The following is a 115,343-nucleotide window of genomic DNA, read 5'->3' as shown; positions in this document are numbered from 1 at the left end:
TTGAGGTTTTCCAAGCGCCCCGGCGCCTCGGGTGTTTTGTCATTCTGCCACATCGCGGTGTAGCCCGATTCATCGAGAATCACCTGCGCCAGTTCCACGTGGCTCAGTTCCGCATGGCCCTCTTGTAGGCGCATTGCAGTCTGGGTGGCGCCGTCATCAATCACCGCGTCATCGTCCAGCGCAACTTCCACCTGGGGTGGGGTGCCTTGCCGCCGCCAGCGATCAAGTCCCTCCAGCAGGATGCCAAGTTCCTTCGCGCCTTTGCCGCCAATGCCCTTTTCTTCCAGAAGGATACGGGCGCCCTCCACGAGGCTCACCCCATTGGCACGGGCGCAGGTCTGGATCTTTTGCTGCGCCACATTGCCAAGCCCACGTTTGGGGGTGTTCACAATGCGCTCAAAGGCCAGATCGTCCTCCGGGCTGACCACCAGCCGGAAATAGGCCATGGCATCGCGAATCTCCAATCGCTCATAGAATCGCGGGCCACCAATCACACGGTAGGGCAGGCCGATGGTCAGGAAACGGTCTTCAAACGCGCGCATCTGATGAGAAGCCCGCACGAGAATCGCCATGTCCTCAAGCGACTTTGGGGCGCTGCCACGTGTGCCACGCTGCATGGCTTCGACTTCTTCGCCAACCCAGCGCGCCTCTTCGTCGCCGTCCCAATGGCCGATCAGACGCACCTTTTCGCCCATGTCGGCTTCGGTCCAAAGCTCTTTGCCAAGGCGATTTTCGTTGCCGCGGATCACGTTGGACGCGGCGGCCAAAATATTGCCGGTCGAGCGGTAATTTTGCTCCAGCCGCACCACATGGGCACCGGGAAAATCCTTTTCAAACCGTAGGATGTTTCCAACTTCCGCCCCGCGCCAGCCATAGATCGACTGATCGTCATCTCCGACGCAGCAGATGTTTTTGTGGCCACTCGCCAGCAACCGCAGCCAGAGATACTGGGCGACGTTTGTATCCTGATATTCGTCTACAAGGATGTAGCGGAACCAGCGTTGATAGTTGGCGAGCACATCCGGGTTGTCCTGAAAGATGGTGACCATATGTAAAAGCAGGTCGCCAAAATCCACAGCGTTCAGCTCTTTGAGGCGGGTCTGATACTGCGCGTATAGTTCGCCACCTCGGTGATTGTAGGCGCCAGCATCTGCCGCAGGCAGCTTTTGTGGGGTTAAGGCTCTGTTTTTCCAGCCGTCTATGAGCGACGCGAGCTGCCGTGCGGGCCAGCGTTTGTCATCAATATTGGCCGCCGCTACCAACTGCTTGAGCAGGCGCAGTTGATCGTCGGTGTCCAGAATCGTGAAGTTGGATTTCAGCCCAACCAGCTCGGCATGCCGGCGCAGGAGTTTGACGCAGATCGCGTGAAAGGTGCCCAGCCATGGCATGCCTTCGATCTGATGCCCCAACATATTGCCGACGCGGTTTTTCATCTCCCGCGCCGCTTTGTTGGTAAAGGTCACCGCCAAAATCTCATTGGGTCGCGCCCGTGTGGTGTTGAGCAGATGCACAATCCGCGCCGTCAGGGCTTTGGTTTTGCCGGTGCCCGCGCCCGCCAGCATCAAGACTGGTCCGTCCATTTGCTCCACAGCTTCCCGCTGCGCCGGGTTGAGTTCGTCCAGATAGGGGCTCGGGCGCGCCATCATCGCGCGCGCCGAAAGCGACGCGCCTTCAAAGGCGTCAAATTCGTCAAAACTGCTCATGGTGCCAACTTACCGCAAAGCGGCAGGATGCAAAAGGTCTGTTCCGCTTATGTTCTAGAGGCAAAACACAGTTTCTTTCGCAGGTTGTTCTGGACTTTTGAGTGGAGACGTCAGACACAAATATCATGGACTTACATGCCAGATACCCAGCCCTGAGCGACCTGAAGAAACGCGCGAAACAGCGCTTGCCCAAGTTTGTTTGGGAGTACTTGGACAGTGCGACGGGGGAGGAGCGCACCAAGCATCGCAACCGTGCTCAGTTTGATGCGGTGCAACTCATGCCGTCGATTCTGCACGGTGAGATTGCGCCGTCTTTGGAAACGACGCTGATGGGGCAAACTTATGCGTTGCCGCTTGGGGTAGCGCCTGTAGGTATGTCAGGGCTTATGTGGCCCGACGCAGAAAGGCTGCTGGCGCAGGCCGCGACCAAGGCGCAAATTCCATATTGCCTGTCCACAGTGGCCACGCAGACACCGGAAGAGGTCGCGCCGCATTTGAACGGGAACGGCTGGTTTCAGCTTTATCCGCCGCGCGATGAAGAGATTCGCAAGGACATGCTGAAGCGGGTTGGGGGCGCGGGATACACCACATTGGTGCTTACGGTGGATGTGCCGGTTGCCAGCCGGCGTGAGCGGCAGGTGCGCTCCGGCCTAACGACACCGCCCAGATTGACGCCAAGGTTGCTGGCGCAGGTGGCGATGCGCCCGACCTGGGCATTGGGCATGGCGCAGCGGGGCATGCCGCGGATGCGCCTGATTGATGAGTATGCAGGCAATGTGACGGGTCTCAGCTCCACGGCCCACGCAGGATACTTGCTGCGCACTTCTCCTGATTGGGACTATGTTCATTGGCTGAGAGAGCATTGGCCCGGCAAATTGGTGGTCAAAGGTGTTATGCGCGCAGAGGACGCCACACGCCTCAAAGAGGCCGGAGTGGATGCTATTTGGATCTCCAACCACGCCGGACGCCAATTTGATGCTGCACCTGCAACAATAGAAGCGCTGCCGCACATTCGCGCAGCTTGCGACCTGCCCATCATTCTGGACAGCGGCGTTGAGACCGGGCTCGATATCTTGCGCGCATTCGCACTTGGCGCTGATTTTGTTTTTATGGGAAGCGGTTTTCACCATGCGCTGGCCGCATTGGGTCGCCAGGGGCCTGCCCATCTTTTGGAGGTGCTCTCCAAAGATTTGGAGGCGAATTTGGGCCAACTTGGGATCAGTGATTTGCGGGATGTGACGAAGAATCTTCTCTAGACGACCCCTCCGTGTCGCAGGTGCAGAAAAATCTGCCGGATTTTGAGGCGTTTTCGTGAACACATCCTTTCACAAATCTTACATGTTTACGCAGTCCTTGGTATTGCGCGGCCCCGGTCGCGTGACTTAAGGCCTTCACACACACTCGGACAGACACCAGCGAGGGGGAGCCTGCCCATGACCGAATTTTCCAAAATCCTAATTGCCAACCGTGGCGAGATCGCGATCCGTGTGATGCGCGCTGCCAATGAGATGGGCAAGAAAACTGTGGCCGTGTTTGCCGAAGAGGACAAACTTGGCCTGCACCGCTTCAAAGCGGACGAAGCCTATCGGATCGGCGAAGGGATGGGGCCTGTTGCGGCCTATCTGAGCATCGACGAGATCATCCGTGTCGCCAAAGAGTGCGGCGCAGATGCGATCCACCCGGGCTACGGTCTGCTGTCGGAGAACCCGGATTTTGTGGATGCCTGTGCAGCCAACGGAATCACCTTCATCGGCCCCAAAGCTGAAACCATGCGCGCGCTGGGCGACAAAGCTTCTGCACGCAAGGTGGCGATTGCGGCCGGTGTGCCAGTTATCCCGGCGACCGAAGTGCTTGGCGATGACATGGAGGCCATCAAGACAGAGGCAGCAGAGATCGGCTATCCTCTGATGCTCAAAGCCTCTTGGGGCGGCGGCGGTCGCGGCATGCGCCCGATCCACGGCGAAGATGAGCTGGAAGAGAAGGTGCTGGAAGGGCGGCGTGAAGCCGAGGCCGCCTTTGGCAATGGCGAAGGGTATCTGGAGAAGATGATCACCCGCGCCCGCCACGTCGAGGTGCAGATCCTTGGTGATCAGCAAGGCAATATCTATCACCTCTATGAGCGTGACTGCTCGGTTCAGCGCCGTAACCAGAAAGTGGTTGAGCGCGCGCCTGCGCCTTATCTGTCTGAAGCTCAGCGTGAGGAGCTTTGCGAGCTTGGCCGTAAGATCTGTGCGCATGTGAACTACGAATGCGCTGGCACCGTTGAATTCCTGATGGATATGGAAACCGGCAAGTTCTACTTCATCGAAGTGAACCCGCGTGTTCAGGTGGAGCACACCGTGACCGAAGAGGTCACCGGTATCGACATCGTGCAGGCGCAAATCCTGATCGCGGAAGGCAAATCCCTTTCTGAGGCGACCGGCAAATCCAGCCAATACGACATCCGCCTCAATGGTCATGCGCTGCAAACCCGCGTGACGACCGAGGACCCACAGAACAACTTTATCCCGGACTACGGTCGTATCACGGCCTATCGCTCAGCCACCGGTATGGGCATTCGTCTCGATGGTGGTACGGCTTATGCAGGCGGCGTGATCACGCGCTACTACGACAGCCTTCTGACCAAAGTGACCGCATGGGCACCAACCCCTGAAAAGGCGATCAAGCGGATGGATCGCGCGCTGCGCGAGTTCCGTGTGCGCGGTGTGTCGACCAACATCGCTTTTGTTGAAAACCTGCTGAAGCATCCGACATTCCTGTCCAATCAATACACTACCAAGTTTATTGATGAGACACCGGATCTGTTCCAATTTGCCAAGCGCCGCGACCGAGGCACTAAGGTGTTGACGTATATCGCTGATATCTCTGTCAACGGCCACCCGGAAACAACGGATCGGCCAATGCCGCCTGCCGATCTGAAAGCACCGCTGCCGCCAGAGAAGCGTGGGGATGTCCAGCCGGGCGCACGCAATTTGCTGGAAGAGCAGGGCGCACAGGCTGTCGCTGACTGGATGAAAGCGCAAAGCAAACTGCTGCTGACCGACACCACAATGCGTGATGGTCACCAATCTCTGCTGGCAACACGGATGCGTTCGATCGACATGATCAAAGTCGCGCCAAGCTACGCGGCCAATCTGCCAGAGCTGTTCTCTGTTGAATGCTGGGGCGGGGCGACCTTTGATGTGGCTTACCGCTTCCTGCAGGAATGTCCATGGCAGCGTCTGCGCGATCTGCGCACAGCCATGCCAAACGTGCTGACACAGATGCTGCTGCGCGCGTCCAACGGCGTTGGGTATACCAACTATCCGGACAATGTGGTGCAGGCGTTTGTGAAGCAGGCAGCTGAAACCGGTGTGGACGTCTTCCGTGTGTTTGACAGCCTAAATTGGGTTGAGAACATGCGCGTTGCCATGGACGCGGTGGTCGAAAGCGGCAAGATTTGTGAAGGCACGATCTGTTACACCGGTGATCTGCTCGATCCCGCGCGCAGCAAATACGACCTGAACTACTATGTTGGTATGGCCAAAGAGCTTGAGGCCGCAGGCGCGCATGTGCTGGGTCTGAAAGACATGGCCGGACTGCTGAAGCCAGCCTCTGCGCGCTTGCTTGTGAAGGCGTTGAAAGAAGAGGTCGGCCTGCCGATTCACTTCCACACGCATGACACTTCCGGCATTGCTGGCGCGACCATCCTGGCCGCGGCAGAAGCGGGTGTAGATGCGGTTGATGCGGCTATGGATGCCTTCTCTGGCGGTACTTCGCAGCCATGTCTTGGCTCCATTGTGGAAGCGACACGCAACACCGATCGCGACACAGGTCTCGACATTGGCGCGATCCGCGAAATCAGCGCCTATTGGGAAGGTGTACGTGCGCAGTACACCGCCTTTGAAAGTGGTCTCGCGGCACCTGCATCGGAAGTCTATCTGCACGAGATGCCCGGTGGCCAGTTCACCAACCTGAAGGCCCAGGCGCGCAGCCTTGGTCTGGAGGAGCGCTGGCATGAGGTCGCTCAGACCTATGCGGACGTCAACCAGATGTTTGGCGACATCGTGAAGGTGACCCCATCGTCAAAGGTTGTGGGTGACATGGCGCTGATGATGGTAAGCCAAGGTCTGACCCGCGAAGAAGTCGAAGATCCAAGCGTCGAGCTGGCCTTCCCGGACAGCGTTGTGGACATGATGCGGGGCAATCTTGGCCAGCCACACGGCGGCTTCCCCTCCGCGATCATCGACAAGGTGCTGAAAGGCGAAAAGCCTAATACCGAGCGCCCTGGCAAGCATCTGAAGCCGATTGATCTGGAGGCAACACGCACAGATCTCTCGGCGGAGCTTGAGGGCTTCAAAGTGGATGATGAGGATCTGAACGGCTACCTGATGTATCCTAAGGTGTTCCTTGATTACATGGGGCGTCACCGTCAGTACGGCCCGGTTCGGTCGCTGCCAACCCGCACGTTCTTCTATGGCATGGAGCCTGGCGAAGAAATCACGGCGGAAATCGATCCGGGCAAGACTCTTGAAATCCGTCTGCAAGCCATCGGTGAGACGGACGAGAACGGCGAAGTGAAGGTGTTCTTTGAGCTGAACGGTCAGCCTCGTGTGATCCGCGTGCCAAACCGTCTGGTCAAATCGTCGACCGCATCGCGCCCTAAAGCTGAAGTTGGCAATGCCAACCACATCGGCGCGCCCATGCCGGGTGTCGTTGCCTCTGTTGCGGCAGTTGCGGGGGCTCAGGTCAAGGAAGGCGACCTTCTGCTGACCATTGAGGCGATGAAGATGGAAACCGGTATCCATGCTGAACGTGACGCGGTGATCAAAGCCGTGCATGTCTCTGCAGGTGGACAGATCGATGCAAAAGATCTGCTGGTAGAACTCGAGTAATTTTCAGTCAGGCTGGGGTGGATTTGCCCCAGCCACCACATCAAAAAAGCCCCATGTCAGCGGTCTGACATGGGGCTTTCTTTTCAGTTGGTGACGTCGCGCGTGGCAACGTGCACTGTGTTACTCAGCAGCAGGCGCAACAGACGCCAGATACGCGGCAACGTCTTCGCCACCCTTTTTGAGTTTGAAGGTCATCTTGGACTTTGTTTCGTAGCCATTGTCTGACAGCCACGCTTTTGGATCGACCACATAGGCCGCAAGCATCTCTTCTGTCCAAACCGCACCGGCTTCATTGGCAGATTGCAGCCCTGCGCCGTATTTGAAGTCCTCAGAGCCAACCGCGCGACCGACCACGCCGTACAGATTCGGACCGGTTTTGCCGCCTTTGAAGATCACCTCTCCATCAGGGGAAGCGATTGTGTGGCATGCTTTGCATTTCTTGAAGCCTTTTTCGCCCGCCTCCACGTCGCCTTCTGCGAGAACTGGCGAAGCGACGAGAAGTGCCGCTGTTGCTGCTGCTAGGAATTTCATGAGAGTAACCTCGTTGATGAATGGGTGTTCGACGCGTTGCGCAAGATAAATTTCTCAAGCAAGGGACGACCAAGTGCAACCGAAAATGGGGCGAAAAAGCCCTATTTCCAGCACCCGCGACGATCAGGCGCGCTTTCTGATGCCTTTGTGGGGCATCGCGTTTGTTGAGCCGCGAGCGACCCCAGCGAGCCTTAGAAAAGGCTCGGCAGCAATCCCGACAATGGTCTCAGATCAAGAGGTAAGAGGCTCTTATGCTTCTGCAGGAGAGGGGAACGCCAACTCAAAATTACGTTTCAAAGCAACGTCGACATCGTCCATCGTGACGGGAAGACCGAGGTCGACAAGTGAGGTGACCCCATGTTCAGTGATGCCGCAGGGCACGATACCACCAAAGTGGGAAAGATCCGGCTCAACGTTGATCGAAATGCCGTGAAAGCTGACCCAGCGCCGGAGGCGAATACCAATTGCTGCGATCTTGTCTTCGGATTTTGAGCCGTCAGCACGCAAAGGTTTGTCATCGCGTTCAATCCAGACGCCCACGCGACCTTCGCGAATTTCGCCTTTCAGATTGAATTCCGCGAGGGTCTGGATCACCCAGGTCTCAAGCTGCTTCACAAAGGCGCGGACGTCTCTGCCACGTTTGCTGAGATCGAGCATCACATAAACCACACGCTGGCCCGGGCCATGGTAGGTGTACTCGCCCCCGCGTCTGGCCTGATACACAGGAAAGCGCTCTGGATCGACCAAATCATCAATTTTTGCAGAGGTACCAGCCGTATAGAGCGGGGCATGTTCCAACAGCCAGATGCACTCCTCAGCCTCGCCGGCGGCAATGGCTGTTGCGCGCTGCTCCATAAATTCAAGCGCGGTTTCGTAGTCAACCAAACCGTCGCTGTGGATCCATTCTACCATGTGAACCTGCCGTTTATGCTGTTGATAGGCACCTAAGTGTTTTTTGGCTCGGCTTCAATTGAGGATTGGCGAACCACACCGTTTGGCCTTTGAGGTCTGCGCCTCTTTTGGTGCTCTAAGGGGTAGCCAAAAAAATATCTGAAGAAGGGCATTTTTCGCTTCACTTCCCCAGCGAGCCTAGGTATTAGCCCCTCACCCACCAGGGCAAGTGCGGTCGTGGCGGAATTGGTAGACGCGCAGCGTTGAGGTCGCTGTTCCTTAACCGGAGTGGAAGTTCGAGTCTTCTCGACCGCACCATTTAGCTGAAAATGTGGTCAGCTAAATAGCTTACAAGACTTTCTAGACAGTCGTGTGTACTTGGCTTGGTTTCTTGCTGTCCATGGCGCATCTTTAGATTTTTGACGATTATTTTCGCGGGCTGTGAAGTTGAGTGCAGGTCGGGGCGATTGATCCCGTGCTGGTCTGGACAATTCCCTTCGCGCGTAAGAACCTGTCGCCAAATAGAAATTCGTGGAGATGTTTGATGAAATTGATAGCAAGTTCAGCTTTGGCGTTGATGTGCACGTCGGTTGCAGCCTTCGCTATGGGAGAGGGCACCTGTGCTGCGGGCAAGACGCTTTTTGAGGGCACGCTGACAATCGCGACTGGCAACCCGGCTTATTACCCTTGGGTTATGAACGACGCTCCTGAGAGCGGCGAAGGGTTCGAGGCCGCTGTAGCCTATGCAATTGCGGACAAAATGGGGTTCAGTGCAGATCAGGTAACCTGGGTGCGGACGAGTTTTGATGAGGCGATCCAACCCGGTGCCAAGAACTTTGATTTCAATATGCAGCAATATTCCATCACGCCGGAGCGCGAGGAAATGGTGGATTTCAGCCTGCCGTATTATGTGTCTTCAATGGCTGTTCTGACCACACAGAGCGTGGTGGATGCAGGTGCTGAGGCAACTTTGGACAGTTTGCAGGGCCTCAAATGGGGGGCTGTGGCCACCACAACGGCGCTTCCGATCCTGGCCGAAGTGGTCAAGCCTGCAAGTGATCCCTTGCTTTACAATGACAATGCTGACGTGAATGCCGCGATTATGGCGGGGCAGATTGATGCGGCGCTTTATGACCTGCCGACCGCGCTTTATCTGTCTGCCGTGGTTGTTGATGGTGGCACGCTGCTTGGGCAGTTTCCGCCGGAACAGTCTGAAAACCCTGATAAGTTTGGCTTGCTGATGGAAGAGGGCAATCCGCTTCGGGAATGCGTCGATGCTGCAATCACTGACCTCTCCGAAAGCGGTGCGCTTGCTGCGATTGAGGCGGAATGGCTTGCCGAAGCCACTGGCGTTCCGGTCATCAAGTAAATGACTACCTCCAAGGTCGGTAAAGGCGCGGTGACTGACCGCGCCAAAACGCCAACACGTCGCGAGCTTTATGAGGCCAATGTGCGGCGTCGTGCCACCCGCATTGCGCTTATCTCCACGATCAGCGTGGGACTGGCCATCTTTTTTCTTGTGCCGTTGGCACCGGGGTGGGAAGCGGTTCAAAGGTCGTTTTTCAACGGCCGGGTCTTTGCCGCGACATTTCCCGGACTTGTTGAAGCCTTTTTGCTGAATGTGATGATCTTCGCGTGGTCCGCCCCGCTTATCGCGGTGGCAGGTCTTGCGATTGCGCTGTGTCGGGACACGCGCGCGCCTGCGCTCTTTCCACTGCGCCTGTTTGGGATGGCCTACACGGATGTGTTTCGCGGTCTACCGGTTGTCTTGGTGATCTATATCATTGGTTTTGGGGTGCCCGGATTGGGGCTGCCGAGGCCTTGGAACAGCCCATACATTTGGGGCACTTTGGCGCTGGTACTGGTCTACTCTGCTTATGTGGCAGAAGTCATCCGCTCGGGCATCGACTCCATCCATCATTCGCAGCGCTCAGCCGCAGCGTCTTTGGGGTTGAGTGATCAAGACATCATGCGTTTTGTGGTACTGCCGCAGGCCATTCGCAATGTGGTGCCTGCGAATATGAACCTGTTCATTGCTTTGCAAAAAGACGTGGCGTTGCTGTCGTTCATTGGGCCGGTAGAGATTTTTAGACAAGCAGGTGTCTATAAGTCGCTTTATGCGAATTTTACGCCCTACGTTGGCGCTGCACTTATCTTTCTGGCGCTCACCATACCGGCCACCAGATACGCGGATTATCTGATGAACAAGCAGAATAGGGCGCGTACATGACGGCAAAGTTGTCCTTGCGCGGGGTGCGCAAGTGGTTTGGAGAAAACGAAGTCTGCAAAGGCATCGACTTGGATGTAGCTGACGGCGAGATGGTCTGTTTGATCGGTGCGTCGGGCTCCGGAAAATCAACGCTTCTGCGTTGCATGAATCTCTTGGAGCCGATTGATGACGGCGCGATTTTTCTGGATGGCGTGGACATTGCAGAGCCGGGGTTGGACCCGCAGCCCATTCGTCAGAAAATCGGGATCGTTTTTCAGAGCTATAATCTGTTTCCGCATATGACCGCACTGGAGAATGTGATGCTCGCGCCGCGTCGCGTGCATGGACATGGGCGAGAGGAGCTTCGACCCAAAGTCACACAGATGTTTGAGCGGTTTGGGCTCGGGGATCGCACGGACCATTATCCTGACCAACTATCGGGTGGGCAGCAGCAGCGTGTGGCCATTATCCGCGCCTTGGCGATGGAACCACAGATCATGCTGTTTGACGAGATCACAAGTGCGCTTGACCCCGAATTGGTTGGCGAGGTGCTGGACGTTCTGCGAGATCTTAGGAAGCAGGGGATGACCATGGTATTGGCCACCCATGAGATGGGTTTTGCGCGAGAGCTGGCAGACAAGGTCTGTTTTCTTGAGGCAGGGCGCATTTTGGAGCAAGGCCCGCCAGATCAGTTGTTTTCCGCCCCTCGCGAAGAGCGCACCAAGGCGTTTCTTTCCCGAGTGCACTGATCCCTTCGACTTAGAACTGAATGGAGCGCAATAAAAATTGCCGCCAGAAAGGCGGCAATCAAAGTCAGCTGTGTGTTTGGAACGTTGTTTAGAACAGCTGCACGTCGCCGACGCTTTTGTCGACCTTTGGCTTTTTCGCGGCCATACGCTGTGCGCTCTCTTCTTCGACAAGGCGGGTGTCTTTCATGAAACGGCGCTGGATCCGGCCGCCGACGGGCCAGAACCGCAAGTTGCGACCGCGTTGTCCGCCAAGGCAGCAATCCACCAGCTCAAAGCCTTCGTTTTTTACAAACCAGGTCGCAAATTCCGCGTTCTTGGTGCCGATGTCGATGCGGCTGTTGAACATTTTTGCGCCGCCTAGCAACTTCACACGAAGCCGATCACGGCGGGCGCCTGCCTGAATGAGGCCGTTCACCAAGAGTTCCATCGCATGAACACCATGGCTCATGCCGCCGGAGGAGTCATTTTCGGTACCCGGCAGGAGGAAATGGTTCATGCCACCGACACCCGCGACTTCGTCCCACATACATGCGGCGACACAAGAGCCAAGGATGGTGGTCATCACCAGCTGGTTATCATCGGACACCTGCACATCGCCCTGCAACAGGGGGTGCACGTTAAATCCTTTGATCGCTTCTGCTTCAGCTAGGCTCATGGCGCGTTCCGTTCTATTAATTGGTGTGTCAGGGTTTCGGTCCTGGAATTTGTGCTGATTTTCAGCTCACGGATTGTCAAAAGTCTTCCCAGTCTTCGCTTGAGAGATCGTTGGGCGACTGGTTCACAACTGCGGCCTTTGTCGTTGAGGCGGAGGATGCGACCTGCGTTGCGGCTTCGCCTTTATGGGGCTTTGGGTCGGTTTTCGTTTCGGGAACTGGCGCCGGTGCCTTTTTCACTTTGGCCTTTTTGACCGGTTTGGCCTTGGCTGAAGCGGGCTTCTTTTCCTTTGATTTGACCTCGACCGCATCGCGCGCTGCGTCCTCATCCCATTCTTTCGCCTTGGCTTCAGCGTCTTTCGTGGGTTTTGGAGCGGCGGGCTCTTTGGCCTTCACCTTACTGGCCGCAACTGGAGCTGGCGCTGGATTGGGCTGCCGTTGCGGTTTTTTCACTGCAGGTTTTGGAGCGCTTGCGGTTGCAACAGCTTCGCCGGAAAGTTTGAAGGTCTGGAGCACATCGGCCATGCGGTTGGCCTCTTCGGAAAGGTTACGGCTCGCGGCCGAGGCTTCCTCAATCATCGCGGCATTGCGTTGCGTGACGCGATCCAGCTCTGTCACGCTTTCCTTGATCTCGATGAGATTGTCGGCCTGATCACGCGAACCCGTTGCGATTTGGGCGACCAGATCGGATGCATGGTTCACGCCGGTGATGATCTCCTGCAGGGCTGCGCCAGCTTTGTTGACAAGCTCGCTGCCCTTGGTGACCTGCTCTCCCGAGCGATGGATAAGGTCTTTGATTTCGTTTGCTGAATCTGATGCACGTTGCGCAAGGGCGCGGACCTCGGAGGCGACCACCGCGAAACCACGGCCAGCTTCGCCTGCGCGTGCGGCCTCAACGCCGGCATTGAGCGCTAGGAGATTGGTTTGAAAGGCGATATCGTCAATCACCCCAATGATGGCTGTGATTTGCTCTGAGCTTTGCTCAATGTTACGCATCGCTTCCACTGTGAGCTCGACGACTTCGCCACCGGCCTGCGCCTGATGGCGGTTGTTAACGATGCGTTCGCTTGCCTCCGCGGCATTCTCCGCGGTTTGCTCGACAGAAGCGCTCAGCGTTTCGATGGCTGCTGCAGATTCCTCAAGGGTCACAGCTTGCGCTTCCGACCGTTTGGATTGGTCCACCACACTCTCAGAAATCTCCTGTGCGCTGGCTCGAACAGATTCAGCGGTTTGCGACGCCGCTGAGAGGACCTTGTGAAGCTTTGCCCGCAAAGCATTGTAGTCCTCACAGATCCGAAGCTGCTCTTCTTTGAGGGCACCGAAATCTGAACTGTTGATCGTGCGGCCAACCTGACCATTTGCAATTTCTGCGAGCCCTTCAGCCAGACGGTTGAAGACCTTCTTTTGAGTTTCGTCTTCCAAGGCGCGTTCTTTACGAGATTGTTGGTCGTCTGCCAGACGATCACGGAAGGTTTCGAGCTTTTGGGCAATCACCCCGATTTCGTCAGTGCGGTCGGTGTGAGAGATTTTTGCGTCAAAATTCGTGTCTGCGATTTCCTCCACAGCATCGCCGAGGTCTTTGAGCGGGCGACTGACCAGTCTGCCGAGCTGGAAGATGATCAATCCAACGGCGAGCAGGGAAGCAACCGCCGTGCGCACCATGTCCAGAATAACTTCTTGCAAAGTCGCTGCGCGATCCGCTGAGATGTCGACCGCGTAGCTCAGTTGCCCCACGATGCCACGCGCGCCTGGCGCCTGAATGGGCAGTTGAGCCGCGTATACGTCAGCCTCAAGAACAGTTGCTTTGCCAGAGTTGCTTTCAGAAGCCGCTTCGAGTCCGTCGATGGCATCAGTCGTTGCCTGGTCCCGAGTACCCGACGCGTCATAGCTATAGAGCAACTCACCCGAAGGTGCGTGTACATCCACTGCCGAAACTTGCGGGTCCTTTTCCAGCAGTTTGGCGACTGTGGCCTGAATGCGATCAGGATCTTGGAACTGCGTAGGCGCGATGAGCTGCGTCGCAAATAGATCGGCGACCAGGTCATAGCGCTGGCTCAGTCGCCGTTCGGTGTTGCCCTGCTCAAGATAGTACTCAAAAGCCGCACCAGCGCCCAAGCCGAGCAGGGCGCAAACGCCAACAGTGACCAGAAGTTTGGTTTTGATGCTCGTGTTGGCACTCGTGGAGTTCTTCTGCTTGAAGCCGATCATGTGCGCGCCCTGATGGTAAAATCCTAATCGAGAAAAGGGTGATTGCGGTGATTGTTAAATCGTCGCCCCTTTCTGCGTGACCTGCGAGGCTTTCCCGGACAGCTCCGCCAGATGGCGGTCGGTGTTGTCGTGAAAGTTCTCCAAACGGGCGATGATCCCGTCCAAACCACTGTCGACGTCGCGCATCCGGCCGCTTTCCACTTTGCAAAGGAGCTTCACCACATCGAGACCGTTGATCCGGCGGCGGAGGCTGCGGCAGATATCGGGGATGGATTTGCCAATGGAGGAAATTTCAATGATGCGAGAGCGGCAGAGCGACTGAAGTTTCTCGCCATGCTCTTGAAGCATCCGCGCATCAGCTTCGGATTGGTTCTCTTGCGCTTGAGCTGCTTTGAAGGCTTCATCAAACAGCTGAGATGTTTGTAGCGTTGATCGCCCGTAGACAACGGCCTTGTACATCTGCTGTAGAGCGCCGGTTTCAGGGTCATGGAGGCGGCCGACCAACCCGTGCATCTCTTTGGCCATCGCATCGTAATTCTGCGAAATGGTGCCAAGTGCCGCGCCTGCGCCTTCCAACCGGCCTGCGAGGATGCGCAGGTTAACCGGTTCGCCGCGCACGCGCTCGAAACCTTGTTCGATGTTGTCGACAAGTTTCTGCATATCGCGGATCAAGAGTTCCAATTCATCCATGGATGCGAACGATTGAGCAAGTTCGGGGCTGATGATGTTACGATTTTTGAACTCGGCATTGAGGGCAAAGCCGCCATAGGCGTCGGTATTGGGGAAACCCTCTTCCGCCAGCATTTCCTTAAACTTCGCCGCACTTTGCTCTGGAGTGAGCCCTTGCGCTTCTTCGCGCAGCAGAGTGGCGTAGATCTTCTTGGTTTTTTCAAAAAGCTCGGTTTCGGGTTTGATCCGGCAGGAGAGGAAACCGTTTTCGGTGATCGTCATCACCGCCAGAACCCAATAGTAGTCGCCGGACTTGGTCCGGTTCTTCACGTAGGCGCAGATCGGCCGGCCTGCTTTGAGTGTTTCCCAAACCAGATAGAAAACGCCTTTTGGCATGTCTGGATGGCGAACAAGCTTATGTGGCGCGCCCATCAGCTCGTCGCTGCTGTAGCCGGCGACTTCGCAAAATGTCTCACTCACGCAGGTGATGACGCCACGTTGATCTGTTGCAGAAACAAGAATTTTTTCAGCTGGAAAACGGACCTCTGTTTCCGCAGAGTCTGCGCCGGTGCTGGCGATCTTGGTCATGGCGTTCATGGTTGTTATCCCAATAATTCGTTGCTGAGTCTTAGTGGATCAGAAGAGGTTAACAGCGCCCGCATCAGGCGACATTTCGATGGATTGGTCCGCGTTGGCGAGACGAGATTTGAGGTAGTCCAAGCGGACGCTGTCCTTCAGATCCTGCACATTGAGATCTGGGCCAGCGCCGATCATATTGGACATGTTGCCGAGCAAAACCGCGATGTCATCGAGATGCTGAAACAAGGCATCCACGCGCTGTAAATCCCGAATTTTTGACTGATCAGCGCCGCTCAAATCCAACTCACTGGTCAGATTGTCCAACGCGTGAGCGATGGAAGCGAGATCAGCCACATCCTTGGAAATCGTGGCCAAAACATCTGCGGTGGTACGAGTTGTCATACGCGATCCTCTATGGGAGCCCCTTACAGGGGCCCCACGACCTTTTCGATGCAGGCCTTAAGCTGGGCGGTCTGGAATGGCTTTTTGATGAAGTTGTTCATCCCAAGCTTGACGCCCTTGTTGATGGTTTCCGGGTCTGCACGGCCGGTGATCAGGATGAAGCCTGTACGCGCAGTTGCCTTGTTGGAGCGGATACCTTCGAGAAGCTGAAGACCATCCATACCAGGCATGTTATAGTCTGACAGGATCAGGTGGACAGGTTTCGATGCCAGGCTGCGCCAAGCATTTGCACCATCATTTTCTGTGCGGTAGTTGACGACCCCGATTTCATCGAGCGCCTGCGTGATTAGACCACGGCTGGTGGACATATCGTCCACTACCAGGACATGTAGCTTATCTTTCAAGCTCATTTTGGGTTCCCCATGTGCATTGATGCGTGAGCGTTCGTGCCGCCGACGCGGGAGGTGCTTGTCGAAAAGACGCCTCGACCTACTGTGTGAAACAGTTCGGCATGTTCCGGGCCGATCCCTTCGGAATGGCCCAAGAAGAGCAGCCCGTCGTCGCAAAGTTGTTCACCAAACCGTCGCCAGAGACGGCTTTGGGTTGGTGCATCAAAATAGATCGCAACATTGCGACACATGATGATGTCAAACTTGCCTTTGAACGGCCACTCACCATGCAGGTTAAGACGCCTAAAGCTGATCAGGTCGCGTGCTTTGTCGCTGACTGAACTACGGTCTCTCGCCCCTTCGTGAGGGGAGAAATATTTTTCTGCCTGTCCGTTTGGCAGGGCGGCGGTTGAGGATGTCGGATAGATACCCTGCTTGGCTGTTGCCAGAATTTCGGTGTCGATATCCGTCGCCAGAATTTTTACATCCAAGCTTGCGGCCTCTGGGCATGCATCCAAAACATGGAATGCCAAACCATAGGGTTCTTCACCGCTGGAACATCCAGCAGACCAAATCCTCACTCTTTTGCCGTGGCGCGCCTTGTCCATGAGATCAGGCAGAAACTCTTCCGCCAGTTGCTCGAAATGATGCCCTTCGCGATTAAAGCGCGTCATGTTGGTCGTATAGGCGCTTACAAAGCGCGATTGTTCGTCTTTGCCCTGCGGGGACAGCATATAGTCGATGTATGCGTCAACGGTCTCAAAACCGGTGGCGCGCAGGCGCTTAGACAATCGAGAGGCAACCATCGTACGCTTGTGTGGTTGCAGGTCGATGCCCATCATTTCCCGCACAAGCTGCGCAATACGGGTGAAGTCCGCATCGCTGATCGTTCCCTCTTCAAGGGTATGTTGCGCCACCTGGTTCATGCTGCTGACAGAGCTTCCTGAGGCATGATCTGGTGCACATCGATTGCACGCACGATCGTCTCTTCGAGAGTATAGACGCCGCGAATGAAGGCCGAGGTCTTGGACGAAGACACTTCAGGTGTTGGCTTCATCTCTTCGGTGTTGACCGTGATGATGTTGGATACGGCGTCCACCAGGAAGCCAACGCTCTTCTCATCGATATGCGCGATGATGATCACGTGGCGCGACTCCGGGATGGTTTTGCCAAGGCCAAGGCGCATGGAAAGGTCAATCACTGGCAGCACGGCACCGCGCAGGTTCATCATACCCACAACGTAGTCAGGGGCATGAGGAAGCGTGGTTGTGCTTGTCCAGCCGCGGATTTCCAGAACGTGTCCGATGTCGAGGCAGAACGCCTGTTCACCGATGGTGAAAGACACGATCTCGATGCGGTTATCGGTCTTTTCAATGGTTGCTTGTTCAGACATAGGAGTTCACCTCTACAAGTTCGGACCCTTTGCGCAGTCCTGGGTTGCCATTACCCGGTGAGGGGATCATTTGGTCGGTGTCCACGATCAGGGCGATTTTGCCGTTGCCGAGGATGGTGGCCGCTGCGATGCCGGGAATGGAGTGATAGTTCTGCTCCAGACCTTTGATCACGACTTCGCGCTGCTCGACGATGCCGTCTACGGCAAGAGCGGAGCGTCGCCCGGATTCACCTTCGATCAGCAGCAACGATTGATCACTGAGATCTTCCAGCGGTGTCCGGAAGCCCAAAGCCTCGCCAAGATCCACAATCGGTAACATTGAGTCGTTCACGGAAAGACCACGGTCACCGTCGCAGAAGTCATGGATATTGGCTTGACCCGGTTGCAGCGTTTCCCGCAGCGCCACAGTTGGCACAACAAGAGACTCGCCAGCCACTTCAATCAGCATGCCCTCCATGACCGCAAGTGTAAGCGGCAGTGAGATTGTGATCGTTGTGCCTTTGCCAGGCTCGGATTGAAGGTTGATGCGGCCGCCAAGCGCCTGAATTTCAGAGCGCACAACATCCATACCAACGCCACGGCCAGACAGCTGAGAGATCTCATCTGCTGTGGAGAAGCCCGGACGGAAGAGCAGGTTGTCGATATCGCTGTCCGTCAGGTCATCTTCAGGACGTACCAAACCCTTTTCTTCAGCTTTGCGACGCACTTTCTCGCGGTTTACGCCAGCACCGTCGTCAGACAGGGAGATTACAACACGGCCAGAGCGGTGTGCAGCTTCCAGTTTGATGGTGCCCATTTCCGGCTTGCCCGCAGCGACCCGGTCTTCCGCCTTTTCAAGACCGTGGTCTACGGAGTTTCGGATCATGTGGGTCAGTGGCTCAACCAAGCGCTCGGTCACGGTCTTGTCGACCTCGGTTGCTTCGCCAACCATGACCAGACGAGAGGTCTTGCCCGCCTGACGAGAGGATTCTCGCACGATGCGGCTCATACGTTGGAACAGGCCGCGTACAGGTTGCGCACGGATGGCCATCACGCTTTCCTGAAGTACACCTGAGAGCGTCTTGAGCTGACCAATGGCTTCGCTGACCGCGCTGTTGGCCGAAACCGGCAGCTCGTTCATCGACTGGCGCAACATCGCTTCGCTGATCACAAGCTCGCCGACGAGGTTAATCAGACGGTCGACGCGATTCAGATCCACACGGATTGTGCTGTTGCGCGGTTCAGAGGACTTTTTTCCGCCGTCTCCGCCTTTGGCCTCCTGTTTCGCTTCCTTGTCAGCAGGTTCGGGCTTTGCACGACTTGCAGGCTTAGGGGCAGCTTCCGGCACAGCGGCGATCTCTTCTACAACAGGGGCAGCTTCAACCACAGGTGCGGCTTCAGCGGCAACTTCGGTGATGTCGAGCTTGCATTGGCCTTCCACGAATTCGAAAATCTCGCGGATCGTGCTTTCGTCAATCCCGTCGTCTGGACGCAGCGTAAGCGTCCACGCGATGGCCGCAGGTGCGTCTTGCAGGCTTTCCAGAGGAGCCACGGTCGAGGTGTCTGCCTCAACGGTCATTTCACCCATTTCGCCCAAGGCACGGAACAGCAGCGCTGGATCGTGCCCACGTGCGTAGAGCACTGGTTCTGCGGAGAATTTGACCACGAAGTGAGTGGCGCCTTCTGCGACTGGCTCAAGGGAAGGCAGACCTGGAAGATCACCGGGGCCATCGCCGCCAAGATCGAGGTCCAGCCCCATGTCCAGCGTCACCGCTACGAAATCGTCAGAGGACACTTCTGCGGCGTCGTCTTCTTCCGCAACGCCACCATTGGCATTTTGGGTGACAAGCTTCAGGTCGGAAAGCACTGACGCGCCTTCGCTCTCTGGCATGTCGTTGTCTTCCCGCGCTGCATCCACAAGATCGCTCAGGTGGTCGAAACCCGAGAACATCAGTGCGGTGATGTTAGGGTCCACATCGATTTTGTTTGAACGCAAATCGTCCAAAACGTTTTCGAATGCGTGGGCAAATTTGATCAGGCGATCCAGGCCAAATGCGCCGGCGCCGCCTTTGATGGAATGCACAGAGCGGAACATCGCGTTGATGGTTTCCGCGTCTGAATTGCCGTTCTGGAGATCATCCAGACCGGTCGACAGAACCTCAAGAAGGTCGTCGCATTCCTCAAAGAACATGTCACGAAGATCGGACATCACTCAGTTCCTTTCAGACAACCAGACGATTGATGATGGCAACCAGCTTTTCGGCATCAAATGGTTTGACGATCCAGCCAGTTGCACCGGCGGTGCGGGCACGTTGTTTCAGCTCTTCACCGCTCTCGGTGGTCAGAACGAGAATTGGCAGCGAAGCGCATTCTGGGCGCTCACGGACACCTTCGATCATGCCGAAACCGTCGAGGCGTGGCATGTTGATGTCGGTGATCACCAGATCAGGATCGGAACCGGACAGTTTGTCCAGCCCGTCGATACCGTCTTCGGCCAAGTCCACGTCAAATCCAGCGTCGGTAAGAGCGGTTTGAATCATCGCTCGCATCGTGCGGGAATCATCAACTGCAAGAATCTTGGTTGTCATGCGTTGCCCCTTTCAAGAAGACTGGAATGGGGCAGGCCGAGCCGCTCCATACCTTTTAGAAAATCATCGGATGGTTGTTTGACTTCGAATGCCAGGCCGCGTGCGGCCCATTCGGCACGTGTGGCCAGCAAAAGCTCGGCACCGGCGCCTCCAAGAAACTCCACATGGAGCGCATCCAAGGCCAAGGGTTGACCACGTGAAGCTTCAATGGCCTGGCGTAGTTCTGAGCAATGGGCGAAATCCAGCTGCTGCGGAAGCGCTATGCAGTCTGGTTGGGGGGAAGAGTTTGCTGTGTTCATGGGTTTGGTTCGATACCGTTTTCGGACTGGCTGATTGAAGGCAACCTATGCTGGGAGGCCTTAACACCGCGTTACCCCGAAACAGTCCGGATGAGGCGTTTCTGAACAATGCGAAACATCTGCGGTCAGGGTGGCAAGAGCTCGGCAGGAAGCTGGGCAAAAGCTTGAAAAAGGACAGTTTTGCGGCCTGTTCTGCGCTGGTTCATTGGGCGTTCTGACCCTCAGAGCATGAACCATGTCTCAAGGAAAAAAGTCGAATTTTTGGGGAATGGGGCGGCGTGAGTTGCCAAACAAAAACGCCGGAATCGCTGATTCCGGCGTGTCAAATTTTGCATGGAAATGAACAGGCTCGGATTGCTCTGCCGGATGCAAGTGGGTCCGAGACTGAAGACGTTTTACTGTCTTTAAGTAGGCCGCTTAGCGTGCCGCAAGTTGGGTGAGGATGTTGGCAAAGACTGCCACTCCCTGGGCTCCAGATGTCGCGTGTTTGGCGTCAAAGATCATCGTGGGGACGCCCGATACGCCCCGCGAGGTCCAAAAGCGTTCTTTCTCGCGCACCACATCGGAAAATCTTTGATCCTCCAACACGGCTGTCGCTTCTTCGCCGTCTAGGCCAAGGCTTTGAGCGACCTCAATAAGCAAATTTCTATCGCTCACGTCCCGTCCTTCGATGAAGTAGGCATCAAACAGGGCGAGCTTCAGGGATCGTGCTTTTCCTTGTTCGCTGGCCCAGTGAATGAGCTGGTGCGCATCGAAGGTGTTGTAGATGCGGCTGGTTTCAGTCCAAGCAAACGCGATGTCCAACTCAGAGCCAATGTCGGACAAGCGCTTGCGAGAGTCCTCGGATTGCTCGGCCGATGATCCATATTTTCGCATGATATGGTCGCGAAGGTTTTCGCCTTCCGGCACCATGTCTGGGTTCAGTTCAAACGGATGCCAGTATGTTTCAATCTCAACTCCCGTGGTTTCGGCCGCCTTCATAAGTTGGCGATAGCCAACGATGCACCAAGGGCAAACGACATCAGAGACGATGTCTATACGGATGGGAGTTTGGGTCATGAGCGCTTCCTATTCCTTAACATCTTAGGAATTGGTGGCTCCTGTGCTGGTATGCAAGAGTTGAAGGTGGACTTAGGGCAAAACGCCGAGCCACAGCCATACGGTAAGCACGGAGAAGGCGGTGCCGATCAGCACTGTTGAGGCCGCGACTCTCATCGCGCGGCCATACATATTGGCAAAGAGATAGGCATTGATACCTGGTGCCATAGAGGCGGTGACAATTGCCGACCGCATATTTTCGACGGAGATAGAGGACAGAGAGCCAAATAGGAACGTGAGCGCAGGGTGCAGGCCCAATGAGACAGCGCAGCAAAACAGGATTGTGCGCATGTCTCCCTCGGGGCGATAGCGATAAAGCACACCACCCATCCCAAAGAGTGCTGCAGGCAACGCGGAGGATGCCAACAGGTTCACGGCGTGCATGGCAGGTGCTGGCACGGGGACCTTGCCAAGGTTGACGATAAATCCCAATGCGATGCCCAATATCAGCGCATTGGAGAACATTGCTTTCAACACAGTTGGCACGATCCGCGCTTTGCTTGTGCGCCGTGCGCGCATGATCTCCATGGTGGCAATGCCAAGCCCGTAGCAGAAGGGCGCATGGATTGAGATGATTGCGTAGTTCCCGGTCAGGCTGTCAGCGCCATAGGCCCGCTCCATAATGGCAAGCCCAAGTAGCAGGGAGTTTGAGAATAGGCATACAAACCCAATCGCTGTGGCGTCTTCCCAATCACGGCCAAAAAAGAACTTTGCTCCCAGCATGCCGGTGGTGAAACAGATAAACGCTGCACCGTAGAAGCTGCCGAGCAGGTTGAGATTGTACTCTGCCGCTAGGTCGAGAGTTGAGATGGCGCGAAACAGAAGTACGGGGACCGCAAAGTTCGTGGCAAAGCGCATGAGACCATCGACGTTGGATGCGCTGAAATAGCCACGCCATGCAGCCAAGTACCCAAAGCCAATCAGAATGAAGACCGGCATGATCACCGATATCAAAGTTTGCATCGTGAGAGCCTTTGGGCGGTGAGGTCGCTAAAGATCGACGGTAATTTTCATTCCGTCATATGCTGGTGTGATGTGGTCTGCGGTTTCGGCGGCGAGCGTTTCGTAGTCCAGATCGATATGCATGTTTGTGAGAACAGCACGCTTGGGTGCAAGCTGCTCGATCCAGGCGAGAGCTTGATCCAAATGCGCGTGTGTCGGGTGCGGAGCTCTGCGTAAGGCGTCCACGATCAGGCAGTCGAGGTCTTTGAGCTGGCCCCATGATGTCTCATAGATTTGAGAGACGTCTGGCATATAGACAACGTCGTTTATGCGAAATGCCAGTGCATCGATGCTGCCGTGGTCTACGCGTACCGGTTCAAATGTGATATCGCCGCCAGCGCCGCTGACGCTAAAGGGCTCATCACCAATGGTGTGCATCTCAAGGATTGGGGGGTAGGGCGAATCTTTTGGCTGAACAAAGGCGTAGCCAAAGCGCGAAAGCAGGTCGTTTTGTGTAGCGCCATCCGCCCAGACCGAAATCCGTTTGCGCATGTTAAAGACCACCATGCGCAGATCATCAATGCCATGCACATGGTCTGCATGAGAATGCGTATAAACGACCCCGTCCAAAGCGCCGACATTCTCCGACAAGAGCTGATCACGCATGTCAGGGGATGTGTCGATCAATACGGTCGTCTTGCCCTCGGATGTTTGCTTCTCAACCAGCATAGAGCAGCGACGACGGCGGTTTTTTGGGTTTTTGGGGTCGCAGTCACCCCAGTGGCCACCAATGCGGGGCACTCCCCCCGAGCTGCCACATCCGAGGATGGTGAAAGTCAGCGTTGCGCTCATGCGGCGTTGGCTTTCTGAAAGACTTTGCTGAAAAGGCGTTCAAAATTCGCCTGTGTTTGGGCTGCGAAATCGGCATACTCCATGCCGAAAACCTCAGCACCAACACGCGCTGTCTTCTCTACATATGCGGGCTCGTTGCGCTTGCCGCGATAGGGTGGGGGCGCAAGGTAAGGTGCGTCGGTTTCCACCAAAATGCGGTCGACGGGTGCTGCCGCAAAAATATCTCGAACTTCTTGTGAGCGCGGGAAGGCGGCAATGCCCGACATGGAAAGATAAAAGCCGAGATCGAGCATCTGCTGCGCGAGTTTTGGACCGGAGCTGTAGCAATGCATCACGCAGCCAAAACTGCCGGTTTTGTGCTCCTCCGTGAGGATCTGCGCCATGTCCTCGTCTGCGTCGCGGCTGTGGATAATGAGAGGCAAACCAGTTTGGCGCGCGGCCTCGATATGTATGCGCAACGAGACCTGCTGCACCTCTTTGGTCTCGGCGGTGTAGTGATAGTCGAGACCGGTTTCACCTATGCCCACCATTTTTGGGTGTTGCGCGATAGCCACCAGCTCATCAACCGTTGCCATGGGTTCATCCGCTGCACTCATGGGATGGGTGCCTGCGGCATAGAAGATTGGCGCGTGAGCTTCAGCAATGGCGCGGATTGTAGGTTCATTGCGCAGCTTGGTGCAGATTGTCACCATGCGTGTCACACCCGCGTCGGCGGCGCGCGTGATGATGTCGTCGATCTGGCCCTCAAAATCGGGGAAATCGAGGTGGCAATGGCTGTCAGTGATCTCAGGTAGGTCAGTCAAAACTCAAGCAACCGCTGTTTCGTGAATCTTAAAGACCGTATCGAGTACCAAAGAGGCGGGGTCAAGGTTCACAGATTTTCCGTGTTGTGTTCTGTCTGATATTTCTTGCGCGACCTGCGCCCATTGGCGCGCTTTGTGAGGGGAGTGGGCCAGTTGGCTTAAAATTTGGGCCTCGTTGGGTACTGCTTCGACCATTGGTGGTTGGCCGAGTGCGCCAGTGCGCGCCAAGCGCAACAAAAATAGGTCCAGCAGGGTCAACAGCATCTCAAAGCGCGCCTCAGCCCCGCGTCCGACCATCGTGTTGGCAAGATTTAGAGCGCTTGGGCGATCAAAGCCCTGGCGTGCGGAAAACAGCGCAAGCAGTTCGGAGTAAAGCGTCAGCCCATCCTGCTGCAGCAGCCGCAATGCTTCACCAACCGAACCGCCGGCAAGTTCGGAGAGTGCCGGAGACTCTGCGGCCTCAAACCCTGCTTGAGTGAGAGCCGAGTGCATATCCTCCGGCGTGAGCGGATTTAGGCGTAGTTCGCGACAGCGGGAACGGATCGTCGGCAGAAGGCGTGAAGGTTGATGCGATATCAACAACATCACAGTGCGCGCGGGTGGCTCTTCCAACATTTTCAAAAGGGCGTTGGCTGCGTTTACGTTCAGCTCGTCAGCGCTATCGACGATCACAACCCGGCGGCCGCCATCAGCCATGGACATGTGCAGGAAACCAGTCAGCTCGCGGACTTCGTTTACGCGGATTTCGGAAGCAAACTTGCCCTCTTGCCTGGATTTGTCGCGCGCGCTGTCGGTGCTGCCTGCCCAACCGCGGCGCAGAAGGAACACGCCAGGTTCAGACAGAGCTCGGATACGATGTGATACCGGATGTTCCGGGTCTACGTTCAGAGAGGTGTGCTCTGGCGGGGCATCACCAAAAAGGCCACCTTCTGCCTCAGGGGGCAACGTCAGCAAGAAGCGTGCGATCCGCCAGGCGAGTGTCGCTTTGCCCACACCTTTGGGGCCGCTGATCAGCCATCCGTGATGCAGCCGTTGCGAATTCACGGCCGTGAGAAAATCGGCCTCCGCGCTCTCCTGCCCAAACAAAGCATATGTTTCGCGCGGATGCGGCGCGCCCTCAACGCGATCAGGTTCCGGCGCTTGTTCGTCGCTCACGCGGCTAGACCTTTAAGCTGGTTGGTGGTGTGGCTCAGCACGTCAGCAGCCACCTCATCTTGGCTGCGTGCACCGTCAATCACGATGAAGCGGTCAGCGTATTCCTTTGACAGCTCCAGAAAACCCTGGCGCATTTGCCGTTGCAGGCCTTCGCCGAAGTCCTCAAACCGCTCCTCAGAGGTGTTTCGCGATTTTGCCCGTTTCAATCCTTCCGCAGGGTCCATGTCGATAAGAATGGTCATGTCTGGTTCGCGGCCAATCATCAAGCTGTGCAGCTTGTCGACCAACGCGCGCAGATCGCCGCGTGACAGGCCTTGGTACATCCGGGTGCTATCCGCAAAACGATCACAGATCACCACCTTGCCTGCAGCGATCGCAGGCAAAATCGTGCGTTCTAAATGGTCGCGGCGCGCTGCGGTGAAGAGCAGGATCTCTGTTTCAGCAGACCACCGGTCGGGATCTCCTTCCAGCACCAATGAGCGGATTTGCTCGGCCCCTTCCGAGCCGCCGGGCTCACGGGTCAGAACAACTTCAAACCCCTGAGATCTCAGAGTTTCTGCGAGCTTTTTGGCTTGAGTAGACTTTCCCGACCCATCAATGCCCTCAAAGGTGATAAAGCAGCCAGTGGTCACGACGCTTCCTCAACCAAAAGGCCAAATTGAGACATCAACACGCTCGATGCTGCACGTAGGCGCACGCCGAATCCGCCTTCAGGCACATCGGTTTCTGCGACGAGCGGAATGCGCATTTTGGGAAGCCCTTCGGGGCTTAGTACCAATTCAGCAAGGCGCTGGCCTTGTGCGATGGGGGCTTCAATAGGGCCATTATAAATCACTTCGCCTTCGACTTTGCCGCGAGACAGGACTGGTAGCAGCACCTCCACGTCTTCCGCGGGTACGAGGCCAACGCGTGGTGTCTTACCCATCCAGACATCCGCCTCAGCCAGACGTTCACCTTGCCGGATCAGTGTCGTTTCTGAAAACTGACGAAAGGCCCAGTTGACAATTTGTTCCGAAATCTCGGCTCTTTCCTGAACAGTGTCCAGGCCTGAGAAGGCGAAGATCACGCGACGGTTGCCCTGTTTGGCGGAGCCGACCAAACCATAGCCGGCCTCAACGGTATGGCCGGTTTTCAAACCGTCGGCGCCGATATCCAGCTTGAGCAGAGGGTTGCGGTTTTGCGTGTTCTTGGGTGCACGACCATCAAACGCAAACTCTGTCTCTGAAAACATCGGATAGAATTCAGGGAAATCCGTGATCAAATGGTTCGCGAGCAACGCAAGGTCGCGCATGCTCATACGGTGGCCAGGCGCGGGCCAACCGTTTGAGTTCGCAAAGGTGGAATTGGTCATGCCCATTTGGCGGGCTCGCCGTGTCATCAGACGTGCGAAACCTGCCTCGGTGCCATCCGGGCTCAGAGTTTCCGCAATCACGGCGCAGGCATCATTGCCAGACAGCACGATGATGCCGCGGAGCAAGTCTTCGACAGAAACCCGATCGGTGGTGTCCAAAAACATGGTCGATCCGCCATAGTTCATCGCGTGTTGAGAGACCGGCAATTTTTCGGTCATGCTCAAGCGACCGTCCCGTACAGCTTCAAACGCCATGTAAAGCGTCATGAGCTTGGACATCGACGCAGGAGGCAAAGCATCATCAGCATTCTTTGCCATCAGGACTGTGCCTGTTGTGTGGTCAATCACAAAGGCAGCTTTCGCTTTGGTTTCGAAGGCATGGACCGAAGTGGCGATGCCAAGAGCCAAGGCACTGGCGGATAGGAGTTTTAGAGCCGATCGAAACAAATGCTTGGTCTCCCTTAGTTCGTCACTGCATAGGCGTCGGTGAAGCCAATGCTATGCACAGTATCTGTCATCGTCTTCAGGCCTGATTTGCTGCTCGCAGGACCAACGAGGACGCGCCAGAATGTCTTTTCGCCAGAAGTGGTCTTGCGCACGAGTGATGGCAATCCGGCCGCTTCCATTTGAGACGCGGCGCGCTTGGCGTTGTCTTGTACGGAGAAGATACCGATCTGCACGTATGGTTTGGCGAGGTTTGAGGAGGATGGTGTCGGCGCCACCTCTGAACGGGCTGTTGTTTCTGGAGCTGCGGGAGTCGCATTTGCTTCTGCCGCGGCGATGGCTGCAGTTGCTGCGGCGATAGGCTCCAGAGGCACCTCAGCAATTTCACTTGGCTCCGCGCTGGCCTCTTCAGGAGTGGGTGTGGGGAGTTCCTCAGCCACTTCTTCACGGCGCAAGGCGGTGACGTTCAATTCAACAGGTTGTCCTGCGATCATCCCAAGCGCCTCTGCCGCATCTGATGACACTTGGATGCGCGGGCCTGGAATTTCGCGCTCCCGACGGAACAAGGCACCGATCACAAATTTCCCATTGGATTGATTGCGGATGATTACGCGTTCAGGATCTCCCACGGCAGGGTGTGCGGCCCACACACCGCCAAGTGAAGGGCGGCCATCCCAAAGACCGGCTTCGGAGGCTGAAAAGACTTCGGGGGCTTCAACATCGCGTTCAACCAGCTTGGTGGTCTGCCCCGTAACGTCTGAGGTCACGGCCGCTTCTTCGCCCTTAGCGAAAGGGTTTTCTATGTCAGAGCACGCGGACAAAAATACCGCCCCGGTTAAGCCTAGGCCAATAAGCCAACGTTTTGAATTGTCGCGCAAAACGCTCTTTTGTGTATACATCTTTTGTCCTCTGCCCGCTCACGCCTGTAGCTCCGGTTGCATCGCGGAATGTGTTCATCCCTTTGTTAGATGCCGGAGCGCTTTGGAGAGAGTGTAGCCTGCGGTTCCTTGCATGGAAAGTCTGTCCAAAGTGCTCTGCAAGTTTTTGCGCAGGTTTTTCGCTTGAAACCATGCGCTGGGCCAATTAGGGAGAGGGCGTCGGAGGAGTGGCAGAGTGGTCGAATGCACCGGTCTTGAAAACCGACGAGGGTTAACGCCCTCCGTGGGTTCGAATCCCACCTCCTCCGCCACTTTAGCAGTTTTCCCAGCTCTAGCGCTGAAGTCGTCCTTCTATTCATGTAATTGGTTTTTCTCCCGCTCGGACGACAGGGTTGACTGTCGGTGTTAGGCGCTAGAGAGGTCGCATCTGAACAGCAGATTGGCGGCAAAGCGCATCTGCGCGTCCGGTCCGATTTTCTGCAAAATGCACGTGTATCTAATAGCCATCCACAGGCACGAAATAGTGGGTAGGCCTTTTGACTGCTTGGACAGGCTTTGCGAGTATCCAGTTATTCGCCTGCGACGAGAAACCAAAAAACACGCTGTAAACACGAGAGATTTATTTTGATCTTTTAGTTGGAAAATCAGCAGCGTCTTGATTTTAAACCGTGTCTAAATGATACTGATGCTTATTTAGCTAGTTAGCGTCAGGTGATGGTTGTGGGTCACTCGGTTAAATTGATGCTTGCGGCCCTTTCGTTTGTTTTTTTGTTCGAACCGGTCAGTGCGCAAGAAGAGAATGCTCAGAGCGCTGTTTCAGCAGGGGCGGATACGCTTGTTGGGCCCGCTATTCAAGAACCCTCAGACAAGCTTCGGAGTGAGTCGGCGAGGCTAAGAGCAGAGCTTGATCAGGCGCGCGCGGAGATATCTGAGCGACAGGGTTTGATCGAGCAACTTCGAAGAGAGCATGAGGCTTTAGAGGCGCACAAGCGCGAGAAGACAGAAGAGCTTGCCTTGCTAAATTCTGAATTTCTGGATCGCCAAAATAAACTCGGTCAATTTCAAAAGCGTGCTGAGGCTGAAATGCAAAGGTTGGAAAGCCAAAAGCAAGATTTGCAGCAGCAGGTTTCGGAACTTGCTGCATTACAGTCCGCGGCCCACCTTGACCTTGAAAGTGTAGGTGCAAACAAAGATCGCCTGATCATCGAGATCGAGGCTCTCCAAACGGATTTAAAGGTCGCGAGGGCTGAATATGTAGATGTTCAGGATCGTTTGGACCGCGCAAGCCAACAGCTCGTCGCGGCCAATCTGGATTTGCTCGCGGCTGAAAAAATGGCGAGTGAAATGGCTTTTGAAGCCAGTGCTGCTGCCAGCTCCGTTGGGGAGGCGCGGGCGCAGCTGGCCGCAGAAGAGCGGTTGAAGAGGGAAGTCCTTCTCGATCTGGAGCTAGAGCAAGTTAAGGCGGAAGATACGCTTGCAGCAGTTTACAGCCGGATTGAAGGTGCCAAAGCCGAATTGGAGGAGTTGAAGGCTTCGATGCAGACTGTGCCTGCGCCCGCTCCCGAGATCCCTCCGGTGCCATCATCTGGACCTGCCGCGTACGGCACTTCCAAACCCGCCAGCCTGGTTGCCTCAGCTTTGCGCCAAGCTCCTGGCTTGGAGGTGCTTCGTTCGGAAGATCTTGCGAAACTTCAGACGATTTTGCAGGAGGGGATGTGTGTCCATGAGGCCCTTGAAACGGTGATGGACGTCATAAATCGACAAACTTTGTTGTCGCTGGTGCGAAGTCTTGGGCGGTGTTGAGTTAATTGGTACGTTTTTTAGGGGTTAAAATGAAGTTTTTAGCGGTATTTGCGTTTCAGGTTCTATGTGCTTCGCTTCTTTTGGTGGGCAAAGTGGCGCCGCTTTCCGCGCAAGAGTTTGAGAAGAACATTCTTACCGGCGGGCCGACTGGCACATACATTCAGTTTGGCCAAGACATTGCAAATTTGCTGTCAGAATGCGGACAGACCCTGAATGTGCGAGAGAGTGCCGGTTCGTTGGAGAATTTTCTGGGCGTTCGAACGCGACGCGCTACGCAGTTCGGTATCGTCCAAAGTGATGTGCTTGAATATCTAAAAACCTATTCGGCCAGCGACAGTGGTATTGCGAGAGCCATCGCCGGCGTTCGTATCGCATTTCCACTTTATAATGAGGAGGTGCATCTGATTGCGACGCGTCAGATCGCGTCTGCATCCGATCTGAATGGCAAACGTATCGCGATCGGCGTTGAAGACAGCGGGACCTTTCTCACCGCATCGTTGTTTATGGACTTGCTGGGCATAGATGCCGGAGAGCTGCGAAAAATCGGCCCCGATGAATCGATGGCGCAATTGCTGGCGGGGGAGCTTGATGCATTTTTCTATGTTGCCGGAGCGCCCACAAAGATCTTTCTAAACGGTCAGATCGATCCTGAGCGCTTTCACCTCGTGCCCATTGAGGACCCCGTTTTGCAGTCAGTCTATGTGCCAACAGAAATTCCAGCACAGACCTATCCGTTTCAAGAGGACGCAATTCCCGCGGTGGCGGTCAAAGCGGTTTTGATGACTTTTGAGTACGAGCCGCGTCGCAACGGTTACCACCGTGCCAGTTGTAGAGCTGTTTCTGACGTGGCGCATACGGTTTTGTCTCGGTTTTCTGAGCTGCGCCAAACTGGCCATTCAAAATGGCAACAAGTGGATCTCAACGACATTCCTCCTGGTTGGGATGTGTCCAATTGTGTCAATCGAGGCGTGGCTGCGAACTATGTGATGGAATGCCCATCACAAAGGGCGCCTGCTGCACCAGAAAGTGCTGCCAATTCGGCCTATCGTGCCAGGATTTGCGCCGCGATCGGCTGTTGATAAGCTTGGCGTGACATAGGTCTTAATCAGCTTTGTGATGAACCGCCACTGGGCGCTTTGGAGGGGTATGCTTTTGCCGCGACCTTGTGCTGGCCGGGCTGTTATTTAGCGGCTTGATTTCACCTTGACTGGCAGTTTGTGGGATACGTCTTCCCATTGGTGCGGGCTGGGGAAGGGGTGGTCCAAGCTGCCTATTTGTGTTCCGAACTCCCAAAATCCTGTTGACACTTCATATTTGAAGCGGCTTTATATATGAAACGTCAGCCTTTGGGAGGAGGAGGATGATTCCAGCATCCACGCTGGCGCAAGAGGATTTTCTTGCGCAGAACAGCAAGATCACAATGCAGCTTCACGGGATCGGAAAATCGTTTTCCGGAGTGAGTGTACTGCGTGATGTAACGCTCCAGATCTCCGGTGGTGAGATCCATACGTTGATGGGCGAGAATGGCGCCGGCAAAAGCACGCTTGTGAAAATCATCAGCGGTGTGCAGGGGCAGAGCTTCGGTACACTTGAGATCGATGGGCAGGAGGTGCAGTTCAACTCTCCCGCAGAGGCCAACGATAATGGCATCGTGATCATGCATCAGGAGTTGAGCCTGATCCCGGAGATGACTGTCGCGCAGAATGTGATGCTTGGGCAGGAGCCCATGATTGGCGGCGTGATGGTGGATCAGCGCGCGTTGCGCGAGACAGCCCAAAATGCGCTGAAGAAATTTGGCTTTTCTCTGGAAGTTGACACCTTGGTGAAAGACTTGCGTGTGGGAGAACAGCAGCTGGTTGAGATTGCGCGTGCACTTTTGATGGATGCGCGCCTGCTGATCATGGATGAGCCCACAAGCGCGCTGTCGCAAGCGGAGGCGGATATCCTGATGGAAGTGGTCCGCGATCTGGCGCAGCAAGGTGTGGCGATTGTGTATATTTCCCACCGCATGGATGAGGTCTTTGAGATCTCAGACCGTGTGACAGTACTGCGGGATGGGGACATGATTGGCACCACGTTGGCGGCAGATACGACACCGGAGGAACTGGTGCAAATGATGGTGGGGCGTTCGGTTGAAATCAAACCGGTCGTCCGCGAAACGCCAGCGTCTGCTGAGACGGTATTGGCGGTGCGTGACCTGACAGCTGAAGCCGGTGGTCGCAAAGTGCTGCAGGATGTTTCCTTTGATCTGCGTCGGGGAGAAGTTCTGGGTGTTGGCGGTCTCCTGGGTGCGGGCCGGACGGAGTTGCTGGAAACGATTTTCGGCGCGCGGGGTGATACCTTCTCTGGTGAAATTGTGGTGCATGGTGAGAGTGTGCGGCTTTCCACTCCCTCTGACGCTGTGCGTCATGGTTTGGCTCTGATCACCGAAGATCGCAAAGGCAACGGGCTGCTGCTGGACCGCTCTATCGCAGACAATGTGATCTTGCCGCTCTTACCCTTGAAGTCGCGATTTGGTTTGCTTTCCAAGGCGCAGCGAGACGCAGAAGCGCAGAGTGCGATTTCCCGACTGCGCGTCGCTGCCACTGGTGTCGAGCATGTGGTTGGTCGCTTGAGCGGGGGCAACCAGCAGAAGGTCGTAATTGGCAAATGGCTGGCCACAGGGCCGAGTATCCTGCTTCTGGATGAGCCCACCCGCGGGATCGATATTGGTGCCAAAGACGAGATCTACGATCTGATCGGACAACTGGCGGATCAAGGGATTTCCGTGCTGTTTGCGAGCTCAGAAATACCGGAATTTATGGCGGTCTGCGATCGCATGATCGTGCTCTGTGACGGGCATGTCGCAGGAGAACTGACGCGGGACGAAATGACCGTTGAAGCCATCAAAGACCTTTCGATGCAATTTGACCAAGCGTGAGCCGAGACATGAGTATGACAGACGCCCGACCACCCGCTGCCTCCAAATCCGGCTCTGGCCACAAGGCTGACCGCAACTGGTTGTTGCAGATTTTGGACAAAACCAAGCTCTATTGGGGGCTCGTCGCACTAATTGTGTTTGGTGCGTTGACCTCGCCGCTTTCGTCAAAGGGTAACAATATCTTTCTGTCGATAGGTAACCTGACAGACATTCTGCGGCAGGTCTCCGTGACAGGCATTGTGGCTGTGGGTATGACGCTGGTGATTTTCATTGCCGGGATTGATCTGTCGGTTGGCTCGATCATGGCGTTGGGGACGGTGATCTGCGCGATGTTGTTGACCCAATCGGGTTGGACCGCAGCGAGCATGTTTTCGGTACCCGCCGCAGGGGTGATCCTATTTGTCGCTGTGGCCGCACTGATCTTCTTTGTGCAATCTCAGATGCGTGCCGCAGGCACCAAGGACCAGCCAAGTGCACCTTCCAAGTTGCCATCGATGGCGATTGGACTGGTGGTAGCACTTGCAGCAATGTTGTGGCTGGGGTTGCAGGTAGATGACAAGTTTGGCGTGATGGGTGTGCTCATTGCAGTGCCTTGTGTGGGCATCATCATGGGAACACTCAATGGCGCGCTCATTGTGTATGGTCGTCTGCAGCCGTTCATTGTGACGCTTGCAATGATGGTGGGTGCGCTGGGACTGGCGCGGGTGATCGCTGGACAGGATACAGCGGTTTATCCGGTCTATACCGGCAGCAATGCAGTACAGGAGTTTGACGTGTTGCGTAGCTTGCTGTGGGGCGTGGTGCCGGTGCCCGGGCTGTTCTTCCTCGCGATCCTTGCAATATTCTTTGTGCTGACACGGTTCACCACCTTTGGCAGCTACTTGCTGGCAATCGGGGGCAATGCGGAAGCGGCGCGTCTGGCCGGGATCAATGTGAAGCGCAATACGATTGTGACCTATGCAATTGCGGGCGGGCTGTCGGCACTGGCGGGCATCCTCTATGTGGCGCAGTTCCGCCAGGGGAAACCGGATGCCGGGCTTGGACTGGAGCTCGATGCGATTGCTGCGGTGGTGATTGGTGGAACCAGCCTGATGGGGGGCAGGGGCGCGATTTTGGGCACCTTCGTAGGTGTCCTCATCTTTGGCTTCCTCAGCAATATTTTGCAGCTCAACAACATCGACAGCAACACGCAGTTGATCCTGAAAGGTGTGATCATTATTGCCGCCGTCCTGTTGCAGGAAGGCCGGATAGAAGAATTCCTCTCTGCGGTGAAACGCAAGATCCGTGGAGAGAAATAGCCCTGACCTCGCAGTTTGGAGGACCGGAGATCAGGGCATTTGCCAAACAGCCAAATGGCTGAAACATGACAAGGGAGAAGATTATGCAAAGAAGAACTTTCGGCAAGAGCCTTTGTGTGGCTGCACTCGCACTCACAACCAGCGCAACGGCCCTGCTGGCGGCGGACAACTACGTCATCGGGTTTTCGCAGGTGACAACTGTTGAGCCATGGCGTGTGCAGTTTAACAAAGACCTGCGGGCCGAAGCGGCGCTGCATGATAATGTTGAGTTGTTGATTGCCGATGCCAATGACCGCACCGAGAAGCAGGTGGCGGATGTGGAGAACTTTATCCGTCAGGAGGTAGACGCGATCCTGATTTCTCCTAAGGAATCTGCGGGTTTGACCGGTGTTGTGGAGCAGGCCACCGACGCAGGTATTCCAGTGTTCGTGCTGGATCGTAACGTGGACACTGACAAGTTTGTGCAGTGGGTTGGCGGCGACAACGAACTGATCGGCCGCGCTGCAGGCCAGTTCGCGCTTGAGAAGCTCGGCGGTGCGGGCAGCGCATCTGGCACCATCGTGGAAATCTGGGGTGGTCTGGGCACGCAGGCGGCGCATGATCGCGCCAACGGTTTCCATGAAGCCTTTGAGGGCGAGTCCGGTGTGACTTTCCTGCTGGATCAGCAATCCGGCGATTGGAAGCAGGACACGGCGTATGACATCATGTCTACTGCCCTGCGCAACTATGAAGACATCTCCATGGTTTATGGCCACAACGACCCAATGGCCTATGGCGCCTATCTGGCCGCCAAAGATGCGGGACGCGCAGATGACATCCTGTTCATCGGTGTGGATGCGCTTCCTGGAGAAGGTGTGACATGGGTGGCCAATGGCGAACTTGCGGCAACCTTCCTCTATCCGACACCGGGCGCGGAAGGGCTGCGTCAGGCTCTGGCATATCTGGGTGGTGCGAGCGTTGAGAAGTCCGTGGTTATGGGGACAGAAGCTGTAACGTCGGAAAATGCGGATGATATTCTCAAGCGTAATGGCTTGAAGTGATCCCAGTGCGACCCTTGCCCTCCCCCAAGGGTCGACAACAGCTGCGCAGGAGCTTAAGCCTCCTGCGCAACTTGCTTTAAATTCCAGAGCTTAGCGACCCTCTTGACCGAACCGACCACAAGACTTCAGAAATACTCTGCACCTGCCCTTGAGAAAGGGTTGGATATTTTGGAGCTGTTGTCACTGCGGCCAGGGGTGGCGCTGACGCATGCGGATATCGCCAAAGGAATTGGCCGGTCCAAAAACGAGATCTTCCGGATGATGGTGGTCTTGGAGGAGCGCGGATACATACGGCGTGGTGACGGGGATGTTTTCTTTCTGACACCGAAGCTCGGTGAGCTTGGCGGTGCGCGTAACCCGACGGGGCAGATGATCGAGATTGCCCGCCCCTTCATGGCGCAACTGTCCCAAAAAACGGAGCAATCCAATCATCTTTGGATCGTTGATGAGAACAAAATGCGTGTGGGCGCAGCTGCGCGGGCTGCCGGATCCTACAGCCTTGCCTTAGGTGAAGGTGTTCAGGCACCGATGTTCGGCGCCTCTGCCGGAGCATGTTTCTTAGCGGGGCTACCAAGTAGCGCGGCACGCATTGAAATGCTTGTGCAGATGGAAGAGTTCGTCAGCGAGGATGCGTTTGCAGCTTTTGATCTGGAAATCGAGCGTTGTGCCGCCAATGGCGTTTGTGTGCTTTCAAATGCAGAAAATGCCGGAATCGTAGAAGTATCGGCGCCGCTCACTTCGAAAGGAAGCGGCGGTGTTGTCGGTGCGTTGAGTGTGCCGATGATCCAAGGGGCAGATCGGCCCAATGAGGTCGGTGCGGTGGTGGCAGCGCTAAAAGAAACCGTAGAGGCGATCTGTGCAAAGCTGGCGCTTCTCGCCGTTTTTGAACGGGCGACTTGAGCGTTTTTTGGCTTGAAGCTTCTCGAAGTAGGGTAGCCGATGTTGAGGAATGCATCGCCAATTGTCGGCGTAATCGGGACAGTCTGAAGCGATCTGGCAGAAAAAACGCTAAAGGGTTACCTCAGGTGCTTAGCAGTTTCGTTGTCTTTTATGCCGCGAAGCTCATTCGATATGTTTTGGGAGTTTTGCCAGTCCATCGCTTGAACGCACGGACAAAGCTCGCCGTCTCTGAGAAACCTAGAACGTAAGCGATTTCTTCGGTGCTGAGCTCATCAGAACGTAGGTAGCGGAGCGCCAATTCAGCGCGAGTCGAATCCACGATTTCGCTGAACGTTTTGTTTTCCTGTTTGAGGTGTCGACGCAGAGTCCGACTTGTAAGGCCGAGATGTTGCGCAATCGCGTCCATGCTGGAGGCAAACGCTGCGTTTTCTAACAGGGCTCGGCGAACTTGTCCGGCCACCCCGCCATGCTCCACGAGCTCCGATAGCTCTTTGTCACAAATTTGCACAATCTGTTTGAAGGTCAGCTCGTTGCCAAGCTCCAGTTTGCGGTAGACCCAATCGCCGGAAATATGAAATCTGTTCCTATTTGCACCCATTCGGATCTCTGAAGCCGCTTCCTCAGGAATACGATAAAAAGCCTCCTCGCCAAAGCGGAGTTCCAAAAGGTGAGGCTGGAAACCTGGTCCGATCACGTCCCTATGCAAGGAGCGATGGATGCCCATCTGAAGGCATACAAGGAAAGCATAGAATTGCTGGTCAACTTGATCTGCTGCGATGGGTTCAATGTCCCAACCTTCTTCTTGTTCGTCAAAGATGAATTTCATCTCAACCGTGGGCGCAGCCAAATAGTGGTATTTGGTCGCGAATGCGACGGTCTCGCGATAACAGGTGCTACAAAGAAGCGCATAGCCGTAGAGGCCGTAGGCTGACAAATGCACATTGCTACCGATTCTGTACGGCAGGTAAGGATCCCACTTTCGGTCGGAAATGTTCTTGAACGCCTTCAGAATTTGAAGAGGCGAGACGCGAAATTGCTCATCTTCGATGGCTTTCAGGCTTAGTCCCGTACCTGCAAAGGCGTGATCTGTTTCAATGCCATCAGTGCGCAATGCGTCAAGAGCTGCGTGCAGTTTTGCGGTATTGTATACCTGGTCCTTCAAACGTTCCTCCCAAGACGCGGGCATCGGGTCATGGCCCGAAGTGTAGGTCAATATGTCCCGTTTGGTCATGAACAATCAAGTTAGCGTTGGGTAAATTTTCTGAACACCGTGGTTGATGATAGGCATCAATTGTACATGCGCTCTTCAATTCTGCACATGGCTCGGGGATGTTCTAGGTCTGCTTGCAGAGCCTCGTTGCGTGATATGGTATACGCGATTTTCGGTGGCCTTGAGCGTGGAGGTCGAGGCCAGTCGCGAACGAGGAGGACGCTGCGGGTAAATTCGACACGCGGTTTTTGTGGGTGCTGCGAGCAGCATTTCAAATGGCAATAGAGGAGGACAGGCCATGAAGATTAGCATTGATTTTGATTTGACCCCTGCGGAGTTTCGCGAGGCGATTGGCTTGCCGGATGTGAAGTCTGCTCAGGACCGATGGATGGCAGCGGTTGAAGGTGCTGTAGCCACCGAAATTGCGAAGCTGTCGCCTGAGACAATCGCAAAACAGTGGACCGAGGCTTTGATGCCAAACCCGGATTTGATGGCATCCCTGATGAAAATGATGCCTGGGGCCAACAATAAGTGAGGCGTCGTGCTTGGGTTTGCGACCCAACGTCACAAAATAAATTCAGGCTGACTTTGCTGTAACACGCTGAATTTCCGATAAAATTAGAGAGCAACAAAAAATGCTGCATTGCAGCATTTTTTGTTGCGATGCAGCATTTCACCACCTATGTTCATTTTACGAAATACTTACTTAATACGACTGAATTAGGAGGCCACTATGGCAAACGCAAAAGCCGCCGCGAAGGCAGCCGAAGAGACCAAAGCATCTGCAACCACCCCTGCGGTTGTCGAAAAGCTGCAGAACTCGTACCAGAACGTAACTGAGAATTTTAAAGGCTACAGAGAAAACCTGAGCCAGGCGGGTACTGTTGCTACGGACACTGTTCGCAGCACCTACACTGGGGTTATGGCGTTTGACCGTGCTGTGCTGAATGTTCTGCGTGCCAATCTTGATACCTGGGTCGAACACGGCCGCAATATTGCCAAAGCACCGAATTTGATCGCTGTGGCTGAACAGCACGCCAACTTTGTGAACACCCAGATTGGGGCCGTTGGCGGTCAGCTGAAAGACCTGACCAACGTGGCCGAGGAACAGACCAAAGCGTCCATGGCGCCGTTGTTCTCCGCGGTTGACGAGCTTGTTGCGTCTTCCAAATCCAAGAAAGACGATAAGGCGGCTTAATTGGCGCCACAGCTAAGATCCTGGCTGTCTTTCTGATGGCCGGGATTTTTCACGTTATATAAGACGTTGAGAGAGTGCTGACATGGCGCTCTTTTTTGTGCCAATACCGTCTGTGCTTATCCGATCGCGTGTTCGATCGCAAAAAGGCCGCCTCCGATCAGAAACCCCAGCAAGGCGCCGTTGATGCGGATGAATTGCAGATCACGGCCTGCTTCTGTTTCGAAGCGCTCCACCAGCATGTCTGGATCCCAGTTGCGGATGGTTTGGGCTATATAGGCGCCCACATAGGGCCGCAGCTCTGGCACCAGTTTTCCGGCAATCTCTGCCACGCCAGCATCAATGCGATTTTGCAGGGTTTCGTCCTCAGAAACCTCTTTGGCGCCTTTTTCAAGCGTGGTCAGAACAGTTTGAATGAAGGTCTCGTTTTCCAGGTAATCAGCGAGATGGTGTTTGATCCCTTCGATCAACTCAGTCGCTTTGTCATCAAACCTCTCTGAGTTGAGATAAGCGTCAACTGATCTGGCGATCACTTGTTGCAAGCGGTCCTGGGTTATGGCGTTGTCCAATGTGGTCTGAGCTGCGGTCTCAAACTCCTTGCGTAGCGCGCTTTCGGGATTGGACATTTCGGCTAGCACCGACATTAGCCCTTTGACGATCATATCTGCTGCGTTCTTCTCGATACGTGCGGAAATCCACCAGCGGCTATTGTCGCTGACAAGTGCCCGCGCGGTGTCGCGATGCCGATCCACAGTGTCATGCAGAAAGCCAATGATTTCGGTGAGCGTTTCTCCGCGAAAGCCCTGTTTGAGCAGCTCGGAGACCTCTTGTGTGGTGCGCGCACTGCCAGAGGCATCTCGGGTCAGTTTTTGTAGAATGCTGGCCAGTGTTTTTGTCAGATCGGCTGGCAGATCCGCCCGAAGGAAGTTTGTCGCGCTCGACAGAATGGGGCGTACGATCAGTTCAGCATGTCCGCCGGTGAGCAACCAGCCTGATACCTTTGCTGCCAGTTTGCTTTCACGTAGCTGCGTCACAAGCAAAGATGGTTGTAGGAAGTGTTCTTCGATGAAGCGACCGACATTCACGGCCACGCGTTCCTGATTGCGTGGGAGCAGAGCCGTGTGGGGGATCGGGATCCCCATGGGGTGGCGGAAAAGCGCAACCACTGCGAACCAATCGGCCAAAGCGCCGACAATACCTGCTCCGGCGGCGGCTCTGAACAGACGTAGCGGGGTGCCGGGGGAACCGCTCAGGAAGGTCAGAAGATAAACAGCAACCAGCACAAGCAATGTACCGGTTGCCGCTTTGCGCATGGCGGGCAAGTCCAGAGCGTTCACGTGTTTGGCCCTTCTATTCGCCGCTTAATATGAACCTTTCGACACGTCGGGCTGTTTCGACCGGCATCGTTACCATAAACAAATGGCCGCAAGGCATGACTTCGAGTTTGCCGCGCTTTAGGCGGCTGGCCAGAATGCGCCCATTGGCGACGGGCACAATCGGGTCGTCTTCTCCCATCAGGACCAATGCGGGCAGGTTCAGCTTTGGCAGGTAGTGCCAGCTGGTCCAGCCCATGATCGCCATCAACTGGTAGCTGTAGCCAACGGGGGTGCCGTGATCGAGTGCCTCGGAAAACTCGCGCATCAGCTCTTCTTGCATCGCGACGGTGCCGCCATAGAGCTGGCGGGCGTTATCCATCATGAAGCCGGCGTCGCTGTGCCTTTTGGGCGTGACCATTTTCATCAGGGTCTTGGGTGATCCGGGGATCATAATGGCGCCAGTGGTTGTTGCCGCCAGAGTCAGGGAGAGGCATCTGCGGGTGTGCAGATGCGCAAACTGCTGGGCCGCAGCGCCTCCCCAGGACACGCCAAAGACATGCACCTGGTCGATTTCCAACTGGTTTAGCAGCGCTGACGCCATATCCGCCACGTGGGACAAACGATAGGGTAGGGTAGGGGTGGGCGTGCCGCCCACGCCCGGTGGGTCAAAGATGATGACCCGAACGCGCTTAAAACTCAGCAGAAACCTCTCGGCACTTTCGATATTTGCCCCGATCCCGTTGAACAGAAGCAGGGTTTCCGTTGCACCTTCGGGGTTGTACTCGGCATAGCGAACGGGCCGCCCCCATATACGAGTGGTGGAGATTTGCAGCGTGTTTATCTGTTCTGCGGTTTTGGTTGTCACGGTTTCCCTGCCTCCTGCAAAACATAGGTACCCGGAGCGGGGCACAACCCGGGGAAGTCCTTGTTGCCCAGAGTTTTTGGTGCCGCTTTTTCCTTGGCTGAGCGTTCCGCCATCCATTCAGACCAATGCAGCCACCAGGTGCCTTCCATTTCGGTGCTGTTCTTCACGAACACCTCTGGATCGCTGGGCACATCATCCATCCGGCGGAATTTGGCCTTCCGGTTGGTTGGCGGGTTCACAATGGCCTGAATATGACCGGAAGAACTCAGAATGAACTCGGATTTCCCGCCGAGCATATTCACGGTTCGATAGCAGCCATCCCATGGCGTGATGTGGTCTGTGGTGCCGCCCAGAACGTAGTTGTCACAGCTGACTTTGGAGAGGTCGATCTGCTCTCCCAAGATCTCTGCCGTGCCACTCACCAGCCCGTTTGTTTCCAGCAGACCCATATAGTCGGCATGCAGTTTGGCGGTCATATTGGTGGTGTCGTCATTCCAATAAAGGATGTCAAAGGCAGGCGGGTTCTGGCCAAGCAGGTAATTGTTGATCCAGTAGGCCCAGACCAAATCATTTGGCCGTAACCAGGCAAATACCTTGGCCAAGTCCTTGCCCTGAACCACGCCCCGCGCACGTGACATCTGCTTGGCGAGAGAGAGCACCTCCAGATTGGCAAAGAGCCCCATGGATGTGTTGGCCGCACCGTCGGTGTCCAGAATGGTCACAAGGAAGGTGGCGGTTGCTGCGCGATCAATGCCCTTTGCCGCCCAATACCCCAGCAGCATCGACATGGTGATCCCGCCAGAGCATGCACCGGCAACGTGGATTTTGGGAGATTTGGAGACTTTGGTCACAATCTCAGACGCGTGGTCCAGAGATTTTACATAGTCTTCAAGGCCGTAGTCCGCATCATTGGAGCCGGGGTTGCGCCAGGACACAATGTAAACGCTGTAGCCCTGCTGCACCAAGAACTCAACAAGGCTGCGTTCTGGTGCCAGATCCCAGACGTAAAACTTGTTGATCTGAGGCGGGACTACCAGAATGGGTGTGCCTTTGACCTTGTCAGTCTGTGGGGCGTATTGGATCAGTTCGCGCAACTCATCTCTGTGAATGACTTCACCTTTTGAGATGCCCAGATTTTCGCCAACATTGAACTTTGAGCGGTCAACCATGGAGGGCATTCCCTCATTGTTCACCATATCATCCACCAGATTGCGCAGGCCGGACAGGATGTTTTCCCCGCCGGATTCCAGTGTTTTCTTCATGGCGGCGGGGTTGCCGATCAGCAAATTGGTCGGCGAAAAGCTGTCGAGTATTGTGCCCGTCAGCAGTTTCATCCGCTCGGTGTCCCGATGCTCCAGATCCAAGCCGTCGATCCAGGTGATCACATTGGAGCACCACGCCATGTAGCTCTGTTTGAGCACACGATAAGCTGGATTGCTGTCCCATACAGGGTCGTTAAAGCGTTTGTCGGCGATCTCGGCGACATCTTGTTTGCCAAGGCTGCTGAGGATGCCGAGCATCTGGTTGCTGCTGTTGAGCCCCAGCTTCATCATATCCATCGGCTGCCGCGCCAGAGCGGCGTAGAAATTGGCAACGGCCCCTACGAAGCCTTTGTCACCAGAAGTGTCGTCATTCGTCATTGTTTTCCTCCTCCGTTGCGCTGACCGCTTAGCTGAAGGCAAGCGCGAGAGATTCAGCAATCAGTGCGGGCGTTTCGGCACCAACCTGCTGGGCCACCACCTTTGACCTGATCAGGATACGACCGCCCTCCTTGCGCTCTACCCCGGTCAGCTCAGCCCGGATTTGCAGCTCAGCGCCGCTGGGCACCGGAGCCAGAAAACGGACCTTATCCAACCCGTAGTTCATGACCCCGCTGCATCCCTGTGGCACGATACCAAGATCCATCTGGGCTGCTGCCAGCAGGGACAGGGTGAGGTAACCGTGCGCGATTGGCCCGCCAAAAGGACTTTGGGCTTTGGCGCGCTCTTCATCAACATGAATCCACTGGTGATCGCCGGTCACATCAGCAAAGCCCTGAATGCGCGGTTGGTCCACCGTGATCGGATCGCTTGGCCCAAAAATGCGGCCGACGTGCTGTTCAATGTTGTCGATGGTGTAATCTGCTGGAGCTGTCATGGATCACACCTCCCGCAGATCTTTGCGGAGGATTTTACCAACGGTAGATTTTGGCAACTCGTCCAAGAAACGGATTTGTTTGGGGACTTTGTAACCCGCCAGCCCTTCACGGCAGTGCGCAATCACTTGAGCCTCTGTCAATTCGGCACCAGGCGCCAGGGCGAGGAACAGCCGGATCGCTTCGCCGGTTTTCTCGTCCGGCACGCCCACTGCAGCGCATTCCGCAACCTGATCCAGAATGGCGACATGTGCTTCGATCTCGTTGGGGTAGACGTTAAAGCCTGACACCAAGACCATATCTTTCTTGCGGTCTACGATCTTCAGTAGGCCGGTGTCGTCGAACACGCCAATGTCACCGGTGCGGAAATAGCCGTCATCTGTGAAATTCGAGGCGGTTTCTTCGGGCCGGTTCCAATAGCCCTGCATGACTTGAGGCCCTTTGACACAAACTTCGCCTGCTTCACCTGTGGCGACGATATTATCCTCGTCGTCAAGCAGGATGATGTCGGTGGACGGCAGCGCGTGGCCAACAGCCGCCGAGAAGCCCTCGCCACCCATCGGATTGAGGGTCAGAACCGGGGAGGTTTCCGACATGCCGTAGCCTTCCAGCACATGGTGGCCTGTGGCCTCTTTCCAGCGGTTGGACACAGCTTCCTGTACGGGGGCGCCGCCGCCAATCATGGCACGGTAGTTGGACAGGTCGATAGTTTTGAATTCCGGATGGGCAAGCAGGCCCGCAATCAGCGTGTTGACCGCTGTGGAGACTGTGAATTTGCTGTCGCGATAGGCCCCGATCAGTTGTGCGGGGTCGCGCGGATTGGCCACGAGATAGTTGGTGGCGCCCAAGGAGCTATAGGTGATCATATTCACCATCAGCGCGAAAATGTGATAGAGAGGCAGCGGCGTTACGATCACTTCTTCACCTGGCCGCATGGCTTCTGGCAGGGCGATTTTGACCTGTTCGGTGTTGGCGATCAGGTTTGCGTGGCTCAGCACGGCCGCTTTGGACAGCCCGGTGGTGCCGCCGGTGTATTGCAGGAAGATCAGGTCTTCGCCGGTGATGTCCGGCGCAACAAAATCCAGCTCTTCGCCTGCATCCAGAAGCTCCCCGAACTGCAGCACATTCTCCAGACGCGCATCAACGGGAGGGCTGGGAATGGTGGCCGGGGTGGCGTCGCCGAGTGACACGGCAATCGTGGTTTTGATTGGGGTGTTCTGAACGATCTCGGCCAGCGTTGGTGTGGAGCCGGTGAAGATCACGATGATTTCGGCGCCCGCGTCATTGAGCTGATGGTCCAGCTCATGCGGCGTGTACATCGGGTTGACGTTCACCTGCACCGCGCCGGCGCGCAGGATGCCCAGCATGGCGACTGGGAAGGCCAGCAAATTGGGCGCCATCAACGCAATGCGGTCGCCTTTCTTGACGCCAAGCTCAACCTGCAGATATGCCGCAAAGTCGCGCGACAGGCGGTCCACCTCGGCATAGGTCAGGCTGCCGCCGACGCCAACAAATGCGGTTTTGTCTGGATAGGTGTTGAAGGCGCCTTCAAACATTTCAACAACCGAGCTGTAAACAGTGGTGTCGATTTCAATGTTGTTTCCCGGCCAAACGGTCTCTGCTTCATGCGTATCCAGCATGGTCTCTCCTCCAAATACCTAAACCACGCTCCTCCAGCGTGTTTTCACCCATTTTTTGTGGGGGAGGGGAAGGCTTGAAACAATGATATCCGAGGACGAACTGCGGACTTCAGAGGACAACGAGCTGAGTTTTTGAACCTGAAAGGCCAAAATTGCGTAGAGCGGGCACTGGTCGGATGCCCAAAATTGTCGATAGCTTGGGGCCTAGCCAAGGCACATTATAGAGCTTCGATTACTCTCGGTCGCAGCGCGCACGACGCTAGCTCTGTTCCTTTGACGGTGTGATCTGGTCGAAAATCGCCGTACAAATTTGATCCATCTCCAGTGCGAAGAAATTCTTCGCTGCGGCAGCGTTTGGATGATAGGGGTCCTTCACCATGCCGTTCTGATTGAGGCGGAAGTAGTCTTTATTTCCTTGGTTGGCAGCGACGGTCTCTGGTGTGGCGCCGGGTACGAAAGAGCATCGCAACCCAGTGGTTTTAAAAGCGTCCATGAGGTTCTTTTGCGCGCGCAGGCGCAAATCCACGATCTTCTTCTTATAAGCGGGGGCAGTGGTCATGAAGATGCAGGGCAAATCTGCTGGTAACTGCGCCTGCAAACGCTCCACATCTCTGACTGCAGCTTCCGGGCTGTTCGCCCAACGCTTTGCCGAATTGCCAAGAAACGTCATCAAGATCAGTTTCGGGTCGTAGTATCCATCTCTCAGCATCTCTTCGAGCGGTGAGGTGCTGGGGGCGCAGAATTGATATTCTTTACCCTGACCGATTTGAACGTATTTGTTGCCAGTCTTGTTCACGAATCCATATGTGCCGGCGTTTACCTTCCATTTCGGATCCACCTTGCAGATCGTGTCCTTTGCGCGACCTGACCGTGCGGTCCAGGAGTCTATTGAGCTGGACCTGACGCCGATCACACCAACACGCATTTCACCAAGACGTTTGAGGTGTTTTTTCTGTTCGCTATCGGGGTGGCAATGTTCTTTGATGTCACTAAAAAACTCGAGAAACGCAGGCCCCGATCCAAATGAGATTTGGCTATCGCCAATGATAAGAATTTCGGGAGACGTAAAGCTGTCAGCCATTGCTGCAGAAACGCCAATCGTGAGAGCGCCAATGGTTGCGACAATCTTCTGGAACATTGGTTTTCCCCTTCCTCAGGCGAGTGGTCTTACTTCAAGACCCGAAATACCGCATCGCAAATGTCTACTGTGTTAATGTCCAAAAACGCTCGGATCGCAGCGGGTTTCGGATGGTGCGGATCCTTGACCTTTCCAGCATCATTTCGCCGAAAATAGACAGGTTTGCCCTCAATAGCGTTGCGGGTGCTTGCGTTGAAGCCTTCCACCACTGCGCATTGTTTGCCTGCTTTCTGAAATGCGCGCGCGATTTCGGTTTGGCCTTTCATGCGCTTGTCGTTTGTTTTCTTGAGGTAAACTGGCACGCTTGAGATGAACACGCAGGGCACATCATCCGGTATTTGTTGCAGCGTGCGACGAGCGTCCTCTAGGGCGAGTTCAGGTGAATTTGCCCAGCGATCTGCGGCGTTTCCAAGAAAGGTCAGCACAAGTAGTTCCGGTGCGTAGTAGCCGTCGGCAAACATCGCTTCGAAGGCAGTCTGCTTTGGCTTGCAAAACTGGTAGGCCTTTCCTTTGCCGATCTGAATGAAAACCCGCTTGTTGTTTCCATCAATGCCATAGGCCCCAGCGTTCACACCAAATTTCTTGTCGACATCGCAAATTGCGCCTTTGGCAGCTCCCTTGGGTGTTGTCCAGGATTGCAGGGAGGTTGAGCGGACACCGATAGCAGCGGTTTTTCGGTCTCCCAGTGCGGCCAAAGCCTTTTTACGCTCGTGCGTCATCTCACATCTTTCGGGGAGTTGTTCGAAGAACCGGAGATATTCTTTGCCTGCTCCAAAGGAGATCTGGCTGTCACCTAAGACCAATATGTCGGGTTGGGCGGTGGCTTGCAGGGCACTAAGGGTGCATGTGACGAACAGCCAGGTTCGTATAAATGATGATTTAAGTGACGTCACGCGGCTACCTATTTCGCACTGCCATATATGGGATGGCTTGGGTCTGCGCGGCATACTGCGACATCATTCAAGGTAATGCCATTCAAAATCTGGTTAGCGATTTGAGGGGAGGGTGCCGACAGCCCTTCAAGGAATTTTGGCAACAGAAAGCTTTAAGTGACATGGGCTGCACGCCATATTTCGAAGGGGCACTTTCGAACTAAAAATCAAAGCACTGCGCGTTTGGCGGCCCGCTCGCAACGAAATCTTGCAGTTACTGCGCAGCCTTAAAAAAGGCTGCGCAGGTTGGGACAAGCGTGATTTCGGAAGACTATGCGGCTTCTTCTTCAGTAGAGGCGATTTCTTTCCCGTACTTCAGCTTGAATTGAGCCACCAAACGCTCGAGTTCATTGGCTTCTTCTTTCAAGGTTGCACAGGTGTCGCTGACATCTTGTGCCATCACGGCATTTCGCTGCGTCGCCTCTTCTAGCTGTGAGACGCCCGTATTGATTTCGCCGAGGGTTTCGGCCTGCTGTGCCGTGCCTTCAGCCATGTTGGAGACCAAAGAAGACACATGGCTGACGCGATTGACGATAACCTCGAGAGCTTCGCCGGTTTCATTCACCAGACCTACGCCATTGCTTACGCTCGTGGTGCTTTCACCGATCAGCTCTTGGATTTCACGCGCGGCATCAGAGGATTTTTGCGCCAAAGCACGCACTTCTGAGGCCACAACTGCAAATCCGCTTCCGGCATCTCCAGCTCTTGCCGCTTCAACCCCGGCGTTCAGCGCGAGCAGGTTCGTTTGAAATGCGATGTCGTCGATCACACTGATGATTTGAGCGATCTGGCTTGAAGATTCCGATATCTTGGCCATAGCGTTTACCGCCTCTTTGACCACTTTGCCGCTTTCAGTCGCGTCTGTTTTTGCAGAGTTCGTGGTGTCCTGGACATCCCTCGCGCCGGAAGCCGCAGATTGCACGCTTGTGGTGATGCCTTCCAGTGCCAAGGCCGTTTGTTCAATTGTGCTGGCCTGATTTTCAGTGCGGCGCGACAGGTCCTCGGAGGATTGGCTGAACTTGATGGTGCCCGAGCGAATGCTGGATGTCACTTCAACAACATTGACGAGTGTTTCGTTCAGCTTACCGACGGTTTTGTTGAAGTCCGTTCTAAGGCCCTCATATTCCTCAGGGAATGGCTTTTCGAGGGAATGCGCCAAATTGCCATCTGCCATCTCTTCCAAACCTTGGCGGATTTCTCCAACAACATGGTCCTGCTCTGATTTCAGGCGTTCTTGGTCCGCTTTTAGTGCCTCCGCATCACGCCGCATCTGCAGTGTGTCTTGCTTGAAATGATAGACCGCCTTGGCCATTTTACTGAGTTCGTCTTTGCCTTCGATACCTTCGACAAAAATGTCAAAATTGCCGTTGGTGAACTCATGAATGACTGAAATCAGGTACTTAATCCGAGCAACCATGCGCTCAAAGGAGAATATCGCGAAAGATAGAGCTAGGATGGTCACTGCGGATCCAAGCCACATCAGCTTGTAGAAGCTTGCGTCCGCTTCCGCTTCGATTTGCTGAGTCAGCTTGGCAACATCTGCAACAAAGGCGAGTTCTTGGGCTCGAAGCTGGTTGATCCACGCTGTGGATATCTTGAACCATTCCGGGGCGGTGAGGTTTCCGTAGTTCTGTGCTTCATATCCAGAGCGGACTATCTCCCGCGCAGACTGCACAGCTTGGAATTCACTGGTGGCTTTGAGCCTTTCTAGCCACGCGGGCTCGTCCAAAGCGCCAGCAGTTTCGCCAATCAAGGCCATCTGAGCGCCACCCAAATAGATAAAACGGTCATGCACTACCGTTGAGAAGCCGCCGCCCAGTCCCGTTGCACCCATGGCGCGTTCCAGGCCGGCGTTCTCTTTAGCCGAGCCAATCAAGGCACGTGCGCTCAGTAAGGCTTGGACCCTGCTGTCTTTGTCTTGAATGCCTGATGGCCGAGAGAATTCAATCAAATTATTGATCGTCGCTGTATAGAACTTCGCCATTTCGGGGACGGAAAGTTCAAAGGCGTCGACCCGCTCCCTCATGCCGTTCAGCTGCGAGAGTTGGTTTTCGATATCTTCAAGACGCTCTGGTCGTTGCGTCGCGAGAAGGGAGGTCCCTTGCTGGAACTGATCAAGGGCTTGCAGAGTCAAAATGCGCTGCTCAGAGAGCTCGCTAGGGAAGTTGGCACCTTTCGAAGCTATAAAGCCAGCGGAATACCCGCGCTCTTTTTGAAGCTCATGAATCACCTCTCCAACAACAGCGCCTTCATTCGCCCGTAAGGTGGTATCGTGAGCGCTTTCCACAAAGGCCTTCTGTCGAGTGATGTCATCAAACATCAAAAAACCTGCGAGGGCGAAAATTGGGCCGATCACAAGCAGCATAACAACGCGCAGTTTCATAAGAGGAGCCTATTCTCTAACAATCACACTTATTGGTTGATAACAGCGTGGGATTTAAATTTGTCTGAAGCTCCCACTCAGACAAGGTAAGATTCGAAGAAAATGCATGATTGTCGCGCGCAACCCTTACGGACATGTCGGGTTTGTTTCGTAGGTAGAGGCCTCATGCGGGGGGTATATGGTCGCCATTGCCGCGAGTTGGATGCGAGCGTGGCAGGCGCTGATCGACCCTATTCTCTAGCGCACCGAGAAGGGTTGCAGACTCTTCTCAAAGTTGGACAAGAATTCCAGCGTAAGCACGGATGTGGCTTTGTGATTTGGCCAGATCAGCGAAAGTTGATGCGTGAGATTGGCGGAGTAGGGCCGATAAGAGACACCACGGCCGACGTATTCTCGCGCATCAAGCTCACTCAATACGGAGACACAAACGCCTTTCGCTGCGAGCTCGCAGGCGCAGGTGAACTGTCGGGTCTCAATAAAACTGTCCATGGGCACGTCTTCGCGCTCTAGGGTTTCGCGTAGACGTAAATAGAACTCGCTACCTATGCGGTCATGGGCGATACGTTCCCCGGCAAGGTCGCTGGGGGTCACCACGTCTAGTTGTTCAAGTCGGTGGCCTTCCGGAAAAACACAAACGCAGCGAATTGGAATGGTCTTGCTGTTAAGTGCATGGTGAGTGCGAAAAGTATCGGTGATTCCGCAGTCGTACTGCTCGCCAATCACCCAATCCAAGATGCGCTCTGGTCTGTCTGGTTCGATTGTCACGGTGACATCTGGTCGGGCTCTGAGGAAGTCTGCAATCACCGATGGTAGATGGCTCGTGGAAAACCCCGGTAGACAAGCCACTTTGAGATGGCCGCTGGTGCCGCCCTGAACGTTGTGGCCCAGACTGCGGATTTGCTCCATTGAGCTGAAAATGCGCTCTATTTCCGGCAGTAGATATTGTGCCTCCCGCGTGAGCACCATCCTGCGTCCGGATCGCTTGAACAGTGGATAGCCCAGCTCTTTAGAGAGATCTGAGAGTAATCTGCTGGCGGCAGGTTGAGAGATGTTCATGGCCTTGGCTGTGAGACTGATGGTGCCACTCTCACCCAGTAAGCCCAGGGCCTGCAGTTGTCGAATGCGCAGTGGCTCGATGGCGCTCATGAGGTTGGCTTTCTCTTCTGGCTTTGACGCGGAATTACTACTATAACTTCATGCTATATGTAACAGAAATAATAATGTTGAATTATAGATTTAGCTGCGGCACGTTTTGCCCGTCCAGTCAGGTGTCGGCGTGATTCACACCTGAGGCGTATGAAGGGAGTGCAACGCGTTCACACGGGCTGTTGGTTTGGGTCGGCATGACACAATGCTAATGCGCTAAGAGAGGGTCGGTGAAAGACCGCAACACGTTAGTACCTCGCTAGCAACACAGGGAAATGACATGATGTTTGATAACTTTGGAAAATTTGGAGCCGTCGCCCTTACCGCGACCGCCATCTATACAATGCCAATGTCAGCCGGCGCTGACACGCTGCGCCTGCTGACCTGGGGCGGTTACGCACCGGAAGAGGTGATCGCAAAATTTGAAGCCGAGACTGGCCACACCGTCGAGGTAACCACCTCCAACAACGAAGAAATGATCGCAAAACTGCGCGCCACCAACGGCGGCGGCTTTGATCTGGCCCAACCAAGCCAGGACCGCATCACCAGCGCGCAGGAAGAGTTCGGCATCTATAAGCCTATCGATATGTCGCGCATTCAGTCTGAGCTGTTTATCCCATCGATGCTGTCGGCGACCGCAGACAACACCACTTTTGACGGTGAAGTCTATGGCCTGCCACACGTCTGGGGCACCAGCGGCCTTGTGGTCAATACCGCCAAAGCGGGTGAAGTGACCGACTATACCGATCTGTGCGAAGCTTCAGTGTCTGGCAAAGTTTCCTACCGCCTGAAGCGCCCGACCCTCATCGGGTTTGCCTACTCCATGGGGCTTGACCCATTTGCGGCGTACGATGATGCAGACGCCTATCAGGAAATCTTGGACAAAGTTGAAGCCAAGCTGATCGACTGTAAGCCAAACGTCAAAACTTACTGGGGTGGCGGCGATGAGATCAAACAGTTGCTGCGCTCTGGCGAAGTGATCGCTTCCATGGCTTGGGACACCGGCGGATGGCAGTTGAACGCGGATGACGCGGACATCACCTTTGTTGCGCCAGAAGCTGGTGCGCTTGGCTGGATCGACACCTTTGTGCTGCCCGCGCGTGGCCGTGCGGATGACGCAGCATACGATTGGATCAACTTTGTGATGCGTCCTGACATCGCCGCAATGATCACCAACACCGCGGGCAACTTTACCGCGGCTGTGGATGGCGACGCGGGTGTGAACGCCGATCTGAAAGCGCGCTATCAGGGCAGCTTTGATCAGGCCGCCATCGACAACATCAAATGGTACCCACCTGTGCCAGCCGGTCTGGAAGCGCTGGAAGGCGCGACTCTGGATCGCGTGAACGCAGCAAAATAAATAGACTAAATCCAAGCGAAGGGTGCCCCTTGTGGGCGCCCTTTCACCAATTTTGAGGCCCTCAAGTGAGCAACAGCACCCCCGATCTTTCCTGCAGCAATTTGGTGAAAGATTTCACCGATTTCCGCGCCGTTGATGGCATCAGTTTTGATGTGCCCAAAGGATCGTTCTTTTCCATCCTCGGCCCCTCTGGCTGTGGCAAGACCACGCTGCTGCGCATGATCGCTGGCTTTCAGTCGCCCACCAGCGGGGATTTGCGGATCAAAGGCACCTCCATGATTGGCGTGCCGCCCAACAAACGCCCGGTGTCGATGGTGTTTCAACACCTTGCGCTCTTCCCAACCATGAGCATTGGCGACAATGTGGGCTTTGGTCTGCGCCAGCGCGGTGTTGGTAAAAAAGAGATCGGGAAGAGGGTGGATGAAGCGTTGGAGCGTGTCGGCCTTCCCGGTGTCGCTAAACGCCGTGTCGACCAGCTGTCTGGCGGCCAAAAACAGCGCGTGGCCATTGCCCGCTGTATGGTGCTGGAGCCGGATGTTTTGTTGCTGGATGAGCCCCTTGGCGCGCTTGATCTTAAGCTGCGCGAACATATGAAAGTGGAGCTTAAGGCGCTTCAGGCCGCTTTTGACACCACCTTTGTTTATATCACCCACGACCAATCCGAGGCGCTGGTGATGAGCGACAATATCGCGGTAATGAATCATGGCCGCTTCGAGCAGGTGGGTGCGCCTCATGAGGTCTACCACGCGCCGCAAACTGCTTTTGTCGCCGGTTTCGTTGGTGAGGCAAATAAGCTTGCCGCCAAAGTAACTGCCACCAATGGTGCGATGCTTTCGCTTGTCACCGAGGCGGGCAGTGAGGTGCAGGTTACTGCTCCAAATGCCGGTTTGGCCGTTGGTCAGCAGGCGCAAATCTTCTTGCGGCCTGAAGCGATTGATCTTTTGCCGCTTGGCTCCGATCAGGCCGCTAGCAGTAATGCCGCCGAAGCCGTGGTAGAAACCGTGCTGTTTAATGGTGCCAACAGCACTGTCACCCTGCGCGACGCTGCAGGAGGCCTCATCAGCGCCGCCTTGCCACAAACCGGCGCGCTGGCGAACTTGAAAAAGGGCGACCGGCTCATGACAAGCTGGCGCGCAGAACAGGCGCGCTGTTACGCCGCTGGGGAGGCCTAAGTCATGAGTTCTGACGCCTCCCGGCTCGGGTTCTACCTTTTGCTGGCCCCGATCTTGTTGTGGTTGGTGCTGTTGATCATCTTGCCCCATATCGGGCTGTTCATTGTGTCGATCAGCGAAAAAGTCGGCCCGCGCGAATATGAATATGGGCTTGGCAACTATGCCGCCTTCTTTGGCGAGCCGCTTTACTGGCGCACATTTGCGCGCACGGCGATCATGTCGATCCTCGCCACTGCGCTCACACTTATCTTGGGCTTCCCGATTGCCTATTACATTGCAAAACTCACCAAAGGGCGCACCAAAACCACACTGTTTTTGATGTGCATGATCCCGTTCTGGGTGTCGGAGTTGGTGCGGACCTTTGGCTGGATGATCTTGCTGCGCGAAACCGGTGTGTTCTCCAACCTGTTGCAATCGCTTGGTTTGGCGAGCGGCGGGGTTGAGATGCTCTATAACGACGCTGCCATCATGGTGGGTCTGGTTTACACCTCCATCCTCTTTATGGTGGTGCCGCTGGTGACCACGCTGGACAGTCTTGACGACAGCCTGATCGAAGCCGGCTATGACCTTGGTGCAAACAGCAGCGCCATCATGCGCGAGATTGTCATTCCCCACGCCATGCCCGGAATTGTTTCGGGCTGCATCGTTGTTTTCATGCTGTCACTGGGCAACTACTTAACGCCGATCCTATTGGGCGGCAAAGACAGCCTGTGGTTCACCGGCATGATCTACACGCAGTTCATCACCCGCTTTAACTGGGAACTGGGTGCGGCCTTTGGCTTCCTGCTGCTCGCGCTCTCCTCGTTGGTGGTGTTTGTTGGCTTGAAACTTTCGGGCCAGTCGCTTTCTGAAACGATGGGGCGGTCATGATTCCAACAATTTCCCAATCCCGCTTCACCCTCTGGGCCTACCGGGCCTATGTGGCGCTGTTCTTTGTCTACCTCGCCCTGCCGCTGGCAGTGGTCTGTGCCTTTGCCTTCAACAACAGCGTCTTCCCGTCGCTGCCATGGGAAGGCTTCACTCTGGCGTGGTTCTTTGGCACCGAAGCGCCTTTTGTCGGCGTCTTCCATGAGCGCGCCATCCTGCGCTCCATTGGCATCTCCGCCTTTGTGGCCGCTTGGGTCTCTGCCCTTGCGGTCATGGTAGGCACTTGCAATGCATTCCTCTTTGTGCGCCATGAGTTCCGCGGCAAAGCGCTGCTTTACATGCTGATGCTTCTGCCGCTGATTATTCCCGGAGTGATCTTGGGTATCTCGATCCTTGTGTTTTCAAGCTCAATCGCCAACACGCTAGAGGATGCCACAGGGCTTTGGTTTGATGGGCTGCGTCCCGGTTTGCCTCTGGTGATTTTGGGGCAGTTTTCCTTCATTACCACCTTTGCCACTTTGGTGATTTCTGCTCGCCTGCAGAAGTTTGACCCCAGCTTGGAGGAGGCCGCGCTGAATCTTGGGGCGAGCAAATGGGGAGCCATTCGGCAGATAACGTTGCCGTTTTTGTTACCAGCTATTGTTGCCAGTGCTGTGGTTTCCGTGCTGATGAGCTTTGAAAACTTCAATACGACGCTGATCTTGGTTGGCTCTGACAGTCCGCTGACGATCACTATGTTTGACAAGCTCAAACAGGGCTCTACGCCGGTTCTCAACGCGGTCTCGTTGTTGCTTATTGTTGCGTCGGCAATCTTGGGCCTTTTGTCTTTGGCTTTCCAGAAGCGAGACGATCGTTGATGTATTCGCGCTAACCAAAGATAATTCCGTTCCACACTGGTTAGATTGGTGCGGGCTTTTTGGGGGCTTCCTTTGTCAGGGAGCCCTTTTTCGTTGCGAGGTCTGTTCGATTGAGCATGTAACCGACACCACTCGTGGGGAATGTTGACATGAATCATGATTCATGTTTCATATTTGACAGAGGAGAAATTGGGAGGAGTTCCTATGTTGCGCTTTTTTGCGTTGACGGTGGCCGGAGCGTTGATGACATCTGTGGCCTCTGCAGAAATTCGGGTTGCTCATGTCTATGGCAAAACCGGTCCGTTTGAGGCCTATGCGGCTCAATCGCACAATGGGCTGATGTTGGGGCTGGAATATGCGACCGACGGCACAATGGAGATCAACGGCGAGAAGATCGTCGTGATCGAAAAGGACACGCAGCTGAAGCCGGATATTGGTCGGGCACAGCTCGAAGAAGCTTATGGCGATGATGACGCGCATATCGCGGTGGGGCCTGTGAGCTCTGGCGTCGCGCTTGCGATGTTGCCGGTGGCTGAGGAATATGAGCGGGTGCTGATTGTTGAGCCTGCGGTTGCCGACTCGATCACCGGGGCCAACTGGAATCCTTATATCTTCCGCACTGGGCGCAACTCGTCGCAGGATGCGATTGCCAATGCGGTTGCGTTGGGCGGCGATGGGGTGACCATCGCGACGCTGGCGCAAGACTACGCCTTTGGACGCGATGGTGTGGCGGCTTTCAAAGAAGCGCTGGAGGCCACCGGCGCGAAGGTTGCACACGAAGAATATGTGCCGACTGACACAACGGATTTCACCGCCGCGGCGGAGCGGATTTTCACCAAGATGGGTGATGTCGAAGGCGACAAAAAGCTCTTCATCATCTGGGCCGGTGGCGGCAACCCGATGGGCAAAATCAACGCTATGGAGCCCGAGCGCTTTGGCATTGAGATTGCGACCGGGGGCAACATCCTTGCAGCTCTGAAAGCTTACAAGGAGCTGCCGGGCATGGAAGGCGCGACCTACTACTACTATGAAATTCCACAGAATCCTGTGAACGAATGGCTTGTGAAGACCCATTTTGAGCGCTTTGACAGCCCGCCAGATTTCTTCACCGCAGGTGGTATGGCCTCTGGCCTGGCTATTGTTGAGGCGATCAAGAAAGCCGGTGGCGCGGAGGACACAGAGGCGCTGGTGGCTGCGATGGAAGGCATGGCATGGGAGACCCCCAAAGGCACCATGCAGTTCCGCGCAGAAGACCATCAGGCAATGCAAGCCATGTATCACTTCCGCACGGAAATTCAGGACGGCAAGGATTATGGCGTGCCAGTGCTTGTGCGTGAAATTGGCATGGATGAAATGAATATTCCGGTGCGCAACAACTGAGCAGCGGAAGATTTCCCAACCACTTCACGGGGCCGCCTTTGGCCGCCCCGTGGGCAGGGGAAAGAAAGATGACCCAGACACTTTTGCAAACAGATGCGCTGACCGTGCGCTTTGGTGGCCATGTGGCAGTTGACGCTGTTTCCTGCAGCTTTCATGCAGGGGAGCTGACCGCCATCGTGGGGCCTAATGGCGCGGGGAAGACCACCTATTTCAACCTGATTTCAGGGCAAATTCCGGCGAGTGCAGGCACTGTGAAGCTGATGGGCGAGGACATCACCCGCCTTGGAGTGGCGGAGCGCTGTCGGCGTGGGCTTGGACGTGCGTTTCAGCTAACCAATCTGTTTCCGAGCCTGTCGGTTTTGGAGAATGTACGGCTGGTGATCCAATCACGCCAGCACAAGGGTTTTGGTCTGTTTTCCATGGCGGACAGCCATACGGAGCTTACCATTACGGCGAAGGCCATTTTGGAGCGGGTGCGTCTGGACCGGCAGCAGGATCAGCTGGTGTCGGAATTGTCTCATGGGGATCAGCGAAAGCTGGAGGTGGCTTTGCTGATCGGGCTCGATCCGATGGTTTATATGTTTGATGAGCCAACTGCAGGCATGAGCGTCGATGAGGCGCCGGTCATTCTGGATCTGATTGCGGAGATCAAAGCGGATCGGGAGCGCACTGTGCTGCTTGTGGAGCATAAGCTTGATGTGATCCGCAGCCTCGCAGATCGGATCATCGTTTTGCACAACGGCGCGCTGGCGGCAGATGGGCCGCCCGCGGAGGTCATGGCGTCATCCGTGGTGCAGGAGGCCTATATGGGCAAGGAGTTGGAAGATGTCTGATCCGATCCTTTCGCTCAAGGCTGTGCACACGGACATCGCGCAGTATCACATATTGCAGGGCGTTGATTTGGAGGTGCCACGCGGGCAGGTGACCATGCTTTTGGGGCGCAACGGGGTTGGCAAAACAACGACGCTCAAGACGGTCATGGGGCAGTGGACCGCAAAATCTGGCGAAATTCTCTATGACGGGCAAGACATCACCGGCCTGCCGGTCTCTGTACGCGCGCGGGCTGGGATTGGCTTTGTGCCTGAGGATATGGGCATTTTCAGCGACCTGACCGTGGAAGAAAATATGGTGTTAGGCAGCACTTCTGGCCCGCTTGATCCAAAGCGCAAAGACTGGTTGCTGACAGCTTTCCCCGCGCTGGGGACATTTTGGCAAAGCGAGGCAGGAAATCTATCCGGCGGGCAGAAACAGATGCTCTCCATCGCGCGGGCGATGGCGGAAGATCGCAGGCTCTACCTCATTGATGAGCCAACCAAAGGACTTGCGCCGGCGATTGTCTCGACCATGGCGCAGGCTTTGCGGGAATTGAAGGCGCAGGGGGCGTCTATCTTGTTGGTCGAGCAGAATTTTTCAGTGGCCAAGGCGCTGGGTGACAAGGCCGCGGTGATGGATGACGGGCGCGTCATTTGGACTGGCGCGATGGCGGAACTGGCGGAAAACAAAGACCTGCAGGAGCGCCTGATGGGCCTCAGCATGGAGGCGTATTGAGATGACCGTTGCTCCTGATCACAGGCCGACTTTTGCGCGGATCAGCCTGATGGAAAGGCTGAGCGCGGCGATGCCGATCTTGCTCGTCCCGTTTCTAGTGGTCTTTGGCTTTGTGGCCATTGGTGTGCCCTCATCCTGGCTGACGCTAACGGTTTCGGGCCTTGCCATGGGCATGATGATTTTTGTGATGGCCTCGGGGCTGACGCTCGTCTTTGGCCTGATGGATGTGATCAACTTTGGCCATGGTGCCTTTGTTTCTGTCGGGGCCTTTGTTGGGGTTTCCGTGCTGATCGCGCTGGGCGAATGGACGGGCGCGGCATCACTGTTGCTCAATATGTCGGCGGTGTTCCTGGCGGTGATTGCAGCGATGGCCGTGACAGGCGTCATGGGCTGGGGCTTTGAGAGGGTCATTGTGAAGCCGGTTTATGGCGCGCATTTGAAGCAGATTTTGGTGACCGTTGGCGGGTTGATCGTGGTGGAGCAGTTGATCCATGTGATCTGGGGGCCAGATGAGATTTTCATCAACCGGCCTGAGACCCTGAAAGGTGCGATCACCTTTGCTGGCGCGGCGATGGAGAAGTATCGCCTGCTCGCCGTTGTGGTCGGACTGGTGCTCTTTGTCGCGATGCGCATGGTTCTACGCCGTACCAAGATTGGCCTGATTGTGCGCGCCGGGGTGGAGAATGGCCCGATGGTTGAGGCGCTGGGCTACCGGCTGCGCGTGGTGTTTGTCGGCGTGTTCATCGCGGGGTCCGCGCTGGCGGGGCTCGGGGGCGTGATGTGGGGACTTTATCAAGAAGTCATCACCGCCGGGATGGGCGAGAAAATGATGGTTCTGGTGTTTATTGTGGCGATCATCGGTGGACTTGGTTCGGTCGAAGGAGCGTTCATTGGCGCACTGCTTGTAGGGTTGATGCAGAACTACGTGGCCTTTCTGGAGCCCAAGCTCGCGCTTGTGTCCAATATCGCGCTGATGACCGCAATTTTGATGTGGCGACCACAAGGCATGTTGCCCGTTGTGAAGGCGAAATAAGATGATCGTCAAACTGCTTTCCGGGGATCAGCCCCGTTCCGCCATCCTGACAGCGCTGCTGTTGTTGATCCTGATTTGCCTGGCTGGCGCGCCGTTTATCTTTGAGGGCGTGCGGCCACTCGATACCGCTGCGCGAATTTGTATCTACATCCTGCTAGTCGCAAGCTATGATCTGCTTTTGGGCTACGGCGGGATTGTGAGCTTTGCCCATACGATGTTCTTTGGCCTTGGCGCGTATGGAGTGGCCTTGGCCTCGACCCACATGGGGCGCGGCTTTGATGCACTCGCGGTGGGCACGCTGGCGGGCGCTTTGGCCGCTGTGGTTCTGGCGTTGTTGATCGGGCTTTTCAGCCTGCGGGTGCGCGCTATTTTCTTTGCCATGATCACGCTCGCTGTGGCCTCGGCTGTGGCGGTGCTCGTGTCGCAGTTTTCGAGCATCACCGGTGGTGAGGATGGATTGACCTATAAAATTCCGCGTGCGCTGACCTCCGCCAATCGCATGGGCGAGTTCATGGGCACGAAGATCAGCGGGAAAATACTGAACTACTATCTGGTCTTTGGTGCGTCGCTGATTTTGTTCCTAGTGCTGCTGCGTATTGTGAATTCGCCCTTTGGGCGCGTTTTGCAGGCCATCCGTGAGAATGATTTTCGCGCGGAGGCGATTGGCTATCGCGTGGTCTGGTATCGCACTGCGGCGACGTGCCTCTCTGCGGCGACGGCGGCATTGGCGGGGAGCCTGTTTGCGATCTGGTTGCGTTATGTCGGGCCGGACACCACGCTGAGCTTTGAGATCATGCTGGATATCCTGCTGATGGTGGTAATTGGCGGCATGGGCACGATGTATGGGGCTGTGCTGGGCGCAACGCTGTTTATTCTGGCGCAGACCTATCTGCAGAACCTGATGGGCAGCGCGTCCGAGGCCACCGCTTCCCTGCCGTTGATCCCGCATCTGTTGGACCCGGATCGCTGGCTCATGTGGCTGGGCATTATGTTTATCCTGAGCGTCTATTTCTTTCCGACGGGCATAGTGGGTCGCCTGCGTGAACGGCGCGCGTCATGAGCATTCCGGTACTATTTTTACATGGGTGGGCCATGAGTGGGGCGGTGTTTGACGATGTCGCCGCGCGTCTGGGGCCAGATTTCACATGCCATGCCCCGGATTTGACCGGGTGTGGTGAGGGCGGCGGGGTTACCAGCCTTGAGGATTGTGCGTCTGTTGCAGAGCGGTGGACCGAGCAGCTGGATCGGCCTATTCTTGTTGGCTGGTCGATGGGTGCCGCAGCGGCGTGGCGCTATGTTAAGCGACACGGCACGTCGGCTTTACGCGCGCTTGTGACCATAGATATGAGCCCGCGCATGTTGCCGGATGCGGATTGGGGTCTTGGATTGATTGGGCAGAGTGCCGAGGCGATCCTTGCAACCTCTGAGAAGATCGTCCCGACCTGGCCACGGCTTTCTCAGAGTATTTCGCGCAATATGTTTGCCCGCGGCAGTACCCCGACTTTGAGCCGGGAGGCAGCACAGGCGCTTCTGCGCGCGCAAGACCCAGCCGGGTTGCGCCCGCTTTGGGATGATCTGGTAGCGATGGATGCGCGCGAGGTGATTTCGCAGATTGATGTGCCGTACCTTGTTTGCACGGGGTCGCAGAGCCGACTTTACAGCGAAGCCGTGGCGCATTGGATCGCGTCAAAGGCGCCGCGCGCGGCTGTGGCGCGTTTTGAACATTCCGGGCATTCACCACATTTGGAAGAGCCAGAAGCTTTTTGTGATGCCATCCGAAGTTTTGTCGCCGCTGAGGGGCTGGCGATGCCGTTGAAATACAGAGAAGAAATCTGATGAACAAACCAGCCAGTGCACAGCCCAAAACTAAACGCGGTGTCGAGCGCCGCGCCAAAATCCTTGCTGCCGCGGAGCAAGTGATTGGAGAAAAGGGCTTCGTGGCCGCTTCTATCGCGGACATAACCCGCGCTGCCGAGACAGCGCTGGGCACCTTCTATATCTATTTTTCTAGCAAGGATGAGGTGTTCCGCGAGTTGGTGCAGGACATGGGGCACGCGACACGCTCGCAGGCTGCGGAGCGCATCGCGGGGGCTGCCAATCGGCTTGAGGCGGAACGCGCGGGGCTTGAGGCTTATCTCATTGTCGTGCGGGATCGCCCGATGCAGTACCGCATCGTCGAGGAGGCGCGTTTTGTCGATCCGGAAGCCTACCGCGACTACTACATGGCGTTTGGGCAGGCCTATGCGGAGCAGCTTGAGCAGGCAGTGCAGAAGGGTGAGATTTCGGCAGGTGACGCGGAGGTGCGGGCCTGGGCTCTGATGGGGATTGCGAAGACCCTTGGAGAGCGTTTCGTGCTTTGGCAGGAAGAGGCTGACATCGACCGGGTGGTGGCTGAGGCGCATCGGTTCATCTGTGAAGGGCTGGCGCCATGAGTGATCGGGTTTTCTGCGAAACCAAGATTTTGGCGGATGGAGAGCCGTGTTTCTGTATCCAGATGCAGGCACCGCGGGCGAATGCGTTGGAACCTGCGTTTCTGGCGGATTTGCATCGGGCCTTTGACACGCTGGAGCAGTCTGGCGCGCAGAGGGCGCTGATCACAGGGGGGCGCAATTTCTCCACTGGCGGGGACGTTAGCAGGTTCCTCGATGCTGCCATGCGGGGTGAGGCGGAGGCTTATGCGGAGCGGGTAGTACCAGCGTTGCAGGAATTGGTGATCCGCATGCTGGAGATGCCGGTGGTGATCGTCTCAGCCCTGCGCGGCGCCACGACGGGAGGTTCAGCGGGGCTGCTCTTTGCGTCTGATCTGGCGGTGGCGGCACCTGACGCGTTTATGCAGCCATACTATGGCGTCATGGGGTTTGCGCCAGATGGCGGCTGGTCTGCGCTGTTGCCAGAGTTGATTGGCGTGGGGCCTGCACAAAGCTGGTTGATGGCGAACCATCGGCAAGGGGTTACCGAGTTGATGCGGCTTGGGCTGGTGCAGGCCGTGGATGACACGCCAGAGGTGCGCGCGATGGATTTGCTGGCGGCGGTTGATACCGGCGCGGCTTTGGCCAGCAAGGCGCTGCTTTGGAATGACGCGCGTCGGGCCGCCGTTCGGGCAGGGTTAAGCGCGGAGACCGAGGCCTTTCGCAAGTTGATTGGGCGGAAGGAGACCTTGGCGCGCATGCAGAAATTTTTCCAACCAACCGGGTGAGAGCGATGTTTGATGTGATCCCAGATATGGCGGCGAAGAGGGCGGAGCTGAGCCCGGATGCGCTTGCGTTTCATGACACGACGACCGGTCGTGACTGGAGCTTTGCGCAGATCAATGCGGCGGCCAATGCGGTTGCGGCGGGATTTCTGGCGCAGGGTCTGGCAGAAGGGGACCGGGTGGCGATCATCTGTCTTAACCGGGCGGAGTTTTTCATTGCGCTGTTTGCCTGTCAGAAAACCGGGATCATCCTGTGCCCGCTGAATTGGCGGCAACCAACGCCTGAACTTGTCGAAACGCTGGATGGCGTTGGCATAAAGCTGGTGATCACGGACGCGGAGTTTGAGAGCACCGCGCGCGAGGTGGCTGCAGAATGCGGCGCGGCGCTTGCGACGATTGAGGACGATATTGCAGGCTGGATCGCCGCTGGCGGCGCAACGTTGAATGCGCCGGTTCCGGTGGAGCGGCCTTGGTATCTGCTCTTCACATCCGGCACCACCGGGCTTCCGAAAGCGGTGATCCAGACCGCTCGGATGGCTTGGGCAAATGCGATCAATATCGGGCAAGCCATCGATATTGCGTCCACAGATCGCGCGGTGTGTTTCCTGCCGCTGTTTCATACGGCGGGGATCAATCTCTATACACTACCTGTGTTTCTCAATGGTGGCAGTTCGACAATCCTGCCCAAATTTGAAGAAGAGGTGCTGTTTGAGCTGCTGGCCTCTGACCGGATCAATCAGTTCTTCGGTGTGCCCGCGATTTATCAGGCGCTGTCGCTGATGCCCGAAGTGGGTGCGTTGGATTGGGCGTCGATCCGCTGTGGCTGTGGCGGCGCGCCTTTGCCAGAGCCGTTGATCCGTTTCTTCGCTGCAAAAGGCGCGAAGGTGCTGAACGGCATGGGCATGACAGAGACGGGGCCGACGGTATTTTTGATGGATCAGGCTCATGCGGCGGAGAAAATTGGCTCGGTGGGGCGACCGCAGAGTCTGGTCGACGTGCGGCTTGCTGGCGTGCCGGAGGGCGAGATCGGAGCGGGCGAACTGCAGTTGCGTGGGCCAGGGATCACGCCGGGTTATTTTGGCAATCCGGAGGCCACTGCAAAGACTTTCACCGAGGGTGGGTGGTTGGCAACCGGGGATGTCGCGCGGCGGGATGAGGACGGTTACTACTATATCGTGGACCGCATCAAAGACATGTTCATTTCCGGTGGAGAAAACGTCTATCCGGCGGAAGTGGAGCGGGTGTTGAACGCGCACCCAGCCATTCTGGAAACCGCAGTCGTAGGTATCGCGGATAACAAGTGGGGCGAGGTAGGGGCCGCTTTTGTGATGTTGCGCCCTCAAGAGAGACTTGAGCCGGAGACGCTGCGCCCTTGGTGCCGCGAGCGATTAGCGGGCTACAAGGTTCCTGCGCATGTCCGCATCGTGGAGGACTTCCCGCGCACAGCGGCGGGCAAGGTCTGTAAACCAGACCTCAGGGAGATGTTTTACCATGATTGACCTGCACGAACGTTGGGTGCCCACGCAAGCGGAGTTTGATGCTTTTGCCGAGGTGTCAGGCGATGACAATGCGATCCATGTGGACCCCAACTTTTGCGCCACAACGGCCTTTGGACGCACGGTGAGCCATGGGATGCTGATTTACAGCAAGCTTTGGGGCGTACTTAAACGCTATGACCCAAAGATTGCGCAGGTGAGCCAGAGCATGATGTTTCCCAACCCTGCCTTCGCGGGTGAAGCCTTGAACCTACGGATAGTCGAGGAGAGGGCGGGTTATTTGCAAATGCGAGTCACCAGAGAAGCTGATGGCGCAGCGTGCCTGATCGGGGAGGCAGAAATCGCATGTTGAGTGTTGGTCAATGTGCCGAAATCACACGCACTTACACGCGCGATGATCTTGCGCTCTACGAGACGCTGAGTGGTGCGCAGGCGGAGAGTGTACCGGAGCCGCTGATAGCCGCTCTGTTTTCCTATTTATTAGGCGTAAAGCTACCAGGTTCTGGGACAAACTATCTGAAGCAAGAGCTTGTATTTAAAGCGCCAGCTCCACTTGAGGTCGCATTGCAAGCCAAGGTGCAGATAACGCGCTTGCGGCCAGAGAAGCATCTTGTGGACTTGTGGGCCAGCTGCCTTACTCCGGATGGTATGGTAATTTGCGAGGGACGTAGCCTGGTGAAGGCTAGAGATGTTGCTGACGCATTCGCTGCTTGAACTTCTTCAAAGCAAACGGCGCGCCAAACGCGCGCCGTCTAGATTTCGTACAGATTCTGATTGATTAGTCCGCAGAGGCCAGTTGCTTGGGCAGGCGGAAAGTCCAAAGCATGCCGCCTTGGTTCAGATAGTTCACCTTCTTGGCAACTTCTCCGCCCCAAAGTGGAACAGCGCCGCCCCAACCGGAAATGATTGAGACATATTGCTCCCCGTTTTGTTCCCAAGTGACGGGCTGACCGACAATGCCGGAACCGGTTTGGAACGACCAGAGAATTTCTCCTGTGGCATCATCGAAGGCGATAAATTTGCCTTCGGGAGTACCGGTGAAGACCAATCCGCCTGCAGTGGTCATCACGCCGCCCCACAAAGGTGCATCGTTCTTGAATTCCCAAACCAGTTCGCCGGTGTCCGGGTCGATCGCTTTCAGGCTACCGATGTGATCTTCGTAGTTGGGTTTGATTGTGAAGCCAGCGCCAAGATAGGCAGCACCTTTTTTGTAGGTGATCGGCTCATTCCAAATGTCCATTCCCCATTCATTGGAAGGGACATAGAAGTTGCCGGTATTTTGGCTAAACGCCATTGGCATCCAATTTTTTCCGCCCAAGAAAGAGGGGCTCGCGAAAATCACCTCACCTTTTTGGCCATCAGCTGCCGCGGCTGGATCGCCCGGGCGATTTTCCTCAACCCAGATCGGACGGCCGTTTTCATCAAGGCCAGATGACCAACTTATGTCCTTCACAAACGGTACACCGCGCACAAAATCCCCGTCTGCGGCATCCAGTACGTAGAAGTAACCGTTGCGATCTGCGGTCGCCAATCGCTGCTCACCGGCGCGATTGTCATAGGCGACAACCTCATTTACGCCGTCATAGTCCCATCCCTCACGCGGTGTTGTCTGGAAGTGCCATTTGATGTCGCCAGTCGCCGGGTCGATGCCGATGCGGGAAGCTGCATAGAGGTTATCGCCAGAGCCATCGTTTTTCTGTCCGGCATCACGCAGCCAGGAATTCCACGGCGCCGGGTTCCCCGCACCCATGATGATGGTGTCGGTGCGGGCATCATAGGATCCACCAAGCCAGGTGGCGCCGCCACCGGTCTTCCACATGTCGCCGGGCCAGGTGGCATTAAGTGTACCGGTCATGGTGCTTTCTTCACCATTAAGGGTACCCATATGCCCCTCAATGACCGGGCGTTCCCAAACCATCTCACCGGTCTCTGCATCACGCGCTTGCACTGCGCCAACGATGCCAAATTCGCCGCCCGAATTGCCGGTTACCACCAATCCGTTCACAATCATTGGTGCCGCGGTGTAAGAATACCCTGCCTTGTAGTCTTCGATTTTGTCACGCCAGACCACATCACCTGTGTCTTTGTTGAGCGCCACAATGCGTGCGTCGAGTGTGCCGAAGATCACGAGATCCTTATAGAGCGCAGCGCCGCGATTGACGACGTCACAACAAGGGAGAATACCCTCAGGCAGACGCGCATCATATTGCCAAAGCTCTTCACCGGTTTCGATGTCAATTGCGTACATCCGGCTGTAGGAACCGGTGATATACATCACACCATCATAGACAAGCGGCTGGGTTTCCTGGCCGCGTTGCTTCTCGCCGCCGAGCGAAAATGCCCAGGCAGGGACAAGGTTTTTGACGTTGTCTTTGTTCAGAATATCCAACGGAGAATAACGCTGTAGCGCGCGGCCCATACCATTGGTGACAATTTGGTTGGTGATCGTTGAATCATTGGCGATGTCGTCATCGGTCACCTCTGCTGAGGCGTAGCCGAACGAAAATACCGCAGCCGTCGTGGCCAGCAATAAACTTCTCATAATGTCCTCCCTGTAGAATGCGCTGAAACGGTCCATGCGCGCGCAAATTCTGGTGTCACTATCTTTGAGATCACCCGTTCGTGAAATTGCACAATGGTCGTAAAGATCGCCGAGGCACTTTCGAGACAGTGCGGAATGACCCGACAAGGCAGCAATGAACTTAGTTTGCAGGGTTGAGGGCGCTCGGTCTTCCTCAGAATTGGCCCATGCTTTGGTCGTATTCCGGAGAAAAGCCCGGATGCTAGTATGCTGCAAACGGGAGGATGTGATGTCATATTTTGACAGAATGGTTGGCTTAGTCGCCGGCGCTTGTTTGAGCGTTGGTCTGACAGCAAATACGGTGATCGCGGAGACGCAGGTTCTACGCGCGGCAGTTCTTAAGTTTGGGACGGTGAACTGGGAATTGGATACGATCCAGCATCACGGATTAGACACAGCGAATGGATTTGAGCTTCAAGTCAGTGGCGTGGCTGGTGGCTCTGCCGCTAAGGTGGCGTTCCAAGGTGGTGAGACAGATGTGATCGTGTCTGACTGGATCTGGGTCGCGAGGCAACGTGCAGCAGGCAAAGACTACGTCTTCATTCCTTACTCAACCGCAGTTGGTGGATTGATGGTCCCAGAGGGCAGTTCAGCACAGTCCCTTGCGGACCTCAGTGGACAAAAAATTGGTATTGCTGGTGGCCCGCTCGATAAAAGCTGGCTGATCCTAAGAGCTTATGCGCAGCAAGAATATGGGGTCGATCTTGCCGCAGATACGGAACAAGTCTTCGGAGCACCACCGCTGATCTTTAAAACAGCATTGTCCGGGGATCTTGGTGGGGCGATAAACTTTTGGCATTTTATGGCGAAGATGGAAGCCGGCGGCATGCGCAAACTGATTGACGTATCTGATGCTGCTCAGGCGCTGGGGCTTGATCCGAAGACCCCTCTGCTCGGCTACGTCGTGCGCGGTGAAATGCTGCGCGATCAGCCAAACTTGGTAAATGGGCTAGCGGCCGCGTCACGTGGTGCAAAAGAGCTTTTGGCAACTGACGAGGCGGAATGGGAACGTTTGCGCCCTCGTATGAACGCCAAATCAGACGCGCAATTTGCGGCACTTAAAGCGGGTTTCCGAGCGGGCATTCCCTCTGGCGCCGCTGTGGATGAAATCGCTGCCGATAAAATGCTTCGCTTGATGGCTGAATTTGGCGGAGACGATCTTGTTGGTGAGGCCAAAAGTCTTCCGCCTGGCCTATTCGCGCAGCTCACCAACTAGTGTCTGAGAATGTTCTTAACCTAGATCTGCGTGGGCTGTCCTTATCAGGGCAGCCCATTTTGGCAGATCTGTCCTTGACTCTTTCAGCAGGCGAAACTGTCGCAATTACGGGGCCTTCGGGTATTGGAAAAACCAGCATATTGCGAATATTGGCTGGGCTGGAAACCGGGTTTTCCGGAACAGTCCAAAGGCCTGAGCGTGTCGCAATGGTTTTTCAGGAGCCTACATTGCTGCCATGGCGTAGCTTGGGGGATAATTTATGCCTCGCAACCGGGGTCAGTGCACAAAAGGCTGAAGCAAAGCTCATTGATGTCGGCCTGAAGGGGCTAGGAGATCGCTTTCCCGGGCAATTGTCCCTCGGACAGCAAAGGCGCCTTTCGCTTGCCCGCGCTTTTGTCGCTGATCCGCAAGTTTTGCTTATGGATGAGCCATTTGTCTCGCTTGATGAAGCGTTGGCGGAAGAGATGATGGGCCTGTTTGAGGAACTGCGGAGTGGCACCGATGTGGCGACGGTTCTCGTGACACATGTCCCAAAGGAGGCAGAGCGCTTGGCAGATCGCGTCTTGCGCTTGGAGGGACGCCCAGCGACCTTCTGCTAACCTCTTGGACGCTTCATCCCGCGCGCAGGATCATATCCCCATATCGCGAGGGTGCCAAAACAGAGCGTTGCGAGTAAAACCCAAAACGTCGCTTGGAGGTTGATCTGTTGGTGCAGGGCAAATCGGATCAGTTCGACCCCATGTGTAAACGGATTTACGGCGCAGATATCGTGCAAAAGCTCCGAACTTTCGGCCATTTTCCAAAGCGGATACAGTGCCGACGATAAGAAGAACATCGGGAAGATGACGAAGTTCATCACACCTGCGAAGTTCTCTAGCTGCTTGATAAAGCTGGATAATGCCAACCCTAGTGCGCCAAGCATGAGGCCCGTCAAAATCAGCGCTGGTAAGACAGTAAGGTATCCCACAGTGGGCCAGCGTAGCCCATAGAGATCGGCGATTAGTAGGAAGGTGTAGACCTGTGCAATCGAGATGATAGTTGAGCCCAAGAGCCTGCAGAAGAGCAGCCACCAGCGCGGCAAAGGTGCGGTTAAAAGCAATCGCATTGACCCCATTTCGCGGTCGTATACCAAGCTGAGGGAAGATTGCATCCCATTGAAAAGCATAATCATTCCGCACAATCCGGGAACAATGTAGGTCTCATATTGGATATAGGTTTGGTACGGAGGCGTGATGGAAAGGCCAAGTGCTGCGCGAAAGCCAGCGGCAAAAACGAAGAGCCAAACGAGAGGGCGCACGAGCGCTGCAACAAAACGCCCGCGTTGTTGGATGAACCGCAGTGCTTCGCGTGTGACGATGGCTTGAAGCGCGACAAAATATGGTTTCACGCTTCAGCTCCGGTGATTTCAAGAAAGGTTTCAGTGAGTGAGCTGTCGCCCGTTATGTTCTTGGCATTGTCGTTGGCTAAAATGGCACCTTTTTGGAGGATAACCAATTGATCTTTTGGAGATATTTCGTCCGCTAGATGTGTTGCCCAAAGTACGGTATAGCCTTCTTCCGCCAGCGCGTGTGCATGTTTGGTGATTGCTGAGCGGCTGGCAGCGTCGAGGCCCACGGTGGGTTCGTCAAAGAGCAGGACCTTCGGGTCGTGTATCAGAGATCTGGCGATCTCAGCGCGCCTGCGGTGTCCGCCATTGAGCTTACGAACCGTCTCTCCCGCACGGTCCGCCATCGACATTTTCTCAAGGGATTCCATGATCTTGTTCTCAGCGTGGGTCCCGGAAAGTCCTTGAAGAGCGGCGAAATACTTGAGGTTGCGGTAGACGGTCAGATCAAGATCCAGCGTTGGCTGTTGAAAAACCACACCGATCTGCTTTAGCGCTGAAAGAGGCTTTTGGGAGAGGTCTTGTCCCGCGATTTCAATCGTGCCTGACTGTGCTGTGAACAATCTGGTAAGTATCGAAAAAAGCGTTGTTTTTCCGGCTCCGTTTGGGCCGAGTAAAGCGCAGAATGTGCCAGAAGCGACGTCAAAGGACACGTCATCCAGCGCTTTTTTTGCGCCGTAGTCGTAGGACAGTCCTTTGACACTCAGGCTCACTTGATTTCGATTTCAATGCGTTGGGTTTCGCCAGTCGATCCGGGGATTTTCATGTGGTAACTGCCTGGCTTTATTGCCAAAAAGCCTATCTCCATTGCGCCTGCTTCGTCAAACTCTACGGAGTCCAGACCAAGCGGGCGGATTTCCAAACCCTCGATCACGATTTCATCAATCCAAATGGCGCGAAAGAACTCTGCGCCGACAAGGGCAAGTTCTTGGCTGCCGTCTGCCTCGATCTCAAATTCATAATAAGTGCCTGATTTTAGTTCCCAATTCTCTTCAGAAAGCGGCACACCCGCGCTGAGAGTGATGGGGGGTAGGTCCTTTTTGTTTTTGGCAGAGAGGATGCCAGCAAGACCAAAACCGTCATCATCATCGTCATCAGCAAAGGCACCGGTTGCAGCCAGACAGGCCATGGCGGTCACGGAAATCAATGTGCGTAAGAAAGTCATTTTGCCCTCATTTTGTGGTCGGTATTGCGTATGTATTGCGTCGTTATCGCGTCGGTGCATTGTCGGTTTTTTTGCTTAGGGACGCAGCGCCGCGCCCCAAGGGAAGCGACCGACCTTAATGGTCTTCACTGCGGCGCGTTCGGCCACGTCAATCACGGTCACATCGCCGGAGACACCGTTTGTCGTGAACAAGAGAGATTTGTCCGTGTTGAAAGCCATGTGCCAGACACGACGCCCAACCAGAATGTACTCTTCAACCTCGAAGGTTTCGGCATTCACGACGGCGACGTGATTGGAGGGACCGAGTGCGACGAAGGCTGTTTTCTCGTCGCCGGTAAATTCAAAGCCAACAGGCTGCACACGGTCCGGATGAACGCCTTTTACTTCAAACTCGATTTTGGCCTTCTCGGCTTTGCTCTCCACATCAAAAACCGAGAGGGTGCCTCCAATCTCAGCACTTACCCAAAGTTCGGAGCCGCCAGCCGCAAATTCGGCATGACGTGGGCGTGAATCGACAAGGGTATTGGCCACGAGTTCCTGAGTTTCAGTGTCGATCCAATGTGCCATATTGGTCGTTTCCGACGTGGTGATGGCGTATTTGCCATCGGGTGAGACAGCCATGCCTTCGGGTTCGATCCCTACATCAATTTGGGCTACAACCTTACGGGTCTCTACGTCCACCACCGTTGTGATCGCGTCGTCTTCGTTCGCGATGTAGAGGTGGCGGTTGTCTGGGTGCAGCACAAACTGTTCCGGATCTTCACCAGAAGGCAGGTCGTGCAGGATCTTTCCGGTTTCAGGATCCATCACCTGAACAGCATCGCTGTCTGAGGCGCAGATGTAGAGGACCTTGTGGTCATGGCTGAAGGTGATGCCGCGGGGGCGCTCTCCGGTTTCGATGGTGCGGACGACCTCTAGAGTGGCGACATCTATGACCGATATCGTGTCGTCCTTTTCGTTGGAGATCCAAATCTCTTCGGCCTGTGCAGGACTGAAAGGCAGCGCAAGGCAAAGAGCCAAGGCGGTTGATTTGGCGGTGTTGGGCAGCAAAGGCATGGCGGACCTCCTATTCAAAAGCCGTGCAAGTGGTTTCGGGCTGATCCTGACCCAAAGTGTCGAGCTCGGAGACTGGGTGCAGAAAGCCTTCGAGTGGCGCCATGGCCACCAGGGCGCGGGAATGTGTCAGCGGGATCGGTTGGCGCAGCTGACCGTTCCAGGGGCGAAAGGACAGGGGGCGGCCTTTAAATCCCGCCAATTCAAACTCGGGGCTGAGAATGAACGCACGTAGGGTTTGCAGATCTGCGGAACTCGTGCGGGTGACAGCCTCGCCAATCGCGCGCACAGCTGCCCAGGCTGCGTAGTCTTGAGGGAGCATCTTACGCTCTGCCGCCTTTTCAAAACGCGACTGGAGCTGGGCTGCCCCCCATTGTTCTACCACAGGTGCCCAAGCGGTGGCTGTCATGCCTTCTGAGCCGGCAATTGGGCGTGGCTCCCAGGTGTTGAAGGCGATGTAGCGCCCAAAATCATGGACTTCATCGGCCACGAGCAGAACATCATGGTCTTTCAGCTCTTGTGTGAAGAGGGGCACTTCTTGGGCTGCATTGCGGCGCATGTCAGCGTCAAAGGCCCATGTCTTTGATGATCTCAAACCGAGGCCAAATTTGGTAAGGCTTTCGCGCAGCGCGTTTGCGTAGGATTGATCTTGCGCATAGGTGCCTTCGATCAACGCGAGCCGGTCCCAGCGGCGTTTGACGAAGAACTGTGCTAATGCATCGGTGCGCATCGCGAGGCTGGGCGCGGTGTGTAGCACATTGCGGCGGCAGTTTTCGCGACGAAGTGTATTGTCAGGGGCAGTAACGTTAAAAAGCAGCGCGGATTGTGCTTCAGGCAGATCAGCAATTGCCGTGACGATCGCTGCTGGGGCGTCGATGAGGAGGAGCGGGGTTGTTTCAAGTGCTTGCTTCGCACTGGCAAGGGGATCCTCTCCCAAATAGACCTCGATGGTTTCCAAGGCGTAGTCATGACCGAGAAAACGACCGGTGGTGGCGTTGTCTTTGAGCGCCACCTCTGCTCCGGAAACACCAAGGTTTTCTGGCACAGGGTCGAGGTTTGATAAGGTCGGGGGCAACGCTCGTTCGACCTTGAGATAGTGTATGTTCACATTGATCTCGGCCGAGGCGGCGGCGCTCAATCCAAAGGCTAGCAGCGCTGCAACAGCAATGGGTTTCAAAATACTCATGGCTGCAGGCTATCTAGACGCATTTGCGGCACCATAGGACTTTAGTCGAAAGAGGTGCCTAATCGAAACTTTGGTCTAATAGCCGCGTGCCCGAACCCCGCTCTAGAACATGAGCAACTTGTGTAAACTGTCTATGGAGGGTCTCATGGCAAATCGGGTTGTGATGGCAATTTCAGTGGTGGCGCTGAGCGCAACGTCTGTTTTTGGGCATGGAGATGTGGCCCCGCAGCCGGTGAACACGGAGGCATTGCCGGATGTGGGTGACGAATGGCTGATCGAAAATCCGTATCGGGCCATGGGCGAAGAGGTGTGGTCTGAGGCCGTGCGGATTGGGGCGTCAGGCTACAATCAGAATTGTGCGCGCTGTCATGGCCTGGAGGTGATTTCTGGTGGTCTGGCCCCGGATCTGCGCTATCTGGAAGCCGAAGAATACGGGGATGAATGGTATGTGGAGCGGTTCCGATATGGCTATACGCAGAACGGGATCACCAAGATGCCTGCTTTTGACGAGTTGCTGGGGCAGAAAGCGGCTTGGGCAATCCGGACCTATATCGAGGCCCGTCCCGACGATGGCGCGCTGGATGATGTGACGCCAAGACTCAAAGAAATTCGCGACGCGCTGGTATCGATTGAGACTGGTGGTGCGGGAGACGTCAGTGCGTTGCAGGTGGAACTGGCGCAGATTGCTTCTGGTGTTGAAACGGGCTCAGGGGCGCCGGTGGCGGACAGTGCGCCGTTTCGGGCGGCAAAATATCTTGCGGCAGAGGTCGTTGACGTCAAAAGTGCTCATGAAGCACTCACCATTGGACTATCGGCGGCACAGTAAGTGAAGATATACTCCCATGTTTTGATATGTGCAGCGCTGGCCTTTCCCGGGTTGGCGCAGGCGCGTTGTGAGAACCATATCCCCCAACCCAAGCCGCAAAACGCGAGCCGGGATATTGTGGGCGTAGATCTGGACACCATCCAGGAGCGGGGGTGGATCGAGTTCGCGGTCTACGAGGATTTCCCGCCCTATTCCTTTGAAGAAAATGGCGCAGCTGCCGGGATCGATGTCAAGATTGGCGAGCTTATCGCTGAGGACCTCGGCGTCAAAGCCAGGTTCAAATTTGTGTCGCCTGATGAAAACCTTGAGGCTGATCTGCGCAACACGTTGTGGAAGGGGCCAATTGTCGGGGGCGCAGTTTCCAATGTGATGTTGCGTGTGCCTTATGACAGCGAATTCACCTGCCGCGTCGAGCAGGTGGTGTTCACAGGGCAGTATGCCTCGGAAACGATTGCGATTGCTTATGATGAGGCTAAATATCCCGAGGATAAGCCGGTTCCGGCATATTTCCGATTTGACACTGTGGCGGTCGAAAATGACTCGATCGCAGACTTCTACCTGACGAGCCTGATTGGCGGTCGGGGCGGTGGTGACAAGATCCACCGCTTTCCTTCGATGGCCGGGGCAATGGCGGCCTTGCAGGCTGGTGAGGTGATGGCCGCGATGGGGCCGCTGGCGCAGCTGGAATACGGAGCAGGCGACGGTGTCGGCGTGCATCAGCCGCCGTTGCCGGGCTTTGCAGTTGGCAAATGGACCATCGGGTTGGGCGTGAATTTCCGCTATCGACCACTCAGCTATTCGGTTGATGATGCGATTTATGCGGCCTTGCAGGATGGGCGGATCGCAGAGATCTTTGCCGGTTATGGGCTGACCCATTTGCCGCCTGAACGCTAAGATTTAAGTGCAAACGAGCGCCTCGTCAGGCGGACATACGTTCGCGTGACCGTGCGGCGAGGACCAGCGGCACACACGTCTGAGCGTCGTCGTGGATGGTTACGCAATCCAAACAGCCGAAGCACTCTGAATATTGGATCTGTCCTTTGGGGGCGATGGATTTGTAGTTGCAGCGTACTTTGCAGAGTTGGCAGGGGGAGCCGCATTCTTCGCGGCGCGCAATCCAGTCACGTCCGCGCAGAAGGCCGCCAATCGCCATGAAGGCCCCCAATGGGCAGACATAGCGGCAGAAGCCTTTGAAAAGCACGGTTGAGAGCAGTAGCAGCCCGACAGCGTAGGCAACGTAATACCATTCGCGAATGAAGAAGGTGGTGATTGCAGTTTTGAACGGCTCGACTTCTGCCGCTTTGTCGATGTGTTGAGGGGATATGAATATCAACCCCACCAAGCTGGCAAGAATGACATATTTTAAAGCCTTTAGGCGTTTGTCCCAGAGTGCTGAGGGTTCAATTTCTGGAAGGCGCAATGCACGGCCAATATGGTGCGCGAATTCCTGCAACGCGCCAAAGGGGCAAAGCCAGCCGCAGAAAAGAGCACGTCCCCAGAGGATAAACCCGATAATGGCGGCGCCCCAAACCAGAAGTGAGAAGGGGTCGTAGAGCAGAAAGGCGTAAGTGCCTCCTTCCCAAGCGGTGCGCAAAACTCCGATGACAGTGACAATCGACAGCTGTCCTTGCCCCCAGAACCCCACGAAGCCGGTCATGACGGCCAGAAAGGTCAACCGCGCCGGGGTGAACCAGCGCCAGCTGGCGAGTGCGTTCATCTTGAAAAACAGAGCGGCGAACAGAGCGATGAGGCTGACGCCAAGAACAATCAGGTCGGCTTGCCGGTTGCGCAGCGCTTCGCGCCATGGGGGCAACGGCTTGGGGACTTCGGGGCGTGTGAAAAAACGCGCGTCGGTGGAATGTGTGACAGAGAGTGTTTCACTGCCGATTTGCGGCATGAAAGAGCCGTGTTCGCGCAACGCCAGCACATTAAGCTGCCACTCTGAAGTGGGGTCAAAGCCAAGCCGTCTGTCCGTGCGCAGGATCATCGCGGTGGCATCGTGCAGGTGATCGGGCAAATCACGGTGGAGATCGACAAACAGGTCGCTGTCTCGCAGGGCGACAGGCAGGCCAAATTGCTCCGCTGACAGCCAGTCAGGAGAGGTGTTGCGGATGAAGTCTTCGGAAACCAACCCATGGCGCCCCGCTTCCAGCAATAGCAGCGGTTCGTCAAAGTCTGAGATTTCAAGAAATCCCTGAAGCTCTGCAAAGGTGTCTTCGTCCAGAACTGCTCGCGCGATTGAAGGAGGGCCGACATCGACGATCCAGAGGTCAAGATAGGCACCATTAGGATCATCTTGCGCTTCAGGATCGTCATCAGCCCAGAGGGTGCCTTCAAACACAGCTTCGATCTCGGCGTTGGTGACCAGGAAGCGCTGGGCGAGGCCCTGTTCAACCAGAGCGTCCCAAGTCAGGTCTTCGACAAAATCTTGGTTTGGATGTGCAGGCGGACCGGCGGCGACACCCTGCATTTTCTCGCGCGCAATCTGTGTGGTTGCCGCCAGAATGGACTCATGGGCGATCCGCACGCTTGCCGTCGCCTTGGTCACCCCATCAAGGTAGACCAGTGAACCACTTGCGCTTCCTGCATCGCCATAGGGTGTCCCAACCACAAGAGAGGATGCGATGTTATGGCCGCGGTATTGCTCAAAGAACTTGTGGAAAGCGGCGTTGCCGAGACCGGACACAAATATAGGCTCGTTGTGCTGCAAGAGCCGCATATCCAGATAGTTGCCCTCAAGGTCGAGGGTCACCAACACGTTGATTGGGGCGCCGGCGAAACCGGGCAAAGGGGCCAGCGGCTCTGTTTCAAAGATGTAGCCTGCATGTTGACCGCCTGAATTATCGAGTTCCCACAGCCCTTTGTCATTCACCTGATCGCCCAGACTGTAAGGGGGAATAACAAGTTCCGAGAGCTCATTCTTGGTAAGAACTTCGGCCTGAGCGGCGGTAACCAGTAGCATGAAAATTGTGACGAGAACCCGCATGTCGGAGACGCTAAACTCTGGTGGGGCGACTCTAAATGCGACCTTTGTCTAAATTCCAAAGCGGGGCCCTTTCTGGACTGGATGGCACTTATGGCGAAGGCTTTTCAAAACGCAGGCGCATCAGGCACCGCGCGACGTCCCGTCGTGGTGGCGATTTCGCTTTGCGCGTTGATTACACTTTGGTGGGCTTGCGCCCTGGGGATGGCGGATCCAACGGTCTTGCCATCCCCCGTGGAGGTGATGAAGGTGACGGTCGCGGAGGCCAGTGCCGGCGATTTGTGGCACCACATGAGCGCGACACTCCTGCGTGTGACAGCAGCTTTCACATGCGCCATGCTCTTTGGCACGGTGATCGGCATCGCATTGGGACTGATGCCGCGGTTGAATCACTGGGTCGATCCATGGGTTGTGGTGTTCTTGAACCTGCCTGCTTTGGTGGTGATCGTTCTGGCCTATCTCTGGTTGGGTCTAAACGAGTTTGCAGCCATTTTGGCGGTGTCTGTGAATAAGACGGCTATGGTGATTGTGACCATTCGCGAAGGTGTGCTGGCGCGAGACCGTGCGATTGCAGAGATGGCACAGGTGTTTCGCATGTCGTTGTGGAAGAGGTTACGCCATGTGATTTGGCCGCAGTTGGCACCCTACGTCTCGACATCTGTGCGCAACGGTTTGGCGATGATCTGGAAGATCGTACTGGTGGTCGAATTTTTGGGGCGTGGGAACGGTGTTGGATTTCAGATCCATCTCTATTTCCAGCTCTTTGAGACAGCGCATGTGATGGCCTATTCCTTGAGCTTCGTGGCGGTGATGTTGCTGATCGAGTATTTGCTGGTTCAGACCAGTGAGACCCGCGCCCGCCAGTGGCGGGGCGCAGAGTTGAAATAGTCTGCAGAGTTGAAATAGTCTTCTGGCACTTCGTGCGCATTCAGAACAACAGCGGGCACCCGAGTGTGCGTTGCAGTGCGCTCACCAATTCATCGACGGTTTCGGTCCCGACATAATATCCGCCTGTGCGCTCTGACAGGCACTGTGCCACGCTGATTTTTTGGTCGTAATCACTGTCTTCCGCCCAGCTAAACCGATCTCCGCGTACTTTGAAGCCGATGACATGTACGGTGAGATCGGTGGTTGCGGCCAATTCGGCAGCCACTTGGCACGGCGCACCTCCGCAGGTTTCTTTCCCGTCGGTCACAAGAACAATTGTACCCTTGCCATTGAGTGTCTTGGCCGCAAGGCTCACTGCGTCAGCGATCGCTGTTTCGCCAGCAGGCTGCAAGCGTTCGATGGCCATGATGATAGGTCCTGCCGCATCCGTCGTCGGAGGAAAGCGGAGATCAAGGCCGGTGCAGTTGTTTTCTCCGCCGGGGCCATAGACAATCAAGCCGAGGCGGCGGGTTTGGGCGATGTCGGGGACAGCCCGTTTGATTGCGCGCCGGGCTTCGAAGATGCGCGGTTCGGAGATGTTGTTAAAGCCCATCTCAGCCATAGAGCCAGAGCCGTCAAATACGATCATGGCGTCTTTGGGGCAGTGATTTTGAGCTGCGGCGGCAGAGGTGATCAGACAGAAATAAAAGGCAAGGCGGAACATATCGTCAGGGTCAGACCACAGCCCGCTGCCTGTCAATCGCGCTTTGGTCGGAAATGTGCGATTTTAGGACGTTGGCCAGCATGTGCATGAAGTCCACACATGGTGATTTTTGATCATCTTAAGATTGTATTTCTGTTTAAGCATTGGCTAGTTTTTTTGGCGCATTGTTGCGCGGCAGATTTTACTGAACTGAAGGTCGAGCAAAGTGAAACTATCCACGTCCAAACTGATCGCATTTGCTTTACTACCGGCACTCGTGGCCGGATGTGGTGGCGGAGAGGACGACTCCTCCAGCACCAGTGGCGGGGGAAGTGCGGGATCTGGATCTTCGCTCCCCTTCACAAATAGTCCGACATTGCTTGCGTCCTTCATTGACAATTTGGACGCGGTGCGCGGTACTGCCAATCGGCTTTTGACCCGCGATGCGCGTTATCGCCTGCAAAATGCTCCTGCGGGTGTTTATGTGGATCGGAATGGCAATAACCGCCTGGATGCGGGTATCGATGTTGAGCTGAAGGGCAATCCTATCGAAACGGCGGGCATTCATTATGCCCATGCCGCCGGGCTCACCGGGGCAGGCCAGATCATCGCCTTTTCAGACAATGGGTTCCTGACCTCACATGAAGCCTTCTCCGGCAAATCGATCGCAACAGGATCCAGCCTGTCTGTGGATGATCACGGGACGTTTGTGGCGTCGGTGGCGACTGGGAATTCTTCGGATATGATCGGCGTTGCACCGGACGCTGATGTGATCTTTGGGAGCTTTGATACATTTGCGCAACTGACCGAGACCGCAAATGCCGCCCGCAACGCGCGTGCGGTCGCTCTGAACAACTCCTGGGGATTTGCCAGCCGTCGCGCGAACCTATCGAACTACAATAGTCTTGTGAGCACGTCAGCGGGGTCTGACTACGTGGATGCGTTGTCGCGGTATGCTCAAGACGGGATTGTGCTATTTGCGATCTCCAATGACTCCACAATTTCAAGCGTAGGTTTGCTTCCGGGGTTGCCTATTTTTGAGCCTACGTTGCAGGACAGCTGGATCGCAGTGGTCAACGGCGTTCCCGTCTTGAATGGAGACGACATCGTGGCAGCAGAGCGCGTGTCGGGAGCCTGCCTTGAAGCTGCAGCTTGGTGTATTTCTGCCAACGGCAGTTGGACAGGTGCCAATGCGAGTTCAACGAGTAGCTATGGGTTTGGCACAGGAACTTCTTTTGCTGCGCCAACCGTAGCAGGGGCACTGGCGCTATTGGCAGAAGCCTTTCCAACGATGACAAACAAAGAGCTGCGTGTTCGACTGCTCGCCACCGCCGACAACGAGTTTGACGGCTTTTCCCAAGATGGCACGGTGGAACTGGTCCCCGGTTTTGAGCATGCCTATAGCAGCGAATGGGGACATGGGTTTCTCAATGTCGGCGCGGCGCTTTTGCCGATTGGACAATCCACCGTCACGACAGGGAATGGCACGGTCCTCAACATGGATAAGCCCCTCGTTGTAGCAGGTGGCGCAAGCGGGGATGCTGTTTCGCGGGCGCTGCGCAATGTCGACCTTGTCAGCCGCGATGCATTGTCTGCCAACTTTGTGGTAAACGCCGCGCAATTCGTGGCGGAGCGCCAGTCGGCACCGCTGTTTTCGCTCGCTGACATCGCTGCTTTTGACCGGATCGAGACGCCCCAGTCTGGCGGAGCAGCATTCTTCGGGGATCGGCGCAGCATCCCGCTTTTTACAAACAACACAGATCTAGACATTCGGCTTTTCCAATCGACCGGCGACGGCCAAGACAATATGGGTTTTGGCGTTACGCGCGGGTTTGATCTGGGCCTTGCCAGCTTGCACGTCAGTGCGACTTACGGTGATGACACGGCAACCCTCCTGTCGGACTGGAATGGCGGTACCAACTCTTCGATCTTTGCAGTGGATATGGCCTTGTCCGCGGATATCACTGAGGCGGCGCAGCTTAGTTTTGAGTTCGGCTATGCCTTGGGCGAAGAGAACTCTGGCCTTGGTCAAGCTGCGGACGTTCTAATGAATGCCGGAGCGCTCAGATTGTCTCATCACGGGGTGTGGGCGCACAATGACCGGCTGAGTGTGGCGGTGTCGTTGCCTGCGGCGATTTCATCTGGCTCCACCTCAGTTGCTTTGCCGGTGCTGTCCGCCAATGGTGTCGCCACGACCCGAAGTGTTGCGATTGATCTGGCGCCAGAAGAGCGGGAAATGCGGATCGCGCTGAACTATGTGCGGCCGCTCACCGATCATACGAACTTTGGGGTGTCGCTCGCGCATGCTCAGAATCGGGGCAACATCGCCGGAGAGCGTGAAACGGCCATTCTGTTCGGGTTCAGGACGCGCTTCTAAGGAAGCTGTGACTTGCGGTTGATACGATTTTAATAGCCCCATTAAGTGTTTGTTAATACTCTCATTTGTGAGTTCCACCTTTGAGGGCGGTGACAGGGGCGTACTCTCCCTTTGGGCGGCTTTTGAGCCAGCCTCTAAATATTCGCATCAAACCTGAATGGAGTGTCACACCCATTGCGCGGTGATGACACGATCAAAACACATTTCGTTCACAACTTGGCCCTGTCGCTGGGGATCTGCACTCGCATTTCTGAGCCAACAGCCACAGGAACCAAGGGGATGAGCGTGCATGCACGACGCTGAAGAAATATATGCTGCGTTGGCGTCAGGCACCGAGTTACTGCGTGGTCAGTACAAGATCATTCGCCCGCTTGGTCAGGGGGGTTTTGGACTTACCTATTTGGCGCATGACAGCCTGAACCGCACGGTGGTCATAAAAGAATGTTTCCCGTCTCAGATCTGTGGGCGAAATGGCATCTTCGTTCAGCCGTTTGAGGCGCAGGACGCCCCGTATTTCAGCGCCATTTTGGAGCAGTTTCAAGAAGAGGCCTTACGTCTCGCGGAACTCGATCATCCGGGTATCGTCGGTGTCCACCAGACCTTTGCTGAAAATGGCACGGCATACACCGCAATGGATTTTGTGGAGGGCGTTGACCTGCTGGATCTGGTCGAACGGGCACCTGGGCGGTTGACCCGGAGCACCATCGACAGCGTTTTGCGACAGGTTTTAGACGCGCTTCGGTATTTGCATGATCGAGGTATTTTGCATCGTGACATTGCGCCAGACAATCTCATTCTCAGCGAGACAGGCCAGGTCACTTTGATCGATTTTGGTGCGGCCTATGCTTCTAGTGAACACGACGACGGTCAAAAGCGTCGGATGTTGGCGGTGAAAGACGGCTATTCCCCGCCTGAGTTTTATTCGGCAGAGGGCAGCCAGGGATCCTATAGCGACATCTATTCGCTAGGAGCGCTCTGTCATCTGATGTTTGTGGGGGATCCCCCGCCGGATGCGCAGGCCCGGGTTGAGATGACCGAAGCCGATCAGGGTGATCCTTACGCGGCGTTGGAAACGACAAACTCTGATCTGGATATTCGGCTGTTGATCGCAACGGATCGTGCTTTGACTTTGGACGCCAAAGAGCGTTTGCGAAGCGCCGATGACTGGATCCGCGTGATGGATGGACCGGTTCCCAAACCTCTGGCAGAGTTTGACCCCGCAGTGGTTGGCGTCATCAAAGATCTTGTGAGTGATACAAATCGTGTGCTGCAGCCTGGCTTGCCGCAAGCGCTTAAAGCGCAGCGGAAGATCGACCAGCCGATAGCGCCGAAACCTCAGAAGCAAAAGCAGTATGTCGATGTCTTTGGCGATCCGATTGAGGACGTTGAGGCCTATCTGGCTGAGCAAGACAAACTATGCAGTGCGCGCGCGCGACAGTCAGAAGCGTCTTTGAAACATGGCGGTATGCTGACTGCCGCTGCTGGCGGTCGGAAGGCTCCAAGGAATAAGTCAGGCAAAGCCTCTTTGTTCCACCGTTTCTGCGACCGCTTCAGAGCACGCCATGACGTCCCCGAAACCCGTATTCTCCAAACCTGAAGGAACAGCACATGAGGTTCATTCGAGATATCATCAATGAAAAAACGCAGGCCGCCAGCAGTGGTGATGCCTCAGCACTGCGCTATCCGCTGCGCTTGAGAGAAGAGGATCGCACTGACCTCTCACCAGAGCCGGAGTTGGTGGAGGAAGAGCTGTCCTCAACCGAGGCCGAGCTGGAACATGGCTCCTTTTTTGATGTCCCTGAGGAGACTGCAGCGGCAGATGAGTTCGAGGCTCCCTCGGAGGAGTCTTCTATTGATTTCTCATCCATTGCTGACGCGCTGGGCTCGCAGTCTTCTACGGTTCAAGGAAGTGTCCAGACTTCGGTACAAGAACTTCAGGAGGCCGCGCCCGTTATGGAAGGGGCCTCAGAAGGTTTGAAACCTGAAATCGCTGAGTCCGACGTTTTCTCAGATGTTGAAGATAGCGCTTCCTGGGCAAGCGATATGCCTAGATTGGTTGAAGCGGATGCGTTCAATTGGGCGGGCCAGAAACCGTCGACTGCGCCGGCACCGTCGTTTGGCCAGCCTGCGGCAGAAGAGCCAGAGCGTATACTGCAGAAAGCTCCGGAGGCTGTCGCGCCACACGTTGCGGAACCACTGGCAGAAAAGCCCGCTATGGTACGGCGCTCACCTGAGCGTTCTCAGGACGCTGTAGGAACACAGGAGGTCCCAAGTGTTTCTGAGCAGAAGCCGTCTCCGGAAATGGCTCCCTTGCCGTCTTCGGTGACTGCGCATCGCACCGGTGGCGGTCGCGGCTCCAAAGGTCGTGTTAAAACGCGCTTGCTCGGGTTTAGCGGTCCACAAAGCACAGTTCATGATCCCATGAGCCAATCGCGTGAAGCGGCGCCTGCGGTGCAGGCGCAGTTCCCAGTTGGATGGCTTGTCGTGGTCGATGGCCCCGGAAGAGGCGCTTCTTTTGCTTTGTTTGACGGGCTGACCCAAATAGGGCGGGGCGAAGGCCAGACGGTCCGATTGGATTTTGGCGACAATACGATCTCTCGCGAGAACCATGCGGCCATTGCCTTTGATGGCGAACAGCGTCGGTTCTTTTTTGGGCATGGCGGAAAGGCCAATCTGGTGCGCCTGAACGGTCGTCCTGTTCTGAGCACAGAAGATTTGGCGACCAATAGCGTCATCCGCATCGGCGAAACCACGCTACGCTTTGTGGCGCTGTGTGGCGAAGAATTCTCTTGGGTGGGCCAAGATATGGAAGTTCCTGGACATGCCCAATTTGGATGATGTTTGCTTTGATGTCGTAACCGGTCTGAATATCGGTAAGCGCGAGCGTCAGGAGGATGCGGTGATCGCCGATTTTCCTCTTGGGGCGCCTCTTGGCTTTGCCGTTCTGTCTGACGGGATGGGAGGGCACGCCTCAGGCGATGTGGCCAGCGGCATCGTGGTGACAGAATTGTTTAGCGAGCTGAAAATGCTCGCTGAAAATCCGGAGGCACTTGAAGCCAACATCGGCGATGCCTTGCAGGCCGCAGTGGTGGGCGCCAATGACTGCATTCGGCTCTATGAAAAAGAGAATCCAAACGCGCGCGGGATGGGGGCAACCCTTGTGGCGCCGATCCTCTTTGGCAATCGGCTGTATTGGGTGTCGATTGGGGATTCACCTCTGTTTTTGTTTAGAGGCGGGCGGCTTTTCCGGCTGAACGAAGATCACTCTTACGCGGCGCAAATAGATGAGCTTCATGCGCGTGGTGTCATCCCATTGGAAGAAGCTCTGAACCACCCAGACCGCAGCTGCCTGATTTCGGTGATGTCTGGCGGGCAAATTGCCAAGGTCGACTACCGCACGGAGCCGATGCGGTTGCAGGACGGTGATATACTGCTGGCTGCCAGCGATGGGCTTCTCTCCCTGACAGAGAAGCAAATCAGTGAGGTCTTGAGCGATCAAAATGATGCCTCCAGCCAGCAAATCGGCGCGGCTCTTATGGAGGCCGTCCATGCAGCTGGAGATCCTGAGCAGGACAATCTCTCAATTTGTTTGATCAAGGTGCAAAGCCGCGAGGCCATGCTTGCGCGCAAACTTGGTGAAGATGCGGAGGTATGTGCTGTTGAGGACCGCTCAAAAGATGAGAGCCAAGTGGCCAGCGAAGTCATGCATATCGACCGGACGGCGCGCGCCGGCCGTGTACACACTGTCTTAAGTCTTTCGCGGAAGGTGAGAAACGCATGAGGGGTCAACAGCAACGCGTTGTGCAGGAGTTGCGTGAAGCGCTTGATCAGGGCCGCATTGGTGGACGGCATCAAGCCATCGGCGTTCAACTGATCAATCATCTATCCGATGCGGTGCGCGTTGTGCTGCTCGGAAGACCTGGTAGTGGGAAATCTGCTGTTGTGAATATGATGCTGGGTGAGGACCTATTGGGTAGCTTGCCGCAGGCATCTGTGACCGAAGTGTCTTATGGAGAGACTAGGCAAGTCACTGCGGAATGGAATGATGGCACGGTACAGCCTTTAGATGGCAACCAAGCACATCAGAGGGATGCGCGCCGTCTGATCGTCACACTTCCGCACTCGCTTCTAAAAACACACAGCTTTTGTGAAGTGAGCCTGCCAGAAGACGTCAGTAAACAGGCGGATTTGTTCGATTACGCGTTGCAAAAAGGCCAGGTGTTTATCTGGTGCAGTGAGGCTTTTGATGAGACGGAGCGAGGCATTTGGGCAAAGGCGCCGGATGCTGTCAAAGATCATAGTGTGCTCGCTCTGACGAAAGCGGACCGCCAGATCATGAAAGGTGATCTGGCCCAGAAAATTGCGGATCTCGAAGCCGTCACTGAGGATGAATTCCTTGGCCTCTATCCTGTAGCCGCGCTGCACGGGCTGACAGCTCGAATGCCTGAAAGCGAACAGCCGGAGCTTTGGGAAGCGTCAGGCGGGAAAGATTTGTTTAGTGCGGTTCAGGCACAGGTGAATTCCGGCAGAGCGGCCGAGTTGGATCGTGCGGCTTTGTTGCTTGCGCAATTGGCGTCTGAAAATGGGAACTCAGGCAAAGACTCGTTTGACGCCCCTACCTGCTCAACCGAGATTTTAGATCCGGCGGCTGAACAGCAGGTAGAGATGCTGGAGCAGTTGCAGGGGCAACTGGTCTCTTTTGCTAAGGGTCTCATGGCAGAGCTGGATGAAGGCAAGACGCCAGATGCCAAGATCGTGCTGCAGCAATGCACAAATGCAGTGCGTGAGATTGTGGGGACATTGGAACCACAGGTTGGGCAAAGCGCTGATTTTGCGTCTCTGCTTGATGACGCGAGAGATGGGGAAGACATGCTGATGTTGTTGCAAGTGGAGCAAGGGCCAACTGCTGCCGAGGACGCGATCTTCTTGATGTTGCAGCTGAAAAAAGAAATCGGAGCGAGGGCGCAGGCATGAACGTTCAATTGAGACAGGCCCCTGAAACTGAGGTGCGCGCTCCAAAACGGCTTGTAAGCCGGCGCTCTGGCCTGGAAACGCTGGAAAATTTCGGTGCAAATCTTTGCGCTTTGGATGAGCTGCTGAAAGACCTGTCGCAAATGACCGGAGACAACGCGACACGTGCGGTGGAGCGTTTGCGTAAAGATATTGCCGGGTTCGAACCTACGATCACTGTGCTGGGGCAGGTCAAATCCGGCAAAACAACGCTGGTCAACGCTTTGGCAGGCTGGTCCGATCTCCTGCCGTCTGATGTGAACCCCTGGACCTCTGTTGTAACGTCGTTGCATTTGAAGCCAGCTTCCAAACCATCTGAAACCGGTGCGTCCTTTCGTTTCATGAAGGAAGCGGATTGGGAGCGCTTGCTCAATCAGGGCGGACGGATTGGTGAAATGGCCAGCCGTGCGGGTGCTGAGAGTGAGCTCAAAAAGATCGGCGAGCAAATTGAGAAGGTGCGGAACAAGGCGCAGAACCGTCTTGGGAAGAAGTTTGATTTGCTGCTTGGGGAAACCCATGACTACGGCTATTTCGACAAAAATCTGCTCGAGCGTTATATCGTCATGGGGGATGACTTTGGCGTAGAAGATGACGCGCAAGCCGATCAGGGGCGCTTTGCTGACATTGTCTCCTCTGCTGATCTGTTCCTGAATTGTGAAACCGTGCCGGTGCCTTTGTGTCTGCGGGATACGCCAGGTGTGAATGACACATTTATGATGCGTGAGCAGGTCACCATTCAGGCTATTCGCGACAGCAAGATGTGCGTGGTTGTATTGTCTGCGGGGCAGGCTCTGACATCCGTGGACATGGGCCTCATCCGCCTGATTTCGAACCTTAAATCGCGCAATGTTCTGATCTTTGTGAACCGCATTGACGAACTCTCCAATCCTGCACAGCAGATCCCGGAGATAGAAGCGAGCATCCGGCAAACGCTGCGCGACAAGCAGGGGCCGGAAGACGCGCAAATTCTCTTTGGCAGCGCTTATTGGGCCAACAAGGTGTTGACCGGCAGCATTGAGGGAATGCCGGATGTGTCGAGCCGGGCGCTGTTTGAGTGGGCCGAAGTCGCGCTTGATCCCCAATACAGCCAGACTGATCCCAACGAAATGGTGTGGGAACTTTCAGGTTTGAGCGCGCTGTTTCGTGCTGTCTCAGAGCGGATACTAGAAGAGCAGGGCGTGCCCTTTCTGGAGAAAACTACGGGTGCCGCGCTGACGATTGCGACCAGCCAAATGGCGGCTGGCATGGTCAATATCCCAAGTGACGGGAGCCGTGCGCAGACGCTGACGACGTATGATGCAATTCAGGCCTTTGAAAAACTCGCGGCTTTCCATGCCGACGCGTTCCAAAAGGAATTGGGTGCGGCGATAGCTGAGTTTCATTTGAGAGCAGATCGCGCCCATGCCAAGTTCATTGACCGGGCCTTGCGATCTCTCCTGAGCCACTTGGAAAACTATGGCAATCATATCGTCTGGGACTACGACCCGGTTGGGCTGCGGATGTTGTTGAGATCCGCTTACACCGTGTTTGGTGCAAACGTGCGATCTGCGTCTGAGGGGCGTTTTGAGGCGGCCATGGCGGATATTGCCATGCTCTATGCCGATGCGTTTGGTAGCGCAGTGCAGGGCATACAGATGGCGCCACCAGCCCTGCCAAACATGCCTGCGCCGGTTGCGTTTGGTCAAACCATCGCGCTTGATTTCAATGATGGCTGGTGGATTTCCTGGTGGAACCGCATCCGCGGCCACAAGGCCTTTGCCAAGCGGTTCCAGAACCTCATTGCACGCGAGACTGAGGATTTCATGCGCCAGTCCAAGGAAATTCAAACTGCTCAAGTGCGCGAGATGGCAGCGGTCACCTTGCAAGATTTCTTTGCGCAACACCGGGACATCATGAAGGAAATTAGCGTTGACCCTCGCGGCGGTGACTTGCAGAAGCTGTTCCACAGTGGAGAAGAAGGACAGAAACGCGAAAAACTTGAGCGGCTGATAACGGAATTCGAGGAATTGCGAGATAAAAGCAGGATTGGGCTTGAAGGACACCACGCATGACACAGCCGAACTCCGACCATGTGGCCAACCCTGCAGGTGTGGCTCACCGTAAGCCACGGATTGCTTTGATGGGCGAATTCAGTGCCGGTAAGAGCACGCTGATGAATCTCCTTCTTGGTGGAGAGCCTATGCCTGTGCGTATTACGGCGACACGCGTTCCGCCCGTTTGGGTGACTTTTGGCACTGATGCAGCGACCCGTATTCTTGAAGATGGCTCCTCAGAAGCCCTCGAAGTGGAAGGGTTTGCGGAAGCGCCGGTTGAAGGGACGCGCTTGATCCAACTGGCAATGGATGCGGATATTCTTCAGCTTTGTGATCTCATCGATATTCCCGGAATTTCCGATCCGAACATGAAGCACGAAGACTGGATGGGGTTGCTGGATGAGGTAGACTGTGTCCTTTGGTGCACGCACGCAACGCAGGCTTGGCGACAGTCGGAAGCGGCGTTGTGGGAGCAGGTTTCCGCTGCCGTAAAAGGGCCGAACTATCTTGTGGTCACTCAGTATGACAAATTGCGTGCCGAGCGTGATCGAGCGCGGGTTCTTGCGCGGCTCAATTCCGAAACGGAAGGACTTTTTGCAGCCATACTTCCGATTGCGACACTGGACGCAGTGAATGCGGGACAGGATGAAGAGGCCTGGAAAGCAAGCGGTGGCGCCGATTTGGTGGCGCAGATCGTGCAAGCGTTGGTGGCGCTGACACAGCCTGAGAGCGCTTTAGGGATTGAAGTCCACGCAGGCTGTGAGCTGCAGGATGAAGACCATCAGCTCGATGCTGATCTGGGGATTGAGGATGCGCCAGACGAAGAGCTGGCAACCGCAGAAGAGGCGTCACAAAACCGTGTTGTGCCACGCCGAGTGCGCCCAAAAATCAGCAACCCAGAGCGACCGCCGGCGCCGCCAAAGGAGCTGCCACCCTTGAGCGTAGTCACGCCATTGGAGAAGCACTGATTTGTTTGGCGGGGGTAGATCAACTGTCTCGGGTGCTTCGGGTGAGAGGAAAGGTGGGCGACAAGCGTGAATATTGCAGCACAAATTGATGTGTTACGCGCAGAAATTCCCGGATGCCGTGTGGTGGCTTTTGCGGACCTAAAAACACGCCTTGTGCTCAAGGCGTCTCACCAACCTGATGTGCGGCGTGAAACGCTTGATCAACTCTGTATCCAGGCAGCGCAGAGCTTTGATCTGTTGTCGGGTGAGGGCGTTTCCATTCCGGAAGACGCGTTTGCATTGTCGCCCGAGGACATGCGTATTTTTATGCGTGATGCGGCGGGCACGTCCGATTTGTTGTGTTTTGTTTGTGGCCTAGAGAGCGATCCTGATCAGGTCGTGGCTATGGGGCGTAAGGTGCTTACTTCATTGACGGTCCCATCATGATGGCCGCGCGGAAGGGGCATAAGGCCGAGGTGAGTCAAGTCGACGATGGCTTTGCTGATGCGATCCGATTGTTTGCACAGGATCGGGACGGGTACTATGGCATGTGGCATGCCTTTAAAAGCACTCAAGATCTTTTGGCGGCAATTGTCGCTGAGATAGGTGAAACGGTTCTCGCGCGTCGCATCGCCGTGTTTGGGGAAGAGCAAAATGTGCGGGTGCTTCTGACCGTGAGCAACCGCCACCTTGTTGATATCGAGGGCGTTGGCCCGCAATTGGAAGATGCGAATGGTGCGGCGGTAATCGAGCTGTTGAGTAAAGCTCTCGCGGGATGCGCTACGCTGAAGTTTGAGATCGTAGAGCGCAGTCCTGAGCTGCTTGAAACAGGCCGCTCTTGGTCGCATGCGTCACTATTGAAAGCCTTGCATGAGGAGAGTGCACCAGACGGGCAAAGGCAAGTCTTGGAGACACTCAGAGACAAGCTAAAGGCTATGGCTCTGTCTTGGCGTGATTTCGCTCCTGTGGCTGGGCAGCCACTCTCAGATGGTAACCCCGAGGATCTTGGACTGATTGACCGATGTCTCACGCGCGCTTCTGAAAACACCGGCAAACAAAAGCTCTGGAAACCTGCGAATGCGACCCTCAACATGCTATCTGTTGCTGACGATCGCGTGCTTGTTCTCCTTGAAACGCCTGAAGGTAACTTGGGTGTCGTATGTCGCGCCAGTCACCGTGCCGCGATATTTGAGCTTTGGCGCGCGTTCGTGGCAGCCACTTCATAGGGCTGCGGTGAAGAGCTGGTGTTTTGATTTGGTGACCTCTGTACGGTCAGAATCTCACAGTTGCTCTGTCCGAAAGTGCTAATCTCTTGTCCGTCCTAATCATGTGCTGTGTGAATGGAATTGCTCATATTTGCTGTGACTTAAAGTGGGGATCTGAGCCGGATCGAACGGCATTCGTTTGAAGGAGTGTACCAACACAGAATGCTGTTGATCTTAGCGAGCGACGTAGCGGAGCTAAAATGATCTGCTGTGTTTCGTTGTAGTCGTCTTAAAAATATGGGCGTTTCAACCAGCTTCCCAAATTCGCCTTTGCGGTAGTAGCATTTTTACTTCCGCGCCCCGATTGTCCACGTACCCTCTCTCTCTTCCTTCCACGTGGATGATCGGGGCTCTAATTTCAGGCTTCCCGAGCATGCGGCAGCCTCTTTCATAGGTTCGTTGAGTGGTTTGCTGCTCAATGGGCAGCAAACACAGACGGAACGATCACATGTCGGTAAAAAAACTTCTTGCCGTTTTTCTAATCCTTGCGGCCGCCATTGGCGGTTATTTTTATTATGAGACGCAGGGGCCTGCCGCCTTGGTGGTGCAGGGTGAAGTTGAGGCCACGCGCATCGATTTAGCAGGCAAGGTTTCCGGCCGTGTCGCAGAGGTGAACGCAGATTTTGGTGATCGCGTTGTTGCCGGAGATGTCTTGGTTGTTTTGAACAGCCCCCAGCTTGAAGCGTCGCTTGCAAGCGCAAAGGCTGCACAGCGTGTGGCGGTGGCGAATCGTGATCTTATCTTTGCCACCCGGCCAGAGACGATTGATGCACGTGCAGCCGAGTTTGAGCGTGCGAAAGCCGATCTGGTGCTCGCTGAGAAAGTCTATGAACGTATCCGTCAGCTTACAGAGCATTCCACAGCGTCTATTCAGCGCCTTGACGAGGCATCCAATACGCTAAGTGCCGCAAAGCAGAATGTTCTGGCCACGGAAGCCAATCTGCGCCTTGCGCAGAACGGCAATAGCGTGGAACAGAAGGCGGCGGCAGAGGCGCAAGTTCTGCAGGCGGATGCGAGTGTGTCGCGCACAAAGACGGATATTGCCGAGCTAACCATTTCGGCACCGATCAACGGGCAAGTCACCGCGCGTCTTGCGGAACCTGGTGAGCTGTTTTCTTCCGGCGCGATTTTGATGTCGATTGTGGATATTGAAAATGCCTGGTTCACCTTTAACCTGCGCGAAGATCTGTTGAACGGGCTTAACGTTGGGCAAGAACTCGACGTTCAAATTCCTGCACTCAACAATCGGATGATCCCCGCGAAGGTCACCGCCGTCAATGCCGAGGGCAACTATGCAAACTGGCGCGCGACCAAAGCCACGGGTGATTTTGATCTGCGCACATTCTCTATTCGTCTGGAGCCGATTGAGCGTGATGTGGAACTGCGTCCTGGCATGAGTGCGCTGATTGCCTGGAAGAGACGCTGAGCCATGGCGCGCCCACTCCCTGCCGGCTTTTGGCGCGTTTTTCGCCGAGAACTCAGACGGATACAGGCACGCCCCAACCTTGCATTTATGCTCGGGCCGTTTCCTCTGTTTTTGATGTTGCTGCTTTCCGCGGTGTTTTCCGCGGGGTTGCCGCGTGATCTGTCGGTGGCTGTTGTCGACAACGACGGCACGTCTTTGTCGCGACAAGCGATCCGTATGGTAGATGCAACACCGGATGTCACGGTGACGCTGCAAGTGGCAAACCTGGCAGAAGGCAAGCAGGCGATCATTCGCGGCGATGTCTACGCGGTTATCCTCTTTCCTGAAAACATGGAGAGAGATTTGCTGAGCGCGCGCCAGCCAGAAGTCGTTACCTTCTATAACAATCAGCTTTTGACGATTGGTGGCATTGTCTCCCGCGCAACGCGGCAAGCGCTTTCGACCTTTTCTGCCGGTGTCTCGGTGCGCGTGTTGACAAACAATGGCCTAACCCAAGAGGCGGCACTTGAGGCCATTCGGCCAATCCCGTTGCAGCAAAGCCCGTTGTTTAATCCGGCGTTGGATTACACTCAGTTCCTGCTCGCAGCGCTAATGCCGACGGTTCTTTTGATTTTTATCAGTGCCGGAGCTGCGCTGAACGTCGCGCGGGATCTGCAACAGCACAATGGCGCGCGGAATTTGGTGCGTTTGGGAGGCTCGGCGCTGCCTGCTTTGGCGGGCAAACTGACACCCTACCTATTGGCGTTTTTGCTGACGCTTATCTTTGGCGACGCCATTCTTTTTGGCTACTTTGATGCCCCGTTTCAGGGCAGCATGCTGCTGCATGTGGCGTATTCGTTGCTGTTCATCGCAAGTTCTCTTTGCTTGGGGGCATTCATTGCGACGGTTGCTGGCGATACGGTTGCTGCACTTGGCATGACTGGCGTTATGACTGGTCCTGCCTTTGGTTTCGCAGGGATCAGCTTTCCACGCATTATGATGAACAATTTTGCCTGGGCATGGGGCGGTTTGCTGCCCTTGATTCCGTATCTGCAATTGCGGGTGGATCAGGTTTTGCGCGGAACCCCAATTGAGACTTCGCTTCCAACCTTGGGATGGTTGGCGCTGCAAATGCTGGTGTACGGCGGGTTGGCGCTGTTGGTGCTAAAGCGCAAAGCTTCACGCCCTGAGCTGTCCAAGGAGGCTGCCGCATGAAGATGTTTGTGTTGGCAATGATGGATGCCCTTAAGCGCCTCTTCGCAAACAAGGGCGCCCGGATGACCATGGTGGTGTCGATCCTGATTTATGCTTGCTTGTACCCGCAGCCCTATCGGGGCGAAGTCGTACGCGATGTGCCGATTGTGGCGGTTGATCAGGACGGATCCACCGCGAGCCGTGAGTTTTTGCGCCGGATACACAACAGCGATAGCGTCGAGATCATTGCTACAGTCGACGGGCTTCCTGCGGCAGAGGCAATGTTCTTTGATCGCAAGGCTTATGGTGTTGTGATTGTGCCTCCGTCATTTGAGCATGATCTGCTGAAGGGACAAAATGCGCCGGTGGCCGTTTATGGCGACGGTGGCTACTTTTTGATCTATGGAGCATTTGTGGCTGCGGCGAACAACGCAGCGCAAAGCCTAGGCGCTGAAATTCGACAGCAGAGGCTGACATCCGTAGGATTGGATACGGATGCGGCGCAGACGCTTATATCGCCGATTAATCAGACATCTGTGGCGCTCTTCAATCCGCAAGGCGGCTTTGGCAGCTATGTTGTGCCAGCAGCATTCGTTCTAATTTTGCAGCAGACCCTGCTGATGGGTATCGCCATCATGCACGCCGGCCAACCGGCCCGCCCCGGTATCCAGAGAGTGGCGACCCCCGCCGCCTATATACTCTTGTATCTTGTTTGGATCATTGTGACGCAGCTCGCATTGCCTGCGATCTATGGGATTCCCTGGATTGGCAACATCTGGACGCTGTTTGCTGTCGCGGTTCCCTTTTTGATTGCGGTGAATGCGATGGGGTTCGCGTTGACACATTTGATCCGAAATCGGGAAAGTGTGGTCTTCTTCCTTGTTGTGCAGGGGATGCCGCTTTTCTTCATTGCCGGTGTTGCCTGGCCGATGGAGAGCATTCCTTGGTGGATCGCCTGGGCCGCCCATATTGTTCCATCGACGTCAGCGATTGATGCGTTCTTGCGTGTCGATCAGATGGGGGCGTCTGTTCAGGACGTACTGCCGACCATCCGTCTGCAATTGGCGTTGGCTGTTGGGTATTGGTGTATCGCGTATGTTTTACACGATCGGCAGTTCCCCAAAGCGCAGGGGAACCACCTGAAACCCGCTGATACGCAGACTTCGTAGGCGTATCAGCCGACGATAAGCTGTTTGAGTTGGAGCGCTTCGTGTTCCAGCTCTACCAGACGGTAATTGACCACATCCCCGATGGTGACCATTCCGGCCAGACCGGTCTGGTCCATCACCGGCATATGGCGGAAACGGCCCTCTGTCATGCGCCGCAGCACGTCGACCAGCGAGTCGTCAATTGTGCAGGTTTGGACGTTTGTCGTCATCACGTCTTCGACCTTTTGTGGAAGCGTTTGGCCGGGTGTTTCCGCGAGTTTGCGGACGATATCGCGCTCAGACAAAATGCCGATCAACGCTCCATTCGCATCAGTCACGAGCAAAGCACCAATGCGGCGCTCTTTCAGGACTTTTACCGTTGCTCCCAAAGTGTCTTGCGGACGGATCGAGAAGACGTCTTTGCCTTTTTGGTTGAGCACCATCTGCACGGTGGCCGTCGTGGCCGAGGTATTCGTGCTTGCGGTCTGGCTGAGCGTCCGCTGTTTTTCTTCGGATTGGCGGTTTGGGGCCTGATAGGAACTTGGCATGTTTGGGCTCCTTGCGTGTTCAATATTCTAACGATATGCCACCAGCCTATACGCAAGATCCGCGTTTTGGGGACTTTTCTTTGCCTGATTTGATTCTTTCGCCCGCTGTTGCAACGGTTCTGTTTGTGCTCGCCTGTTTGGCGGGGCACCGCTATCGGCGTGTTTGGAAAGAAGAGGGGCCAAGGTGGCAGCTTTGGCTCTTTGGGCTTGTTGCTGCGTCCTGCCTGCTACTGGTGGCTTTGCTACCAGTCTCCACGGGTTAAGCTGGCAACAAAAAAAGCCGCACATGATGTGCGGCTTTTGGGGTTCGATCTTTTCCAAGCGTTTAGCTCTCAGTGGTTTTCTCAGTTTCCATCTGCTCAAGCATTTTGCGCGCGCGCGGGCACTGAAGGCGCTCACGCAAGGGGCTGTCTGGATCAATATCCTTGCTGCACACCACGCATTTGTCCGCACCGCTGATGGCGTTCAACCCGCCGCAGGAGCCTTTGATTGTGCGGCCCATCATGATTACGCCAAGGGACATGCCCAGCGTGACGAGCATCAAAAGTACAAATGCGAAGAGGAAAGTTTCCATAAGAGTAGTGCCTTTTAGCCAGCGATGATGGCGTCGAACTCTGTGCTCGGCGTCGCGTTGAAGGTTACATGGTCTGTCTTTGCTGAACGTTCAATAAACAAAGCTGCGATCTTGTGTTTTTCTGCGACATCAAGGCCACGCTCCTGCCCAAGCGCAAGCAAAGCGGTCGCCCAAGCATCTGCCAGCATCGCGTTTTCTGCGAGTACCGTCACTGATGCGGTTGCATGGGTAACAGGACGCCCCGTGTTCCGATCGATGATGTGGGAATAGCGAACACCGTCTTTTTCAAAATAATTGCGGTAGTCGCCTGATGTGGCCATGCCCAGATCTGCCACACCAACCACTTGATGAATGCTGCGGGTAAGGGCGTCAGGTGTTTCGATGGCGATCTGCCAGGGCTGGCCTTGCGCGTTGGTACCTGATGTGACGATGTCGCCGCCAATTTCGACCATGTAGTTGGTGAGGCCAAACTGCGCGAGTGTATCGCCAAGCCGGTCTACGCCAAATCCTTTGCCAATGGCCGAGAGATACATGGCTGCGTCAGGGTGGCCTTTGTAAAGTTGGCCGTCTTTGACTTGCAGCATCTCCTTTTGACCTACGCTGCGCATAGCGGCGGTGATCTCGGCATCTGCCGGGATGATCCCTGGTGGGCGCGCTGCGCCGAATCCCCAGAGATCGATCAAAGGGCCGAGTGTGATATCAAACTGACCTTCGCTCTCTGCGTGCACGTGATGGGCCGCTTCCAGAAGCGATGACATGTCCGGAGAGAGGGGCAGCGGTGTTTTCAGGGAGTGTGCGTTGATTGTTGAGACTTCTGAGGCGCCGTTCCAATTGGACATCTTGGTGTCGACATCCAATAAGGTCTCGTTGATTGCGTCTTTGAGTTCTGTTTCGGCGACGCCAGAGGAATTCACGCCCACAATTGAATAGCTTGTCCCCATTGTCTGCCCGCTGAGCAGAATGTCCGCTGCCCCGCGCTTACATGCCGCAACGGCCAGCGCCATAAAAATGAAACTGCGACGAGAAAGAGAGGGCATTGCTAACACTTCGTTGTGAGCTTGGAGGTATGAGACGTGTCGTCGATGACGCATTGCGGCAAAAACGAGCGCTTTTTTTTGTCGGCGGCACATTATTGCTCTGAGGGACGAGAAACAATAGAAAAATGGTCGAATTGCACTGGCTGTCTGGCGAGACTCCGCGTATACGCAGCCGCAATCAGTCGCGACATTCGCAACACTAACCAGCAACGACAGGATGACATTGGCGTGCAGCATTTTGCGCTACGAAAAGGCCTGAATCTTCCAGTCACCGGGGCGCCCGGCGAAGGAATACATGAGGGAGCAGCGGTCAAGACCGTGGCTGTCCTCGGGGCCGATTATATAGGATTGAAGCCACGCATTGCCGTCGCAGAAGGCGACGTTGTGGCTGCAGGAGCGCCGATCATGGCGCATAAAGATTCGCCGGAAGCCAAAGTGGTTTCACCGGTTTCTGGTCGTGTGAAGGCGATCAACCGCGGTCCGCGCCGAGTGTTGCTCAGCGTTGAGATCGAGGTGGATGCATCCGCGGCAGAACCGATGGACTTCTCGGCTGTTGGCGACGTCGCCACACGCGAAGGTCTGGTTGAACGCCTGTGTGCTGCGGGCCTCTGGACCTCTTTCCGCACACGGCCTTACTCCAAGGTTCCTGCGAGCGACGCACAGCCTGCAGCGATCTATGTCAATGCGATGGATACAGAGCCTTTGTCTGGCGATCCTGCTGTTGTGATTGCAGATGCTGGTGAAGCCTTTGCCAAAGGTCTGGCCGCGATCACCGCACTGACAGATGGCAAAACCTATCTGTGTCACGCCAATGGTGCGCAGATTTCTGGTGCGGATGTTGCTGGTGTAACCGTTGCGACCTTCTCCGGTCCGCACCCTGCCGGTTTGGCGGGTACGCATATGCACTTCCTTGAGCCACCCAGCGCATCCAAGACTGTCTGGACCATCGGTTATCACGATGTGATCGCAATTGGCCGCCTGCTGGAGACTGGCAAGATCGATTCGTCGCGCGTAATCGCTCTGACCGGTCCGCTGAGCAAAACTCCGCGTCTTGTACGCACGATTGAGGGGGCCTCGCTGACAGAGCTCACCGAAGGCGAGATCGCCGGTGACGCGCCTGTGCGTTTGGTCTCCGGCTCGATCCTGAGCGGTTATGCAGGCGAAAGCGTCGAGGCCTTCCTTGGCCGCTACGCGCGCCAGGTCACGATCATCGAGGAAGATCATAAGCAGATTCCAATGGGCTGGATTCGCCCAATGCCAAGCAAGTTCTCTTTCTTGCCGGTTCTGGGATCTGCTTTCTCCAAGAAGCTCTACCCGCTGACGTCCAACCTGAACGGTGGCCGTCGCGCGATGGTGCCGCTGGGCACTTTCGAAGAGCTGATGCCGCAGGATTACCTGCCAACGCAGCTTCTGCGTGCTCTGCTGGTGATGGACACCGATGAAGCGCAGAAATTGGGCGCGCTGGAGCTGGACGAAGAAGACCTTGGTTTGGTCGGCTTCGCGTGCCCCGCGAAATACGAATACGGTGAAGCGCTGCGTGACAGCCTGACCAAAATCGAACGGGAGGGCTGATAATGGGGTTGCGTAACTTCTTTGATCGGATCGAACCGAATTTTGTGAAAGGCGGTAAGTACGAGAAGTATTTCCCTCTCTATGAGATGGTGGAAAGCTTCATCTACACGCCTAAGACTGTCACGACTGCTGCGCCGCATGCACGTTCTTACGTGGATATGAAGCGGATCATGACCTATGTGGTGATCGCGACCATCCCATGCATCATCATGGGGCTTTATAACGTCGGTCTGCAGGTTAACTCTGCTTACGGGACATTCGAGCCTTCTGGTTGGCGCGCGGGCATCATCTCTGCACTGGGTATTGGTTTTGACGCGAGCAATCCGCTGGCTAACTTTGCGCATGGTTTGCTGTACTTCCTGCCGATCTACATCACGACATTGGTCGTGGGCGGTATCTGGGAAGTGATTTTCGCGACCGTTCGCGGCCACGAAGTGAACGAAGGCTTCCTCGTCAGCTCCATGCTGTTTGCGCTGATCATGCCGCCGTCTGCACCACTCTGGCAGGTGGCTCTCGGGATTTCCTTTGGTGTGGTGATCGGCAAAGAAGTGTTCGGCGGTACAGGTAAGAACTTCCTGAACCCTGCACTGACAGGGCGTGCGTTCCTTTACTTCGCCTATCCGGCCAATATGTCCGGTGACACGATCTGGACCCCGGTTGATGGTTTCTCCGGCGCGACAGCACTGTCTGTTTCTGCTTCTCAGGGTTACGACCAACTGGCCGCGCAGGGCATGAACTGGATGAACTCCTTTGTGGGCACCGTTCAGGGCTCCATCGGTGAAACATCTGCGCTGGCGTGTCTGATTGGTCTGGCGTTCCTGCTGATCACAAAGATTGCCAACTGGCGTCTGGTTGTAGGCTGCATGGGCGGAATGATCGGCTTCTCGCTGCTTCTGAACCTGATCGGCTCTGATACCAACCCGATGTTTGCGATGCCTTGGTACTGGCACTTTGTTGTGGGCGGTTTTGCCTTTGGCATGGTGTTCATGGTGACCGAGCCGGTCTCTGCCAGCCACACCAATGTTGGCCGCTATATCTACGGTGCGCTCATCGGCTTCATGGTGGTCATGATCCGTGTGATCAACCCGGCCTTCCCAGAAGGCATGATGCTTGCAATCCTATTCGGTAACGTTTTTGCGCCTCTGATCGACTACTTCGTTGTGCAGGCAAATATCAAACGGAGGGCCCGTCAACATGTCTGACGCTTCCAACGAAAACAAAGGCGCGATTGCACGCTTTCTCGCGGCACCGCCTGACAGCGTAGGCAAAACAGTCTTTATCGCTGTGACCCTGTGTCTGGTGGCTTCGATGATCGTATCTGCGGTCTCCGTTGCGCTGCGTCCGCTGCAGGAGCAAAACAAGCTCAAGGACAAACAAGCCAACGTTCTTCAGGTGGCGGGCCTCTATGAGCCGGGTATGGATGTGCTGGAAGGTTTCAGCGTGTTCGAACCCCATGTTCTTGAACTGGAAACCGGCACCTTCACCGATGCGTTTGATGCCGCGACTTTTGACGATCGTGCTGCTGCTTCGGACCCAGAGCTTTCTGTGGCCCTGAGCGATGACCCCGCAGGCATTGGCCGCCAATCCAAGTTCGTGACAGTTTATCTGCTGCGCAACGACGATGGTTCGCTAGATAAGGTGATCCTGCCTATTCATGGGTATGGCCTGTGGTCGACGCTCTATGGTTTCATCGCACTGGAAGAGAACGGCAACGACATCTTTGGTCTGCAGTTCTACAGCCACGCGGAAACCCCTGGCCTTGGCGCCGAAGTGGACAACCCACGCTGGAAATCGCTGTGGAATGGAAAAAAGCTGGCTGATGACGCGGGTGAGCTGCAGATCACAGTTGCAAAATCTGCCTCGGCTGCTGGTGCCGATCACCATGTAGATGCCCTCGCAGGTGCGACACTGACTTCGGTTGGTGTGGACAACCTCGTGCGCTTCTGGATGGGGGAAGCTGGCTTCGCACCGTTCCTTGAAAACCTCAAAGCGGGAGAGATCTGATGGCGCAAACCAAGAGAGACCTTCTGATCGACCCGTTGGTCGACAACAACCCGATCACGCTTCAGGTTCTGGGCATTTGTTCTGCCCTCGCCGTGACCTCCTCGCTGCAGGTGGCCTTTGTGATGGCGCTGGCGGTGACCTCTGTGACCGCGTTCAGCTCCATGTTCATCTCGGTGCTGCGCAACCAGATCCCTGGCTCGATCCGTATCATCGTGCAGATGGTGATCATCGCATCGCTCGTAATCATCGTGGACCAGGTGCTCAAAGCTTACGCCTATGATGTGTCCAAGACACTTTCGGTGTTCGTGGGCCTGATCATCACCAACTGTATCGTGATGGGGCGCGCGGAAGCTTTCGCCATGAAAAACACGCCCATCGATAGTTTCATCGATGGCGCGGGCAACGGCCTTGGCTATGGGGCATTGCTTCTGGTTGTTGGCTTCATTCGCGAACTGTTTGGCGCGGGTAGCCTGTTTGGCATCACTATCCTGCCGACTGTGAACAACGGTGGCTGGTATGTGCCCAACGGCATGCTGCTGCTGCCGCCTTCGGCGTTCTTTATCATTGGCTTGCTGATCTGGGCTGTGCGTGCCTGGAAACCTGAGCAGGTGGAAGAGCGTGAATACAAAATTCAAGTTGTGGAGGGCCACTAATGGAAGGGCTTCTCTCTCTGGCCGTAAAGGCCGTCTTTGTTGAGAACCTTGCGCTCTCTTTCTTCCTTGGCATGTGTACCTTTATCGCCGTGTCCAAGAAGATTTCGACCGCGCTTGGTCTGGGTATTTCTGTGATGCTGGTTCAAGCAATCACGGTTCCAACCAACAACCTGCTTCTGACATACCTGCTGGCGCCAGGTGCGCTGGCATGGGCGGGCTTCCCGAATGTGGACCTCACCTTCCTGGGTCTGATCTGCTACATCGGCGTGATTGCGGCGATGGTTCAGATCCTGGAAATGGTGCTCGATAAGTTCTTCCCACCGCTCTACAACGCGCTGGGTGTGTTCTTGCCGCTGATCACCGTGAACTGTGCCATCCTTGGCGGCTCGCTCTTCATGGTGGAACGTGACTACAACTTTGCCGAAGCCACCACATACGGTCTGTCTTCTGGATTTGGTTGGGCACTGGCGATCACTGCGATGGCGGGTGTGCGCGAGAAGCTGAAGTACTCCGATATTCCTGACGGTCTGCAAGGCCTTGGGATTACCTTCATCACCGCAGGTCTGATGGCTTTGGCCTTCATGTCCTTCTCCGGCGTGAAACTCTGAAGGGGAAAAGGACATGGAAACATTTACACTAGGCGTCATTCTTTTCACGCTGATCGTTCTGGCGCTTGTGACCATCATTTTGGCCGCGCGCTCCAAGCTCGTGTCTACCGGTGATGTGAACATCACAATCAACGGCGAGAAAACGATCTCTGTGCCTGCGGGTGGCAAGCTGCTGCAAACGCTGGCGGAACAGAAACTGTTCGTTCCTTCTGCCTGTGGTGGTGGTGGTACCTGTGCTCAGTGCCGTGTGCGCATTCACTCCGGCGGCGGTTCCATCCTCCCAACCGAGGAAAGCCACATCACCAAACGTGAAGCGGCTTGCGGTGATCGCCTGTCTTGTCAGGTGGCTGTGAAGCAGGACATGAACATCGAAGTGCCTGAAGAGGTTTTCGGCGTTAAAAAGTGGGAGTGTACTGTGCGCTCCAACGAAAACGTTGCGACCTTCATCAAGAACCTCGTTCTGGAACTGCCTGAAGGCGAAGACGTGAACTTCCGTGCAGGTGGCTACATTCAGATCGAAGCGCCGGCCCATAAGCTGTCTTACAAAGACTTCGCGATAGAAGAAGAGTACCACGAAGATTGGGACAAGTTTAACCTGTGGCAATATGAATCCACGGTGAGCGAGCCAATCGAACGTGCTTACTCCATGGCGAACTACCCGGATGAAAAGGGCCTCATCATGCTGAATGTGCGTGTGGCCTCGCCACCTCCGGGCAGCCAAGGCATCCCACCGGGTCAGATGTCATCTTACATCTTCAACCTGAAGCCAGGTGACAAGGTGACGATTTCGGGTCCGTTTGGTGAGTTCTTCGCACGTGATACCAACAAAGAGATGGTCTTCATCGGTGGTGGTGCGGGTATGGCCCCAATGCGGAGCCACATCTTCGACCAGCTTAAGCGGCTGGAAAACCGCGATCGCAAAATCACTTTCTGGTACGGTGCACGTTCCAAGCGCGAGATGTTCTTTGTTGAGGATTTCGACGGTTTGGCCGAGGAGTTTGATAACTTCGAATGGCACGTGGCGCTCTCTGATGCGCTGCCTGAGGACGATTGGAAAGGCTACACCGGCTTTATTCACAACGTTCTGTTTGAAGAGTACCTCAAGAATCACCCAGCACCTGAGGATTGCGAGTTCTACATGTGTGGTCCGCCCATCATGAACCAATCGGTGATCAACATGCTGTTAGATCTCGGTGTGGATCGCGAAGACATCATGCTTGATGACTTCGGTGGCTAAGCCAAACGCAATGAGACATCAAAAACGCCGTCCCTTGGGGCGGCGTTTTTCTTTGTGTCATGAAAGCAGAAATCGCCATTTGGCCGACTGTGTTGGGTTGGTCTTGATCAGAAGCGGTGGCAAGGTGTCGCAGCAGCATTGACGTGGGGAGGCGCCGAATATGCGCGTATTGGTCTATCAGGCGCATCCGGGTGCGCAGCATTCGATGGCAAACAAAGCTATGAATGCGGCAACACAGTCAGTGGAAGGCATCGAATTTGTCGATCTTTACGCCAAGTATCCTCGGTTTGATATCGATGTAGCGGCCGAGCAGGAGCGTCTGCTGCGTAGCGATGTGATCCTCTTTCAATATCCACTATTCTGGTATTCCTCACCCTCGATCATCAAGGAATGGCAGGATTTGGTGCTGGAACATGGGTTCGCCTATGGGACTGGCGGAGACAAACTAGCGGGTAAGATCTGGTCGATGGGTATTACCTGCGGCGCGCCAGAAGAGGCCTACGGAGCAGATGGCTATAACGGTTTTGGCCTGCGCACTTTGCTGACGCCGATGGAGCAAACGGCGCGGTTGTGCCATATGCAATTTCTTTCACCCTATGTGCTCTATGGCGCTTTGGCCAAGCGTGATGGGCACGGATTAAGCCCTCATGCAGAAGGGTGGCGACGCTGGTTGGTCGCGTTGCGCGACGACAAAGTGTCGTTTGAAGCGGCCAATGCATTTGAGGTGGTACAAGCCGAAAACCTGAATGAGGTGATCCAATGACCAGCTTCTTATTGCTTGCCACCGTCATTTTGATTGCGGGCGTCATTGCTGTGCCTTTGGCGTCCAAGCTCGGATTGGGATCTGTCTTGGGCTACCTGTTGGCAGGTATTGCGATTTCTCCCATCCTCCATTGGTTGGATGTGGACATCATTGAAATCCAGCATTTTGCCGAGTTTGGCGTGGTGATGATGTTGTTTCTGGTGGGCTTGGAGCTTGATCCGAAGATGCTTTGGGCCATGCGGCGACGACTGTTAGGGCTTGGCGGCTTGCAAGTGGGGTTGAGCATTGCATTGATCGCAGCAATTGCGATGCTTGTTGGGCTGCAGCCCACCGTTGCTTTGGCGCTTGGAATGGTTTTTGCCCTGTCCTCTACGGCCATCGTTTTGCAGACCCTCAACGAAAAGGGCTTGATGCAGGCACAGGGCGGGAAATCGTCATTCCAAGTTCTGTTGTTTCAAGACATTGCCGTGATACCAATGCTGGCTTTGTTGCCACTCTTGGCCTTGCCGGAATTGGCAGAGCACGGTGCCGATGTGACCCATGGCGGAGGGCACAATGGTGAACACGGGGAGGGGCATGGCGATGGCCATGCAGCGATCAGTCTGGTTGATGGGCGTCCGGGCTGGCAGGTAGGTCTGATCACTTTGGCCGCAATAGGCTCCATTGGCGTGATCGGTAGCTTTCTGACACGCCCTTTGTTCCGCTTTGTAGCGCTGGCAAACCTGCGCGAGGTGTTTGTGGCAACGGCGCTCGCGCTGGTGATTGGTATTGCGCTCTTGATGAGCCTTGTTGGGTTGTCACCTGCGTTGGGCACTTTCCTGGCAGGCGTGGTTCTGGCGAACAGCGAATACAGACACGAACTTGAAAGCGACATCGATCCATTTCGGGGGCTTCTTCTGGGGCTATTTTTTATGACCGTCGGGGCGGCGATCAACTTCAGTTTGCTTGCTGAGAACCTCTGTATGGTGGTGGGCATCACGCTTGGTGTGATGCTGATCAAAGCCTTGGTTCTCTACGTTTTGACCCTGATCTTTAAGCTGCAAGGGGCTGATCGCTGGCTTTTTACCTTAGGGCTCGCTCAGGCGGGTGAATTTGGCTTTGTGCTGTTGAGTTTCACTGTTGCCAACAATGTGCTGCCGCAGGAGATCGCGCAGATTGCATTGCTTGTGGTGACACTCTCCATGCTGCTGACGCCGGCGTTGTTCATCTTCTACGATCGGGTGGTTGCGTCTAAGTTTGCCCATGACCAGGAGGCTGAGGCAGATGAGATTGATCATAGCAGCCCCGTTATTGTTGTCGGCTATGGCCGCTTCGGTGGTGTTGTTGCACGTATGCTGCGGCAAATCGGGGAACAGCCCGTGCTGGTGGACTACTCCGCAACGCAACTTGAAATGGTTCGCCGGTTTGGCACCAAAGTGTTTTTTGGTGACGGCACTCGGCCGGACATGCTGCATGCTGCGGGCATTGATGACGCGAAGATGCTGGTTGTGACCATCGACGGTAAAGAACAAATTACGCATCTGGTGGAGTATGTGTCGCGCCATCACCCGCATGTGCATATCGTAGCGCGTGCGGTCGACCGGGAGCATGTCTATGACCTGTACCAGGCTGGTGCAAATGACATTGTGCGGGAAACCTTTGACAGCGCGGTGCGGGCCGGGCGCTCTGCCTATGAAGCTCTCGGGATTCACCCTTACCAAGCGGAGCGCTTGGCGCGAAGGTTCACCAAAGCGGACCGGAAACTACTTGTGGATACAGCTTCTGTTCATAAACCGGGGGTGCGGGCAGGGGACAATCCTGAGTTTGTAGCCTTGGCGCGTGAGCTAAATGAGCAGATGGAAGAAGAGCTGCGCAATGCCAGCACAGGTTTTGGGGTTCAAGCCTCGGACGGGTGGGTGCCGCCACCGGCGAACCTGAAGAAAGATGAACCGGAACAGGGGCGATAAATTTGGCTAAGGCAGTTTTCCTTCAAGGCGCTTTGATGCGGCATGTCACGGTGATGTCGCTCACCTCGTCCGTCGGCTTGATGGCGATTTTCGCAGTCGATTTTGTCGACATGATTTTCATCTCAATGCTTGGCAACAAAGCACTTGCGGCTGCCGTAGGTTATGCCGGTACATTGCTGTTCTTCACCAACGCGACCAATATCGGGCTATCGATCTCTTCAGGCTCTCTGGTGGCGCGCTCGGTGGGCGCGGATCAGCCGCAGCTGGCACGCGAATATGCCACTTCGGTTGCTGTTGTTGTCGCTATGATTGGCGTGCTCGTTCCGATTGGCGTATTGAGTTCGCTTGATCCAATCATTTCCTGGCTGGGCGCTGAGGCGGAGACCTTAGCGCTGGCAAAGCGATACGTCAGCATCGTACTGCCAACCATGCCGCTGATGGGCATAGCGATGGCAAGCATGGCGGTGCTGCGGGCATATGGCGATGCGCGCCGATCTATGATGGGGACGGTGTTTGGTGGCCTCGTGAATGCCACGCTGGATCCAATTCTGATCTTTGGCGTCGGGCTTGGACTTGATGGAGCCGCTTATGCCTCAGTGGTGGCGCGGATGGTGATGTGCGGCTACGCGCTCTTTTGCGTGATCCGTATTCACAATGGCTATGCGCGGCCTGCGGTACGTCTCCTCGTGCGCGACGCCAAGGCGATTGGCGGGATTGCAGGGCCCGCTGTGTTGACCAATGTAGCCTCGCCTTTGGGAACTGCCATCGTAACCCGTGAAATGGCGCGCTATGGCACCGATGCGGTGGCTGCGATGGCGGTAATAGGGCGGTTGCTGCCGGTGGCCTTTGCCGTGGTATTTGCGCTGTCAGGCGCAATCGGGCCAATCGTTGGTCAGAACTTCGGGGCGAGCCAGTTTGACAGGGTGCGCGGCACGTTGAAGGCCGGTTTGCAGTTTCTGAGCGCCTACACGCTGTTTGCGGCGCTGATCCTTTTCGTGCTGCGCGCGCCGATCGCGGATATCTTTGACGCTGAGGGAGAGATGCGCACGCTGATCTTCCTCTTCTGCGGGCCGCTTGCGCTTCTGCAGTTTTTCAACGGTGTGATCTTTGTCTGTAATGCTTGTTTCAACAATCTTGGGCACCCGATCTATTCAACCTATGTGAATTGGGGGCGGCATACATTGGGGACTTACCCCTTTGTAATCGCAGGCGGGGCGCTTTGGGGCGCGTCGGGGGTGTTGCTTGGCCAGGCCTTTGGGGGCGCAGTGTTTGCAATCGTCGGGTTGATCGCGGCCTCAAAGACAATCAACCGGCTCAGTGCACCTGCGCCGGTTGATCCATTCGCTGAAGAAAGCACGCTGCATCATGTGAGCGGCCGTCGGAATTGGTGAGGAGGGCTAGCGCGGTAGTTGCGATGCTTCTTTGGCCAGCGCTTCGATTTCGTCCCATGCGCCAGCTTTGACAAGCTTTGAGGGGGCGACCCAACTGCCGCCTGCGCAAACCACGTTGGGCAAAGACAGGTAATCACCAGCGTTTTGCGGGTTCACACCGCCAGTTGGGCAGAAGGAAATTTGCGGTAGCGGGCTTGCCAGGGAACCGAGGAATTTTGCGCCACCTGCTGCCTCAGCTGGGAAAAACTTCAGCATGTCATAGCCGCGTTCCAGCAGCGCCATGGCCTCACTGGCGGAGGCTGCACCGGGCAGGAGGGGAAGCCCCTCGGCCTCACATGCGGCAATCAGCGTGTCGGTGGCACCGGGAGAGACGCCAAATGTGGCACCTGCGTCTTTCGCGGCTTTCACATCTGCCGGTGTCAGCAGGGTACCAGCACCAACCATACCGCCAGGCACCTCGGCCATTGCGCGGATCACATCCAGTGCGGCTGGTGTGCGCAAGGTTACTTCTAGCGCGGGCAGGCCACCCGCAACCAGTGCCTCGGCCAAAGGTTTGGCGTCAGAGGCATTTTCGACAACGAGTACAGGAACGATTGGGGCCGCGTTGCAGATATCGCGGGCCTGTGCGCTGGCATCCTTTGGGGTGATCGGCATCAATGTGATCCTTCAAAGATAGAGGCACCGGTGGTGGCAGAGCCGACGGCATTGCGGAAAGTGGCAAAGAGATCGCGGCCTGTGCCGGATTGATAAGCGGTCAGATCTGCAACAACAGGAGGGCGTTCTTCGACACCCTCTGTGAGCACTTCGAGGACACCCGCCTCGGCATTCACACGCACGATATCGCCGTCTTTGAGTTTGGCGATGGTGCCGCCGTCGAGCGCTTCCGGGCTCACATGGATTGCGGCGGGGATCTTGCCAGATGCACCCGACATACGCCCATCGGTGACAAATGCGACCTTGAGGCCTTTGCCCTGCATAATCGACATCAGCGGCGTTAGGCTGTGCAGTTCCGGCATACCGTTGGCCTTGGGGCCCTGGAACCGCACAACAATCACCACGTCTTCGGTCAATTCGCCGGCTTGGAAGGCGGCTTTTACTTCGTCCTGATCATGGAAAACCCGGGCCGGTGCCTCGACCAAGCGATGTTCTGGAGCCACGGCGGAGATCTTCATCACAGAGGTGCCGAGATTGCCGGTAAGCCGTGCAAGACCGCCCGTTGGTTGGAAGGGATCAGTCGCCGGGCGTACAATTTTGTCGTTGAGCGACACTTTTGTCCCGGGCTGCCAGATCAAGGCACCGTCTATCAGTTTCGGTTCTTGCGTGTAGTTTTCCAATCCTTCGCCTGCGACGGTTTTGGTGTCGCTGTGCAGAAGGCCCGCGGAGAGAAGTTCTCCAATCATGTATCCAAGTCCGCCGGCTGCGTGAAAATGGTTCACATCAGCAAGGCCATTGGGATAGACGCGTGCCAGAAGAGGGGTCGCGTCAGACAATTCTGCAAAATCTTCCCATGTCAGCACGATACCGCCTGCACGTGCCATGGCGATCAGGTGGATCAGCAGGTTGGTGGAGCCGCCGGTGGCATTGAGGCCGATCATGCCATTCACAAAGGCTTTTTCGTCCAGAATATCGCAAGTTGGGGTGTAGTTGTTGCCGAGCGCAGAAAGAGAGAGCGCGCGTCGTGCACCTTCTTCGGTGAGCGCATCGCGCAAATCGGTGTTGGGGGAGACGAAACTGGAACCCGGCAGGTGCAGGCCCATGAACTCCATCAGCATCTGGTTGGTATTGGCGGTCCCATAGAACGTGCAGGTGCCCGGGCCATGATATGCCGCCATTTCTGAGGCCATAAGCTCCGCACGATCAGCCTCGCCTGCCGCAAAGCGTTGACGGACCTTGGCTTTCTCATCGTTTGAGATGCCAGAGGTCATTGGGCCAGCGGGCAGGAAGACCGCTGGGAGGTGGCCAAAGCTCTGTGCCGCGATCACAAGGCCGGGCACGATTTTGTCGCACACGCCAAGGTAGACGGATGCATCAAAGGTGTTGTGGCTGAGCGCAACGCCGGCGGCGAGGGCAATCACATCTCGGGAGAACAGGGAAAGTTCCATGCCAGCTTCGCCCTGCGTGACACCATCACACATGGCGGGAACACCGCCAGCCACTTGGGCTGTGCCACCGGCCGCGCGCGCGGCATCGCGGATCAGCGTGGGATAGCGCTCAAAGGGTTGATGCGCTGAGAGCATGTCATTGTAGGCGGTGATGATGCCGAGGTTGCCAGCGGTGCCGGTCGACAGTGCAGATTGATCTTCGCCCGCACCTGCATAGGCATGGGCCTGGCCGGAGCAGCTGAGATGTGCGCGGGCAGGGCCTTGGCTGGCGGCTTGTGCCATGCGCTCCAGATAGGCGCCACGGTGCGGTTTGCTGCGCGCAATGATGCGCTCGGTGACTTTTTCAACGGTTGGGTGGAGCGGCATGGGAGCCATCCTTCCTATCTTGGGCCGATTGGCCTTAGTTACCGATCGGGCGCCAGCGACGCCCGCCCTGATGCATCAACATAAGCGCTTCTTCGGGGCCGGAGCTGCCCGGATCATAGGGCACGGGGCGCTGTCCAGCCTCTTCCCACGCGGAAATCAGCGGATCGGCCCAAGCCCAAGCGGCTTCAACTTCATCACCCCGCATGAATAGCGTTTGGTCGCCGCGGATGACATCCATAATAAGCCGCTCGTAGGCGTCTTGTGAGATAAGATTTTCACCAAGAGCTTCGGCAAAGGACATATCCATCGCAACCTCGGTCAGGCGCATACCGCCCGGGCCAGGCTCTTTGATGGTGGTGCGCAGGGTGATGCCTTCGTCCGGTTGCAAACGAATGATCAGCGCATTGCCTTTGCGCCCTTCCATCTTATTGGGGAAGATGTTGTGAGGCGGGTCGCGGAAGACAACGGCGATTTCGGAGCTGCGACCGCGCAGGCGCTTACCGGTGCGCAGATAGAAAGGCGTGCCGGCCCACCGCCAGTTTCCTACAGCGAGTTTCATCGCGATAAAGCTTTCGGTGCGGCTGTCGGTGTTTTCGACGTCTTCGAGGTAGCTGCTGCCATCCCTGCCTGCGAGATATTGGCCGCGCACGATGTCGCTGAGCTCAACTGGTTCCAGCGCTTCGATCACCTTGACCTTCTCATCGCGCACGGAATTGGGCGTGAACTTGGAAGGCGGCTCCATCGCGATCAGGCACAGCAGCTGCATCAGGTGGTTCTGCACCATGTCGCGCATTGCTCCGGACTGGTCATAGTACCCGCCGCGACCAGCCACCCCGATGCTTTCGGCGACGGTGATCTGAACATGGTCGATGTGGGTTGAATTCCACAGCGGTTCAAACAGTGAGTTGGCAAAGCGCAGAGCCATGAGGTTCTGCACGGTCTCTTTGCCAAGGTAGTGGTCGATGCGGTAAATCTGTTGTTCGTCAAAATGCGACAGCAGATCCTTGTTCAGCGCCTGGGCGCTTGCCAGATCGTGGCCGAAGGGCTTTTCAACCACAATACGGCTGTCTGGTGTGGCGATGCCATGCTGGCTCAGCCGCTGGGCGATTGCGCCAAAGAGAGATGGGCTGACCGAGAGATAGAAGGTGCGGATGGTGTCATTCCGCAGATAGCCTTTCAGCGCCTGCCAGCCGTCTTCGCCGGTTGCATCGACGTGAAAGTAAGCGAGCCGCTCAACAAACGTGTCAACCGTGTCGCCTGGACGGAGGCCTTCGTCCACAAATTCCACAATTGCGTCTTTGATCAAGGCGCGGAATGCGGCGTTGTCCATGTCGGACCGCGCCGCACCAATGATGCGCGCCTCAGCAGGCATTTGGCCCGCGCGAAATCTGTGAAACAGCCCCGGCAAAATTTTGCGACGGGCCAGATCACCGGTGGCTCCAAAGATCACCAGATCAAACGGAGCAACGGGGATAACGCGCGCGACCATCTGATTTAACCCTTCAGAAGCGCGCCCATACGGCGGCCTGTGTCGAGCATGCGGTTGGAGAAGCCCCATTCGTTGTCATACCAGCTGACCACGCGCACCAGACCTTCTTCGGTGACGCTGGTCTGAGCCGGTGCGAAGACCGAAGAATGACTGTCATGGTTGAAGTCCGCGGAGACAAGTGGTGCTTCCTCATAGCCGAGCACGCCTTTTAGCGGGCCTTCGGCGGCAGCTTTGACCGCGGCGTTCACACTCTCTATAGAGGCTTCTTTGGAAGGCACAAACACCAAGTCAACCATAGAGACATTGGCGGTGGGCACGCGCACGGCGGAACCTTCCAGTTTGCCTTTCAGGTGCGGCAATACGAGAGAGATCGCCCGGGCGGCGCCAGTCGAAGTTGGGATCATGGACAGCGCGGCGGCACGGGCGCGGTAGAGATCTTTGTGGTTTGTGTCATGGGTTGGCTGATCGCCGGTGTAGGCGTGGATCGTTGTCATGTAGCCGGTTTTGATGCCGAAAGCATCGTCGAGCACTTTGGCCACGGGGGCAAGACAGTTGGTGGTGCAGGACGCGTTTGAGACAATCACATCTTCAACGGTTAGCGCATCATCGTTGACTCCGAACACAACTGTTTTGTCAGCATTTGCGCCGGGGGCGGAGATCAATACGCGCTTGGCACCGCTTTCCAGCAGCAGCGCCGCCTTATCGCGTGCAGTGAAAATGCCTGTGCACTCATAGGCTACGTCCACGTCTGACCAAGGCAGTTCCTGCGGGTCGCGGATCGCGGTAAGGCGGATCGATTGGCCTGCCACTTTCATCACGTTGCCTTCCAGCGACACATCCGCGTTCAAGCGGCCGTGCACGCTGTCGTATTTCAGCAGGTGAACGAGGTGGTCGTTCGGTGACAGATCGTTAATGGCTACGACTTCAATATCGTCTACGCCGCTTTCGATCAGGGCACGCAGTACACCGCGCCCGATGCGGCCAAATCCGTTGATGGCTATCTTGGTGGTCATGTCTTTCTCCCAACACCCTAAACAGCGCTTGTGGTAGCGCCACCGTTAGCGCTATCGGTATACTCTAATCTTTCTGGAATCAAGGGGTCTCACGAACTTCGGCGAGGTGCGCTTTCAGGGTTGCGTTGGCGGTGGTTGTGTCAGACGATCTGGGCATGGGAAAAAAGCTACTTCTCAAAGACATCGCCAAGCTCGCGGGCGTGAGTGAAATGACTGCGTCGCGCGCCATGCGTGGTGCTCAGGACGTCTCTGAAGCCACGCGTCAAAAGGTCGAACAGATCGCGCGTGATGTCGGATATGTGCCGAATCGAATTGCCGGAGCTTTGGCTTCGAGCAAAGTGAATCTTGTGGGCGTGGTGGTGCCGAGCCTCAATTCCTCTGTTTTTCCAGAGGTTCTCTCGGGCATTAGCTCAACGCTGAAAGACACGCCGCTGAAGCCGGTGATTGGTGTTACTGGGTATGATCTTCTTGAAGAAGAAGAAGTCATTCGCGAGATGTTGAGTTGGCGACCAACTGGCGTGGTCGTTGCAGGGCTTGAGCACAATGATGCTGCGCGCACGATGTTGGCAAATGCAGATTGCCCGGTTGTCGAAGTAATGGATGTGGACGGGGATCCGGTCAAACACTGTGTCGGCATCTCGCACCTTGAAGCTGGTCGCGTTATGGCGCGCACCATTTTGGATGCGGGCTATCAGAAGATCGGCTTTATCGGCACCAAGATGCCGCAGGATTATCGGGCCGAAAAACGCCTGAAAGGTTTTGAGCAAGCGCTCGAAGAAGCGGGTGTTTCACTTGTGGATCAAGAGCTTTATTCTGGGGTGTCTTCGATTGAGACAGGCCACCAACTGACAGAGATGTTGCTGGCGCGGACGCCGGAGTTGGAATGTATCTATTTCTCAAGTGACGTTTTGAGCGTTGGTGCGTACATGCATTGCCTGGCTAAGGGAATTTCAGTTCCCGACGAGTTGGCGCTGGCTGGGTTCAACAATTTGAAACTGTTGCGTGGTTTGCCGATGACCTTGGCAACGACGGACGCCCATCGATTTGAGATCGGCCAGAAGGCCGCGGAGATCATTCTGGCGTCACAGGGGCCGAATTCTCCAGCCCAGACTGTGAAATTGGAACCACAAGTCACGCGAGGCGGCTCGCTTTAGGCACAGTTGCGGAAGGTGTCAGCAACCATTTTTGCCGCTTCGTCCCATGTGCCAAGAGGTGGCATGAGGAGCCCGGAAAACTTTGCTTCGTCAAGCGCTTCTGGGATGTCCTCTCGACAATGCTCTCCTTCCAGCGCGAAGAATGGTAGGCACAGGCTTTGCTTTGGCAGGTCCCTCGCGGCGTCGGCTATAAAAGGCGCTTCTTCGACAAATCCTGTGGTGATTTTTAGGCCCTTGAGGTGGTCTCTGAGCAGTTGAGCGAAGCCATTGGCAGAGGCTGCGGCTTTGGGGCCTTTGGCGGACCCATGAGCCGCCAAAAGTAGATGACTCTCTGCAGTCTCCCAACCTAGCGAGGAGAGCTTCTTTCGGATGCTCGCAGCTGCGACGTCCGGCAGAGCAGGGTGAAAACCGAGCGGCGGCAGAATACTGAGATCAGCACCGTTGAGGCGCCTAGGCAGGACCTTGGAGACAAACCAGCCGTCCGCCATGAACATCGGGAAAATTTGAGAACCTGTTGGCATTTCAGACACTTGCCGCTCGAGAGCGTCAGGCATCGCCAAGGTGGCGGCGCGAATGTGCCAACCAGGCAGATGCTTGCCAACCGCTGCGGCAAACCCTTGTAGCCACAGTTCGGGAGGAACGGGCACAGACGGCTGTCCATGTGCTACGATGAGAGCTTCCCGTTGCGGAGTGCTCATGCGTTGGGGGCTTCGAAGGCTGCGGCAAGATCAGCGGGCAGGTTGAATTCAGCGAGCACGCGGGCGCGGGCGTCGGCGGACATTTTACGCGCCGTTTTGACCACGATATCGAGTACTTTTTCTTCAGGATGCTTGGCTGCGAAAGGCGCGAAGTACCACTTCAGGAAGACAAAACATATAATATCTTCAAGAGCTTGGACTTGATCGTTGCGTTTGATGCCTTCTTTGCGCAGCATCGCTCCGGTCTCAGAAATCTCATCTTCTGAGAAACCTGCATCTCCCATGATGGCCGAAACACGATCAGCGTGGTGCACTGCGAGGTCGCGACGCCATTTGAGATAACCTGCGCGGCCTTCAGGGTAATCGGCCCGTTTCAAGACCCAGCGCTCGATATGCTGACCCCGTGCTGCAATCTGTAAGCTCTCGGAAGCATTAGGAAAAAGTCGGTTGGCTTCCTCCGACATCCGCGTTCCATAGAGCAGGGCTTCGGGTTGGCCTTCATCCAGTCTGGGATCTTTTGCGTTGGCTTCGTCAATGGCGTCCAAGGCGGTTTGAAGGCGGGTCATGGCTGGCTCCGAGCTGCTGCAATATCATTTATTTAGGCGGTGTCGGGGCGCGCGGAAAGGGGCAAATTTGCGCGTCGGTATCACCTCGGTATTGCGTCAATATCGCGACTGTATCGCGGGTGTGCGTTGTCGGTGTCTAAGTCGACGGAGTTGGTGCGTTCTGAAGGGCGTCTTGCAGGGCTTCCAGATCCAGTGGTTTGTGCAGAAGTGGCGCATGCAGAGCCGCACAGAGCGCGGACAAATCGGGGGAGCGGTTTGCAGAGATAACGCAGGCTGGCAAAGGTCCGAACAGCTCGCGCAGGATAGAAATGAGATCTGTCCCTGTCGCACCATTGTCGAGTTGGTAGTCTGCCAGAACGACATCGGGTGCGATGTCGATTTCCCGCAGGAGCTCGAGCGCTTCTACATCGCTGCCGCAGGCCAGAACATCGGCGCCCCAGTTTTCAAGTGTCATACTGATTGCCTGCCTAAGAGCTTCGTCATTTTCCACAAGCAGGACGATCCGGTGGGTCAGAGGCTCGCTCGACTGAGCTCGTAGGACCTCTGTCGGAAGAGGGCTTTCATGCGCGGCGGCCAGAGGCAGTGTGACACAAAACCGTGTGCCGCGGCCCGGTGTGGAGTGAAGTTCCAAGGGGTGTTTTAGAAGACGGCATGCACGCTCAACAATCGCGAGGCCAAGTCCCAATCCTTCGGCGGGGCTGGCGGCTGCGTTGACGCGGTGGAACTCGTCAAAGACCTTTTGGTGTTGTTCAGGCGGAATGCCGGGGCCAGTGTCCCAGACTTCCACAACGACGGTGTCGCCTCGCTGCCTTGTGCCGACCAGAACGCGGCCAGCATGGGTGTAGCGTAGCGCGTTGCCCATGAGGTTCTGCAAAATTCGACGCAAATAAGTGGCGTCTGAGGTGACGGAGAGGTCGGCGGTTCGCAGGTCAAATCGCAACCCCTTCTCTGCGGCTGCAGGTGCCAGTTCGCTATGAAGTTGCTGCAGCAGTTCATTGAGCGGGATGCGGCTCTCATGGACGGCGACACGCCCGGAATCCAGTTTGGAGATGTCCAAAAGTGCTCCGAGTATATCTTCGACGCTTTGCAGCGCGCCGGTCGCTTTCACGAGGCGTTCGCGCTGATCCGGCGCTTCAAGGTCATTTTCCAATGAGGAGAGGTATAGCTTCGCCGCAGAGAGCGGTTGCAGCAAATCGTGACTGGCGGCGGCCACGAACCGTGATTTGGATGCGTTGGCGCGTTCGGCTTCGGCTAGAGCGTCGCGCAGTTCCAAGGTGCGTTCCTGTACGCGGCGCTCCAGCGTTTCATTGACCTGAGAGATCGCGCGTAATGCCCGGCGCTCGGTTGTGATGTCTGTGAAGGAAATCACGAAGCCACCATCGGGCATGTGCTGGGCAAAAACGGCTAGCGTGCGGTCTTCCCCCAATGCGACTTCAAAAGACAGCGGTGCGCGGCGGCCTTGATGGGCAGACCATTCAAAGAGGTCCACCGCGTCGGTTGCGTTGCGGAAGGTCACGATGCGGGAGAGTTGGTCATAGACAGTGCGAAAAGGCAGGCCCAAGCGGAAGCGGCGTAGCGGGATCGACAGAAGTTCGCCCAAGCGGCGGTTCCAGCCGACCAGTCGGGCTTCGCGATCAAAGATGCCCACGCCTTGATTGAGGTGTTCCAGGGTTGCTTTCACCAGCCGGGCTTGATCGTCCAGCAGGCGTTCGCGTTCCTGCCGCTCGATCAGCATCATGTCGGTGACATCGGTTTGCAGCACCACGGTGCCGCCGTCGCGGGTGCGGTGCTCTGACACCTGCAGCCAGCGGTCGCCCGCCATGCGGGCGTTGAAGACCACGTGCTGTTCGCGATGGCGGATCATGCGACGTTCCTGCCAATCCTCCGAGGTGGTGCCTTGGGGTAGTTCCAAATAAGGGCTTTCAGAAACGATGCGCACATATTCGGCAAAGGGCAGGCCGGGTTTGAAAAGGTGGTGCACATCGCGCATGTGTTTGCCAAAGCGGCTGTTGCACATCACCAAATTCTCGTTCGCATCAAAGAGCGCAAATCCCTCCTGCACCGTTTCAATGGCATTGGCGAGATTGGCGCGCGCGGCCTCGGCCTCCGCGTTGGCTTGCGCAAGAGAGGCGTTGGAGGTGTTCAGAAGATCCAGAGCACGCTCAAGTTCGAGCGTGCGGGCGCGGACCTCCTCTTCAAGCATCACAGCGCGTTCAAATTGCGCATATGCCACGCCGGTGCTGTCCGGGTTGGCTTCTGCCCGCCGCATCAGCGTGTCAACGATGGTCAGCAGTTTCTGATTTTGCCGCTCAAGTGTGTCGGCGGGATCGATTAAGGACTGAGGCGCCATGGGTTTAGTCTTCCAGTGGCGGATAGATGGCGACGCCAGTGAAGGTTTGGTTCACGTGCATGGAATTGATCTGTTCACCGTATGTCGAAAAGCCAACCACATTGTGTTTGGCAAGCACGCGGGAAATCTCTGTGGTGACCTGCTTTTGCGTGGCTTCGACGCGCCGGAGCAGGCAGTCGCAGCCCAGGATCATATCGGGGGCGCGCTGGTCAGACAGAGCCGACAGTTCGCGCTCCAGATGGGACACCATGTCTTCGGGTTCCGCGAGGGTGAGAACAACTCCCTCGTCAATGGCTGAGAAAAACACCAGATCGCCGTTGTCCGCCACACGTTGAATGGCGCGGACGTGGGTTTGATCACCGATCCGCACCACAACGGGATGTGCGGCAAAGGTGAATGTGGAAAGCTGTTCCGGATCTTTGCCAAGGATGCGGGCGTATTCCCGTGCGGCGGGCTCTGCGTTGATTTCATGCACCAAGCGTGTGGTGGGGTCTGCTGCGGTGACCACCATGCGTTGCTCGGTGGGCCGCAGATGATCGGTTTTAAACACATGGATGGGGCAATTGGACCGAATTTGGATGAGAACGGCCGCGTTGGTGTGAAAGGCGCCCTCATAGAAAATATGCGTCGCGCCAAAGTCTTCCCCGTCACCGGCAGAGCCACCAAAAAGCGGCACTGGCCCCAATCCCATCGCCAGCTCAGCGGCCAGTGCATCTTCGCGGGTCGAAAGCCCATCTACGAGCAGAAACGCAAATTCTGATGCCCAGCGTGGGTGATCGGCTGCGAGCGCATTGCGGTTTTGGATCATTTCGCTGATCCGCTCCTGCGCTTGCAGTTCAGAGAGATCATCGATGAAAAGCGACTTGATGGCGAAATGCGCGGTGGGTAGGCCGACGGCGACAATTTCACCTTCTGTGTAACCCTTCGCGCCAAGCTCTCCTGCGGTGGTGCATCCGACAACCCTTGTTTCGTTGAAGTGGGTTTCGGCCTTGGCAACCAACTCAAGCAGGTTTGTCTCCGGTGACACAAAGAGGATGACCAGCGCCAAAGGGTCTGATCCAAGTGCGTTGGCGAGTTCCGCCATGGCATCGGGCGCGCGGCAATCCGCAAAGCCCGTGCGCACAATTTTGGCGTCCGTAAATGGCGTGCTGGCGTCCATAGCTGGCAATGTCCTCCCGTGACCGCTCCCCCGATCACCTCTACAAGGTAGCCATGCTAACCGCTGCTGCGCAAGTGTTCGTCAAAACTGGCTTCCTTGGCGATCAGCACGGCTTGGGTGCGGCTGTGGACCCCAAGTTTGCGCATGATTGCCGTGACATGTGCTTTGACGGTGGTTTCAGCGATGGAGAGCTCATAGGCGATTTGCTTGTTGAGCCTGCCTTCGCAGATAAGGTCAAGGATACGCGACTGCTGAGTGGTCAGAGAGGCGAGGCGGGCCACAGCGTCCTGGGTGGCATCCGCTGT

105 protein-coding genes, 2 tRNA genes and 1 pseudogene (2 of these 108 running past the window's edge) are annotated in these 115,343 nt (G+C 55.8%); 57 read left to right on the top strand and 51 right to left on the bottom strand.

What is annotated here, in order from left to right; translation table 11 throughout:
- Positions 1-1,703, bottom strand: the 5' portion of a protein-coding gene (locus ACO07T_RS01605; protein WP_422047979.1) for a UvrD-helicase domain-containing protein. The gene continues 736 nt to the left of window position 1, outside the view; only the first 1,703 of its 2,439 coding nucleotides appear in the window; it begins with the start codon at positions 1,701-1,703; its stop codon lies beyond the left edge, outside the window.
- Positions 1,704-1,828: 125 nt separating this feature from the next.
- On the opposite strand from ACO07T_RS01605, the gene ACO07T_RS01600 reads away from it, so the two are divergent.
- Both ACO07T_RS01600 and ACO07T_RS01595 read left to right on the top strand, forming a co-directional pair.
- Positions 1,829-2,959 carry an alpha-hydroxy acid oxidase gene (locus tag ACO07T_RS01600; protein WP_422047978.1) on the top strand — a complete coding sequence of 377 codons (1,131 nt, stop codon included), beginning with the start codon at positions 1,829-1,831 and terminating at the stop codon, positions 2,957-2,959.
- A gap of 177 nt (positions 2,960-3,136) precedes the next feature.
- Positions 3,137-6,577 carry a pyruvate carboxylase gene (locus tag ACO07T_RS01595; RefSeq protein ID WP_422047977.1) on the top strand — a complete coding sequence of 1,147 codons (3,441 nt, stop codon included), beginning with the start codon at positions 3,137-3,139 and terminating at the stop codon, positions 6,575-6,577.
- Between the two features lie 120 nt (positions 6,578-6,697).
- Here ACO07T_RS01595 and ACO07T_RS01590 read toward each other — a convergent pair whose 3' ends face one another.
- Together ACO07T_RS01590 and lipB are read right to left on the bottom strand one after the other, a co-directional pair.
- Positions 6,698-7,108 carry a c-type cytochrome gene (locus ACO07T_RS01590; protein ID WP_209078624.1) on the bottom strand — a complete coding sequence of 137 codons (411 nt, stop codon included), beginning with the start codon at positions 7,106-7,108 and terminating at the stop codon, positions 6,698-6,700.
- A 249-nt stretch (positions 7,109-7,357) separates the two neighbouring features.
- Positions 7,358-8,029, bottom strand: a pseudogene (gene lipB, locus ACO07T_RS01585) (lipoyl(octanoyl) transferase LipB); the annotation flags it as partial.
- A gap of 201 nt (positions 8,030-8,230) precedes the next feature.
- Between lipB and ACO07T_RS01580 the strand changes: the two are divergent.
- From ACO07T_RS01580 to ACO07T_RS01565, 4 genes are all read left to right on the top strand, one after another.
- Positions 8,231-8,317: transfer RNA gene (locus ACO07T_RS01580), tRNA-Leu, on the top strand.
- Between the two features lie 226 nt (positions 8,318-8,543).
- Positions 8,544-9,368 carry an ABC transporter substrate-binding protein gene (locus ACO07T_RS01575; RefSeq protein WP_422047976.1) on the top strand — a complete coding sequence of 275 codons (825 nt, stop codon included), beginning with the start codon at positions 8,544-8,546 and terminating at the stop codon, positions 9,366-9,368.
- Positions 9,369-10,229, top strand: a complete 861-nt coding sequence (locus ACO07T_RS01570; protein ID WP_422047975.1) for an amino acid ABC transporter permease — start codon at positions 9,369-9,371, stop codon at positions 10,227-10,229.
- Positions 10,226-10,957: an amino acid ABC transporter ATP-binding protein gene (locus tag ACO07T_RS01565; RefSeq protein ID WP_422047974.1), complete on the top strand. Its 732-nt coding sequence runs from the start codon at positions 10,226-10,228 to the stop codon at positions 10,955-10,957. The genes ACO07T_RS01570 and ACO07T_RS01565 overlap by 4 nt, the downstream gene beginning before the upstream one ends.
- A gap of 88 nt (positions 10,958-11,045) precedes the next feature.
- Here the strand turns inward: ACO07T_RS01565 and ACO07T_RS01560 are convergent, their stop codons facing one another.
- From ACO07T_RS01560 to ACO07T_RS01475, 18 genes are all read right to left on the bottom strand, one after another.
- Positions 11,046-11,612 carry a chemotaxis protein CheD gene (locus tag ACO07T_RS01560; protein ID WP_422047973.1) on the bottom strand — a complete coding sequence of 189 codons (567 nt, stop codon included), beginning with the start codon at positions 11,610-11,612 and terminating at the stop codon, positions 11,046-11,048.
- 76 nt (positions 11,613-11,688) lie between these two features.
- Positions 11,689-13,818 (bottom strand): methyl-accepting chemotaxis protein, encoded by a 2,130-nt coding sequence (locus ACO07T_RS01555; protein WP_422047972.1) that lies wholly within the window; start codon positions 13,816-13,818, stop codon positions 11,689-11,691.
- A gap of 54 nt (positions 13,819-13,872) precedes the next feature.
- A complete protein-coding gene (locus ACO07T_RS01550; protein ID WP_422047971.1) occupies positions 13,873-15,084 on the bottom strand; it encodes a PAS domain-containing protein in 1,212 nt (403 codons plus the stop codon).
- 39 nt (positions 15,085-15,123) lie between these two features.
- Complete coding sequence (locus ACO07T_RS01545) at positions 15,124-15,468, bottom strand: hypothetical protein (protein ID WP_209065153.1); 345 nt, start codon at positions 15,466-15,468, stop codon at positions 15,124-15,126.
- 23 nt (positions 15,469-15,491) lie between these two features.
- Positions 15,492-15,878 (bottom strand): response regulator, encoded by a 387-nt coding sequence (locus ACO07T_RS01540; RefSeq protein ID WP_209065152.1) that lies wholly within the window; start codon positions 15,876-15,878, stop codon positions 15,492-15,494.
- A complete protein-coding gene (locus ACO07T_RS01535) occupies positions 15,875-16,783 on the bottom strand; it encodes a CheR family methyltransferase (RefSeq protein WP_422047970.1) in 909 nt (302 codons plus the stop codon). The genes ACO07T_RS01540 and ACO07T_RS01535 overlap by 4 nt, the downstream gene beginning before the upstream one ends.
- Complete coding sequence (locus ACO07T_RS01530; protein ID WP_209065150.1) at positions 16,780-17,250, bottom strand: chemotaxis protein CheW; 471 nt, start codon at positions 17,248-17,250, stop codon at positions 16,780-16,782. The genes ACO07T_RS01535 and ACO07T_RS01530 overlap by 4 nt, the downstream gene beginning before the upstream one ends.
- Complete coding sequence (locus tag ACO07T_RS01525; RefSeq protein ID WP_209065149.1) at positions 17,243-19,438, bottom strand: chemotaxis protein CheA; 2,196 nt, start codon at positions 19,436-19,438, stop codon at positions 17,243-17,245. Before ACO07T_RS01525 ends, ACO07T_RS01530 begins: the two co-directional genes overlap by 8 nt.
- 13 nt (positions 19,439-19,451) lie before the next feature.
- Positions 19,452-19,817, bottom strand: coding sequence for a response regulator (locus tag ACO07T_RS01520; protein WP_209065148.1), 366 nt, complete (start codon positions 19,815-19,817; stop codon positions 19,452-19,454).
- Positions 19,814-20,116 carry an STAS domain-containing protein gene (locus ACO07T_RS01515; RefSeq protein WP_209065147.1) on the bottom strand — a complete coding sequence of 101 codons (303 nt, stop codon included), beginning with the start codon at positions 20,114-20,116 and terminating at the stop codon, positions 19,814-19,816. Before ACO07T_RS01515 ends, ACO07T_RS01520 begins: the two co-directional genes overlap by 4 nt.
- Before the next feature lie 417 nt (positions 20,117-20,533).
- The gene (locus ACO07T_RS01510) at positions 20,534-21,175 is read right to left on the bottom strand and encodes a DsbA family oxidoreductase (RefSeq protein ID WP_422047969.1); all 642 of its coding nucleotides are present in this window, start codon (positions 21,173-21,175) and stop codon (positions 20,534-20,536) included.
- Between the two features lie 72 nt (positions 21,176-21,247).
- Positions 21,248-22,177 (bottom strand): AEC family transporter, encoded by a 930-nt coding sequence (locus tag ACO07T_RS01505; RefSeq protein ID WP_209084404.1) that lies wholly within the window; start codon positions 22,175-22,177, stop codon positions 21,248-21,250.
- A gap of 27 nt (positions 22,178-22,204) precedes the next feature.
- Entirely contained in the window at positions 22,205-23,008 is an 804-nt protein-coding gene (locus ACO07T_RS01500; RefSeq protein ID WP_422047968.1) for an MBL fold metallo-hydrolase, read from the bottom strand.
- Positions 23,005-23,811, bottom strand: coding sequence for a TatD family hydrolase (locus tag ACO07T_RS01495; protein WP_422047967.1), 807 nt, complete (start codon positions 23,809-23,811; stop codon positions 23,005-23,007). Before ACO07T_RS01495 ends, ACO07T_RS01500 begins: the two co-directional genes overlap by 4 nt.
- A 3-nt stretch (positions 23,812-23,814) precedes the next feature.
- A complete protein-coding gene (locus tag ACO07T_RS01490) occupies positions 23,815-24,966 on the bottom strand; it encodes a DNA polymerase III subunit delta' (RefSeq protein ID WP_422047966.1) in 1,152 nt (383 codons plus the stop codon).
- Entirely contained in the window at positions 24,963-25,598 is a 636-nt protein-coding gene (tmk, locus tag ACO07T_RS01485) for a dTMP kinase (protein ID WP_422047965.1), read from the bottom strand. Before tmk ends, ACO07T_RS01490 begins: the two co-directional genes overlap by 4 nt.
- Positions 25,595-26,764: a D-alanyl-D-alanine carboxypeptidase family protein gene (locus tag ACO07T_RS01480; RefSeq protein WP_422047964.1), complete on the bottom strand. Its 1,170-nt coding sequence runs from the start codon at positions 26,762-26,764 to the stop codon at positions 25,595-25,597. Before ACO07T_RS01480 ends, tmk begins: the two co-directional genes overlap by 4 nt.
- A gap of 14 nt (positions 26,765-26,778) precedes the next feature.
- On the bottom strand, positions 26,779-27,660 hold the full coding sequence (locus ACO07T_RS01475) for an SPOR domain-containing protein (RefSeq protein ID WP_422047963.1): 882 nt from the start codon (positions 27,658-27,660) through the stop codon (positions 26,779-26,781).
- A gap of 200 nt (positions 27,661-27,860) precedes the next feature.
- Between ACO07T_RS01475 and ACO07T_RS01470 the strand changes: the two genes are divergently transcribed.
- From ACO07T_RS01470 to ACO07T_RS01440, 7 genes are all read left to right on the top strand, one after another.
- Positions 27,861-27,950: transfer RNA gene (locus ACO07T_RS01470), tRNA-Ser, on the top strand.
- A gap of 409 nt (positions 27,951-28,359) precedes the next feature.
- A complete protein-coding gene (locus ACO07T_RS01465) occupies positions 28,360-29,442 on the top strand; it encodes a hypothetical protein (protein WP_422047962.1) in 1,083 nt (360 codons plus the stop codon).
- 29 nt (positions 29,443-29,471) lie between these two features.
- Positions 29,472-30,521 carry a TAXI family TRAP transporter solute-binding subunit gene (locus ACO07T_RS01460; RefSeq protein WP_422047961.1) on the top strand — a complete coding sequence of 350 codons (1,050 nt, stop codon included), beginning with the start codon at positions 29,472-29,474 and terminating at the stop codon, positions 30,519-30,521.
- 281 nt (positions 30,522-30,802) lie between these two features.
- Complete coding sequence (locus ACO07T_RS01455) at positions 30,803-32,362, top strand: sugar ABC transporter ATP-binding protein (protein WP_422047960.1); 1,560 nt, start codon at positions 30,803-30,805, stop codon at positions 32,360-32,362.
- Positions 32,363-32,370: 8 nt separating this feature from the next.
- Positions 32,371-33,660 (top strand): ABC transporter permease, encoded by a 1,290-nt coding sequence (locus tag ACO07T_RS01450; protein ID WP_209065130.1) that lies wholly within the window; start codon positions 32,371-32,373, stop codon positions 33,658-33,660.
- A gap of 83 nt (positions 33,661-33,743) precedes the next feature.
- On the top strand, positions 33,744-34,700 hold the full coding sequence (locus ACO07T_RS01445; RefSeq protein ID WP_422047959.1) for a substrate-binding domain-containing protein: 957 nt from the start codon (positions 33,744-33,746) through the stop codon (positions 34,698-34,700).
- Positions 34,701-34,802: 102 nt separating this feature from the next.
- A complete protein-coding gene (locus ACO07T_RS01440; protein WP_422047958.1) occupies positions 34,803-35,600 on the top strand; it encodes an IclR family transcriptional regulator in 798 nt (265 codons plus the stop codon).
- A 148-nt stretch (positions 35,601-35,748) separates the two neighbouring features.
- On the opposite strand, the gene ACO07T_RS01435 is transcribed toward ACO07T_RS01440, so the two are convergent.
- Positions 35,749-36,831, bottom strand: coding sequence for a helix-turn-helix domain-containing protein (locus ACO07T_RS01435; RefSeq protein ID WP_422047957.1), 1,083 nt, complete (start codon positions 36,829-36,831; stop codon positions 35,749-35,751).
- Positions 36,832-37,108: 277 nt separating this feature from the next.
- Between ACO07T_RS01435 and ACO07T_RS01430 the strand changes: the two genes are divergently transcribed.
- Positions 37,109-37,345, top strand: a complete 237-nt coding sequence (locus tag ACO07T_RS01430; protein ID WP_422047956.1) for a hypothetical protein — start codon at positions 37,109-37,111, stop codon at positions 37,343-37,345.
- 198 nt (positions 37,346-37,543) lie between these two features.
- Positions 37,544-38,008: a hypothetical protein gene (locus ACO07T_RS01425; protein WP_422047955.1), complete on the top strand. Its 465-nt coding sequence runs from the start codon at positions 37,544-37,546 to the stop codon at positions 38,006-38,008.
- 116 nt (positions 38,009-38,124) lie between these two features.
- Here the strand turns inward: ACO07T_RS01425 and ACO07T_RS01420 are convergent, their stop codons facing one another.
- From ACO07T_RS01420 to ACO07T_RS01380, 9 genes are all read right to left on the bottom strand, one after another.
- Complete coding sequence (locus tag ACO07T_RS01420; RefSeq protein ID WP_422047954.1) at positions 38,125-39,342, bottom strand: DUF445 family protein; 1,218 nt, start codon at positions 39,340-39,342, stop codon at positions 38,125-38,127.
- Positions 39,343-39,355: 13 nt separating this feature from the next.
- On the bottom strand, positions 39,356-40,186 hold the full coding sequence (locus tag ACO07T_RS01415; protein ID WP_422047953.1) for an alpha/beta fold hydrolase: 831 nt from the start codon (positions 40,184-40,186) through the stop codon (positions 39,356-39,358).
- The gene (locus ACO07T_RS01410; protein ID WP_422047952.1) at positions 40,183-41,826 is read right to left on the bottom strand and encodes a PHA/PHB synthase family protein; all 1,644 of its coding nucleotides are present in this window, start codon (positions 41,824-41,826) and stop codon (positions 40,183-40,185) included. The genes ACO07T_RS01415 and ACO07T_RS01410 overlap by 4 nt, the downstream gene beginning before the upstream one ends.
- 28 nt (positions 41,827-41,854) lie before the next feature.
- On the bottom strand, positions 41,855-42,322 hold the full coding sequence (locus ACO07T_RS01405; RefSeq protein ID WP_422047951.1) for a MaoC family dehydratase: 468 nt from the start codon (positions 42,320-42,322) through the stop codon (positions 41,855-41,857).
- Between the two features lie 3 nt (positions 42,323-42,325).
- A complete protein-coding gene (locus tag ACO07T_RS01400; protein ID WP_422047950.1) occupies positions 42,326-43,960 on the bottom strand; it encodes an AMP-binding protein in 1,635 nt (544 codons plus the stop codon).
- A gap of 259 nt (positions 43,961-44,219) precedes the next feature.
- Positions 44,220-45,098 (bottom strand): SGNH/GDSL hydrolase family protein, encoded by an 879-nt coding sequence (locus ACO07T_RS01395; RefSeq protein ID WP_422047949.1) that lies wholly within the window; start codon positions 45,096-45,098, stop codon positions 44,220-44,222.
- A 29-nt stretch (positions 45,099-45,127) separates the two neighbouring features.
- Positions 45,128-45,991 (bottom strand): SGNH/GDSL hydrolase family protein, encoded by an 864-nt coding sequence (locus ACO07T_RS01390; protein WP_422047948.1) that lies wholly within the window; start codon positions 45,989-45,991, stop codon positions 45,128-45,130.
- A gap of 310 nt (positions 45,992-46,301) precedes the next feature.
- Complete coding sequence (locus ACO07T_RS01385) at positions 46,302-48,413, bottom strand: methyl-accepting chemotaxis protein (RefSeq protein WP_422047947.1); 2,112 nt, start codon at positions 48,411-48,413, stop codon at positions 46,302-46,304.
- Positions 48,414-48,650: 237 nt separating this feature from the next.
- Positions 48,651-49,559, bottom strand: coding sequence for a LysR family transcriptional regulator (locus ACO07T_RS01380; RefSeq protein WP_422047946.1), 909 nt, complete (start codon positions 49,557-49,559; stop codon positions 48,651-48,653).
- 283 nt (positions 49,560-49,842) lie between these two features.
- On the opposite strand from ACO07T_RS01380, the gene ACO07T_RS01375 reads away from it, so the two are divergent.
- The 15 genes from ACO07T_RS01375 (at position 49,843) to ACO07T_RS01305 (ending at position 63,179) form a co-directional block, all read left to right on the top strand.
- Positions 49,843-50,919 (top strand): extracellular solute-binding protein, encoded by a 1,077-nt coding sequence (locus ACO07T_RS01375; RefSeq protein WP_422048591.1) that lies wholly within the window; start codon positions 49,843-49,845, stop codon positions 50,917-50,919.
- A gap of 65 nt (positions 50,920-50,984) precedes the next feature.
- Complete coding sequence (locus ACO07T_RS01370) at positions 50,985-52,091, top strand: ABC transporter ATP-binding protein (protein ID WP_422047945.1); 1,107 nt, start codon at positions 50,985-50,987, stop codon at positions 52,089-52,091.
- A 3-nt stretch (positions 52,092-52,094) separates the two neighbouring features.
- Positions 52,095-52,961 (top strand): ABC transporter permease, encoded by an 867-nt coding sequence (locus ACO07T_RS01365; protein WP_422047944.1) that lies wholly within the window; start codon positions 52,095-52,097, stop codon positions 52,959-52,961.
- On the top strand, positions 52,958-53,815 hold the full coding sequence (locus ACO07T_RS01360; protein ID WP_422047943.1) for an ABC transporter permease: 858 nt from the start codon (positions 52,958-52,960) through the stop codon (positions 53,813-53,815). The genes ACO07T_RS01365 and ACO07T_RS01360 overlap by 4 nt, the downstream gene beginning before the upstream one ends.
- Before the next feature lie 204 nt (positions 53,816-54,019).
- A complete protein-coding gene (locus tag ACO07T_RS01355) occupies positions 54,020-55,195 on the top strand; it encodes a substrate-binding domain-containing protein (RefSeq protein WP_422047942.1) in 1,176 nt (391 codons plus the stop codon).
- A 68-nt stretch (positions 55,196-55,263) separates the two neighbouring features.
- On the top strand, positions 55,264-56,028 hold the full coding sequence (locus ACO07T_RS01350) for an ABC transporter ATP-binding protein (protein ID WP_422047941.1): 765 nt from the start codon (positions 55,264-55,266) through the stop codon (positions 56,026-56,028).
- Positions 56,021-56,743 (top strand): ABC transporter ATP-binding protein, encoded by a 723-nt coding sequence (locus ACO07T_RS01345; protein ID WP_422047940.1) that lies wholly within the window; start codon positions 56,021-56,023, stop codon positions 56,741-56,743. The genes ACO07T_RS01350 and ACO07T_RS01345 overlap by 8 nt, the downstream gene beginning before the upstream one ends.
- A 1-nt stretch (position 56,744) precedes the next feature.
- Positions 56,745-57,776: a branched-chain amino acid ABC transporter permease gene (locus ACO07T_RS01340; protein WP_422047939.1), complete on the top strand. Its 1,032-nt coding sequence runs from the start codon at positions 56,745-56,747 to the stop codon at positions 57,774-57,776.
- Between the two features lies 1 nt (position 57,777).
- The gene (locus tag ACO07T_RS01335) at positions 57,778-58,836 is read left to right on the top strand and encodes a branched-chain amino acid ABC transporter permease (protein ID WP_422047938.1); all 1,059 of its coding nucleotides are present in this window, start codon (positions 57,778-57,780) and stop codon (positions 58,834-58,836) included.
- On the top strand, positions 58,833-59,612 hold the full coding sequence (locus tag ACO07T_RS01330; protein ID WP_422047937.1) for an alpha/beta fold hydrolase: 780 nt from the start codon (positions 58,833-58,835) through the stop codon (positions 59,610-59,612). Before ACO07T_RS01335 ends, ACO07T_RS01330 begins: the two co-directional genes overlap by 4 nt.
- A complete protein-coding gene (locus ACO07T_RS01325) occupies positions 59,612-60,208 on the top strand; it encodes a TetR/AcrR family transcriptional regulator (RefSeq protein WP_422047936.1) in 597 nt (198 codons plus the stop codon). Before ACO07T_RS01330 ends, ACO07T_RS01325 begins: the two co-directional genes overlap by 1 nt.
- On the top strand, positions 60,205-60,972 hold the full coding sequence (locus ACO07T_RS01320; RefSeq protein ID WP_422047935.1) for an enoyl-CoA hydratase/isomerase family protein: 768 nt from the start codon (positions 60,205-60,207) through the stop codon (positions 60,970-60,972). The genes ACO07T_RS01325 and ACO07T_RS01320 overlap by 4 nt, the downstream gene beginning before the upstream one ends.
- Before the next feature lie 5 nt (positions 60,973-60,977).
- A complete protein-coding gene (locus ACO07T_RS01315; protein ID WP_422047934.1) occupies positions 60,978-62,468 on the top strand; it encodes a class I adenylate-forming enzyme family protein in 1,491 nt (496 codons plus the stop codon).
- Complete coding sequence (locus ACO07T_RS01310) at positions 62,461-62,817, top strand: MaoC family dehydratase (RefSeq protein WP_422047933.1); 357 nt, start codon at positions 62,461-62,463, stop codon at positions 62,815-62,817. The genes ACO07T_RS01315 and ACO07T_RS01310 overlap by 8 nt, the downstream gene beginning before the upstream one ends.
- Positions 62,811-63,179 carry a phosphate acetyltransferase gene (locus tag ACO07T_RS01305; protein WP_422047932.1) on the top strand — a complete coding sequence of 123 codons (369 nt, stop codon included), beginning with the start codon at positions 62,811-62,813 and terminating at the stop codon, positions 63,177-63,179. Before ACO07T_RS01310 ends, ACO07T_RS01305 begins: the two co-directional genes overlap by 7 nt.
- Positions 63,180-63,243: 64 nt before the next feature.
- Here the strand turns inward: ACO07T_RS01305 and ACO07T_RS01300 are convergent, their stop codons facing one another.
- Entirely contained in the window at positions 63,244-65,007 is a 1,764-nt protein-coding gene (locus ACO07T_RS01300; RefSeq protein ID WP_422047931.1) for a PQQ-dependent methanol/ethanol family dehydrogenase, read from the bottom strand.
- Between the two features lie 268 nt (positions 65,008-65,275).
- Between ACO07T_RS01300 and ACO07T_RS01295 the strand changes: the two genes are divergently transcribed.
- On the top strand, positions 65,276-66,262 hold the full coding sequence (locus ACO07T_RS01295; protein WP_422047930.1) for an ABC transporter substrate-binding protein: 987 nt from the start codon (positions 65,276-65,278) through the stop codon (positions 66,260-66,262).
- Between the two features lie 59 nt (positions 66,263-66,321).
- A complete protein-coding gene (locus tag ACO07T_RS01290) occupies positions 66,322-66,861 on the top strand; it encodes an ABC transporter ATP-binding protein (RefSeq protein WP_422047929.1) in 540 nt (179 codons plus the stop codon).
- On the opposite strand, the gene ACO07T_RS01285 is transcribed toward ACO07T_RS01290, so the two are convergent.
- The 5 genes from ACO07T_RS01285 to ACO07T_RS01265 form a co-directional block, all read right to left on the bottom strand.
- The gene (locus tag ACO07T_RS01285) at positions 66,858-67,649 is read right to left on the bottom strand and encodes an ABC transporter permease (RefSeq protein WP_422047928.1); all 792 of its coding nucleotides are present in this window, start codon (positions 67,647-67,649) and stop codon (positions 66,858-66,860) included. The genes ACO07T_RS01290 and ACO07T_RS01285 overlap by 4 nt on opposite strands.
- On the bottom strand, positions 67,646-68,359 hold the full coding sequence (locus tag ACO07T_RS01280; RefSeq protein WP_422047927.1) for an ABC transporter ATP-binding protein: 714 nt from the start codon (positions 68,357-68,359) through the stop codon (positions 67,646-67,648). The genes ACO07T_RS01285 and ACO07T_RS01280 overlap by 4 nt, the downstream gene beginning before the upstream one ends.
- Positions 68,356-68,811 (bottom strand): hypothetical protein, encoded by a 456-nt coding sequence (locus tag ACO07T_RS01275; RefSeq protein ID WP_422047926.1) that lies wholly within the window; start codon positions 68,809-68,811, stop codon positions 68,356-68,358. The genes ACO07T_RS01280 and ACO07T_RS01275 overlap by 4 nt, the downstream gene beginning before the upstream one ends.
- Before the next feature lie 75 nt (positions 68,812-68,886).
- The gene (locus ACO07T_RS01270) at positions 68,887-69,867 is read right to left on the bottom strand and encodes a YVTN family beta-propeller repeat protein (RefSeq protein ID WP_422047925.1); all 981 of its coding nucleotides are present in this window, start codon (positions 69,865-69,867) and stop codon (positions 68,887-68,889) included.
- A 10-nt stretch (positions 69,868-69,877) separates the two neighbouring features.
- Positions 69,878-71,050 (bottom strand): ABC transporter substrate-binding protein, encoded by a 1,173-nt coding sequence (locus ACO07T_RS01265; protein ID WP_422047924.1) that lies wholly within the window; start codon positions 71,048-71,050, stop codon positions 69,878-69,880.
- A gap of 145 nt (positions 71,051-71,195) precedes the next feature.
- On the opposite strand from ACO07T_RS01265, the gene pedF reads away from it, so the two are divergent.
- Entirely contained in the window at positions 71,196-71,876 is a 681-nt protein-coding gene (pedF, locus tag ACO07T_RS01260) for a cytochrome c-550 PedF (RefSeq protein WP_422047923.1), read from the top strand.
- Between the two features lie 6 nt (positions 71,877-71,882).
- A complete protein-coding gene (locus ACO07T_RS01255; protein ID WP_422048590.1) occupies positions 71,883-72,770 on the top strand; it encodes a substrate-binding periplasmic protein in 888 nt (295 codons plus the stop codon).
- Between the two features lie 25 nt (positions 72,771-72,795).
- Here the strand turns inward: ACO07T_RS01255 and ACO07T_RS01250 are convergent, their stop codons facing one another.
- Positions 72,796-74,838: a 4Fe-4S binding protein gene (locus ACO07T_RS01250; protein WP_422047922.1), complete on the bottom strand. Its 2,043-nt coding sequence runs from the start codon at positions 74,836-74,838 to the stop codon at positions 72,796-72,798.
- A 114-nt stretch (positions 74,839-74,952) separates the two neighbouring features.
- Between ACO07T_RS01250 and ACO07T_RS01245 the strand changes: the two genes are divergently transcribed.
- A complete protein-coding gene (locus ACO07T_RS01245; RefSeq protein ID WP_422047921.1) occupies positions 74,953-75,747 on the top strand; it encodes an ABC transporter permease in 795 nt (264 codons plus the stop codon).
- A 40-nt stretch (positions 75,748-75,787) separates the two neighbouring features.
- Here the strand turns inward: ACO07T_RS01245 and ACO07T_RS01240 are convergent, their stop codons facing one another.
- On the bottom strand, positions 75,788-76,450 hold the full coding sequence (locus ACO07T_RS01240; RefSeq protein WP_422047920.1) for a vWA domain-containing protein: 663 nt from the start codon (positions 76,448-76,450) through the stop codon (positions 75,788-75,790).
- Positions 76,451-76,655: 205 nt separating this feature from the next.
- Between ACO07T_RS01240 and ACO07T_RS01235 the strand changes: the two genes are divergently transcribed.
- The 12 genes from ACO07T_RS01235 (at position 76,656) to ACO07T_RS01180 (ending at position 91,829) form a co-directional block, all read left to right on the top strand.
- Positions 76,656-78,806: a S8 family peptidase gene (locus ACO07T_RS01235; protein ID WP_422047919.1), complete on the top strand. Its 2,151-nt coding sequence runs from the start codon at positions 76,656-76,658 to the stop codon at positions 78,804-78,806.
- A gap of 289 nt (positions 78,807-79,095) precedes the next feature.
- The gene (locus ACO07T_RS01230; RefSeq protein ID WP_422047918.1) at positions 79,096-80,403 is read left to right on the top strand and encodes a serine/threonine protein kinase; all 1,308 of its coding nucleotides are present in this window, start codon (positions 79,096-79,098) and stop codon (positions 80,401-80,403) included.
- Between the two features lie 11 nt (positions 80,404-80,414).
- Positions 80,415-81,644, top strand: a complete 1,230-nt coding sequence (locus ACO07T_RS01225; RefSeq protein WP_422047917.1) for a hypothetical protein — start codon at positions 80,415-80,417, stop codon at positions 81,642-81,644.
- Positions 81,628-82,587 carry a PP2C family protein-serine/threonine phosphatase gene (locus ACO07T_RS01220; RefSeq protein WP_422047916.1) on the top strand — a complete coding sequence of 320 codons (960 nt, stop codon included), beginning with the start codon at positions 81,628-81,630 and terminating at the stop codon, positions 82,585-82,587. Before ACO07T_RS01225 ends, ACO07T_RS01220 begins: the two co-directional genes overlap by 17 nt.
- Entirely contained in the window at positions 82,584-83,780 is a 1,197-nt protein-coding gene (locus ACO07T_RS01215; RefSeq protein ID WP_422047915.1) for a hypothetical protein, read from the top strand. Before ACO07T_RS01220 ends, ACO07T_RS01215 begins: the two co-directional genes overlap by 4 nt.
- Entirely contained in the window at positions 83,777-85,867 is a 2,091-nt protein-coding gene (locus ACO07T_RS01210; protein WP_422047914.1) for a dynamin family protein, read from the top strand. Before ACO07T_RS01215 ends, ACO07T_RS01210 begins: the two co-directional genes overlap by 4 nt.
- Positions 85,864-86,817, top strand: coding sequence for a dynamin family protein (locus ACO07T_RS01205; protein WP_422047913.1), 954 nt, complete (start codon positions 85,864-85,866; stop codon positions 86,815-86,817). Before ACO07T_RS01210 ends, ACO07T_RS01205 begins: the two co-directional genes overlap by 4 nt.
- Positions 86,818-86,883: 66 nt before the next feature.
- The gene (locus tag ACO07T_RS01200) at positions 86,884-87,243 is read left to right on the top strand and encodes a hypothetical protein (RefSeq protein ID WP_209078680.1); all 360 of its coding nucleotides are present in this window, start codon (positions 86,884-86,886) and stop codon (positions 87,241-87,243) included.
- Positions 87,244-87,272: 29 nt separating this feature from the next.
- Positions 87,273-88,022, top strand: coding sequence for a hypothetical protein (locus tag ACO07T_RS01195; RefSeq protein WP_422047912.1), 750 nt, complete (start codon positions 87,273-87,275; stop codon positions 88,020-88,022).
- 487 nt (positions 88,023-88,509) lie between these two features.
- A complete protein-coding gene (locus ACO07T_RS01190) occupies positions 88,510-89,487 on the top strand; it encodes an HlyD family secretion protein (RefSeq protein WP_422047911.1) in 978 nt (325 codons plus the stop codon).
- 3 nt (positions 89,488-89,490) lie between these two features.
- A complete protein-coding gene (locus ACO07T_RS01185) occupies positions 89,491-90,681 on the top strand; it encodes an ABC transporter permease (RefSeq protein WP_422047910.1) in 1,191 nt (396 codons plus the stop codon).
- Positions 90,678-91,829, top strand: coding sequence for an ABC transporter permease (locus ACO07T_RS01180; protein ID WP_422047909.1), 1,152 nt, complete (start codon positions 90,678-90,680; stop codon positions 91,827-91,829). Before ACO07T_RS01185 ends, ACO07T_RS01180 begins: the two co-directional genes overlap by 4 nt.
- A 5-nt stretch (positions 91,830-91,834) precedes the next feature.
- On the opposite strand, the gene ACO07T_RS01175 is transcribed toward ACO07T_RS01180, so the two are convergent.
- The 3 genes from ACO07T_RS01175 to ACO07T_RS01165 all read right to left on the bottom strand — a co-directional run bounded on the left by ACO07T_RS01175 (position 91,835) and on the right by ACO07T_RS01165 (position 94,204).
- Positions 91,835-92,356, bottom strand: coding sequence for a CBS domain-containing protein (locus ACO07T_RS01175; RefSeq protein ID WP_209078685.1), 522 nt, complete (start codon positions 92,354-92,356; stop codon positions 91,835-91,837).
- Positions 92,357-92,681: 325 nt separating this feature from the next.
- On the bottom strand, positions 92,682-92,930 hold the full coding sequence (nqrM, locus tag ACO07T_RS01170; protein WP_422047908.1) for a (Na+)-NQR maturation NqrM: 249 nt from the start codon (positions 92,928-92,930) through the stop codon (positions 92,682-92,684).
- A gap of 14 nt (positions 92,931-92,944) precedes the next feature.
- Positions 92,945-94,204 (bottom strand): FAD:protein FMN transferase, encoded by a 1,260-nt coding sequence (locus ACO07T_RS01165; RefSeq protein ID WP_422047907.1) that lies wholly within the window; start codon positions 94,202-94,204, stop codon positions 92,945-92,947.
- Here ACO07T_RS01165 and ACO07T_RS01160 point away from each other — a divergent pair.
- The 9 genes from ACO07T_RS01160 (at position 94,196) to ACO07T_RS01120 (ending at position 104,141) form a co-directional block, all read left to right on the top strand.
- Positions 94,196-95,539, top strand: coding sequence for a Na(+)-translocating NADH-quinone reductase subunit A (locus ACO07T_RS01160; RefSeq protein WP_422047906.1), 1,344 nt, complete (start codon positions 94,196-94,198; stop codon positions 95,537-95,539). The genes ACO07T_RS01165 and ACO07T_RS01160 overlap by 9 nt on opposite strands.
- A 2-nt stretch (positions 95,540-95,541) precedes the next feature.
- A complete protein-coding gene (locus ACO07T_RS01155) occupies positions 95,542-96,741 on the top strand; it encodes an NADH:ubiquinone reductase (Na(+)-transporting) subunit B (RefSeq protein ID WP_209084338.1) in 1,200 nt (399 codons plus the stop codon).
- Positions 96,734-97,543 (top strand): Na(+)-translocating NADH-quinone reductase subunit C, encoded by an 810-nt coding sequence (locus tag ACO07T_RS01150; RefSeq protein WP_209065095.1) that lies wholly within the window; start codon positions 96,734-96,736, stop codon positions 97,541-97,543. The genes ACO07T_RS01155 and ACO07T_RS01150 overlap by 8 nt, the downstream gene beginning before the upstream one ends.
- Positions 97,543-98,196, top strand: coding sequence for an NADH:ubiquinone reductase (Na(+)-transporting) subunit D (locus ACO07T_RS01145; RefSeq protein WP_422047905.1), 654 nt, complete (start codon positions 97,543-97,545; stop codon positions 98,194-98,196). The genes ACO07T_RS01150 and ACO07T_RS01145 overlap by 1 nt, the downstream gene beginning before the upstream one ends.
- Positions 98,196-98,804: an NADH:ubiquinone reductase (Na(+)-transporting) subunit E gene (gene nqrE / locus ACO07T_RS01140; protein ID WP_209065093.1), complete on the top strand. Its 609-nt coding sequence runs from the start codon at positions 98,196-98,198 to the stop codon at positions 98,802-98,804. Before ACO07T_RS01145 ends, nqrE begins: the two co-directional genes overlap by 1 nt.
- Positions 98,805-98,817: 13 nt before the next feature.
- Positions 98,818-100,041 carry an NADH:ubiquinone reductase (Na(+)-transporting) subunit F gene (gene nqrF / locus ACO07T_RS01135; protein WP_209084335.1) on the top strand — a complete coding sequence of 408 codons (1,224 nt, stop codon included), beginning with the start codon at positions 98,818-98,820 and terminating at the stop codon, positions 100,039-100,041.
- Positions 100,042-100,201: 160 nt separating this feature from the next.
- On the top strand, positions 100,202-100,804 hold the full coding sequence (locus ACO07T_RS01130; RefSeq protein WP_422047904.1) for an NAD(P)H-dependent oxidoreductase: 603 nt from the start codon (positions 100,202-100,204) through the stop codon (positions 100,802-100,804).
- Positions 100,801-102,750: a cation:proton antiporter gene (locus ACO07T_RS01125; RefSeq protein WP_422047903.1), complete on the top strand. Its 1,950-nt coding sequence runs from the start codon at positions 100,801-100,803 to the stop codon at positions 102,748-102,750. Before ACO07T_RS01130 ends, ACO07T_RS01125 begins: the two co-directional genes overlap by 4 nt.
- A 2-nt stretch (positions 102,751-102,752) precedes the next feature.
- Positions 102,753-104,141: an MATE family efflux transporter gene (locus ACO07T_RS01120; RefSeq protein ID WP_422047902.1), complete on the top strand. Its 1,389-nt coding sequence runs from the start codon at positions 102,753-102,755 to the stop codon at positions 104,139-104,141.
- Between the two features lie 6 nt (positions 104,142-104,147).
- Here the strand turns inward: ACO07T_RS01120 and eda are convergent, their stop codons facing one another.
- Genes eda through gap form a run of 4 tightly spaced genes read right to left on the bottom strand, consistent with a single transcriptional unit; the run spans position 104,148 to position 109,111 of the window.
- A complete protein-coding gene (gene eda / locus ACO07T_RS01115) occupies positions 104,148-104,795 on the bottom strand; it encodes a bifunctional 4-hydroxy-2-oxoglutarate aldolase/2-dehydro-3-deoxy-phosphogluconate aldolase (protein ID WP_422047901.1) in 648 nt (215 codons plus the stop codon).
- Positions 104,795-106,609 carry a phosphogluconate dehydratase gene (edd, locus tag ACO07T_RS01110; RefSeq protein ID WP_422047900.1) on the bottom strand — a complete coding sequence of 605 codons (1,815 nt, stop codon included), beginning with the start codon at positions 106,607-106,609 and terminating at the stop codon, positions 104,795-104,797. The genes eda and edd overlap by 1 nt, the downstream gene beginning before the upstream one ends.
- A 34-nt stretch (positions 106,610-106,643) precedes the next feature.
- Complete coding sequence (gene zwf, locus ACO07T_RS01105; protein ID WP_422047899.1) at positions 106,644-108,098, bottom strand: glucose-6-phosphate dehydrogenase; 1,455 nt, start codon at positions 108,096-108,098, stop codon at positions 106,644-106,646.
- 5 nt (positions 108,099-108,103) lie between these two features.
- Positions 108,104-109,111, bottom strand: a complete 1,008-nt coding sequence (gap, locus tag ACO07T_RS01100; protein ID WP_422047898.1) for a type I glyceraldehyde-3-phosphate dehydrogenase — start codon at positions 109,109-109,111, stop codon at positions 108,104-108,106.
- Between the two features lie 155 nt (positions 109,112-109,266).
- On the opposite strand from gap, the gene ACO07T_RS01095 reads away from it, so the two are divergent.
- Positions 109,267-110,265 (top strand): LacI family DNA-binding transcriptional regulator, encoded by a 999-nt coding sequence (locus ACO07T_RS01095; protein ID WP_422048589.1) that lies wholly within the window; start codon positions 109,267-109,269, stop codon positions 110,263-110,265.
- Here the strand turns inward: ACO07T_RS01095 and ACO07T_RS01090 are convergent.
- The 5 genes from ACO07T_RS01090 to ACO07T_RS01070 all read right to left on the bottom strand — a co-directional run.
- The gene (locus ACO07T_RS01090) at positions 110,262-110,963 is read right to left on the bottom strand and encodes a CbiX/SirB N-terminal domain-containing protein (protein ID WP_422047897.1); all 702 of its coding nucleotides are present in this window, start codon (positions 110,961-110,963) and stop codon (positions 110,262-110,264) included. The genes ACO07T_RS01095 and ACO07T_RS01090 overlap by 4 nt on opposite strands.
- The gene (locus tag ACO07T_RS01085; RefSeq protein WP_422047896.1) at positions 110,960-111,529 is read right to left on the bottom strand and encodes a DUF4202 domain-containing protein; all 570 of its coding nucleotides are present in this window, start codon (positions 111,527-111,529) and stop codon (positions 110,960-110,962) included. Before ACO07T_RS01085 ends, ACO07T_RS01090 begins: the two co-directional genes overlap by 4 nt.
- Positions 111,530-111,665: 136 nt before the next feature.
- Positions 111,666-113,879, bottom strand: a complete 2,214-nt coding sequence (locus tag ACO07T_RS01080) for a PAS-domain containing protein (protein ID WP_422047895.1) — start codon at positions 113,877-113,879, stop codon at positions 111,666-111,668.
- Between the two features lie 4 nt (positions 113,880-113,883).
- Positions 113,884-115,038 (bottom strand): FIST N-terminal domain-containing protein, encoded by a 1,155-nt coding sequence (locus ACO07T_RS01075; RefSeq protein ID WP_422047894.1) that lies wholly within the window; start codon positions 115,036-115,038, stop codon positions 113,884-113,886.
- 56 nt (positions 115,039-115,094) lie between these two features.
- Positions 115,095-115,343, bottom strand: the 3' portion of a protein-coding gene (locus ACO07T_RS01070) for a LuxR C-terminal-related transcriptional regulator (RefSeq protein ID WP_422047893.1). Its footprint extends 438 nt past the window's final position; 249 of the gene's 687 nt are visible here — the last part of the coding sequence; the start codon falls outside the window, past its right edge; its stop codon occupies positions 115,095-115,097.

This window comes from Shimia sp., from assembly GCF_965227725.1.
In the GTDB taxonomy this organism is placed as follows: domain Bacteria; phylum Pseudomonadota; class Alphaproteobacteria; order Rhodobacterales; family Rhodobacteraceae; genus Shimia.
This window is presented reverse-complemented; position numbering and strand designations above follow the sequence as displayed.

Coding starts and splice junctions, on each gene's coding strand:
- ACO07T_RS01275 (WP_422047926.1), bottom strand. CDS start 68,811: ATGACTTTCTTACGCACATTGATTTCCGTGACCGCCATGGCCTGTCTG.
- ACO07T_RS01430 (WP_422047956.1), top strand. CDS start 37,109: ATGAAGATTAGCATTGATTTTGATTTGACCCCTGCGGAGTTTCGCGAG.
- ACO07T_RS01090 (WP_422047897.1), bottom strand. CDS start 110,963: ATGAGCACTCCGCAACGGGAAGCTCTCATCGTAGCACATGGACAGCCG.
- ACO07T_RS01220 (WP_422047916.1), top strand. CDS start 81,628: ATGCCCAATTTGGATGATGTTTGCTTTGATGTCGTAACCGGTCTGAAT.
- ACO07T_RS01205 (WP_422047913.1), top strand. CDS start 85,864: ATGACACAGCCGAACTCCGACCATGTGGCCAACCCTGCAGGTGTGGCT.
- ACO07T_RS01475 (WP_422047963.1), bottom strand. CDS start 27,660: ATGTATACACAAAAGAGCGTTTTGCGCGACAATTCAAAACGTTGGCTT.
- ACO07T_RS01565 (WP_422047974.1), top strand. CDS start 10,226: ATGACGGCAAAGTTGTCCTTGCGCGGGGTGCGCAAGTGGTTTGGAGAA.
- ACO07T_RS01340 (WP_422047939.1), top strand. CDS start 56,745: ATGACCGTTGCTCCTGATCACAGGCCGACTTTTGCGCGGATCAGCCTG.
- ACO07T_RS01500 (WP_422047968.1), bottom strand. CDS start 23,008: ATGAGCGCAACGCTGACTTTCACCATCCTCGGATGTGGCAGCTCGGGG.
- ACO07T_RS01410 (WP_422047952.1), bottom strand. CDS start 41,826: ATGACGAATGACGACACTTCTGGTGACAAAGGCTTCGTAGGGGCCGTT.
- ACO07T_RS01130 (WP_422047904.1), top strand. CDS start 100,202: ATGCGCGTATTGGTCTATCAGGCGCATCCGGGTGCGCAGCATTCGATG.
- ACO07T_RS01150 (WP_209065095.1), top strand. CDS start 96,734: ATGTCTGACGCTTCCAACGAAAACAAAGGCGCGATTGCACGCTTTCTC.
- ACO07T_RS01315 (WP_422047934.1), top strand. CDS start 60,978: ATGTTTGATGTGATCCCAGATATGGCGGCGAAGAGGGCGGAGCTGAGC.
- pedF (WP_422047923.1), top strand. CDS start 71,196: ATGGCAAATCGGGTTGTGATGGCAATTTCAGTGGTGGCGCTGAGCGCA.
- ACO07T_RS01095 (WP_422048589.1), top strand. CDS start 109,267: ATGGGAAAAAAGCTACTTCTCAAAGACATCGCCAAGCTCGCGGGCGTG.
- ACO07T_RS01450 (WP_209065130.1), top strand. CDS start 32,371: ATGAGTATGACAGACGCCCGACCACCCGCTGCCTCCAAATCCGGCTCT.
- nqrF (WP_209084335.1), top strand. CDS start 98,818: ATGGAAACATTTACACTAGGCGTCATTCTTTTCACGCTGATCGTTCTG.
- ACO07T_RS01175 (WP_209078685.1), bottom strand. CDS start 92,356: ATGCCAAGTTCCTATCAGGCCCCAAACCGCCAATCCGAAGAAAAACAG.
- ACO07T_RS01180 (WP_422047909.1), top strand. CDS start 90,678: ATGAAGATGTTTGTGTTGGCAATGATGGATGCCCTTAAGCGCCTCTTC.
- ACO07T_RS01225 (WP_422047917.1), top strand. CDS start 80,415: ATGAGGTTCATTCGAGATATCATCAATGAAAAAACGCAGGCCGCCAGC.
- ACO07T_RS01310 (WP_422047933.1), top strand. CDS start 62,461: ATGATTGACCTGCACGAACGTTGGGTGCCCACGCAAGCGGAGTTTGAT.
- ACO07T_RS01365 (WP_422047944.1), top strand. CDS start 52,095: ATGAGTTCTGACGCCTCCCGGCTCGGGTTCTACCTTTTGCTGGCCCCG.
- ACO07T_RS01320 (WP_422047935.1), top strand. CDS start 60,205: ATGAGTGATCGGGTTTTCTGCGAAACCAAGATTTTGGCGGATGGAGAG.
- eda (WP_422047901.1), bottom strand. CDS start 104,795: ATGCCGATCACCCCAAAGGATGCCAGCGCACAGGCCCGCGATATCTGC.
- ACO07T_RS01535 (WP_422047970.1), bottom strand. CDS start 16,783: ATGAACCAGGTGGCGCAACATACCCTTGAAGAGGGAACGATCAGCGAT.
- ACO07T_RS01385 (WP_422047947.1), bottom strand. CDS start 48,413: ATGAAACTGCGCGTTGTTATGCTGCTTGTGATCGGCCCAATTTTCGCC.
- ACO07T_RS01345 (WP_422047940.1), top strand. CDS start 56,021: ATGTCTGATCCGATCCTTTCGCTCAAGGCTGTGCACACGGACATCGCG.
- ACO07T_RS01555 (WP_422047972.1), bottom strand. CDS start 13,818: ATGATCGGCTTCAAGCAGAAGAACTCCACGAGTGCCAACACGAGCATC.
- ACO07T_RS01560 (WP_422047973.1), bottom strand. CDS start 11,612: ATGAGCCTAGCTGAAGCAGAAGCGATCAAAGGATTTAACGTGCACCCC.
- ACO07T_RS01375 (WP_422048591.1), top strand. CDS start 49,843: ATGTTTGATAACTTTGGAAAATTTGGAGCCGTCGCCCTTACCGCGACC.
- ACO07T_RS01570 (WP_422047975.1), top strand. CDS start 9,369: ATGACTACCTCCAAGGTCGGTAAAGGCGCGGTGACTGACCGCGCCAAA.
- ACO07T_RS01425 (WP_422047955.1), top strand. CDS start 37,544: ATGGCAAACGCAAAAGCCGCCGCGAAGGCAGCCGAAGAGACCAAAGCA.
- zwf (WP_422047899.1), bottom strand. CDS start 108,098: ATGGTCGCGCGCGTTATCCCCGTTGCTCCGTTTGATCTGGTGATCTTT.
- ACO07T_RS01350 (WP_422047941.1), top strand. CDS start 55,264: ATGACCCAGACACTTTTGCAAACAGATGCGCTGACCGTGCGCTTTGGT.
- ACO07T_RS01575 (WP_422047976.1), top strand. CDS start 8,544: ATGAAATTGATAGCAAGTTCAGCTTTGGCGTTGATGTGCACGTCGGTT.
- ACO07T_RS01590 (WP_209078624.1), bottom strand. CDS start 7,108: ATGAAATTCCTAGCAGCAGCAACAGCGGCACTTCTCGTCGCTTCGCCA.
- ACO07T_RS01185 (WP_422047910.1), top strand. CDS start 89,491: ATGGCGCGCCCACTCCCTGCCGGCTTTTGGCGCGTTTTTCGCCGAGAA.
- ACO07T_RS01125 (WP_422047903.1), top strand. CDS start 100,801: ATGACCAGCTTCTTATTGCTTGCCACCGTCATTTTGATTGCGGGCGTC.
- ACO07T_RS01505 (WP_209084404.1), bottom strand. CDS start 22,177: ATGCAAACTTTGATATCGGTGATCATGCCGGTCTTCATTCTGATTGGC.
- ACO07T_RS01545 (WP_209065153.1), bottom strand. CDS start 15,468: ATGACAACTCGTACCACCGCAGATGTTTTGGCCACGATTTCCAAGGAT.
- ACO07T_RS01405 (WP_422047951.1), bottom strand. CDS start 42,322: ATGACAGCTCCAGCAGATTACACCATCGACAACATTGAACAGCACGTC.
- ACO07T_RS01455 (WP_422047960.1), top strand. CDS start 30,803: ATGATTCCAGCATCCACGCTGGCGCAAGAGGATTTTCTTGCGCAGAAC.
- ACO07T_RS01360 (WP_422047943.1), top strand. CDS start 52,958: ATGATTCCAACAATTTCCCAATCCCGCTTCACCCTCTGGGCCTACCGG.
- ACO07T_RS01595 (WP_422047977.1), top strand. CDS start 3,137: ATGACCGAATTTTCCAAAATCCTAATTGCCAACCGTGGCGAGATCGCG.
- ACO07T_RS01400 (WP_422047950.1), bottom strand. CDS start 43,960: ATGCTGGATACGCATGAAGCAGAGACCGTTTGGCCGGGAAACAACATT.
- nqrM (WP_422047908.1), bottom strand. CDS start 92,930: ATGGAAACTTTCCTCTTCGCATTTGTACTTTTGATGCTCGTCACGCTG.
- ACO07T_RS01250 (WP_422047922.1), bottom strand. CDS start 74,838: ATGCTACTGGTTACCGCCGCTCAGGCCGAAGTTCTTACCAAGAATGAG.
- ACO07T_RS01270 (WP_422047925.1), bottom strand. CDS start 69,867: ATGCCTTTGCTGCCCAACACCGCCAAATCAACCGCCTTGGCTCTTTGC.
- ACO07T_RS01335 (WP_422047938.1), top strand. CDS start 57,778: ATGATCGTCAAACTGCTTTCCGGGGATCAGCCCCGTTCCGCCATCCTG.
- ACO07T_RS01395 (WP_422047949.1), bottom strand. CDS start 45,098: ATGTTCCAGAAGATTGTCGCAACCATTGGCGCTCTCACGATTGGCGTT.
- gap (WP_422047898.1), bottom strand. CDS start 109,111: ATGACCACCAAGATAGCCATCAACGGATTTGGCCGCATCGGGCGCGGT.
- ACO07T_RS01080 (WP_422047895.1), bottom strand. CDS start 113,879: ATGGCGCCTCAGTCCTTAATCGATCCCGCCGACACACTTGAGCGGCAA.
- ACO07T_RS01210 (WP_422047914.1), top strand. CDS start 83,777: ATGAACGTTCAATTGAGACAGGCCCCTGAAACTGAGGTGCGCGCTCCA.
- ACO07T_RS01075 (WP_422047894.1), bottom strand. CDS start 115,038: ATGGACGCCAGCACGCCATTTACGGACGCCAAAATTGTGCGCACGGGC.
- ACO07T_RS01305 (WP_422047932.1), top strand. CDS start 62,811: ATGTTGAGTGTTGGTCAATGTGCCGAAATCACACGCACTTACACGCGC.
- ACO07T_RS01245 (WP_422047921.1), top strand. CDS start 74,953: ATGGCGAAGGCTTTTCAAAACGCAGGCGCATCAGGCACCGCGCGACGT.
- ACO07T_RS01540 (WP_209065152.1), bottom strand. CDS start 15,878: ATGAGCTTGAAAGATAAGCTACATGTCCTGGTAGTGGACGATATGTCC.
- ACO07T_RS01295 (WP_422047930.1), top strand. CDS start 65,276: ATGTCATATTTTGACAGAATGGTTGGCTTAGTCGCCGGCGCTTGTTTG.
- ACO07T_RS01215 (WP_422047915.1), top strand. CDS start 82,584: ATGAGGGGTCAACAGCAACGCGTTGTGCAGGAGTTGCGTGAAGCGCTT.
- ACO07T_RS01330 (WP_422047937.1), top strand. CDS start 58,833: ATGAGCATTCCGGTACTATTTTTACATGGGTGGGCCATGAGTGGGGCG.
- ACO07T_RS01165 (WP_422047907.1), bottom strand. CDS start 94,204: ATGCTGCACGCCAATGTCATCCTGTCGTTGCTGGTTAGTGTTGCGAAT.
- ACO07T_RS01155 (WP_209084338.1), top strand. CDS start 95,542: ATGGGGTTGCGTAACTTCTTTGATCGGATCGAACCGAATTTTGTGAAA.
- ACO07T_RS01300 (WP_422047931.1), bottom strand. CDS start 65,007: ATGAGAAGTTTATTGCTGGCCACGACGGCTGCGGTATTTTCGTTCGGC.
- ACO07T_RS01190 (WP_422047911.1), top strand. CDS start 88,510: ATGTCGGTAAAAAAACTTCTTGCCGTTTTTCTAATCCTTGCGGCCGCC.
- ACO07T_RS01460 (WP_422047961.1), top strand. CDS start 29,472: ATGAAGTTTTTAGCGGTATTTGCGTTTCAGGTTCTATGTGCTTCGCTT.
- ACO07T_RS01085 (WP_422047896.1), bottom strand. CDS start 111,529: ATGACCCGCCTTCAAACCGCCTTGGACGCCATTGACGAAGCCAACGCA.
- ACO07T_RS01265 (WP_422047924.1), bottom strand. CDS start 71,050: ATGAGTATTTTGAAACCCATTGCTGTTGCAGCGCTGCTAGCCTTTGGA.
- ACO07T_RS01325 (WP_422047936.1), top strand. CDS start 59,612: ATGAACAAACCAGCCAGTGCACAGCCCAAAACTAAACGCGGTGTCGAG.
- ACO07T_RS01515 (WP_209065147.1), bottom strand. CDS start 20,116: ATGAACACAGCAAACTCTTCCCCCCAACCAGACTGCATAGCGCTTCCG.
- ACO07T_RS01530 (WP_209065150.1), bottom strand. CDS start 17,250: ATGTCTGAACAAGCAACCATTGAAAAGACCGATAACCGCATCGAGATC.
- nqrE (WP_209065093.1), top strand. CDS start 98,196: ATGGAAGGGCTTCTCTCTCTGGCCGTAAAGGCCGTCTTTGTTGAGAAC.
- ACO07T_RS01525 (WP_209065149.1), bottom strand. CDS start 19,438: ATGTCCGATCTTCGTGACATGTTCTTTGAGGAATGCGACGACCTTCTT.
- ACO07T_RS01145 (WP_422047905.1), top strand. CDS start 97,543: ATGGCGCAAACCAAGAGAGACCTTCTGATCGACCCGTTGGTCGACAAC.
- ACO07T_RS01240 (WP_422047920.1), bottom strand. CDS start 76,450: ATGTTCCGCCTTGCCTTTTATTTCTGTCTGATCACCTCTGCCGCCGCA.
- ACO07T_RS01445 (WP_422047959.1), top strand. CDS start 33,744: ATGCAAAGAAGAACTTTCGGCAAGAGCCTTTGTGTGGCTGCACTCGCA.
- ACO07T_RS01510 (WP_422047969.1), bottom strand. CDS start 21,175: ATGACCCAAACTCCCATCCGTATAGACATCGTCTCTGATGTCGTTTGC.
- edd (WP_422047900.1), bottom strand. CDS start 106,609: ATGCCGCTCCACCCAACCGTTGAAAAAGTCACCGAGCGCATCATTGCG.
- ACO07T_RS01435 (WP_422047957.1), bottom strand. CDS start 36,831: ATGACCAAACGGGACATATTGACCTACACTTCGGGCCATGACCCGATG.
- ACO07T_RS01355 (WP_422047942.1), top strand. CDS start 54,020: ATGTTGCGCTTTTTTGCGTTGACGGTGGCCGGAGCGTTGATGACATCT.
- ACO07T_RS01230 (WP_422047918.1), top strand. CDS start 79,096: ATGCACGACGCTGAAGAAATATATGCTGCGTTGGCGTCAGGCACCGAG.
- ACO07T_RS01520 (WP_209065148.1), bottom strand. CDS start 19,817: ATGACAACCAAGATTCTTGCAGTTGATGATTCCCGCACGATGCGAGCG.
- ACO07T_RS01380 (WP_422047946.1), bottom strand. CDS start 49,559: ATGAGCGCCATCGAGCCACTGCGCATTCGACAACTGCAGGCCCTGGGC.
- ACO07T_RS01600 (WP_422047978.1), top strand. CDS start 1,829: ATGGACTTACATGCCAGATACCCAGCCCTGAGCGACCTGAAGAAACGC.
- ACO07T_RS01550 (WP_422047971.1), bottom strand. CDS start 15,084: ATGAACGCCATGACCAAGATCGCCAGCACCGGCGCAGACTCTGCGGAA.